The 115,343-nt window shown below is 45.6% G+C and carries 78 protein-coding genes (2 of these 78 running past the window's edge); 47 read left to right on the top strand and 31 right to left on the bottom strand.

What is annotated here, in order from left to right:
- The 4 genes from prpF to OCV24_RS07970 form a co-directional block, all read left to right on the top strand.
- Nucleotides 1-431 carry the end of a 2-methylaconitate cis-trans isomerase PrpF gene (gene prpF / locus OCV24_RS07985; protein ID WP_150877979.1) on the top strand. Its footprint begins 742 nt before the window's first position, so only the last 431 of its 1,173 coding nucleotides appear in the window; the start codon falls outside the window, past its left edge; its stop codon occupies nt 429-431.
- A 116-nt stretch (nt 432-547) separates the two neighbouring features.
- Nucleotides 548-2,452: a propionyl-CoA synthetase gene (locus tag OCV24_RS07980; protein ID WP_150877981.1), complete on the top strand. Its 1,905-nt coding sequence runs from the start codon at nt 548-550 to the stop codon at nt 2,450-2,452.
- 162 nt (nt 2,453-2,614) lie between these two features.
- On the top strand, nt 2,615-3,094 hold the full coding sequence (locus OCV24_RS07975; RefSeq protein ID WP_017055254.1) for a GNAT family N-acetyltransferase: 480 nt from the start codon (nt 2,615-2,617) through the stop codon (nt 3,092-3,094).
- 72 nt (nt 3,095-3,166) lie between these two features.
- A complete protein-coding gene (locus OCV24_RS07970) occupies nt 3,167-4,579 on the top strand; it encodes a bifunctional NUDIX hydrolase/phosphatase PAP2 family protein (protein ID WP_136979297.1) in 1,413 nt (470 codons plus the stop codon).
- Nucleotides 4,580-4,684: 105 nt separating this feature from the next.
- On the opposite strand, the gene OCV24_RS07965 is transcribed toward OCV24_RS07970, so the two are convergent.
- Complete coding sequence (locus OCV24_RS07965) at nt 4,685-5,494, bottom strand: Cof-type HAD-IIB family hydrolase (protein WP_046222893.1); 810 nt, start codon at nt 5,492-5,494, stop codon at nt 4,685-4,687.
- A gap of 184 nt (nt 5,495-5,678) precedes the next feature.
- Here OCV24_RS07965 and queE point away from each other — a divergent pair, with 184 nt between their 5' ends.
- Both queE and queC read left to right on the top strand, forming a co-directional pair.
- Entirely contained in the window at nt 5,679-6,347 is a 669-nt protein-coding gene (queE, locus tag OCV24_RS07960; protein WP_315972772.1) for a 7-carboxy-7-deazaguanine synthase QueE, read from the top strand.
- Between the two features lie 58 nt (nt 6,348-6,405).
- Nucleotides 6,406-7,101 carry a 7-cyano-7-deazaguanine synthase QueC gene (gene queC / locus OCV24_RS07955; protein WP_017055258.1) on the top strand — a complete coding sequence of 232 codons (696 nt, stop codon included), beginning with the start codon at nt 6,406-6,408 and terminating at the stop codon, nt 7,099-7,101.
- Here queC and OCV24_RS07950 read toward each other — a convergent pair.
- From OCV24_RS07950 to OCV24_RS07935, 4 genes are all read right to left on the bottom strand, one after another.
- Nucleotides 7,061-9,088 (bottom strand): tetratricopeptide repeat-containing diguanylate cyclase, encoded by a 2,028-nt coding sequence (locus OCV24_RS07950; RefSeq protein WP_150877985.1) that lies wholly within the window; start codon nt 9,086-9,088, stop codon nt 7,061-7,063. The genes queC and OCV24_RS07950 overlap by 41 nt on opposite strands.
- A 162-nt stretch (nt 9,089-9,250) precedes the next feature.
- Nucleotides 9,251-9,601, bottom strand: a complete 351-nt coding sequence (locus tag OCV24_RS07945) for a DUF2750 domain-containing protein (RefSeq protein ID WP_017055260.1) — start codon at nt 9,599-9,601, stop codon at nt 9,251-9,253.
- 133 nt (nt 9,602-9,734) lie between these two features.
- Nucleotides 9,735-10,352, bottom strand: coding sequence for an OmpA family protein (locus tag OCV24_RS07940; protein WP_146441934.1), 618 nt, complete (start codon nt 10,350-10,352; stop codon nt 9,735-9,737).
- Nucleotides 10,352-11,659 carry a TolC family outer membrane protein gene (locus tag OCV24_RS07935; RefSeq protein ID WP_017055262.1) on the bottom strand — a complete coding sequence of 436 codons (1,308 nt, stop codon included), beginning with the start codon at nt 11,657-11,659 and terminating at the stop codon, nt 10,352-10,354. Before OCV24_RS07935 ends, OCV24_RS07940 begins: the two co-directional genes overlap by 1 nt.
- A 403-nt stretch (nt 11,660-12,062) precedes the next feature.
- Here OCV24_RS07935 and OCV24_RS07930 point away from each other — a divergent pair, with 403 nt between their 5' ends.
- Nucleotides 12,063-39,758, top strand: a complete 27,696-nt coding sequence (locus OCV24_RS07930) for a VCBS domain-containing protein (RefSeq protein ID WP_261878785.1) — start codon at nt 12,063-12,065, stop codon at nt 39,756-39,758.
- 101 nt (nt 39,759-39,859) lie between these two features.
- Here the strand turns inward: OCV24_RS07930 and OCV24_RS07925 are convergent, their stop codons facing one another.
- A complete protein-coding gene (locus tag OCV24_RS07925) occupies nt 39,860-41,053 on the bottom strand; it encodes a class I SAM-dependent methyltransferase (protein ID WP_017057202.1) in 1,194 nt (397 codons plus the stop codon).
- Nucleotides 41,054-41,182: 129 nt separating this feature from the next.
- Complete coding sequence (locus OCV24_RS07920; RefSeq protein ID WP_136997624.1) at nt 41,183-42,586, bottom strand: methyl-accepting chemotaxis protein; 1,404 nt, start codon at nt 42,584-42,586, stop codon at nt 41,183-41,185.
- Nucleotides 42,587-42,674: 88 nt separating this feature from the next.
- Here OCV24_RS07920 and yccX point away from each other — a divergent pair, with 88 nt between their 5' ends.
- A complete protein-coding gene (yccX, locus tag OCV24_RS07915) occupies nt 42,675-42,962 on the top strand; it encodes an acylphosphatase (RefSeq protein ID WP_137027019.1) in 288 nt (95 codons plus the stop codon).
- A gap of 58 nt (nt 42,963-43,020) precedes the next feature.
- Here yccX and OCV24_RS07910 read toward each other — a convergent pair whose 3' ends face one another.
- The 6 genes from OCV24_RS07910 to OCV24_RS07885 all read right to left on the bottom strand — a co-directional run bounded on the left by OCV24_RS07910 (nt 43,021) and on the right by OCV24_RS07885 (nt 48,661).
- Nucleotides 43,021-43,350: a TusE/DsrC/DsvC family sulfur relay protein gene (locus tag OCV24_RS07910; RefSeq protein ID WP_150877990.1), complete on the bottom strand. Its 330-nt coding sequence runs from the start codon at nt 43,348-43,350 to the stop codon at nt 43,021-43,023.
- Between the two features lie 159 nt (nt 43,351-43,509).
- Nucleotides 43,510-44,175 (bottom strand): Bax inhibitor-1/YccA family protein, encoded by a 666-nt coding sequence (locus tag OCV24_RS07905; protein WP_017057206.1) that lies wholly within the window; start codon nt 44,173-44,175, stop codon nt 43,510-43,512.
- Between the two features lie 294 nt (nt 44,176-44,469).
- A complete protein-coding gene (locus OCV24_RS07900) occupies nt 44,470-45,234 on the bottom strand; it encodes an amino acid ABC transporter ATP-binding protein (RefSeq protein ID WP_017057207.1) in 765 nt (254 codons plus the stop codon).
- Between the two features lie 22 nt (nt 45,235-45,256).
- Nucleotides 45,257-46,354 carry an amino acid ABC transporter permease gene (locus tag OCV24_RS07895; protein WP_077680342.1) on the bottom strand — a complete coding sequence of 366 codons (1,098 nt, stop codon included), beginning with the start codon at nt 46,352-46,354 and terminating at the stop codon, nt 45,257-45,259.
- A 1-nt stretch (nt 46,355) separates the two neighbouring features.
- Complete coding sequence (locus OCV24_RS07890) at nt 46,356-47,561, bottom strand: amino acid ABC transporter permease (protein ID WP_017057209.1); 1,206 nt, start codon at nt 47,559-47,561, stop codon at nt 46,356-46,358.
- A 71-nt stretch (nt 47,562-47,632) separates the two neighbouring features.
- Nucleotides 47,633-48,661 carry an amino acid ABC transporter substrate-binding protein gene (locus tag OCV24_RS07885; RefSeq protein WP_017057210.1) on the bottom strand — a complete coding sequence of 343 codons (1,029 nt, stop codon included), beginning with the start codon at nt 48,659-48,661 and terminating at the stop codon, nt 47,633-47,635.
- A gap of 481 nt (nt 48,662-49,142) precedes the next feature.
- On the opposite strand from OCV24_RS07885, the gene OCV24_RS07880 reads away from it, so the two are divergent.
- Nucleotides 49,143-50,084: a precorrin-2 dehydrogenase/sirohydrochlorin ferrochelatase family protein gene (locus tag OCV24_RS07880; protein ID WP_017057211.1), complete on the top strand. Its 942-nt coding sequence runs from the start codon at nt 49,143-49,145 to the stop codon at nt 50,082-50,084.
- A gap of 183 nt (nt 50,085-50,267) precedes the next feature.
- Here the strand turns inward: OCV24_RS07880 and OCV24_RS07875 are convergent, their stop codons facing one another.
- Nucleotides 50,268-50,750 (bottom strand): YajQ family cyclic di-GMP-binding protein, encoded by a 483-nt coding sequence (locus tag OCV24_RS07875; RefSeq protein WP_017057212.1) that lies wholly within the window; start codon nt 50,748-50,750, stop codon nt 50,268-50,270.
- Nucleotides 50,751-50,762: 12 nt separating this feature from the next.
- Nucleotides 50,763-51,821 carry a 3-deoxy-7-phosphoheptulonate synthase gene (locus OCV24_RS07870; RefSeq protein WP_017057213.1) on the bottom strand — a complete coding sequence of 353 codons (1,059 nt, stop codon included), beginning with the start codon at nt 51,819-51,821 and terminating at the stop codon, nt 50,763-50,765.
- A 206-nt stretch (nt 51,822-52,027) separates the two neighbouring features.
- Here OCV24_RS07870 and OCV24_RS07865 point away from each other — a divergent pair, with 206 nt between their 5' ends.
- Nucleotides 52,028-52,915 (top strand): putative PEP-binding protein, encoded by an 888-nt coding sequence (locus OCV24_RS07865; RefSeq protein ID WP_136980486.1) that lies wholly within the window; start codon nt 52,028-52,030, stop codon nt 52,913-52,915.
- Between the two features lie 160 nt (nt 52,916-53,075).
- On the top strand, nt 53,076-53,561 hold the full coding sequence (locus tag OCV24_RS07860) for a PaaI family thioesterase (RefSeq protein ID WP_017057215.1): 486 nt from the start codon (nt 53,076-53,078) through the stop codon (nt 53,559-53,561).
- 72 nt (nt 53,562-53,633) lie between these two features.
- Here the strand turns inward: OCV24_RS07860 and OCV24_RS07855 are convergent, their stop codons facing one another.
- Nucleotides 53,634-54,989, bottom strand: coding sequence for a hypothetical protein (locus OCV24_RS07855; protein ID WP_137008125.1), 1,356 nt, complete (start codon nt 54,987-54,989; stop codon nt 53,634-53,636).
- Nucleotides 54,990-55,017: 28 nt separating this feature from the next.
- Here OCV24_RS07855 and OCV24_RS07850 point away from each other — a divergent pair, with 28 nt between their 5' ends.
- Nucleotides 55,018-55,926 carry a CvfB family protein gene (locus OCV24_RS07850; protein ID WP_102508022.1) on the top strand — a complete coding sequence of 303 codons (909 nt, stop codon included), beginning with the start codon at nt 55,018-55,020 and terminating at the stop codon, nt 55,924-55,926.
- 299 nt (nt 55,927-56,225) lie between these two features.
- Here OCV24_RS07850 and rsmF read toward each other — a convergent pair whose 3' ends face one another.
- From rsmF to OCV24_RS07830, 4 genes are all read right to left on the bottom strand, one after another.
- The gene (gene rsmF / locus OCV24_RS07845; RefSeq protein ID WP_102506636.1) at nt 56,226-57,647 is read right to left on the bottom strand and encodes a 16S rRNA (cytosine(1407)-C(5))-methyltransferase RsmF; all 1,422 of its coding nucleotides are present in this window, start codon (nt 57,645-57,647) and stop codon (nt 56,226-56,228) included.
- Between the two features lie 150 nt (nt 57,648-57,797).
- Nucleotides 57,798-60,455, bottom strand: coding sequence for an MlaD family protein (locus OCV24_RS07840; protein ID WP_150877992.1), 2,658 nt, complete (start codon nt 60,453-60,455; stop codon nt 57,798-57,800).
- A complete protein-coding gene (locus OCV24_RS07835) occupies nt 60,442-61,737 on the bottom strand; it encodes a paraquat-inducible protein A (protein WP_077680346.1) in 1,296 nt (431 codons plus the stop codon). The genes OCV24_RS07840 and OCV24_RS07835 overlap by 14 nt, the downstream gene beginning before the upstream one ends.
- Nucleotides 61,738-61,803: 66 nt before the next feature.
- Nucleotides 61,804-63,600 (bottom strand): ABC transporter ATP-binding protein, encoded by a 1,797-nt coding sequence (locus tag OCV24_RS07830; protein ID WP_017057221.1) that lies wholly within the window; start codon nt 63,598-63,600, stop codon nt 61,804-61,806.
- Between the two features lie 89 nt (nt 63,601-63,689).
- Between OCV24_RS07830 and OCV24_RS07825 the strand changes: the two genes are divergently transcribed.
- The 14 genes from OCV24_RS07825 to rmf all read left to right on the top strand — a co-directional run bounded on the left by OCV24_RS07825 (nt 63,690) and on the right by rmf (nt 85,058).
- A complete protein-coding gene (locus tag OCV24_RS07825) occupies nt 63,690-64,181 on the top strand; it encodes a GAF domain-containing protein (RefSeq protein WP_017057222.1) in 492 nt (163 codons plus the stop codon).
- A gap of 97 nt (nt 64,182-64,278) precedes the next feature.
- Complete coding sequence (gene proQ / locus OCV24_RS07820) at nt 64,279-64,902, top strand: RNA chaperone ProQ (protein WP_017057223.1); 624 nt, start codon at nt 64,279-64,281, stop codon at nt 64,900-64,902.
- 17 nt (nt 64,903-64,919) lie between these two features.
- The gene (prc, locus tag OCV24_RS07815; protein ID WP_137027051.1) at nt 64,920-66,914 is read left to right on the top strand and encodes a carboxy terminal-processing peptidase; all 1,995 of its coding nucleotides are present in this window, start codon (nt 64,920-64,922) and stop codon (nt 66,912-66,914) included.
- A gap of 273 nt (nt 66,915-67,187) precedes the next feature.
- The gene (locus OCV24_RS07810; RefSeq protein ID WP_017057225.1) at nt 67,188-67,871 is read left to right on the top strand and encodes a hypothetical protein; all 684 of its coding nucleotides are present in this window, start codon (nt 67,188-67,190) and stop codon (nt 67,869-67,871) included.
- 217 nt (nt 67,872-68,088) lie between these two features.
- A complete protein-coding gene (pepN, locus tag OCV24_RS07805; protein ID WP_150877994.1) occupies nt 68,089-70,695 on the top strand; it encodes an aminopeptidase N in 2,607 nt (868 codons plus the stop codon).
- 101 nt (nt 70,696-70,796) lie between these two features.
- Entirely contained in the window at nt 70,797-71,015 is a 219-nt protein-coding gene (locus tag OCV24_RS07800; protein ID WP_077680351.1) for a DUF2835 domain-containing protein, read from the top strand.
- Nucleotides 71,016-71,243: 228 nt separating this feature from the next.
- Complete coding sequence (locus tag OCV24_RS07795; protein WP_017057227.1) at nt 71,244-76,085, top strand: NAD-glutamate dehydrogenase; 4,842 nt, start codon at nt 71,244-71,246, stop codon at nt 76,083-76,085.
- 334 nt (nt 76,086-76,419) lie between these two features.
- On the top strand, nt 76,420-77,430 hold the full coding sequence (gene pyrD, locus OCV24_RS07790) for a quinone-dependent dihydroorotate dehydrogenase (RefSeq protein WP_102506629.1): 1,011 nt from the start codon (nt 76,420-76,422) through the stop codon (nt 77,428-77,430).
- Nucleotides 77,431-77,637: 207 nt separating this feature from the next.
- Nucleotides 77,638-78,186, top strand: a complete 549-nt coding sequence (locus OCV24_RS07785; RefSeq protein WP_029627105.1) for a cell division protein ZapC — start codon at nt 77,638-77,640, stop codon at nt 78,184-78,186.
- 506 nt (nt 78,187-78,692) lie between these two features.
- Complete coding sequence (gene rlmKL, locus OCV24_RS07780; protein WP_150877996.1) at nt 78,693-80,813, top strand: bifunctional 23S rRNA (guanine(2069)-N(7))-methyltransferase RlmK/23S rRNA (guanine(2445)-N(2))-methyltransferase RlmL; 2,121 nt, start codon at nt 78,693-78,695, stop codon at nt 80,811-80,813.
- Between the two features lie 67 nt (nt 80,814-80,880).
- Nucleotides 80,881-81,099: a glutaredoxin family protein gene (locus OCV24_RS07775; RefSeq protein WP_230855794.1), complete on the top strand. Its 219-nt coding sequence runs from the start codon at nt 80,881-80,883 to the stop codon at nt 81,097-81,099.
- On the top strand, nt 81,077-82,993 hold the full coding sequence (locus OCV24_RS07770) for an ABC transporter ATP-binding protein (RefSeq protein WP_136997648.1): 1,917 nt from the start codon (nt 81,077-81,079) through the stop codon (nt 82,991-82,993). The genes OCV24_RS07775 and OCV24_RS07770 overlap by 23 nt, the downstream gene beginning before the upstream one ends.
- Nucleotides 82,994-83,002: 9 nt before the next feature.
- The gene (locus OCV24_RS07765; RefSeq protein ID WP_136997650.1) at nt 83,003-84,724 is read left to right on the top strand and encodes a DUF3466 family protein; all 1,722 of its coding nucleotides are present in this window, start codon (nt 83,003-83,005) and stop codon (nt 84,722-84,724) included.
- A gap of 160 nt (nt 84,725-84,884) precedes the next feature.
- Nucleotides 84,885-85,058, top strand: a complete 174-nt coding sequence (gene rmf / locus OCV24_RS07760) for a ribosome modulation factor (RefSeq protein ID WP_017057234.1) — start codon at nt 84,885-84,887, stop codon at nt 85,056-85,058.
- Between the two features lie 272 nt (nt 85,059-85,330).
- On the opposite strand, the gene fabA is transcribed toward rmf, so the two are convergent.
- Complete coding sequence (gene fabA / locus OCV24_RS07755; protein ID WP_010440782.1) at nt 85,331-85,846, bottom strand: bifunctional 3-hydroxydecanoyl-ACP dehydratase/trans-2-decenoyl-ACP isomerase; 516 nt, start codon at nt 85,844-85,846, stop codon at nt 85,331-85,333.
- 70 nt (nt 85,847-85,916) lie between these two features.
- On the bottom strand, nt 85,917-87,569 hold the full coding sequence (locus OCV24_RS07750) for an AAA family ATPase (protein WP_136997652.1): 1,653 nt from the start codon (nt 87,567-87,569) through the stop codon (nt 85,917-85,919).
- A gap of 189 nt (nt 87,570-87,758) precedes the next feature.
- Between OCV24_RS07750 and matP the strand changes: the two genes are divergently transcribed.
- From matP to OCV24_RS07730, 4 genes are all read left to right on the top strand, one after another.
- Entirely contained in the window at nt 87,759-88,214 is a 456-nt protein-coding gene (matP, locus tag OCV24_RS07745; RefSeq protein ID WP_150877998.1) for a macrodomain Ter protein MatP, read from the top strand.
- A gap of 23 nt (nt 88,215-88,237) precedes the next feature.
- Nucleotides 88,238-88,546, top strand: coding sequence for a DUF3634 family protein (locus OCV24_RS07740; RefSeq protein WP_017057237.1), 309 nt, complete (start codon nt 88,238-88,240; stop codon nt 88,544-88,546).
- A gap of 105 nt (nt 88,547-88,651) precedes the next feature.
- Entirely contained in the window at nt 88,652-88,963 is a 312-nt protein-coding gene (locus OCV24_RS07735) for a hypothetical protein (RefSeq protein WP_136980474.1), read from the top strand.
- 141 nt (nt 88,964-89,104) lie between these two features.
- Nucleotides 89,105-90,325: a hypothetical protein gene (locus tag OCV24_RS07730; RefSeq protein WP_077680360.1), complete on the top strand. Its 1,221-nt coding sequence runs from the start codon at nt 89,105-89,107 to the stop codon at nt 90,323-90,325.
- 74 nt (nt 90,326-90,399) lie between these two features.
- On the opposite strand, the gene OCV24_RS07725 is transcribed toward OCV24_RS07730, so the two are convergent.
- Together OCV24_RS07725 and OCV24_RS07720 are read right to left on the bottom strand one after the other, a co-directional pair.
- The gene (locus OCV24_RS07725; protein WP_150878000.1) at nt 90,400-90,999 is read right to left on the bottom strand and encodes a DUF2971 domain-containing protein; all 600 of its coding nucleotides are present in this window, start codon (nt 90,997-90,999) and stop codon (nt 90,400-90,402) included.
- Nucleotides 91,000-91,328: 329 nt separating this feature from the next.
- Nucleotides 91,329-91,928, bottom strand: a complete 600-nt coding sequence (locus OCV24_RS07720; RefSeq protein WP_150878002.1) for an outer membrane beta-barrel protein — start codon at nt 91,926-91,928, stop codon at nt 91,329-91,331.
- A gap of 417 nt (nt 91,929-92,345) precedes the next feature.
- Between OCV24_RS07720 and OCV24_RS07715 the strand changes: the two genes are divergently transcribed.
- Nucleotides 92,346-92,624, top strand: coding sequence for a hypothetical protein (locus OCV24_RS07715; protein ID WP_017057242.1), 279 nt, complete (start codon nt 92,346-92,348; stop codon nt 92,622-92,624).
- Nucleotides 92,625-92,844: 220 nt separating this feature from the next.
- Here OCV24_RS07715 and OCV24_RS07710 read toward each other — a convergent pair whose 3' ends face one another.
- The 3 genes from OCV24_RS07710 to OCV24_RS07700 form a co-directional block, all read right to left on the bottom strand.
- The gene (locus OCV24_RS07710; RefSeq protein WP_136997657.1) at nt 92,845-94,569 is read right to left on the bottom strand and encodes an ATP-binding protein; all 1,725 of its coding nucleotides are present in this window, start codon (nt 94,567-94,569) and stop codon (nt 92,845-92,847) included.
- Nucleotides 94,569-95,753 carry an FIST signal transduction protein gene (locus tag OCV24_RS07705; protein ID WP_137033219.1) on the bottom strand — a complete coding sequence of 395 codons (1,185 nt, stop codon included), beginning with the start codon at nt 95,751-95,753 and terminating at the stop codon, nt 94,569-94,571. The genes OCV24_RS07710 and OCV24_RS07705 overlap by 1 nt, the downstream gene beginning before the upstream one ends.
- Before the next feature lie 100 nt (nt 95,754-95,853).
- Nucleotides 95,854-96,222: a hypothetical protein gene (locus tag OCV24_RS07700; RefSeq protein WP_077680364.1), complete on the bottom strand. Its 369-nt coding sequence runs from the start codon at nt 96,220-96,222 to the stop codon at nt 95,854-95,856.
- A gap of 258 nt (nt 96,223-96,480) precedes the next feature.
- Between OCV24_RS07700 and ccoN the strand changes: the two genes are divergently transcribed.
- The 10 genes from ccoN (at nt 96,481) to uspE (ending at nt 105,496) form a co-directional block, all read left to right on the top strand.
- The gene (gene ccoN, locus OCV24_RS07695) at nt 96,481-97,908 is read left to right on the top strand and encodes a cytochrome-c oxidase, cbb3-type subunit I (protein ID WP_032547951.1); all 1,428 of its coding nucleotides are present in this window, start codon (nt 96,481-96,483) and stop codon (nt 97,906-97,908) included.
- An 11-nt stretch (nt 97,909-97,919) separates the two neighbouring features.
- Nucleotides 97,920-98,540 (top strand): cytochrome-c oxidase, cbb3-type subunit II, encoded by a 621-nt coding sequence (ccoO, locus tag OCV24_RS07690; protein ID WP_017057247.1) that lies wholly within the window; start codon nt 97,920-97,922, stop codon nt 98,538-98,540.
- Nucleotides 98,541-98,549: 9 nt separating this feature from the next.
- Nucleotides 98,550-98,726 carry a cbb3-type cytochrome oxidase subunit 3 gene (locus tag OCV24_RS07685; RefSeq protein ID WP_150878004.1) on the top strand — a complete coding sequence of 59 codons (177 nt, stop codon included), beginning with the start codon at nt 98,550-98,552 and terminating at the stop codon, nt 98,724-98,726.
- Nucleotides 98,726-99,700 carry a cytochrome-c oxidase, cbb3-type subunit III gene (ccoP, locus tag OCV24_RS07680; protein WP_017057248.1) on the top strand — a complete coding sequence of 325 codons (975 nt, stop codon included), beginning with the start codon at nt 98,726-98,728 and terminating at the stop codon, nt 99,698-99,700. The genes OCV24_RS07685 and ccoP overlap by 1 nt, the downstream gene beginning before the upstream one ends.
- Nucleotides 99,701-99,785: 85 nt before the next feature.
- Nucleotides 99,786-100,265, top strand: coding sequence for a FixH family protein (locus tag OCV24_RS07675; protein WP_017057249.1), 480 nt, complete (start codon nt 99,786-99,788; stop codon nt 100,263-100,265).
- A gap of 6 nt (nt 100,266-100,271) precedes the next feature.
- Complete coding sequence (locus tag OCV24_RS07670) at nt 100,272-102,644, top strand: heavy metal translocating P-type ATPase (RefSeq protein ID WP_102506509.1); 2,373 nt, start codon at nt 100,272-100,274, stop codon at nt 102,642-102,644.
- Complete coding sequence (gene ccoS / locus OCV24_RS07665) at nt 102,644-102,916, top strand: cbb3-type cytochrome oxidase assembly protein CcoS (protein ID WP_102506508.1); 273 nt, start codon at nt 102,644-102,646, stop codon at nt 102,914-102,916. Before OCV24_RS07670 ends, ccoS begins: the two co-directional genes overlap by 1 nt.
- Nucleotides 102,906-103,580, top strand: a complete 675-nt coding sequence (locus OCV24_RS07660; RefSeq protein ID WP_136997729.1) for a sulfite exporter TauE/SafE family protein — start codon at nt 102,906-102,908, stop codon at nt 103,578-103,580. The genes ccoS and OCV24_RS07660 overlap by 11 nt, the downstream gene beginning before the upstream one ends.
- Before the next feature lie 86 nt (nt 103,581-103,666).
- Nucleotides 103,667-104,413: an FNR family transcription factor gene (locus tag OCV24_RS07655; protein ID WP_017057253.1), complete on the top strand. Its 747-nt coding sequence runs from the start codon at nt 103,667-103,669 to the stop codon at nt 104,411-104,413.
- 132 nt (nt 104,414-104,545) lie between these two features.
- The gene (uspE, locus tag OCV24_RS07650; protein WP_150878006.1) at nt 104,546-105,496 is read left to right on the top strand and encodes a universal stress protein UspE; all 951 of its coding nucleotides are present in this window, start codon (nt 104,546-104,548) and stop codon (nt 105,494-105,496) included.
- 121 nt (nt 105,497-105,617) lie between these two features.
- On the opposite strand, the gene ttcA is transcribed toward uspE, so the two are convergent.
- The 4 genes from ttcA to OCV24_RS07630 all read right to left on the bottom strand — a co-directional run bounded on the left by ttcA (nt 105,618) and on the right by OCV24_RS07630 (nt 109,277).
- Nucleotides 105,618-106,511 (bottom strand): tRNA 2-thiocytidine(32) synthetase TtcA, encoded by an 894-nt coding sequence (gene ttcA / locus OCV24_RS07645; RefSeq protein WP_017057255.1) that lies wholly within the window; start codon nt 106,509-106,511, stop codon nt 105,618-105,620.
- A 319-nt stretch (nt 106,512-106,830) separates the two neighbouring features.
- Entirely contained in the window at nt 106,831-107,481 is a 651-nt protein-coding gene (locus tag OCV24_RS07640) for a DUF2987 domain-containing protein (protein WP_146441451.1), read from the bottom strand.
- Nucleotides 107,482-107,602: 121 nt separating this feature from the next.
- Nucleotides 107,603-108,451 carry a glucosaminidase domain-containing protein gene (locus OCV24_RS07635; RefSeq protein WP_150878008.1) on the bottom strand — a complete coding sequence of 283 codons (849 nt, stop codon included), beginning with the start codon at nt 108,449-108,451 and terminating at the stop codon, nt 107,603-107,605.
- On the bottom strand, nt 108,444-109,277 hold the full coding sequence (locus OCV24_RS07630) for a DUF2189 domain-containing protein (protein ID WP_077680370.1): 834 nt from the start codon (nt 109,275-109,277) through the stop codon (nt 108,444-108,446). The genes OCV24_RS07635 and OCV24_RS07630 overlap by 8 nt, the downstream gene beginning before the upstream one ends.
- A gap of 330 nt (nt 109,278-109,607) precedes the next feature.
- Here OCV24_RS07630 and potA point away from each other — a divergent pair, with 330 nt between their 5' ends.
- The 6 genes from potA to OCV24_RS07600 all read left to right on the top strand — a co-directional run.
- Nucleotides 109,608-110,723, top strand: coding sequence for a spermidine/putrescine ABC transporter ATP-binding protein PotA (gene potA / locus OCV24_RS07625; protein WP_077680371.1), 1,116 nt, complete (start codon nt 109,608-109,610; stop codon nt 110,721-110,723).
- Complete coding sequence (gene potB / locus OCV24_RS07620; RefSeq protein WP_046224304.1) at nt 110,707-111,564, top strand: spermidine/putrescine ABC transporter permease PotB; 858 nt, start codon at nt 110,707-110,709, stop codon at nt 111,562-111,564. The genes potA and potB overlap by 17 nt, the downstream gene beginning before the upstream one ends.
- Nucleotides 111,564-112,334 carry a spermidine/putrescine ABC transporter permease PotC gene (gene potC, locus OCV24_RS07615; protein ID WP_009846722.1) on the top strand — a complete coding sequence of 257 codons (771 nt, stop codon included), beginning with the start codon at nt 111,564-111,566 and terminating at the stop codon, nt 112,332-112,334. Before potB ends, potC begins: the two co-directional genes overlap by 1 nt.
- Before the next feature lie 147 nt (nt 112,335-112,481).
- Complete coding sequence (locus OCV24_RS07610) at nt 112,482-113,516, top strand: extracellular solute-binding protein (RefSeq protein ID WP_077680373.1); 1,035 nt, start codon at nt 112,482-112,484, stop codon at nt 113,514-113,516.
- Nucleotides 113,517-113,727: 211 nt separating this feature from the next.
- Entirely contained in the window at nt 113,728-114,765 is a 1,038-nt protein-coding gene (locus OCV24_RS07605; RefSeq protein ID WP_017057262.1) for an extracellular solute-binding protein, read from the top strand.
- Nucleotides 114,766-114,862: 97 nt separating this feature from the next.
- Nucleotides 114,863-115,343: the 5' portion of a GGDEF domain-containing protein gene (locus OCV24_RS07600; protein WP_017057263.1), read on the top strand. Its footprint extends 308 nt past the window's final position; 481 of the gene's 789 nt are visible here — the first part of the coding sequence; the start codon lies at nt 114,863-114,865; its stop codon lies off the right edge, out of view.

Raw genomic sequence — 115,343 nt, 5'->3', positions numbered from 1 at the left:
TACGAGCACATGGCGCCGTTGCGATGGGGCTTATTGATTCGTTAGAACAAGCTGAATCTCGCCAACACACACCTAAAGTCGCCTTTGTTGCTAAGCCTCAAGCGTATCAAGCTTCAAGTGGCAAGTTGGTTGCTGCGGATGATACTGACGTTCTGATACGAGCTTTGTCTATGGGGCAACTGCATCACGCCATGATGGGCACAGCAGCGGTTGCGATTGCTTCAGCCGCAAGTGTCCCGGGGACTTTAGTGAATTTAGCGGCGGGAGGAAGCTCTCGTGACTTTGTGACCTTTGGTCATCCATCAGGAATCTTGAAGGTGGGTGCTAAAGCTTTGCAGACCGAAAGCGGTTGGAAAATAGAAAGGGCGATCATGAGCCGTAGTGCCCGAGTGATTATGGAAGGTGCCATTCGTGTGCCTTTTCCCAAGTAAAGCGATTGTCGTGAGCGGTTAAATGTTCCGAAAACAACGCTGAGAAAAGAGTGCAACCAAGTGCTACTGCCAAAGGCTAGCCGCTTGGGAAATGGATAAATCATGGAGGAGGCACTATGTCTGCTACGAATCGAATGACTAGAAAAACGGATTACATCACCGAGTATCAATGGGCGAGGGAAGACCCAAATTCATTTTGGGAAACACAATCACAAGCCATTGATTGGTTTGAGTCTCCAAAAACGATATTACAAACTGACGATAACGGTATTGAACGCTGGTTTCCTGATGGGGTGATGAATACTTGTTGGTTGGCGTTGGATTATCATTGTGAAAATGGCCGTGGTGATAAGGTTGCGCTGATCTATGATTCGCCAGTCACGGGTATCAAGTCGTTTTACACCTACAATGAGCTTCGTGAACAAGTGGCTAAGACAGCGGGTATGTTGGCTCAACAGGGTGTAATCAAAGGCGATCGTGTGGTTATCTACATGCCAATGATTCCTGAAGCGGCAATGGCAATGCTAGCCTGTGCTCGGTTAGGCGCAGTGCACTCTGTGGTGTTCGGCGGATTTGCTCCGCATGAGCTTGCGGTTCGAATTGAAGATGCCGAACCCAAAGTCTTGATTACGGCTTCATGTGGTATCGAAATCAACAAGGTTCTACCTTATAAACCGATGGTTGACCGCGCGATCATGGACAGCCGTTGGAAACCTGAGAAAGTGGTGGTATTCCAAAGAGAGCAGTCTCTAGCCGAGTTGAACAATGAACGCGATGTACTTTGGCAACAAGCGGTGGCTGGTATTGAGCCTCATGAGTGTGTGCCTGTTTTGGCAACCGACCCGTTATATATCCTCTATACCTCGGGTACGACAGGGAAGCCGAAAGGGGTTGTCCGCGATAATGGCGGTCACGCGGTCGCAATGAAATACTCGATGAGTACTATCTATGATATGCCGCAAGATGGTGTGTTTTGGGCGGCTTCCGATGTGGGTTGGGTGGTTGGGCATTCTTATATTGTGTACGCACCACTGATTCATGGCTGTACCACGATTCTGTTTGAAGGCAAGCCAGTCAGAACACCAGACCCCGGCGCATTCTGGCGTGTGTGTGAAGAATACAAAGTCGATGTATTGTTTTCTGCTCCAACGGCATTTAGAGCCATTAAGAAAGAAGATCCAAAAGGCGAGTTGCTCACCAAGTATGACTTATCATCGCTCAAGTCGATTTTTATGGCGGGAGAGCGTTTAGACCCGCCAACATTGGACTGGGTTGAGTCTCATACCAATAAACCAGTTATCGATCATTGGTGGCAAACAGAAACAGGCTGGGCCATTTCCGCCAATCCAACAGGGTTAGAATCTTTACCAGTGAAAGCGGGCTCTTCCACTAAACCTGTTCCGGGTTACCAAGTGGAGATTCTCAATGAACTCGGTGGAGTAGCTCAGCCTAATCAACAAGGTTTTGTGGCCCTTAAACGTCCACTACCACCCGGTTGTCTGCCAACGGTTTGGCGTAATCATGATCGATTTGAATCTGGCTATCTGAGCCAATTCCCAGGCTATTACGTTTCGGGTGATGGTGGTTATCTCGATGAAGATGGGTATCTATTTATCATGGGCCGTATCGACGATGTGATAAACGTAGCGGGACACCGTCTATCGACGGGAGAAATGGAAGAAATCGTGGGTGGTCACCCTGCTATTGCAGAATGTGCGGTAGTCGGGATTCATGATGACTTAAAAGGGCAGCTACCTCTTGGTTTAGTTGTGCTGAAAGATGGCGTAAAAGTCGATGGTATTGAGTTACAAGCGGAGTTGGTTGGCAAGGTTCGCAATGAGATTGGCGCGGTCGCCTGTTTTAAGCAAGCCTTGGTTGTTGAGAGACTACCTAAGACACGCTCAGGCAAGATCTTACGCAGAACCATCCGACAAATTGCAGAAGGTGAACAATATGTGGTGCCTTCGACGATTGACGATCCTACCAGCTTAACTGAAATTGCTAAGAAGTTAGGCAAATAGGTTTGAATCAAAATATCAACTTATGGTCACAATAATGTGGCCATTTTTGTATCTAAACGTGCCGTTCAAACAATGAATTAATTCAATTACTTGTATAGATACTGACTGCAAGTAAACTAGACTTAATTTAAATACTAATTTGGTTTGAGAAGCGTACTCGTCATGAATGTCACCCTAAGGGCAGCAAAGCACACCGATCTAGAGCAACTTAATGAGTTGATGTTTGATCTTCACCAACATCATCATATTGCATGTCCTGAGCATTTTAAAACGGCTGAAGAAATAGAGCAGGAAAAGAGTATCGCACGATATTTGGATAACCCTGAGTGCTTGGTGTACGTGGCATTAAAAGGGGGACTGATTATTGGTTTTATCTCGGGGCATTTTTGTGAGCTTATCTCAACTGTGAGTAAACCGGTACAGATGGGCAGTGTCGACGAGCTTTTTGTTTTGCCGGAATATCGTAAACTGAAGGTGGCGAAAATGCTGTTTAGTCGTGTTGAGTCGACTTTTGAGGACTATGGCGTGACGCAGGTTTTTGTCGAGGTTTGGGATTTTAATTCACCTGCCAAGGATTTCTATCAAAAAATGGGGTTCACTCCTCATATTCAATGGATGAGAAAGTCTTTGCACGAAACATAGACAGCAGTCTTCGTTGTGTAGGATTACACTAGAGTATTCTGTATTTTCAGCTTTTATTTTTAGGTAAATTTGTTGGTTATTCGATATTTATTAGTTCTTATTTTTTCTCTTTTGAGTACTACTTCCGCTTGGGCTAGCAACACCTTGCCTGATCATGTCGCGGGTGCCTTGTGTGTAGTGCGTGCTGATAACCAAATCGTGTTGGTTGATGAACTGATCACAGGGCGATTATCTCTGCCGGGTGGCACTGTTGTTTCTGGTGAGCCTCCAGCTATCGCAGCGCAACGTGAAACTTGGGAAGAGGCCGGTTTGTCCGTTACTGTTGGTGATGTGCTGGGTTACACCGATAGCGCCGTTGTGTTTGACTGCGTCTCTGATTCTGAAGTGGTCAGTTATCGAGCTCAAAATGAGCTAGGTGGCTTTGAACTTCCTGTCTGGTTTGCTCCTCACTATGGAGTCGAGGTTAGCAGAGCGATGTTGCTTCCTCCTAATGAGTTGGAAGCAAACCAATACCGTTACCCAGAACAGTGGTCTGAGATTAACGAGCTGTTTCTTTCCGCGAAGGAGCAGCCAGTGACTTATGTGACTGAGCTAGTGGGCGCTGCGCCGAAAGTTCACCAAGTTGAACTGAACTGGATTGTTTCACTTCAAAACATGTTCGATAATTTGCCGAGTGTGTTTTCTAGTACGGCACTTTTGACTGACTTACTCGCAAAGCCCTGGGTTTTCATCATTATCCTGCCGTTGATAGCTTGGTATTTTGGCCGTAATTTTGCGTTGAAGTTTGGTTTCACGTTGATATCAGTAACACTGCTTACTTTAATTGCGCACCAAGGCTTTGGTTTTCCACCTCCGCACGCCTATTTACCAACATTGAAACTGGTGCTGAGCAGTGGGTATAGTTTTCCAAGTTTGTTAGCTGCCCTATGGGTCAGTTTAAGCTTATTAGTATTTTGGAAACTAAAGTGTTTGTTTGAACAAAAGTCGATAGTGATTGTGGTCGTTGGTCTACTTTGGATAATGCTGTTTAAGTCTTATTCAGGCAGTGCTTTCTTTAGTGATGTTTTGATTGGCGGCGTATTGGGAGCCTTAACAACGTGGCATATTGTGAGATTAGACGCGAAACCTGATGTTGATATTAGTGTGTTATTGAGCTCTAAAGGTGTTTGGTGGGGCTTGTGCCTGTTATCAATCGTACTTACGGTTATCTGGCCATTACCAACATTCTCATTCTGGGTGGCGATTTTGATGACAATTGCTTGCCTTGTAACATTAACAGACTCAAAACCTTTGGTCGGTCAGTTCTCATTTAAGGTCGTGATTGGGGTCATTGTGATACTACTTGCTGGTAATTTGCTGATCAGTTGGGCGGGGAGCTTTGTCTCTTTTAGTGGTATCGCTTCTTTTATTGTTGAGACGTTACGTTTTCCAATCTTGATTTTATTTGGTGTAGTGGCGTTTCGTCTGCCTTGGGCTCGGAAATAGTTAAACCACTCTTGTTAAATAAAAGAAGGCTGTGCACTGCACAGCCTTCTTTATCTCAAGATGTTTTAGGGCGAGATAGATAAAGCCTAAGGGTTTATCTAACGTTTACGAGTTGAAGATAAATTTTTCAATCGCGACGGCTACACCGTGGTCGTCATTGCTTGCTGTTATGTAGTCAGCTAACTTCTTGGTCTCCTCCATTGCGTTGTCCATTGCAATGCCAAGGCCAGCAAAATTAAGCATGTGATGATCGTTCTCTGCATCACCCATACAGATCACTTCTTCTGCTGCAATACCCAAGTGCTTAGCAATGGCTTCGATACCGACACCTTTGTTTGAGTTCGGGTTAAGAAATTCTAAGAAGAAGGGGGCACTTTGCACGATAGTGAACTGATTCTTAAGCTGCTGAGGTAAGTTGCTTATGATTTCAGTCAATTTCGTTGGTTCAGCTACAATCATAGTTTTTATAATTTCATGATCGTCTTCCAGTTGAGAGAAGTCGAGTTCGGTTATGTCTAAGCCGTTAATACGCGCTTCAATACTTGTGTACTCATTATTCTCTGGAGTAATCAAACCATGAACCTTGCTGAAAGCATGAACATAGCCACCAAGTTGTTCAGCCAATACCGCGACCTCTTTCGCTGCTTTACCATTACTGATCTCGCTATGGATGAGCTCTTTTGTTGAAACGTTCTGAACCATACAGCCATTGTAGAAGAGCACAAAGTCATCGTCGCCATTGATTGAAAGTTCATCTAACTTACTCTGCATGCCTTCTAAAGGGCGACCAGAAGCCAGAACGACTTTCACACCGGTAGCACGAGCTTTGGCAATCGCGTCTTTGTTCTCTTGAGAAATTACTTTTTTACTGTTGAGTAGTGTCCCATCCATATCAAGAGCAATTAGTTTGTACATGTTGTTCCTTACTAAAAATTAAAGCTTAACGAAACCTAATGAACGAAAGGATAAGGGAACTTGAAACTTCAGGCTAGGGGTTTGAGCAACTCATTTATCGCTATTCATTTGTTTGACCAAAACGAGTAAGTGCTTTAAGGTCTGCGGTTGATTAATTTCATCAAATAATAAAGCAGAGGGAAAGTTGTACAAGATTAATGAAATGTTTGAAACCATCCAGGGTGAGGGCATGTTTACTGGCGTTCCCGCTGTTTTTGTTCGTCTGCAAGTTTGTCCTGTAGGCTGTTCTTGGTGCGATACCAAACAGACTTGGGACGCATTACCTAAAGATGAAACTAGTCTTGGTAACATCATGGTTAAAACAGAGGATTCACCAACTTGGTCAGCAATTGATGCTCAAGGAATTGTGAATGAATATATCAAGCAAGGTTACACTGCTAAGCACATTGTGATTACTGGTGGTGAGCCATGCATTTATGATCTTGTTCCTCTTACTGAAGCATTTGAGCAGCACGGTTGTCGCTGTCAGATTGAGACTAGCGGAACATCAGAAGTTAAAGCCACACCGGATACTTGGGTTACGGTGTCACCGAAGGTGGCGATGAAAGCGAAACTGGAAATTTTAGATAGCGCTTTACAACGTGCTAACGAAATTAAGCATCCAGTAGGCACAAGCAAAGACATCGAACAACTTGACGGTTTATTGGAGCGAGCTGCGGTTGCTAGTGACACTGTTATCGCTCTGCAACCAATCAGCCAAAAAGACCGCGCTACTCAACTTTGTATTGATACCTGCATTGAGCGCAATTGGCACTTATCAATACAAACTCACAAATATTTGAGCATCGCATAGGTTGTATTTTTACTGGGCAAGATAAGTCGCTAGTAGAAGGTTCTCGTAAGGATTTAAGATGAAAAAAGCAGTGGTAGTATTCAGTGGTGGTCAAGACTCAACAACGTGTCTTGTTCAGGCATTAAAAGAGTATGATGAAGTTCATGCTATTACGTTTGATTATGGTCAGCGTCATAGACTCGAGATTGAAGTTGCGGAGTCATTGTCGAAAGAGCTTGGTGTAAAAGCGCACAAAGTGATGGATGTGACTTTGTTGAATGAACTGGCTATCAGCTCTCTGACTCGTGACGATATTCCTGTGTCTCATGAGCTGCAAGAGAATGGGCTGCCGAATTCATTCGTTCCTGGTCGTAATATTCTATTCCTAACTCTAGCGGGCATTTACGCTTACCAAATCGGTGCTGAAACCGTGATTACAGGTGTGTGTGAAACAGACTTTTCTGGTTACCCTGATTGCCGTAATGACTTTGTGAAGGCGATGAACTCGGCACTTGTACAAGGTATGGACAAGAAGCTTGATATCAAAACTCCATTAATGTGGCTGAATAAAGCTGAAACATGGGCGATGGCCGACCAGTATTCAGCACTTGATCTTGTTCGTAACAAAACCCTGACTTGCTACAACGGTATTATCGGTGATGGCTGTGGCGATTGTCCTGCGTGTGAACTGCGTAAAGTTGGCCTTAACGACTACTTAGCTGACCGTGAAAGCATTATGGTTGAGTTGGTTCGTAAACAGACGGAGTATAAATAGCTTCAGGTAGATCAATCGGTTCGCTATAAGCATCAATGATACAGTTTCGACCATTACTCTTTGCTTGATACAACGCTTGGTCAAGAACAGAGTAGAGCTCATCAAAGTCACTTAGTGCGTTTGAGGTTGCTAGATACGCAAAACTCGCGGTTACATTAAGTGGCTTTTTGCTTTCTGACAGAAAGATACTGTTTGATATTGCATAATGCAGTTCTTCTACACGTTCACGCACCTCAGAAGGCTTGATGTCGGTCAGCATGACAAGAAATTCTTCGCCGCCCAAGCGGCCAAATAACTCACCTTTTACTAAATGCTTTCTTATTTGATTACCCACATAAACGAGTGCTCTGTCACCTGTTGGGTGACCATATTCATCATTAATCTGCTTAAACTTATCTAGGTCGAGCAAAATAAGAACATGTTGCCTATTTGTTCTTTGGCAACGTTTAATTTGCTTAATTCTGCGTATTATCTCGGTGCGGTTGTATGATTTTGTCATGCCATCAATAGTAGCCTTCGCTCGAATTGCTCTATTTACTAACATGGTTAAGATTGTTGTGCATAGCAACACCATTACAATGATATTGTACACTCGCCGTTGATGTTCCATTTTTTCAATATAAAGTCGGTCTTGTCTTGTTTGATGTGTTAAGAGTGAGTGTTTTAATTCTTGATCGTATCTGGCGTGAGTAAGATCGAGCGCTTCAAAAGCTAACCTGATGTCTGTGTTTCGCGCTTCCATTTCTATAGCCGTGTATCGTTGATACAAATAGAAAGCCTGTTTGTAATCTTCGAGGGTTTGCTCAATATCAGATAGTTGAAGAAGTGCTTGAGCAATATATTTGGGCCTTGTGACTTGTTCGGCTAATTCTAGCGCTTGTTGAGCATAATTAAGTGCTTCTGTTGTTAGTTGTTGTTCTTCGAACATGTCACTTATTGTAAGGTAAGCATTAATTCGAATGACATCATTATTGAGTTCATTGGATGCTGAAAGAGACTCGACTAGGTAGCTTTGGGCTAAATCATATTCTTTTGCTTGGGTATAGGCTTTTCCTAAACCTAAGTTTGCCATAGCGATGCCGTAGTTATGAGAAGATGCAACCAATAGTGTTTTTGCTTTTATAAAATGGTCGATTGCTAAACTGTTTTTTCTTTGGTTTAGGTATAGGTCAGCTAGGCTGTGATGAACTTGAGCTCTCATCAAATCAGAAGCATTAGCTCTGAGAGTCAACGCTTCCTCTAAGTACTGCGCCGACTTTTCGTATTGCTTTAGCTCTTTAAGTAAATTACCAACATCGTTATAGATTCCTGAAATATCATGCCCTTGTGGAAACACATTGATCAAAGATAGGTAGGTATTTAACGCAGCTTGATAATCACTACGGAAATGGTGATTATTGGCGATTACGCGATAAGTAGTGAACTTAGGGAGTACAGGGTCTTCTATCTGCTCCAAAGCATTTTTAAGTGCTGAGCAATAGTAGTTTGCTTGATGATACTTAGCTTGCTCGTTTAACGAACGACATAACTGATACTTCAATAGCGCACGGCCAGTTTGGTCGTTCCATGACTGCATTTTCGTCAGTAAGGTTAAAAAAATCTTTTGAGCTTGCTCATTTTCTCCTTGAGCATCCTTTGTAAGAGCCAAAATAAACGCTTCTTCAATGGCTTGATATTCCTTATCTTTGTTGTCCATACCATAAAATGGCTGACCTCTGTGCATCATATATTGATATAACAGGGATGATATGTAGAGCTTATCTCCAAAATGACTTAGGTTAGTGTAGCGCGTTTGGAGCATATTCAATGCACGTGCTGGTGAGTGTTTCAGAGTCGATAGATAAAGCGCATTCCAATCGGCATTGGGAGTCTCATGTAGATTGGAGGAGGGGATTGATGAATCATGTAGTTCATCTGCTGTTGATATTTGGCTATAAGAATAAAAGCTAATGAAAAGCAGCAAGGCAATGAAAGTGGAGTGTATCACAATGAACTATCAATCAAATAAAGAACGATATTCTATAATTAGTTTGATGTTGCTTCAATTTTTAAGGGTGTCGGTGGGGGACTATGCGAGGTAAGTCTCTAACTTGTTGATATCTATTTAAGATAAATAGGCCGTACGCACTCGTACGGCCTATAATGAAAATTAGATGTATAATTTCGCTAGGTCCGAAGGCTCTAGTTCTTTACCTTCTAAGCTTGCATTCCAGTTAGTACCAACAAGAACACCATCTTCAGCAAGAGTCAGTAACCAATCTTCCACAAAAATATCAAGTGGAATTTCTAGTACTTCAAAGTCGGCCCACTCTTCTACGTTATGAGCGAGGGCATCTTCTTTTGATGACCAAAATGGCATAACTTCGCTAGTTTCGAATTCAGTTGAGTCACATGCTAGCCAACCTTCTTCATTGCGAAGGCCCCATACAAGTTTTGTCTCTTGTGTTTCTGAAACGAAAAGTTCTAGGTTTGCTTGAGTATCAGCTGTTAGTTTGCTCATGGATTAAATCTCTATGTTGATAACGTGGCAAGATTAACATTATAGAAGGCTTAGGTACATGCTGTTCAAGGAATTATAAGAAAGCTGAAACGTTACTTATATAACGTTTCAGCTTAGATACCGTGGGTTGTGACTACCTTCCAAGTTTTGTGAAGATATGCCATTCTTCTTTAATATTACCTTTAAATCCAGCAACGGAAGCAACTACTTTTCGGTTTAATGCGTGGCTGATTTTGGTCCCCTCGCTATCGAAAACGGTATCCCCATAACCAATAATAGTCACTCTAGATGGTTGAATACCGTTGCTAATTAGAGCTCGTCTTACGTTTGATGCTCGTTTTTTAGATAGATCTAAGTTATGAGCCGAATTTCCGACTTTGCTGGCGTAACCTTGAAGGCGAATAGTGGTACTTTCATAGCGTTTTAAAAACGCTGCCATTTGACGGATTTGGCCAAGAAAAACAGGATTAATTTCTGTTGAGTTGTTGGCAAATAATATATGAAGTTCTTTCTCCTCCGTAGACTCGAAATAAGAGCCACAGCCATCATTATCTATCTCTGCGCCAATTTGTGTATCAATACATAAATCACGGGCGTTGATAACACCATCGTTGTCATCGTCTTCTAGATCGTAACTTTGCACGCTCTCTGGGAGCGCTCGATATTCGAATTCTTCATCGTTTGTGTCAGCTAAAATGTTGGCGGAAGCAACAAATAGACAGAGCGGAAATACAGTTTTTAGTAGCTTCATTAATATTCTACCTTTTCATTCCATTCTTGTGGGATATCGACACGTAAACCTGTCAGCAAATTACCGGTCGCGTTCATGACCCGATATTTAGCATATTGTTCATCATACTTGGCATCTAAATAACCTTTACGAGCTTCAAAGAGTTCATTCTCAGTGTTAAGTAAATCCAGAAGTGTTCGTTTACCGATGCGGTATTGCTTCTCGTAAGAGATAACCGTATCTGATGCTGAGTCTACGTGGTCTGATAAGAACTCTTTTTGTTGTACGGTTAAATCCAGAGCGCTCCACGAGAGGCGTAAACTCTCTTCTACATTACGGTAAGTGCTCTCGCGAAGGTCTTTGGCCTTGTTGAGTTGGTAAGCTGCACTTTCTGCACGGTCTTGGTCTGAACCACCGTTATACAGGTTGTACCTTAAACGAACCATAGCAGAAAACTCATCGCTGCTACCTTCATTACCGCCAGCATCGTCACGCCAGGTTTGAGCTGCTTCAAAAGAAACGGTCGGGTAATTTGAGCTTTTAGACTGTTTATATTGGAACTTAGCTGAGTCCACATCGGCTTGTGCAATTTTGATTACAGGGTGTTGGTTAAAAGCTTTCGCAAGAGCGCCATCTACGGTGTAAGGAATTGCTCCAGCGTCCGCTCGCGGAAACACTAAACCTAAAGGTGACTGTCCAACAATACGCTTAAATTGAGTATGTGTATCAAACAAATTGTTTTGCGCTGCGAGTAAATTACCATGAGCTTTAGCAATACGAGCTTCTACTTGGGACATATCTGCTGTAGAACCAATACCTGATTCGACACGTTTTTTAATATCGCTGTAGATATCCTTGTGTGTTGCTAGGTTGTTTTCAGAAAGGGTGAGTACTTCATAAGCTTTCACAGCATCAAGGTATATTTTGGTTACCTCTAGAGCGATATCTTGGGCGTTAGAGAGTAATTGGTAACGAACAGATTCTGCATCAGCCGCGGTACGATCAATATCGTTGGAAGTATTTGCGCCATCCCAAATTAACTGAGTCAAAGTAATCGTCGCTTCCTTTCGAGTCAGATCTGTCGTGTTCTGGTTAGTGACGAGATCCGTATGCTCATAGCCAATTCCACCATCCAAATCTATGCTCGGCCGGTAAGCACCACCGGAAGCATCATTTAGGTAACGTTTACTCACGTATTCGTTATACGCACTTTTAATTTCAGGATTACCTTCTAGAGTAAACGCAACGGCTTGTTCTAAGGTTTGCGCCGCCGCAGGTAAGCTCAAACTTATAGCTAACCCCAATGTTGTTTTTTGAACCCAATTCAATTTACATCTCCCCACAATTAAGCCCACACCTAAGTCTTCAATTTCTATCGTTATATATGAATTTTAGGTGAACCGCCAAAAAAATCACGTTCGCTAACCTAGTGAACGTAAATAGTTGTAAAAATGTTAACAGATTAATGCGCATTTTATGGTGTTATCGAGAGCATTAATCTTATGTGTTTAAACCTATTATTTGCCGTAAACACAATAGCTTATATCGTTGATATGAGCACTTTGATTATTGTGTGATGTGACCACTGTCATTACCTTGTCACTTAGCTTGATAAATACTAGATTCATAACTAGGAATTATACGTTGTTAAGTGTTATATTTTAACTAATATTATAAATAAGATGTCATAAGTTTGACGTTGCTAATGAAAAGTGGGTTTTAGGGGATTATATGGACGTGACAGTATTGAATTTGGTTAGTTTACTTGCACTTGGTCAGCGCATTGTTATCTCACTCGATGGTACGATTCGAGTCCTACAAGATGGTGAGTCTCTGCAACCAGGGGATGTAATTCTTGAGTCCCCAAATGAATCTCAGATATCAATAAAACGATTTTCACCTGAAGACGGCAGCGAAGTTGAACTTGAACAAGACATCGCAAATATCTTTGCGGCTTTAGAGGAAGGTCAAGACCCGACCGAATTAGGCGAAGAGTTTGCGACTGAAGCTGGTCAAAATGGTTCGAGTATAAGTATCAGTGCAACCATTGAGCGAAATGGTCAAGAAACTACCCCAGGTACCGAATTTGTCACAACGGGCTTTGAAGCGTTGGGTATGTCTCGTACTCAAAGCTTGAGTCTGCTAGATGCCTTTCGTTCGATTGAGCAATCTAATAATCTTTCTACCTTTGTTGATAGCAATAATGACCCTATTGGCAATACTGAGGTCGTGGCCTCTGAAACCGATGCGGCGTTGAGCTTGACCGGCACCTTGACCGCGACGGACGTGGACAACGCAGACAACACCTTCACAGCGACAAGCAAAGAAGGCAGCTACGGCACGTTCAGCATCGCGGAAAACGGCGAGTGGACGTTCGTGGCGAACAGTGCGTTCAATGAGATGAATGTTGGCGACAGCAAAGTCGAAAGCTTCACGGTGACGTCGGTAGACGGCACAGAGCAAGTCGTGAAAGTGACGATCAATGGCACCAACGATGCGGCGACGATAGAAGGCGACACTGAGGTCGTGGCCTCTGAAACCGATGCGGCGTTGAGCTTGACGGGCACCTTGTTCGCAAGCGACGTGGACAACACAGACAACGTGTTCCAGGCGCAAACCGATGCGGCGGGCGAATACGGCACGTTCAGTGTGGATGCGAATGGCGAGTGGACCTACGTGCTGAATAACGGCAACGAGACGGTCGATGCGTTGAACGTGGACGATACACTGACAGAAACCTTCACGGTGAAATCGGAAGACGGCACACCGCAGGTGGTGACCATCACCATCAAAGGTGCGAACGACGGCGCGGACATCACAGGCGATGTCGCAGGCGACGTGACCGAAGACGCGGCGGATAACACCGCGACGGGCACCTTGTTCGCAAGCGACGTGGACAACACAGACAACGTGTTCCAGGCGCAAACCGATGCGGCGGGCGAATACGGCACGTTCAGTGTGGATGCGAATGGCGAGTGGACCTACGTGCTGAATAACGGCAACGAGACGGTCGATGCGTTGAACGTGGACGATACACTGACAGAAACCTTCACGGTGAAATCGGAAGACGGCACACCGCAGGTGGTGACCATCACCATCAAAGGTGCGAACGACGGCGCGGACATCACAGGCGATGTCGCAGGCGACGTGACCGAAGACGCGGCGGATAACACCGCGACGGGCACCTTGTTCGCAAGCGACGTGGACAACACAGACAACGTGTTCCAGGCGCAAACCGATGCGGCGGGCGAATACGGCACGTTCAGTGTGGATGCGAATGGCGAGTGGACCTACGTGCTGAATAACGGCAACGAGACGGTCGATGCGTTGAACGTGGACGATACACTGACAGAAACCTTCACGGTGAAATCGGAAGACGGCACACCGCAGGTGGTGACCATCACCATCAAAGGTGCGAACGACGGCGCGGACATCACAGGCGATGTCGCAGGCGACGTGACCGAAGACGCGGCGGATAACACCGCGACGGGCACCTTGTTCGCAAGCGACGTGGACAACACAGACAACGTGTTCCAGGCGCAAACCGATGCGGCGGGCGAATACGGCACGTTCAGTGTGGATGCGAATGGCGAGTGGACCTACGTGCTGAATAACGGCAACGAGACGGTCGATGCGTTGAACGTGGACGATACACTGACAGAAACCTTCACGGTGAAATCGGAAGACGGCACACCGCAGGTGGTGACCATCACCATCAAAGGTGCGAACGACGGCGCGGACATCACAGGCGATGTCGCAGGCGACGTGACCGAAGACGCGGCGGATAACACCGCGACGGGCACCTTGTTCGCAAGCGACGTGGACAACACAGACAACGTGTTCCAGGCGCAAACCGATGCGGCGGGCGAATACGGCACGTTCAGTGTGGATGCGAATGGCGAGTGGACCTACGTGCTGAATAACGGCAACGAGACGGTCGATGCGTTGAACGTGGACGATACACTGACAGAAACCTTCACGGTGAAATCGGAAGACGGCACACCGCAGGTGGTGACCATCACCATCAAAGGTGCGAACGACGGCGCGGACATCACAGGCGATGTCGCAGGCGACGTGACCGAAGACGCGGCGGATAACACCGCGACGGGCACCTTGTTCGCAAGCGACGTGGACAACACAGACAACGTGTTCCAGGCGCAAACCGATGCGGCGGGCGAATACGGCACGTTCAGTGTGGATGCGAATGGCGAGTGGACCTACGTGCTGAATAACGGCAACGAGACGGTCGATGCGTTGAACGTGGACGATACACTGACAGAAACCTTCACGGTGAAATCGGAAGACGGCACACCGCAGGTGGTGACCATCACCATCAAAGGTGCGAACGACGGCGCGGACATCACAGGCGATGTCGCAGGCGACGTGACCGAAGACGCGGCGGATAACACCGCGACGGGCACCTTGTTCGCAAGCGACGTGGACAACACAGACAACGTGTTCCAGGCGCAAACCGATGCGGCGGGCGAATACGGCACGTTCAGTGTGGATGCGAATGGCGAGTGGACCTACGTGCTGAATAACGGCAACGAGACGGTCGATGCGTTGAACGTGGACGATACACTGACAGAAACCTTCACGGTGAAATCGGAAGACGGCACACCGCAGGTGGTGACCATCACCATCAAAGGTGCGAACGACGGCGCGGACATCACAGGCGATGTCGCAGGCGACGTGACCGAAGACGCGGCGGATAACACCGCGACGGGCACCTTGTTCGCAAGCGACGTGGACAACACAGACAACGTGTTCCAGGCGCAAACCGATGCGGCGGGCGAATACGGCACGTTCAGTGTGGATGCGAATGGCGAGTGGACCTACGTGCTGAATAACGGCAACGAGACGGTCGATGCGTTGAACGTGGACGATACACTGACAGAAACCTTCACGGTGAAATCGGAAGACGGCACACCGCAGGTGGTGACCATCACCATCAAAGGTGCGAACGACGGCGCGGACATCACAGGCGATGTCGCAGGCGACGTGACCGAAGACGCGGCGGATAACACCGCGACGGGCACCTTGTTCGCAAGCGACGTGGACAACACAGACAACGTGTTCCAGGCGCAAACCGATGCGGCGGGCGAATACGGCACGTTCAGTGTGGATGCGAATGGCGAGTGGACCTACGTGCTGAATAACGGCAACGAGACGGTCGATGCGTTGAACGTGGACGATACACTGACAGAAACCTTCACGGTGAAATCGGAAGACGGCACACCGCAGGTGGTGACCATCACCATCAAAGGTGCGAACGACGGCGCGGACATCACAGGCGATGTCGCAGGCGACGTGACCGAAGACGCGGCGGATAACACCGCGACGGGCACCTTGTTCGCAAGCGACGTGGACAACACAGACAACGTGTTCCAGGCGCAAACCGATGCGGCGGGCGAATACGGCACGTTCAGTGTGGATGCGAATGGCGAGTGGACCTACGTGCTGAATAACGGCAACGAGACGGTCGATGCGTTGAACGTGGACGATACACTGACAGAAACCTTCACGGTGAAATCGGAAGACGGCACACCGCAGGTGGTGACCATCACCATCAAAGGTGCGAACGACGGCGCGGACATCACAGGCGATGTCGCAGGCGACGTGACCGAAGACGCGGCGGATAACACCGCGACGGGCACCTTGTTCGCAAGCGACGTGGACAACACAGACAACGTGTTCCAGGCGCAAACCGATGCGGCGGGCGAATACGGCACGTTCAGTGTGGATGCGAATGGCGAGTGGACCTACGTGCTGAATAACGGCAACGAGACGGTCGATGCGTTGAACGTGGACGATACACTGACAGAAACCTTCACGGTGAAATCGGAAGACGGCACACCGCAGGTGGTGACCATCACCATCAAAGGTGCGAACGACGGCGCGGACATCACAGGCGATGTCGCAGGCGACGTGACCGAAGACGCGGCGGATAACACCGCGACGGGCACCTTGTTCGCAAGCGACGTGGACAACACAGACAACGTGTTCCAGGCGCAAACCGATGCGGCGGGCGAATACGGCACGTTCAGTGTGGATGCGAATGGCGAGTGGACCTACGTGCTGAATAACGGCAACGAGACGGTCGATGCGTTGAACGTGGACGATACACTGACAGAAACCTTCACGGTGAAATCGGAAGACGGCACACCGCAGGTGGTGACCATCACCATCAAAGGTGCGAACGACGGCGCGGACATCACAGGCGATGTCGCAGGCGACGTGACCGAAGACGCGGCGGATAACACCGCGACGGGCACCTTGTTCGCAAGCGACGTGGACAACACAGACAACGTGTTCCAGGCGCAAACCGATGCGGCGGGCGAATACGGCACGTTCAGTGTGGATGCGAATGGCGAGTGGACCTACGTGCTGAATAACGGCAACGAGACGGTCGATGCGTTGAACGTGGACGATACACTGACAGAAACCTTCACGGTGAAATCGGAAGACGGCACACCGCAGGTGGTGACCATCACCATCAAAGGTGCGAACGACGGCGCGGACATCACAGGCGATGTCGCAGGCGACGTGACCGAAGACGCGGCGGATAACACCGCGACGGGCACCTTGTTCGCAAGCGACGTGGACAACACAGACAACGTGTTCCAGGCGCAAACCGATGCGGCGGGCGAATACGGCACGTTCAGTGTGGATGCGAATGGCGAGTGGACCTACGTGCTGAATAACGGCAACGAGACGGTCGATGCGTTGAACGTGGACGATACACTGACAGAAACCTTCACGGTGAAATCGGAAGACGGCACACCGCAGGTGGTGACCATCACCATCAAAGGTGCGAACGACGGCGCGGACATCACAGGCGATGTCGCAGGCGACGTGACCGAAGACGCGGCGGATAACACCGCGACGGGCACCTTGTTCGCAAGCGACGTGGACAACACAGACAACGTGTTCCAGGCGCAAACCGATGCGGCGGGCGAATACGGCACGTTCAGTGTGGATGCGAATGGCGAGTGGACCTACGTGCTGAATAACGGCAACGAGACGGTCGATGCGTTGAACGTGGACGATACACTGACAGAAACCTTCACGGTGAAATCGGAAGACGGCACACCGCAGGTGGTGACCATCACCATCAAAGGTGCGAACGACGGCGCGGACATCACAGGCGATGTCGCAGGCGACGTGACCGAAGACGCGGCGGATAACACCGCGACGGGCACCTTGTTCGCAAGCGACGTGGACAACACAGACAACGTGTTCCAGGCGCAAACCGATGCGGCGGGCGAATACGGCACGTTCAGTGTGGATGCGAATGGCGAGTGGACCTACGTGCTGAATAACGGCAACGAGACGGTCGATGCGTTGAACGTGGACGATACACTGACAGAAACCTTCACGGTGAAATCGGAAGACGGCACACCGCAGGTGGTGACCATCACCATCAAAGGTGCGAACGACGGCGCGGACATCACAGGCGATGTCGCAGGCGACGTGACCGAAGACGCGGCGGATAACACCGCGACGGGCACCTTGTTCGCAAGCGACGTGGACAACACAGACAACGTGTTCCAGGCGCAAACCGATGCGGCGGGCGAATACGGCACGTTCAGTGTGGATGCGAATGGCGAGTGGACCTACGTGCTGAATAACGGCAACGAGACGGTCGATGCGTTGAACGTGGACGATACACTGACAGAAACCTTCACGGTGAAATCGGAAGACGGCACACCGCAGGTGGTGACCATCACCATCAAAGGTGCGAACGACGGCGCGGACATCACAGGCGATGTCGCAGGCGACGTGACCGAAGACGCGGCGGATAACACCGCGACGGGCACCTTGTTCGCAAGCGACGTGGACAACACAGACAACGTGTTCCAGGCGCAAACCGATGCGGCGGGCGAATACGGCACGTTCAGTGTGGATGCGAATGGCGAGTGGACCTACGTGCTGAATAACGGCAACGAGACGGTCGATGCGTTGAACGTGGACGATACACTGACAGAAACCTTCACGGTGAAATCGGAAGACGGCACACCGCAGGTGGTGACCATCACCATCAAAGGTGCGAACGACGGCGCGGACATCACAGGCGATGTCGCAGGCGACGTGACCGAAGACGCGGCGGATAACACCGCGACGGGCACCTTGTTCGCAAGCGACGTGGACAACACAGACAACGTGTTCCAGGCGCAAACCGATGCGGCGGGCGAATACGGCACGTTCAGTGTGGATGCGAATGGCGAGTGGACCTACGTGCTGAATAACGGCAACGAGACGGTCGATGCGTTGAACGTGGACGATACACTGACAGAAACCTTCACGGTGAAATCGGAAGACGGCACACCGCAGGTGGTGACCATCACCATCAAAGGTGCGAACGACGGCGCGGACATCACAGGCGATGTCGCAGGCGACGTGACCGAAGACGCGGCGGATAACACCGCGACGGGCACCTTGTTCGCAAGCGACGTGGACAACACAGACAACGTGTTCCAGGCGCAAACCGATGCGGCGGGCGAATACGGCACGTTCAGTGTGGATGCGAATGGCGAGTGGACCTACGTGCTGAATAACGGCAACGAGACGGTCGATGCGTTGAACGTGGACGATACACTGACAGAAACCTTCACGGTGAAATCGGAAGACGGCACACCGCAGGTGGTGACCATCACCATCAAAGGTGCGAACGACGGCGCGGACATCACAGGCGATGTCGCAGGCGACGTGACCGAAGACGCGGCGGATAACACCGCGACGGGCACCTTGTTCGCAAGCGACGTGGACAACACAGACAACGTGTTCCAGGCGCAAACCGATGCGGCGGGCGAATACGGCACGTTCAGTGTGGATGCGAATGGCGAGTGGACCTACGTGCTGAATAACGGCAACGAGACGGTCGATGCGTTGAACGTGGACGATACACTGACAGAAACCTTCACGGTGAAATCGGAAGACGGCACACCGCAGGTGGTGACCATCACCATCAAAGGTGCGAACGACGGCGCGGACATCACAGGCGATGTCGCAGGCGACGTGACCGAAGACGCGGCGGATAACACCGCGACGGGCACCTTGTTCGCAAGCGACGTGGACAACACAGACAACGTGTTCCAGGCGCAAACCGATGCGGCGGGCGAATACGGCACGTTCAGTGTGGATGCGAATGGCGAGTGGACCTACGTGCTGAATAACGGCAACGAGACGGTCGATGCGTTGAACGTGGACGATACACTGACAGAAACCTTCACGGTGAAATCGGAAGACGGCACACCGCAGGTGGTGACCATCACCATCAAAGGTGCGAACGACGGCGCGGACATCACAGGCGATGTCGCAGGCGACGTGACCGAAGACGCGGCGGATAACACCGCGACGGGCACCTTGTTCGCAAGCGACGTGGACAACACAGACAACGTGTTCCAGGCGCAAACCGATGCGGCGGGCGAATACGGCACGTTCAGTGTGGATGCGAATGGCGAGTGGACCTACGTGCTGAATAACGGCAACGAGACGGTCGATGCGTTGAACGTGGACGATACACTGACAGAAACCTTCACGGTGAAATCGGAAGACGGCACACCGCAGGTGGTGACCATCACCATCAAAGGTGCGAACGACGGCGCGGACATCACAGGCGATGTCGCAGGCGACGTGACCGAAGACGCGGCGGATAACACCGCGACGGGCACCTTGTTCGCAAGCGACGTGGACAACACAGACAACGTGTTCCAGGCGCAAACCGATGCGGCGGGCGAATACGGCACGTTCAGTGTGGATGCGAATGGCGAGTGGACCTACGTGCTGAATAACGGCAACGAGACGGTCGATGCGTTGAACGTGGACGATACACTGACAGAAACCTTCACGGTGAAATCGGAAGACGGCACACCGCAGGTGGTGACCATCACCATCAAAGGTGCGAACGACGGCGCGGACATCACAGGCGATGTCGCAGGCGACGTGACCGAAGACGCGGCGGATAACACCGCGACGGGCACCTTGTTCGCAAGCGACGTGGACAACACAGACAACGTGTTCCAGGCGCAAACCGATGCGGCGGGCGAATACGGCACGTTCAGTGTGGATGCGAATGGCGAGTGGACCTACGTGCTGAATAACGGCAACGAGACGGTCGATGCGTTGAACGTGGACGATACACTGACAGAAACCTTCACGGTGAAATCGGAAGACGGCACACCGCAGGTGGTGACCATCACCATCAAAGGTGCGAACGACGGCGCGGACATCACAGGCGATGTCGCAGGCGACGTGACCGAAGACGCGGCGGATAACACCGCGACGGGCACCTTGTTCGCAAGCGACGTGGACAACACAGACAACGTGTTCCAGGCGCAAACCGATGCGGCGGGCGAATACGGCACGTTCAGTGTGGATGCGAATGGCGAGTGGACCTACGTGCTGAATAACGGCAACGAGACGGTCGATGCGTTGAACGTGGACGATACACTGACAGAAACCTTCACGGTGAAATCGGAAGACGGCACACCGCAGGTGGTGACCATCACCATCAAAGGTGCGAACGACGGCGCGGACATCACAGGCGATGTCGCAGGCGACGTGACCGAAGACGCGGCGGATAACACCGCGACGGGCACCTTGTTCGCAAGCGACGTGGACAACACAGACAACGTGTTCCAGGCGCAAACCGATGCGGCGGGCGAATACGGCACGTTCAGTGTGGATGCGAATGGCGAGTGGACCTACGTGCTGAATAACGGCAACGAGACGGTCGATGCGTTGAACGTGGACGATACACTGACAGAAACCTTCACGGTGAAATCGGAAGACGGCACACCGCAGGTGGTGACCATCACCATCAAAGGTGCGAACGACGGCGCGGACATCACAGGCGATGTCGCAGGCGACGTGACCGAAGACGCGGCGGATAACACCGCGACGGGCACCTTGTTCGCAAGCGACGTGGACAACACAGACAACGTGTTCCAGGCGCAAACCGATGCGGCGGGCGAATACGGCACGTTCAGTGTGGATGCGAATGGCGAGTGGACCTACGTGCTGAATAACGGCAACGAGACGGTCGATGCGTTGAACGTGGACGATACACTGACAGAAACCTTCACGGTGAAATCGGAAGACGGCACACCGCAGGTGGTGACCATCACCATCAAAGGTGCGAACGACGGCGCGGACATCACAGGCGATGTCGCAGGCGACGTGACCGAAGACGCGGCGGATAACACCGCGACGGGCACCTTGTTCGCAAGCGACGTGGACAACACAGACAACGTGTTCCAGGCGCAAACCGATGCGGCGGGCGAATACGGCACGTTCAGTGTGGATGCGAATGGCGAGTGGACCTACGTGCTGAATAACGGCAACGAGACGGTCGATGCGTTGAACGTGGACGATACACTGACAGAAACCTTCACGGTGAAATCGGAAGACGGCACACCGCAGGTGGTGACCATCACCATCAAAGGTGCGAACGACGGCGCGGACATCACAGGCGATGTCGCAGGCGACGTGACCGAAGACGCGGCGGATAACACCGCGACGGGCACCTTGTTCGCAAGCGACGTGGACAACACAGACAACGTGTTCCAGGCGCAAACCGATGCGGCGGGCGAATACGGCACGTTCAGTGTGGATGCGAATGGCGAGTGGACCTACGTGCTGAATAACGGCAACGAGACGGTCGATGCGTTGAACGTGGACGATACACTGACAGAAACCTTCACGGTGAAATCGGAAGACGGCACACCGCAGGTGGTGACCATCACCATCAAAGGTGCGAACGACGGCGCGGACATCACAGGCGATGTCGCAGGCGACGTGACCGAAGACGCGGCGGATAACACCGCGACGGGCACCTTGTTCGCAAGCGACGTGGACAACACAGACAACGTGTTCCAGGCGCAAACCGATGCGGCGGGCGAATACGGCACGTTCAGTGTGGATGCGAATGGCGAGTGGACCTACGTGCTGAATAACGGCAACGAGACGGTCGATGCGTTGAACGTGGACGATACACTGACAGAAACCTTCACGGTGAAATCGGAAGACGGCACACCGCAGGTGGTGACCATCACCATCAAAGGTGCGAACGACGGCGCGGACATCACAGGCGATGTCGCAGGCGACGTGACCGAAGACGCGGCGGATAACACCGCGACGGGCACCTTGTTCGCAAGCGACGTGGACAACACAGACAACGTGTTCCAGGCGCAAACCGATGCGGCGGGCGAATACGGCACGTTCAGTGTGGATGCGAATGGCGAGTGGACCTACGTGCTGAATAACGGCAACGAGACGGTCGATGCGTTGAACGTGGACGATACACTGACAGAAACCTTCACGGTGAAATCGGAAGACGGCACACCGCAGGTGGTGACCATCACCATCAAAGGTGCGAACGACGGCGCGGACATCACAGGCGATGTCGCAGGCGACGTGACCGAAGACGCGGCGGATAACACCGCGACGGGCACCTTGTTCGCAAGCGACGTGGACAACACAGACAACGTGTTCCAGGCGCAAACCGATGCGGCGGGCGAATACGGCACGTTCAGTGTGGATGCGAATGGCGAGTGGACCTACGTGCTGAATAACGGCAACGAGACGGTCGATGCGTTGAACGTGGACGATACACTGACAGAAACCTTCACGGTGAAATCGGAAGACGGCACACCGCAGGTGGTGACCATCACCATCAAAGGTGCGAACGACGGCGCGGACATCACAGGCGATGTCGCAGGCGACGTGACCGAAGACGCGGCGGATAACACCGCGACGGGCACCTTGTTCGCAAGCGACGTGGACAACACAGACAACGTGTTCCAGGCGCAAACCGATGCGGCGGGCGAATACGGCACGTTCAGTGTGGATGCGAATGGCGAGTGGACCTACGTGCTGAATAACGGCAACGAGACGGTCGATGCGTTGAACGTGGACGATACACTGACAGAAACCTTCACGGTGAAATCGGAAGACGGCACACCGCAGGTGGTGACCATCACCATCAAAGGTGCGAACGACGGCGCGGACATCACAGGCGATGTCGCAGGCGACGTGACCGAAGACGCGGCGGATAACACCGCGACGGGCACCTTGTTCGCAAGCGACGTGGACAACACAGACAACGTGTTCCAGGCGCAAACCGATGCGGCGGGCGAATACGGCACGTTCAGTGTGGATGCGAATGGCGAGTGGACCTACGTGCTGAATAACGGCAACGAGACGGTCGATGCGTTGAACGTGGACGATACACTGACAGAAACCTTCACGGTGAAATCGGAAGACGGCACACCGCAGGTGGTGACCATCACCATCAAAGGTGCGAACGACGGCGCGGACATCACAGGCGATGTCGCAGGCGACGTGACCGAAGACGCGGCGGATAACACCGCGACGGGCACCTTGTTCGCAAGCGACGTGGACAACACAGACAACGTGTTCCAGGCGCAAACCGATGCGGCGGGCGAATACGGCACGTTCAGTGTGGATGCGAATGGCGAGTGGACCTACGTGCTGAATAACGGCAACGAGACGGTCGATGCGTTGAACGTGGACGATACACTGACAGAAACCTTCACGGTGAAATCGGAAGACGGCACACCGCAGGTGGTGACCATCACCATCAAAGGTGCGAACGACGGCGCGGACATCACAGGCGATGTCGCAGGCGACGTGACCGAAGACGCGGCGGATAACACCGCGACGGGCACCTTGTTCGCAAGCGACGTGGACAACACAGACAACGTGTTCCAGGCGCAAACCGATGCGGCGGGCGAATACGGCACGTTCAGTGTGGATGCGAATGGCGAGTGGACCTACGTGCTGAATAACGGCAACGAGACGGTCGATGCGTTGAACGTGGACGATACACTGACAGAAACCTTCACGGTGAAATCGGAAGACGGCACACCGCAGGTGGTGACCATCACCATCAAAGGTGCGAACGACGGCGCGGACATCACAGGCGATGTCGCAGGCGACGTGACCGAAGACGCGGCGGATAACACCGCGACGGGCACCTTGTTCGCAAGCGACGTGGACAACACAGACAACGTGTTCCAGGCGCAAACCGATGCGGCGGGCGAATACGGCACGTTCAGTGTGGATGCGAATGGCGAGTGGACCTACGTGCTGAATAACGGCAACGAGACGGTCGATGCGTTGAACGTGGACGATACACTGACAGAAACCTTCACGGTGAAATCGGAAGACGGCACACCGCAGGTGGTGACCATCACCATCAAAGGTGCGAACGACGGCGCGGACATCACAGGCGATGTCGCAGGCGACGTGACCGAAGACGCGGCGGATAACACCGCGACGGGCACCTTGTTCGCAAGCGACGTGGACAACACAGACAACGTGTTCCAGGCGCAAACCGATGCGGCGGGCGAATACGGCACGTTCAGTGTGGATGCGAATGGCGAGTGGACCTACGTGCTGAATAACGGCAACGAGACGGTCGATGCGTTGAACGTGGACGATACACTGACAGAAACCTTCACGGTGAAATCGGAAGACGGCACACCGCAGGTGGTGACCATCACCATCAAAGGTGCGAACGACGGCGCGGACATCACAGGCGATGTCGCAGGCGACGTGACCGAAGACGCGGCGGATAACACCGCGACGGGCACCTTGTTCGCAAGCGACGTGGACAACACAGACAACGTGTTCCAGGCGCAAACCGATGCGGCGGGCGAATACGGCACGTTCAGTGTGGATGCGAATGGCGAGTGGACCTACGTGCTGAATAACGGCAACGAGACGGTCGATGCGTTGAACGTGGACGATACACTGACAGAAACCTTCACGGTGAAATCGGAAGACGGCACACCGCAGGTGGTGACCATCACCATCAAAGGTGCGAACGACGGCGCGGACATCACAGGCGATGTCGCAGGCGACGTGACCGAAGACGCGGCGGATAACACCGCGACGGGCACCTTGTTCGCAAGCGACGTGGACAACACAGACAACGTGTTCCAGGCGCAAACCGATGCGGCGGGCGAATACGGCACGTTCAGTGTGGATGCGAATGGCGAGTGGACCTACGTGCTGAATAACGGCAACGAGACGGTCGATGCGTTGAACGTGGACGATACACTGACAGAAACCTTCACGGTGAAATCGGAAGACGGCACACCGCAGGTGGTGACCATCACCATCAAAGGTGCGAACGACGGCGCGGACATCACAGGCGATGTCGCAGGCGACGTGACCGAAGACGCGGCGGATAACACCGCGACGGGCACCTTGTTCGCAAGCGACGTGGACAACACAGACAACGTGTTCCAGGCGCAAACCGATGCGGCGGGCGAATACGGCACGTTCAGTGTGGATGCGAATGGCGAGTGGACCTACGTGCTGAATAACGGCAACGAGACGGTCGATGCGTTGAACGTGGACGATACACTGACAGAAACCTTCACGGTGAAATCGGAAGACGGCACACCGCAGGTGGTGACCATCACCATCAAAGGTGCGAACGACGGCGCGGACATCACAGGCGATGTCGCAGGCGACGTGACCGAAGACGCGGCGGATAACACCGCGACGGGCACCTTGTTCGCAAGCGACGTGGACAACACAGACAACGTGTTCCAGGCGCAAACCGATGCGGCGGGCGAATACGGCACGTTCAGTGTGGATGCGAATGGCGAGTGGACCTACGTGCTGAATAACGGCAACGAGACGGTCGATGCGTTGAACGTGGACGATACACTGACAGAAACCTTCACGGTGAAATCGGAAGACGGCACACCGCAGGTGGTGACCATCACCATCAAAGGTGCGAACGACGGCGCGGACATCACAGGCGATGTCGCAGGCGACGTGACCGAAGACGCGGCGGATAACACCGCGACGGGCACCTTGTTCGCAAGCGACGTGGACAACACAGACAACGTGTTCCAGGCGCAAACCGATGCGGCGGGCGAATACGGCACGTTCAGTGTGGATGCGAATGGCGAGTGGACCTACGTGCTGAATAACGGCAACGAGACGGTCGATGCGTTGAACGTGGACGATACACTGACAGAAACCTTCACGGTGAAATCGGAAGACGGCACACCGCAGGTGGTGACCATCACCATCAAAGGTGCGAACGACGGCGCGGACATCACAGGCGATGTCGCAGGCGACGTGACCGAAGACGCGGCGGATAACACCGCGACGGGCACCTTGTTCGCAAGCGACGTGGACAACACAGACAACGTGTTCCAGGCGCAAACCGATGCGGCGGGCGAATACGGCACGTTCAGTGTGGATGCGAATGGCGAGTGGACCTACGTGCTGAATAACGGCAACGAGACGGTCGATGCGTTGAACGTGGACGATACACTGACAGAAACCTTCACGGTGAAATCGGAAGACGGCACACCGCAGGTGGTGACCATCACCATCAAAGGTGCGAACGACGGCGCGGACATCACAGGCGATGTCGCAGGCGACGTGACCGAAGACGCGGCGGATAACACCGCGACGGGCACCTTGTTCGCAAGCGACGTGGACAACACAGACAACGTGTTCCAGGCGCAAACCGATGCGGCGGGCGAATACGGCACGTTCAGTGTGGATGCGAATGGCGAGTGGACCTACGTGCTGAATAACGGCAACGAGACGGTCGATGCGTTGAACGTGGACGATACACTGACAGAAACCTTCACGGTGAAATCGGAAGACGGCACACCGCAGGTGGTGACCATCACCATCAAAGGTGCGAACGACGGCGCGGACATCACAGGCGATGTCGCAGGCGACGTGACCGAAGACGCGGCGGATAACACCGCGACGGGCACCTTGTTCGCAAGCGACGTGGACAACACAGACAACGTGTTCCAGGCGCAAACCGATGCGGCGGGCGAATACGGCACGTTCAGTGTGGATGCGAATGGCGAGTGGACCTACGTGCTGAATAACGGCAACGAGACGGTCGATGCGTTGAACGTGGACGATACACTGACAGAAACCTTCACGGTGAAATCGGAAGACGGCACACCGCAGGTGGTGACCATCACCATCAAAGGTGCGAACGACGGCGCGGACATCACAGGCGATGTCGCAGGCGACGTGACCGAAGACGCGGCGGATAACACCGCGACGGGCACCTTGTTCGCAAGCGACGTGGACAACACAGACAACGTGTTCCAGGCGCAAACCGATGCGGCGGGCGAATACGGCACGTTCAGTGTGGATGCGAATGGCGAGTGGACCTACGTGCTGAATAACGGCAACGAGACGGTCGATGCGTTGAACGTGGACGATACACTGACAGAAACCTTCACGGTGAAATCGGAAGACGGCACACCGCAGGTGGTGACCATCACCATCAAAGGTGCGAACGACGGCGCGGACATCACAGGCGATGTCGCAGGCGACGTGACCGAAGACGCGGCGGATAACACCGCGACGGGCACCTTGTTCGCAAGCGACGTGGACAACACAGACAACGTGTTCCAGGCGCAAACCGATGCGGCGGGCGAATACGGCACGTTCAGTGTGGATGCGAATGGCGAGTGGACCTACGTGCTGAATAACGGCAACGAGACGGTCGATGCGTTGAACGTGGACGATACACTGACAGAAACCTTCACGGTGAAATCGGAAGACGGCACACCGCAGGTGGTGACCATCACCATCAAAGGTGCGAACGACGGCGCGGACATCACAGGCGATGTCGCAGGCGACGTGACCGAAGACGCGGCGGATAACACCGCGACGGGCACCTTGTTCGCAAGCGACGTGGACAACACAGACAACGTGTTCCAGGCGCAAACCGATGCGGCGGGCGAATACGGCACGTTCAGTGTGGATGCGAATGGCGAGTGGACCTACGTGCTGAATAACGGCAACGAGACGGTCGATGCGTTGAACGTGGACGATACACTGACAGAAACCTTCACGGTGAAATCGGAAGACGGCACACCGCAGGTGGTGACCATCACCATCAAAGGTGCGAACGACGGCGCGGACATCACAGGCGATGTCGCAGGCGACGTGACCGAAGACGCGGCGGATAACACCGCGACGGGCACCTTGTTCGCAAGCGACGTGGACAACACAGACAACGTGTTCCAGGCGCAAACCGATGCGGCGGGCGAATACGGCACGTTCAGTGTGGATGCGAATGGCGAGTGGACCTACGTGCTGAATAACGGCAACGAGACGGTCGATGCGTTGAACGTGGACGATACACTGACAGAAACCTTCACGGTGAAATCGGAAGACGGCACACCGCAGGTGGTGACCATCACCATCAAAGGTGCGAACGACGGCGCGGACATCACAGGCGATGTCGCAGGCGACGTGACCGAAGACGCGGCGGATAACACCGCGACGGGCACCTTGTTCGCAAGCGACGTGGACAACACAGACAACGTGTTCCAGGCGCAAACCGATGCGGCGGGCGAATACGGCACGTTCAGTGTGGATGCGAATGGCGAGTGGACCTACGTGCTGAATAACGGCAACGAGACGGTCGATGCGTTGAACGTGGACGATACACTGACAGAAACCTTCACGGTGAAATCGGAAGACGGCACACCGCAGGTGGTGACCATCACCATCAAAGGTGCGAACGACGGCGCGGACATCACAGGCGATGTCGCAGGCGACGTGACCGAAGACGCGGCGGATAACACCGCGACGGGCACCTTGTTCGCAAGCGACGTGGACAACACAGACAACGTGTTCCAGGCGCAAACCGATGCGGCGGGCGAATACGGCACGTTCAGTGTGGATGCGAATGGCGAGTGGACCTACGTGCTGAATAACGGCAACGAGACGGTCGATGCGTTGAACGTGGACGATACACTGACAGAAACCTTCACGGTGAAATCGGAAGACGGCACACCGCAGGTGGTGACCATCACCATCAAAGGTGCGAACGACGGCGCGGACATCACAGGCGATGTCGCAGGCGACGTGACCGAAGACGCGGCGGATAACACCGCGACGGGCACCTTGTTCGCAAGCGACGTGGACAACACAGACAACGTGTTCCAGGCGCAAACCGATGCGGCGGGCGAATACGGCACGTTCAGTGTGGATGCGAATGGCGAGTGGACCTACGTGCTGAATAACGGCAACGAGACGGTCGATGCGTTGAACGTGGACGATACACTGACAGAAACCTTCACGGTGAAATCGGAAGACGGCACACCGCAGGTGGTGACCATCACCATCAAAGGTGCGAACGACGGCGCGGACATCACAGGCGATGTCGCAGGCGACGTGACCGAAGACGCGGCGGATAACACCGCGACGGGCACCTTGTTCGCAAGCGACGTGGACAACACAGACAACGTGTTCCAGGCGCAAACCGATGCGGCGGGCGAATACGGCACGTTCAGTGTGGATGCGAATGGCGAGTGGACCTACGTGCTGAATAACGGCAACGAGACGGTCGATGCGTTGAACGTGGACGATACACTGACAGAAACCTTCACGGTGAAATCGGAAGACGGCACACCGCAGGTGGTGACCATCACCATCAAAGGTGCGAACGACGGCGCGGACATCACAGGCGATGTCGCAGGCGACGTGACCGAAGACGCGGCGGATAACACCGCGACGGGCACCTTGTTCGCAAGCGACGTGGACAACACAGACAACGTGTTCCAGGCGCAAACCGATGCGGCGGGCGAATACGGCACGTTCAGTGTGGATGCGAATGGCGAGTGGACCTACGTGCTGAATAACGGCAACGAGACGGTCGATGCGTTGAACGTGGACGATACACTGACAGAAACCTTCACGGTGAAATCGGAAGACGGCACACCGCAGGTGGTGACCATCACCATCAAAGGTGCGAACGACGGCGCGGACATCACAGGCGATGTCGCAGGCGACGTGACCGAAGACGCGGCGGATAACACCGCGACGGGCACCTTGTTCGCAAGCGACGTGGACAACACAGACAACGTGTTCCAGGCGCAAACCGATGCGGCGGGCGAATACGGCACGTTCAGTGTGGATGCGAATGGCGAGTGGACCTACGTGCTGAATAACGGCAACGAGACGGTCGATGCGTTGAACGTGGACGATACACTGACAGAAACCTTCACGGTGAAATCGGAAGACGGCACACCGCAGGTGGTGACCATCACCATCAAAGGTGCGAACGACGGCGCGGACATCACAGGCGATGTCGCAGGCGACGTGACCGAAGACGCGGCGGATAACACCGCGACGGGCACCTTGTTCGCAAGCGACGTGGACAACACAGACAACGTGTTCCAGGCGCAAACCGATGCGGCGGGCGAATACGGCACGTTCAGTGTGGATGCGAATGGCGAGTGGACCTACGTGCTGAATAACGGCAACGAGACGGTCGATGCGTTGAACGTGGACGATACACTGACAGAAACCTTCACGGTGAAATCGGAAGACGGCACACCGCAGGTGGTGACCATCACCATCAAAGGTGCGAACGACGGCGCGGACATCACAGGCGATGTCGCAGGCGACGTGACCGAAGACGCGGCGGATAACACCGCGACGGGCACCTTGTTCGCAAGCGACGTGGACAACACAGACAACGTGTTCCAGGCGCAAACCGATGCGGCGGGCGAATACGGCACGTTCAGTGTGGATGCGAATGGCGAGTGGACCTACGTGCTGAATAACGGCAACGAGACGGTCGATGCGTTGAACGTGGACGATACACTGACAGAAACCTTCACGGTGAAATCGGAAGACGGCACACCGCAGGTGGTGACCATCACCATCAAAGGTGCGAACGACGGCGCGGACATCACAGGCGATGTCGCAGGCGACGTGACCGAAGACGCGGCGGATAACACCGCGACGGGCACCTTGTTCGCAAGCGACGTGGACAACACAGACAACGTGTTCCAGGCGCAAACCGATGCGGCGGGCGAATACGGCACGTTCAGTGTGGATGCGAATGGCGAGTGGACCTACGTGCTGAATAACGGCAACGAGACGGTCGATGCGTTGAACGTGGACGATACACTGACAGAAACCTTCACGGTGAAATCGGAAGACGGCACACCGCAGGTGGTGACCATCACCATCAAAGGTGCGAACGACGGCGCGGACATCACAGGCGATGTCGCAGGCGACGTGACCGAAGACGCGGCGGATAACACCGCGACGGGCACCTTGTTCGCAAGCGACGTGGACAACACAGACAACGTGTTCCAGGCGCAAACCGATGCGGCGGGCGAATACGGCACGTTCAGTGTGGATGCGAATGGCGAGTGGACCTACGTGCTGAATAACGGCAACGAGACGGTCGATGCGTTGAACGTGGACGATACACTGACAGAAACCTTCACGGTGAAATCGGAAGACGGCACACCGCAGGTGGTGACCATCACCATCAAAGGTGCGAACGACGGCGCGGACATCACAGGCGATGTCGCAGGCGACGTGACCGAAGACGCGGCGGATAACACCGCGACGGGCACCTTGTTCGCAAGCGACGTGGACAACACAGACAACGTGTTCCAGGCGCAAACCGATGCGGCGGGCGAATACGGCACGTTCAGTGTGGATGCGAATGGCGAGTGGACCTACGTGCTGAATAACGGCAACGAGACGGTCGATGCGTTGAACGTGGACGATACACTGACAGAAACCTTCACGGTGAAATCGGAAGACGGCACACCGCAGGTGGTGACCATCACCATCAAAGGTGCGAACGACGGCGCGGACATCACAGGCGATGTCGCAGGCGACGTGACCGAAGACGCGGCGGATAACACCGCGACGGGCACCTTGTTCGCAAGCGACGTGGACAACACAGACAACGTGTTCCAGGCGCAAACCGATGCGGCGGGCGAATACGGCACGTTCAGTGTGGATGCGAATGGCGAGTGGACCTACGTGCTGAATAACGGCAACGAGACGGTCGATGCGTTGAACGTGGACGATACACTGACAGAAACCTTCACGGTGAAATCGGAAGACGGCACACCGCAGGTGGTGACCATCACCATCAAAGGTGCGAACGACGGCGCGGACATCACAGGCGATGTCGCAGGCGACGTGACCGAAGACGCGGCGGATAACACCGCGACGGGCACCTTGTTCGCAAGCGACGTGGACAACACAGACAACGTGTTCCAGGCGCAAACCGATGCGGCGGGCGAATACGGCACGTTCAGTGTGGATGCGAATGGCGAGTGGACCTACGTGCTGAATAACGGCAACGAGACGGTCGATGCGTTGAACGTGGACGATACACTGACAGAAACCTTCACGGTGAAATCGGAAGACGGCACACCGCAGGTGGTGACCATCACCATCAAAGGTGCGAACGACGGCGCGGACATCACAGGCGATGTCGCAGGCGACGTGACCGAAGACGCGGCGGATAACACCGCGACGGGCACCTTGTTCGCAAGCGACGTGGACAACACAGACAACGTGTTCCAGGCGCAAACCGATGCGGCGGGCGAATACGGCACGTTCAGTGTGGATGCGAATGGCGAGTGGACCTACGTGCTGAATAACGGCAACGAGACGGTCGATGCGTTGAACGTGGACGATACACTGACAGAAACCTTCACGGTGAAATCGGAAGACGGCACACCGCAGGTGGTGACCATCACCATCAAAGGTGCGAACGACGGCGCGGACATCACAGGCGATGTCGCAGGCGACGTGACCGAAGACGCGGCGGATAACACCGCGACGGGCACCTTGTTCGCAAGCGACGTGGACAACACAGACAACGTGTTCCAGGCGCAAACCGATGCGGCGGGCGAATACGGCACGTTCAGTGTGGATGCGAATGGCGAGTGGACCTACGTGCTGAATAACGGCAACGAGACGGTCGATGCGTTGAACGTGGACGATACACTGACAGAAACCTTCACGGTGAAATCGGAAGACGGCACACCGCAGGTGGTGACCATCACCATCAAAGGTGCGAACGACGGCGCGGACATCACAGGCGATGTCGCAGGCGACGTGACCGAAGACGCGGCGGATAACACCGCGACGGGCACCTTGTTCGCAAGCGACGTGGACAACACAGACAACGTGTTCCAGGCGCAAACCGATGCGGCGGGCGAATACGGCACGTTCAGTGTGGATGCGAATGGCGAGTGGACCTACGTGCTGAATAACGGCAACGAGACGGTCGATGCGTTGAACGTGGACGATACACTGACAGAAACCTTCACGGTGAAATCGGAAGACGGCACACCGCAGGTGGTGACCATCACCATCAAAGGTGCGAACGACGGCGCGGACATCACAGGCGATGTCGCAGGCGACGTGACCGAAGACGCGGCGGATAACACCGCGACGGGCACCTTGTTCGCAAGCGACGTGGACAACACAGACAACGTGTTCCAGGCGCAAACCGATGCGGCGGGCGAATACGGCACGTTCAGTGTGGATGCGAATGGCGAGTGGACCTACGTGCTGAATAACGGCAACGAGACGGTCGATGCGTTGAACGTGGACGATACACTGACAGAAACCTTCACGGTGAAATCGGAAGACGGCACACCGCAGGTGGTGACCATCACCATCAAAGGTGCGAACGACGGCGCGGACATCACAGGCGATGTCGCAGGCGACGTGACCGAAGACGCGGCGGATAACACCGCGACGGGCACCTTGTTCGCAAGCGACGTGGACAACACAGACAACGTGTTCCAGGCGCAAACCGATGCGGCGGGCGAATACGGCACGTTCAGTGTGGATGCGAATGGCGAGTGGACCTACGTGCTGAATAACGGCAACGAGACGGTCGATGCGTTGAACGTGGACGATACACTGACAGAAACCTTCACGGTGAAATCGGAAGACGGCACACCGCAGGTGGTGACCATCACCATCAAAGGTGCGAACGACGGCGCGGACATCACAGGCGATGTCGCAGGCGACGTGACCGAAGACGCGGCGGATAACACCGCGACGGGCACCTTGTTCGCAAGCGACGTGGACAACACAGACAACGTGTTCCAGGCGCAAACCGATGCGGCGGGCGAATACGGCACGTTCAGTGTGGATGCGAATGGCGAGTGGACCTACGTGCTGAATAACGGCAACGAGACGGTCGATGCGTTGAACGTGGACGATACACTGACAGAAACCTTCACGGTGAAATCGGAAGACGGCACACCGCAGGTGGTGACCATCACCATCAAAGGTGCGAACGACGGCGCGGACATCACAGGCGATGTCGCAGGCGACGTGACCGAAGACGCGGCGGATAACACCGCGACGGGCACCTTGTTCGCAAGCGACGTGGACAACACAGACAACGTGTTCCAGGCGCAAACCGATGCGGCGGGCGAATACGGCACGTTCAGTGTGGATGCGAATGGCGAGTGGACCTACGTGCTGAATAACGGCAACGAGACGGTCGATGCGTTGAACGTGGACGATACACTGACAGAAACCTTCACGGTGAAATCGGAAGACGGCACACCGCAGGTGGTGACCATCACCATCAAAGGTGCGAACGACGGCGCGGACATCACAGGCGATGTCGCAGGCGACGTGACCGAAGACGCGGCGGATAACACCGCGACGGGCACCTTGTTCGCAAGCGACGTGGACAACACAGACAACGTGTTCCAGGCGCAAACCGATGCGGCGGGCGAATACGGCACGTTCAGTGTGGATGCGAATGGCGAGTGGACCTACGTGCTGAATAACGGCAACGAGACGGTCGATGCGTTGAACGTGGACGATACACTGACAGAAACCTTCACGGTGAAATCGGAAGACGGCACACCGCAGGTGGTGACCATCACCATCAAAGGTGCGAACGACGGCGCGGACATCACAGGCGATGTCGCAGGCGACGTGACCGAAGACGCGGCGGATAACACCGCGACGGGCACCTTGTTCGCAAGCGACGTGGACAACACAGACAACGTGTTCCAGGCGCAAACCGATGCGGCGGGCGAATACGGCACGTTCAGTGTGGATGCGAATGGCGAGTGGACCTACGTGCTGAATAACGGCAACGAGACGGTCGATGCGTTGAACGTGGACGATACACTGACAGAAACCTTCACGGTGAAATCGGAAGACGGCACACCGCAGGTGGTGACCATCACCATCAAAGGTGCGAACGACGGCGCGGACATCACAGGCGATGTCGCAGGCGACGTGACCGAAGACGCGGCGGATAACACCGCGACGGGCACCTTGTTCGCAAGCGACGTGGACAACACAGACAACGTGTTCCAGGCGCAAACCGATGCGGCGGGCGAATACGGCACGTTCAGTGTGGATGCGAATGGCGAGTGGACCTACGTGCTGAATAACGGCAACGAGACGGTCGATGCGTTGAACGTGGACGATACACTGACAGAAACCTTCACGGTGAAATCGGAAGACGGCACACCGCAGGTGGTGACCATCACCATCAAAGGTGCGAACGATGCGGCGACGGTAACAATTTCACAACAATCTCCAATCACAACCGACGAAGACACTGTAACCTTCATCGAGTGGGATTTCTTCGGAATAAGTGATGTTGATTCACCTGATTCAGCTCTAGGTATTGTGATTACCGATCTTCCTGACGACGGAAAACTAGAGTACAAAGATAGCGATGGTTTCTGGCAGAGTGTTGAGCTCGGTACGGACTTAAACAAGTCTCAGTTTGACGCTGGAGAGGTTCGATTCACCCCTGACCCAGACGAGTCTGGTTACGACTCGTACGCCACAGAAGGCGTTGGAGATCAAAAGCAAGATTACGCTGAGATTGGCTTTAAACCAACAGATGGGGTTAACGTAGGCGAACCTGCGACTATTACGATTAATGTTACGCCTGACGCAGATAAACCAACGATATTTACTTCTACCGATGGTCTTCATTTGCCGTCTCAAGAGTTTGCAGTCTCAACTTGGGAAGATATTGACCTTGGTTCAAATGGTCATGGGATTGACGCAAATATTCTAATTAGTGTTATCGATGCGCTTGACAAACAAGACGCAACGGCAACATCAACTGGTGATGCACAAGGTTCAACAACACCAAAAGATAATGCTGTACTTGTCACTGGCCTTGTCTTTCTTGATGTTAATAAAACTTATGACTTTGTGGGCTCGGGGGATGATAGTTTAGCGATTAGAATTGGCGGTGAATTAGTCGATCAGGCTCGTTGGGGATCTAACAGTGGCATAATTTCTAGTGGTAACGAATTCAAGCCACCTGTGTCAGGTTTTTATCCTATTGAGATCTACCATCATAATCAGAGTGGCCCTGGTAATTTTGATATAAATGTATCTGTAAATGGTAAGGGTGCTATTGATTTAAATAGCACAAACTTTGGTATTGTTTCCGATTCTTCTCAACTTGATTCTATCGAGGTACGCACCTCTGAATTGAAGTCTGAAAATGGTCTTGAATTCTACCAAACTTACGGTATGAACGAAGGTGAACAAGATACAGCAATTCCGATTTCTAAGCTTACCCCTCAGTTAAATGATACCGACGACTCAGAGGAGTTAAGTGTTAGTGTTGAAGGCCTGCCTTCGGGCGCGGTGCTTAGCGATGGCAGTAACAGTCATACCTTTAGTGGATCTACGGAGTCATTTGATATTACTGACTGGGATCTATCAACCCTAACGGTACAGCCCCCATCAGGTAGTCATGATGACTTCGATATTCATGTAGTTGCGACAGCGAGCGAAAAAGAATCCGCAAGTACCGCTAATACCTCTACCACAATATCAGTTACGGTACATGAAAACGCACCAACGGTGACTAATTCTGATATTGGTATTGTCCATGAGGACCATGATCTAAGCGGAAACGTTTTGTTAAATGACAGCGATATCGATAACACTCTTACTATTTCGTCAATTTCTATTGGTGGTCGCGAACATGCTGTAGGACAAACGGTTACTCTCGATGCGGGCGATTTGGTTGTTAATACTGACGGTAGTTATATGTTCGAACCAAACCAAAACTGGTCTGGTCAATTGCCAACAGTGACATATACCACGAATACCGGTACGGAAGATAACTTAGTTATAGACGTCGTAGGTATTGCAGATAAGCCAACAGTTGAAGTTTCGTTGTCTGGCAATAGTCAGCCGATATTCTCAAGCACCTTTTTGACTTGGGGAACGACAACGGAGCAGTTCCAGTCCGGTAACTTTAATAAAGCCCTGTTTAATATTAGAAATGAGCAGTCGGATAGCCAGGCTTGGGGGGAAAACCTTTATGGAAGCTCGTATGTTAATAATTACTTAGTAAGCCACAATGGCGGTCAAGATTCACTATACGCTCAAGCTCACTATAACTCGTATGCGACTAATGACGTTCTGGTTGGAGCCAATGGTATTTCCGGCCAGTCTCTGTATGCGGGCGGTGGTAATGATGTCCTTGTGTCAGGTACCGGAAATGATGGGGTATATGGCGGTACAGGAACGGATACCCTGATTGTAAAAGGGAATCTAGGCGATTACGAGATAGACGATAGCAAGTGGTCGATTAATGATAAGTGGTTGAGCTTCACCACGACAGAGCATGGACAAGCGACGACGAAAGAAGTCCATAATGTTGAATATGTGCAGTTTGATGATGGTATTTATCAAATCGACACCACATCTGGTCAGTTAACTGCTGTTCAACCACTTTATGTAGATTACTCTGTTGATATCAGCGCTTCAGTAACGGATTTGGATGGCAGTGAGTACTTGTCATCAGTTGTGCTAAGTGGATTGCCGCAAGGAACACTGCTTTATGACTCTGCAGGTACTTTGCTAGGGACTGCGAGCGGGCAAGGGGAGATTACCTTGGACGGATTTGATTTAGCCGATAACAACCAAAGTGTCTCATTACAAGATCTCGTGGTTCGAGTACCTGGTGCTGATGCTGGAAATGTTGCGTTGAAAGTAGAAGTGGAATCGACAGAAAAAGAAACAGGTATATCAACTAGCGCAACGGCAGATGACTCTATTCAACTTTCAGGTTTTGAAGGCCATACCGAATCTGCTGACTCGCAAAATATCAATCTTGGTAACGAACATAATATTAATGTTGCTGATCTTTCAGGAGATATCGTAACTCAAGGACAAGACTATAATATTGCATTCATGGTGGATACCTCAGGGAGTGTGAGCCAACAGTCTCTGAACGCAATGAAAGGGCAGCTTAAAGAAGTTTTTGAGTCGTTAATCGAGAGTACAGGTACAGGTAATAGTGGGAGCGTTAATGTATTTATAACAGACTTCAACGACTATGCGCTCAAGTCTGTATCAGTGAACTTAAATTCTTTGAGTGATTACGATGACTCAGAATTAGAAGATTTAGTTAATAAATTTGTAAGCGGTGGCGGTACGAACTATGAAGATGCATTCAATACTGCTGCAAACTGGTTTAGCGATGTGAAGCAAAGTAATCCGGATGCTGTTAATAAGGCTTACTTCATTACAGATGGTGAGCCAACCTACTTTAATAAGGAAATAGACAACCCGCGCTTGCTTGACTATCGAGGGCATTGGAATGATGTTTATCTTAATGATGTTACTGGCGGAAACTATGTTCAGGGCCAAACGTATAGCTACCATAATCAGGTTACGATTGATGAGATTGGCACACTTCGAGTGTACGGTAATGTGAAAGGTTATATGCGTCCTGATGGAGAAGGTGGTTTTGGGTATGCAGAACATATCACCAACTGGAATGATATGATGGACGAATCACTAAACGCGTATGCAAATCTTGCAGAAGATGGTGTCGAAGTAGAAGCTATTGGGATTGGGAATAACATCCAAGAGAATGTTCTCAATCAGTTTGATTCTGACAGGAAGGTTGCTGTAGGTGTTGATGCCGATAAATTAGCGGATGCAATTCTTGGTGGTACAGAGGAGCGTTTACCTGGAAGTGACTCGGTTGATGGTGGGGCAGGTGATGATATTTTATTTGGTGATGCGTTGCACTTTAATGGAGTTTCTGAACAAGGTTATGCTGGTATTGAGCAATATGTTGCCTCAAAACTTGGAGCTTCAGATGTAACTGATGCGCAGGTACATGAGTATATTAGAGAGCATGTGGAAGAGTTTGTCCAAGCAGGGACGAATGATAAGGGAGATACACTCCAAGGTGGTTTGGGTGACGATATACTCTTTGGTCAAGGTGGCAACGACACCCTATTAGGCGGCTTAGGCTCTGAGATCCTAACTGGCGGTGACGATGCAGATATCTTCAAGTGGGTAGATGGTGATCTTGACGGTAGTACTGACAGAATTACAGACTTCTCGGTTGCAGAGGGAGACAAGGTTGATCTATCAGACTTGTTTACCGATGTTACAGAACAATCGGACGCCACTGCTTTACTTAATACTATCGGCAATAGTATTACAGGTGACAGCAACCATTCAGCACTAACGGTCGAGAAAGGTGGTCAACAAGTTACTATCGAGTTTGATGGCTTATCGGTGACAGATTTAACAAACAGTCTAAGCACTATCTTAGTGATCAAAGATGATTAACTAATAAGTTACACCCAACATAAAAAACCGAGACTTCAAAGTCTCGGTTTTTTATACCTATAACGCAAAAAGAGTTATTCTTTTCAGCTTTCAGCCTGCTCTTACAACACCTTACAAGCAAAACCTTTTAGGTAGAAACCTTCTGGATAGGCTGTATCTGTTAAGTGATCGGCAGCTTGCTCGAAGCGTTCAACAAACTTCACTGTTCTGCCTGCATCTAGAGCGGCATCTGCAATGATCTTTTGGAATAAGTCAGCACCCATTAAACCTGAACAAGAGTAGGTGAGTAGAGTGCCACCTGGTTTCAGGATTTGCATCGCAAGCATGTTAACGTCTTTATAGCCGTTAGCACCTGATGTTAGGTTATTTTTGCTTGAAACAAACTTTGGTGGATCCATGATAACGACGTCAAACTTGGTGCCTTGGTCACGGTATTCACGAAGCAGTTTGAAAACGTCTGCGTTTAGGAATACTGCTCGCTTTTTCGAGATGTCGAACTCATTTAGTTCAGCGTTGAACTTAGCTGTATCAAGAGCCAGCTGCGAGACGTCAGCATTGATTACACGCTTAGCATCACCTTTAAGGGCATACAGACCAAAACCACCTGTGTACGAGAAACAGTTAAGGACATCTTTGCCTTTAACGTATTTCATAGATTCTTTGCGGCTATCACGTTGGTCCATATAGAAGCCCGTTTTGTGGCCTTCCATAATATTCACGCTGATCTTAACGCCGTTTTCTTCAATCACGATAGACTTCGGTGGTTCTTCACCGTAAAGAACGCCAACAACCTGTTCTAAGCCTTCTTTCTTACGAACTGCCACGTCTGAACGCTCGTAGATGTTACAGTCAGGGAAGCATTCAATTAACGCTTCAACCAGTACGCTTTTGTTAAACTCAGCGCCAGCACTTAGCAGTTGGCAAACAAGGAAGTCTTGGTATTTGTCGATTGTGATACCAGGCAAGCCATCAGACTCTGCAGCCGTTAGGCGGTAGCCCGTTAGACCATCACGCTCAATGATGTCTTCACGTAAAGATTGTGCGTCTTGAATTCGTTTTACGAAGAACGCCTTGTTGATCTCTTCTTTTTCAAATGTCCAAACACGAGCTCGAATTTGAGATTCCGGTGAGTAAGCTGCTTTTGCAAGCCACTGACCATTTTGAGCATATACGTCTACAGTTTCACCTTGTTTTGGTTCGCCTTCGACCTTATCGATACCGCGTGAAAATACCCAAGGGTGTTTGCGGCGTAGTGATTTATCTCGGCCTTTAGCTAGATGAATTGAAGGAGTCATAATTTACTCTGTTTGTTGAATTTGAAGGAGGGGTATTGTCGGGGAAGTACTGGTGAAAAGCAAATAAGAAAGGGCTGTCAAAGCAGCCCTAGTAATGATTAATCAACACATTGAGGTTGGATATCAGTATTAAGCTTTAAGACCTGTCAGCAAACCTTCCATCGTATCGCTTTGTTTACGAAGTTGGTCAACATTTAAATTACTCTTACTGATCATCTCGCAGATGCTGTCTGACTGATGACGAATCTCTTCAACACTCTGTGCAATGTTGTCAGCGACTACGCCTTGTTCTTCAGCCGCGGTAGCAATTTGAGTGCTGCTATCAGAAATAGATTGGTTCTTTTCAGCTAACGATCCAATCTCAACGTTTACTTCCGACATCAATGTTTGACCTTCGTTAGCATTGCTAACAGTCACTTCCATCAATTTTGTCAGTGATTGGCTGTTACGTTGTAATGATTCAATCATACTTTGGATTTCAACCGTCGCTTGTTGAGTACGGCCGGCAAGGGCACGAACTTCATCGGCAACAACAGCAAATCCACGACCTTGCTCGCCAGCACGTGCAGCTTCGATAGCGGCGTTCAACGCCAACAGGTTAGTCTGTTCTGAAATACCGTTGATGGTTGTGACTACTTCATCGATTTGCGCCGCGTTGGCATCCAGTTCTTCTACTGCTTGTGAAGCGGATTGGATCTCTTGAGATAGGCTAGAGATAGACTCCAATGTATTTGAAACCTTGACTTGACCGTTCTGAGCAACGCCACGAGCGTCCATCGTTTGTGAACTAGACTCATGAGCAAGGGTAGCGACTTCGCGAATTGTAGCTGCCATTTGTTCTGTTGCACTTGCCAAACTATTCAAGTGCTCCTGTTGGTTACCTGAGATGTCTGAACTTTGTTGTGTTGACTGGTTCAAGTCCGAGCTGATTTGCTGCATGAGAGCGACAGACTCTTGGATTGATAGAACCATGTTTTGTTCACGTTCAGCGACTTTATCGATTGTAATCGCGATTTCACTGAACTCGTCACGAACTAAGAAGTAGTTCATGCGGCAAGTTAAGTCGCCATTTGCTAGGGTGTTCAAAGCTTTGTTCATAGAGAACATCGCGCCGCCAATGAAAGTCATGATGTAGTAAACACCTAGTGCGATAAGCGTCAGGGTTACAGCGATGATAGAAACCTGAGTCGTCGATAGAGCAGACCAAAGGTTTTGGTCATGGTTGGCAACTAGGCTGAACGCACCATTCATTACTGAAATAGAACCAGCACCGTAGCCTAAAGAGATAGTTTCAGAGCTGCTGACAAGCTGAGCAACTTGATCTTTAGTGAGTTGACTTGCTTCGATAAGCCCTTTCATTAAGAGCATTTCTTCTTGATAAAGGTGAGCAAGTAAAGAGTCCGCTGCACTATCTAAAACGAGAGTTAATATAACCAGGGCGAGAAGAGGCAATAAGAAGAGTAGATAGAACTTTTCTTGGATTTTTAGGTGAATGAGATATTTGTCAATCCAACGAAATGGGATTTCTTTCATAATCGTTATACTCGAAGTAAGTCCACCAATAAGCGGTGAATGAATAGAAGCTCGACTATATCATTCATATAATTTATGAGGCAACGTTATGGAAAGTTCACAATATATTTTTGTCGTGTCAGGCGTAGTTCAATGTGTTGGGTTTCGTTACCACACCAGTAGGCAGGCGCAAGCTATGGGTCTCTCAGGTTATGCAAAGAACTTAAATGATGGTCGAGTTGAAGTGTTAGCTGTCGGAGAGAGTCAGCAAATAGAGAAGTTACATACTTGGCTCAATATTGGCCCTTCGAGCGCAACAGTAGACAAGGTAGTGATGCATCAAGTGAAAGATAGTGAGCGCCAGGACGTACGCGTAGGGACGTTTAAAATACTGTAGTTATAGCACTACAGTATTTATATCGAACGTAACTTAATGGCGTAAAGCAGATCGGGTTCTACAAGCACTTTGCTGGTTTAGGTAAACCGGCGAGCTTGGTTGCTTGTTTTGCTGGGCCTTTTTTGAATAACTTGAAAAGGTATTTACTGTTGCCTTTTTCTGGGCCGTGGGCTTTTTCCATTGCTTTAACTAGCATGCGAACCGCTGGTGAGGTATTGAACTCTTCGTAAAAGCTCCTTACAAAATGTACGACTTCTAAGTGTGCATCCGTAAGTTCAATGGCCTCGTCTTGAGCAAGAATTTCAATCATACCTTCTTCCCATTGCGTGTAATCCAATAGGTAGCCTTGAGCGTCGGTTTCGATGTGCTTGCCGTTATATTCAAACATGTTTAATCCAGAATCCAATTAACAATGTGGATAGGGTACATGACCAAGTTTATCTTTCTCAACAGAAATTGTAGCTATCTAATGAAATATCGCACTTATAGATACAAAAAGCCCAAGAGATAGGCTCTTGGGCTAGATATTCTTCAATGATGGGAACGATTAGTCGTCGCTGCCCATGATGCCTAGGATGCTTAGTAGGCTGATGAAGATGTTGTAGATCGATACATACAAGCTGATCGTTGCAGAGATGTAGTTTGTTTCACCGCCACGAATGATGTTTTGCGTTGTAAGCAAGATAACACCAGTCGAGAATAGGATGAACATACCGCTCATTGCCAATGATAGTAGAGGCATTTGTAGGAAGATGTTTGCAACCATACCTACAAGTAGTACTACGAAACCAGCTAATAGCATGCCATTAAGGAACGACAGGTCACGCTTAGTTGTTAGTGCGTAAGCAGATGCGCCCATAAATGCCAGTGCTGTACCGCCAAGTGCAGTTAGGATGACATCACCCATACCTGCGCCAACGTACATGTTTAAGATTGGACCGATGGTGTAGCCTAAGAAACCTGTAAATAGGAATGTGAAGACTAGACCCATGCTGTTGTCACGGTTCTTTTCTGTTAGGAAAAGTAGGCCGTAGAAGCCAACCAGCATGATAATAAGACCCGGGCGAGGAAGGTTCATCGCCATGGATACGCCTGCTACAACAGCAGACCAAAGTAGTGTCATAGACAGTAAAGCGTAGGTGTTACGCAACACTTTATTGGTTTGCAGAGCACTTTCTTGAGATGCTGTGCGTGAAAACATAGGGCTGTTCATAATCTTCCTCGTAAGGTGACTTCAATAGTTATTAGTACATTTATGGGGGTGAAAGTTCGAAAAATCAAGTCTCTCATTCCTCTTGTATACGTAAAATAATAATCAAAATAGTCGGTTAAGTGTTTCTGAAGGTGTAACAAAGTATTTCTTTAGACTGTAATTGAGTATAGCTAAGATACGATGGTCAACCTTTGGGCGTTCTATTCAGTTACTTAAAACTTTAAAAACTATCTATAAATTTGAAAAACAAAGAGGCGACCTAAGCCGCCTCTGTAGTTTATGCATCATAACACATTAGTGGTGTAAGATTTGGCTTAAGAAGTTCTGCGTTCTGTCTGATTGTGGGTTTTCAAAGAAATCGACAGGGTTGTTCTCTTCGATGATTTCACCGGCATCCATGAAGATAACGCGATCCGCGACCTCTTTAGCAAAACCCATCTCGTGCGTTACACAAAGCATCGTCATGCCTTCTTCTGCAAGCTCAACCATTACGTCTAACACCTCACGAACCATTTCTGGATCGAGCGCCGACGTTGGTTCATCAAACAGCATCACTTGAGGGTTCATACACAAAGAGCGAGCGATAGCTACACGTTGTTGTTGACCACCAGAAAGCTGACCTGGGAATTTATCCGCTTGCTCTGGGATTTTAACACGTTCTAAGTACTTCATTGCTATCGCTTCGGCTTCGTCTTTAGGCATCTTCTTGACCCAAATAGGCGCTAAAGTGCAGTTCTCTAGAACTGTCAAGTGTGGGAAGAGGTTGAAGTGTTGGAAACACATGCCTACATCTCGACGAACAGCTTCGATGTTCTTTAGATCTTCCGTTAATTCATTACCTGAAACGAAGATATGACCTTTTTGGTGTTCTTCCAATCGGTTAATGCAACGGATCATCGTTGATTTACCAGATCCTGAAGGACCACAGATAACGATTTTCTCACCTTTTTTAACTTCTAGATTGATGTTCTTAAGTACGTGGAATTCACCGTACCATTTATTCATGTCTTTCAACTCGATCATAAGACCTTGAGAGTTGTTTTCTGTCTGCTGCGTCATAATACGTCCTTGATCTTGTTAATTATCGTTTGTGACCGGTGTGAAGTCTGTTTTCTAACCATATCGAATATCTCGACATGCCAAAACAAAACACCCAGAACACTAACGCGACAAATACATAACTTTCTGTTGAATACCCAAGCCATTCAGGGTCGGTATTCGCGGCTTGGCCAATTCCTAGTACGTCAAACATACCGATAATTAAGACAAGACTCGTATCTTTAAATAACCCAATGAAGGTATTAACGATTGAAGGGATTGTAATTTTTAATGCTTGAGGAAGGATAATTAATCCCGTCTTCTTCCAATAGCTAAGGCCAAGTGCGTCTGCGGCTTCATATTGCCCTTTTGGTATGGCTTGTAAACCGCCTCTAACTACTTCTGCCATATACGCTGAACTGAATAAAACGACACCGATTAAAGCTCGAATCAATTTGTCTGTTTCAGTTCCTTCAGAGAGGAAAAGCGGAAGCATTACTGAGGCCATGAATAGAACCGTAATTAGCGGTACGCCGCGCCAAATTTCGATATAAACAGTACACATACTGCGGATTATTGGCATCTCGGAGCGTCGTCCTAGTGCTAAAGCCACGCCAATTGGCAATGAAACAACGATGCCGACGAGAGCAATGATTAGCGTAACTAGCAATCCTCCCCATTTATGTGTATCTACGACTTCTAGGCCGAAAACACCACCATATAACAAACCTGCGATAAGGAATGGGTAAATGTTTACAAAGAAAAGCCAAATCCAAGTACGTTTAGGTGTTTTTTCGTAAGCGAGTAAAACGACAAATATAGCTAGTGTGATATAGAAAAGTTGAGGCCGCCAAAGTTCTGCTTCAGGATAAAAGCCAAACATGAACTGATCCCAGCGAACACTAATGAAAACCCAACAAGCCCCTTCACTTGTACAAGCATCACGTGTTGTTCCTATCCAATCGGCACTAATAAATGCCCAATCAGTAATTGCCCACAACAGGGTAAAAGCAAAGTAAGCAAGAACTACAGTGACTACGCTGTTAATAGGGCCATTAAATAGATTTTTTCTTAACCAACCAACAGGTCCAACGGTATTCGCTGGAGGCGGAAGGTCTGGTTGAAATTGATGTGTACTCATCTTATCTCTCCACCAACGCTACTTTGCGGTTGTATATATTCATTACAGCTGACGTTAACAGACTTAAGGTCAAGTAAACGCCCATGGTCATTGCGATTACTTCAATCGCTTGCCCGGTTTGGTTCAAAGTTGTACCTGCGAAAACAGAAACAAGATCTGGATAACCAATTGCCATGGCCAGTGACGAGTTTTTGGTCAGATTTAGATACTGACTGGTTAATGGTGGGATAATAATTCTTAGTGCTTGAGGAATGATGACAAGCTTAAGAGTGCGAGAGCGAGGAATACCAAGGGACATCGCTGCTTCAGTTTGACCGTGACTTACAGCATTGATACCTGATCGTACAATCTCAGCTATGAAAGACGCTGTATAGATACTTAAGGCAAGCATTAATGCGGCAAGTTCTGGAATTATGCTAATGCCACCTTTAAAGTTAAAACCCTTAAGCTCCGGATATTCGGCCGAAATAGGCATGCCCATAATAAAATATGTCACTAGTGGTAAACCAATAATTAGAGCCGTCGCAACGCGCCCCATCGGTGTTTGTTGACCGGTGAGTTTTTGTCTGTTGTTAGCCCAAATATTGATAAAAAATGTGGCAATAATACCAGCAATAAACGCGATGATAACAATACTACTACCTTGTTCAAAGATAGGTGCTGGGAAATATAAACCACGAACGTTAAGGAAGATCGCTTCACCTAAACTCATACTTTGACGAGTTGACGGAAGAGCTTGCAGCACTGCGAAATACCAAAAAAAGATCTGTAAAAGAAGGGGAATATTTCGAAATATTTCTATGTAAACGGCGGCAAAGCGACTTACTAACCAATTCGAAGAAAGTCGCGCAATGCCCATACTAAAACCAATGACAGTGGCTAATATGATGCCAAGAATAGATACAAGTGCCGTGTTAAGTAAACCTACGAAGAAAGTTCTGCCGTAAGAGAACGTTTCATCGTATTCGATAAGTGTTAGGCCAATACCAAAACCAGCCTCTTGGGATAAAAAGTCAAAACCAGTGGCAATTCCACGGGCGTCTAAGTTCGTGAGCGTGTTATTTATGATGGTATAAATTAACGCTGCGAGAGCTCCAACAGCAAGGACTTGGAACACAACAGAGCGGAAAGTCGGGTTGTAAAGAAGGTTGGCACTCTTTGTTTTCGGCTTCGCCTGAGATGGCGAAGGAGTTTCATTAGGTTTCATACTGCTATAACCTCAAATCCATTTAATAAAGAGGGCGGAAACCTCCGCCCTAATTGATGTTTATAATCTTATTAACGGATTGGTGGAGCGTACATAAAGCCGCCCGCATTCCAAAGTGCATTTACACCGCGAGAAATCTGAAGTGGAGAGCCCGTACCAACAGTGCGCTCAAAGCTCTCACCGTAGTTACCAACTTGCTTAATTACTTGGTAACCCCAATCGTCGCGAATGCCAAGGCCTTTGCCTTTAGGACCGTCTACACCGAGAATACGCTTGATGTTTGGATCTTTTGACTTAAGCATTTCATCTGCATTTTTAGAAGAAATACCGTACTCTTCAGCATTGATCATCGCAGAAAGAGTCCATTTAGCCACGTTAAACCACTTGTCGTCATCTTGGCGAACAACAGGACCTAGTGGTTCTTTTGAGATGATTTCAGGAAGTACTTGCGCAGACTTAGGATCAGCTAAGTTCAAACGAAGTGCGTAAAGACCAGATTGGTCAGTGGTAAGTGCATCACAGCGACCAGCATCGAAACCTTTAGAGGTTTGAGCAGCGGTATCAAATACTACAGGTTTATAAGACATACCACTATTTCGGAAGTAATCAGCTAGGTTGAGTTCTGTTGTTGTACCTGACTGAACACACACCGAAGCACCATCAAGTTCTCGAGCACTCTTAAGACCCAACTCTTTTTTCACCATAAAGCCTTGACCGTCGTAATAGTTAACACCGACGAAATTTAGACCTAAAGCGGTATCACGATGCAGCGTCCATGTCGTGTTACGAGATAGTACGTCTATTTCACCAGACTGAAGGGCAGTGAAACGCTCTTTTGCAGTCAAAGGTACATACTTAACTTTAGTTTTATCTCCGAGTACAGCCGCTGCAAGAGCTTGACAATACTCAACATCGATTCCTTCCCACTCACCTTTTGAGTTAGGGTTAGAGAAACCTGGAAGACCCGTACTTACGCCACAAGTTAAAAAACCTTGAGATGTGACTTTGTCCAGTGTGCTTTCTGCAGCTGATGCTGATGTTGCCATAAGCGCAGTTGATGCAGCGACTACTGAAGCAAGAAGTGTTAGTTTATTTGTCATTTGTATCCTTCCTTGTTAACCAGGTGACACCTGATACTCGTGCTCGTTTTTGTTTTTCTAGCTGTATTGCTTTTACTGTGACCTTGTTGTTTAAATCAAAAAAATTGCATTATGCAAATAAAGCTTTGTGTGGTTTAAACAACTATTTATAAGGTTAGGAAAGGATTCGTAGTTTCACAAATGTATAATTTAAAAAGAATTTTGAAAGAAACCACAAATCCCAACACAACTAGGATGGCTAAATGTTAACTGAATGTAAATAGTGCAACGGTTCACACTGTTGGTGCAACGAGATTTAGATTTTAATATTGATAATCGTGTAGATAAATCTTCTTAACTTAGCCGTTAACGATGAAATATAAATCCTTAAAAAGATTGAAATTTGGTCAATAAATATTTTTATTACACTTTGCTAGTTATTAATATGCTCCAAATTTGGTAGCATGGCTGAATAGTTATTGCAGTACTCTCAAGGAAGAACATGCGTTATTTCCCAATGTTTCTGGATGTAGAAAATAAACCAATTCTAGTGGTTGGTGGGGGTGAGGTTGCTTGCCGAAAAGTTGACAGTTTATTACGAGCAGGTGCTAATGTGACTTTGGTTTCTCCCAAGGTAGCACCATACTTAAGTAAGCTTGTAGAGGAGAGTAAGCTTCACTGGGTTCAAAACTTTTACTCGTCACAAATTCTTTCGAAAGACTACCTGCAGGTATGGGCCACTACAGATAATCCGAGCCTGAATCATCAAGTATATAATGATGCGAAAAAACTCGGTGTTTTAGTCAATGTGGTTGATGATTTGCCTTACTGTGATTTTATCACTCCATCAATGATTAATCGTGGGAGAATTCAGATTGCGATCTCAAGTGGTGGAGCGTCACCTGTTTTGGTGAGAAATATTAGAGAAAAACTCGAAACGGTGCTTCCTCAGAACATCGGTTTAATCGCAGACTTTGGTGCATCAAAACGTAACTCGATAAAAGAATCTCTTCCTACCGTTGATGATCGTCGTAAATTTTGGGAGCGATTCTTATCATCCAGCCTTATTGAGCAGGTGGCTGACAGAGATCAGTTAGAGTTATACTATCAACAAGCGTTAGCTGAGGGCATTGATACCGAAGGTCAGGTAACCTGGGTTGAATTCGGGCAAGATGTAGAGTTGCTACCGATGAAGGCCTTACGTTTGATGCAAGAGGCAGAGTTAGTCCTTTCCCCGAGCGATTGTCCATTCGAGTTTATTGACTTGTGCCGTCGAGATGCAGAAAGAGAAGGTTATGCTAACAGCGGAGAGTTATCTACCAAACTTGAGAAAGCAAGAGTAGATAAATTGCGAGTGTGTGTGTTTATTCCACCAGCGAGCGTTGAATTCAACCTTTTAGTCGGTAAAGACCTAAAACTTTCTTCTGCTAAAATACTCAGTTGAGGTGAGAGCCTTCTAGTTACTTAAAATCAGCTGGGAGGCTCCAATCAAAATAATCACACAAGTAAAAAGCCACTTCCCATAAGGAAGTGGCTTTTTGATATTTTAAAACCATACTTTGCTGTTTAATCAAGAGCAAACAAAAGGTGAATAGTAAACAAAATCCGCTGGATATAACCAGTGTGATTAGTCACGGAAGTTGTCAAACTGGAAAGGTTGACCAAGTTCTCCGTTACGAACTAAAGCCATGACTGCTTGCAAGTCATCACGTTTCTTACCTGTGACACGAACCTTGTCACCTTGAATGGAAGCTTGAACTTTTACTTTGTTGTCTTTGATTAGCTTAACGATTTTCTTAGCAACGTCAGTTTCGATGCCCTGTTTAAAGATAACCGTTTGGTGCCAAGTTCGACCTGTTTGGTCAGCAGCTTTTGCTTCCATCGCGTTAGGATCAACATTACGCTTTGTCAGGTTGCTACGAAGAATATCGCGCATCTGCTTTAGCTGAAAATCGTCTTGAGCGCTCAGTTTTACTGATTCATCTTTGTAATCAAAGCTAGCCTCTACACCACGGAAATCGAAACGAGTCGATAGTTCTCGGTTAGCATTGTCTACAGCATTGCGTAGTTCTACTGATTCTACTTCAGAGATAATGTCAAATGATGGCATTGTGTTGTGTCCTTAAGCTAAATTTCTATCTTTAATTGCCGTTGCAAGCATGTCTAGCATTGTTGCGGTATCTTCCCAGCTTAGGCATGGGTCAGTTATAGACCTGCCGTATTCTAGGTTATTGATGTCTGTCATTGGCTGGTTGCCTTCAACAATGAAGCTTTCCGCCATGATGCCTGCAATTTGATTCTTGTTAGATTTTATCTGTTCACAAATATCTTGCGCAACCTCTAACTGTTTACGGTGCTGCTTTTGACAGTTTGCGTGGCTAAAGTCTACAACTAAGCGCTGAGGAAGATCGAACTCGGCAAGTTGCTTACATGCAGTATCTACAGATTCAGCATCGAAGTTAGGGCCCTTATCACCACCACGTAGAATAATATGACCGTATGGGTTACCAGCAGTACGATAAACTGTCATGCGGCCATTCTTGTCTGGTGAGTAGAAGTAGTGGGAAGCGTGTGCAGCACGAATCGCATCAATAGCAATCTTGATATTGCCGTTCGTTGCGTTTTTAAAACCCACAGGGCAAGAAAGTGCGGAAGCCATTTCACGGTGAATCTGAGATTCAGTCGTACGAGCGCCGATTGCGCCCCAAGTAATAAGGTCTGCAATATATTGACCAGTGATCATATCAAGGAATTCAGTCGCAGTAGCAAGGCCAAGCTTATTGATATCAAGCAGAAGTTTGCGAGCTTTGTTTAAGCCTGTTTCAAGTGCGTATGAGCCATCAAGATTGGGATCGGTAATCAAACCTTTCCAACCGACAACAGTACGTGGCTTCTCGAAGTAGGTTCTCATTACAACGAACAACTCATCTTTGTATTTTTCTTGAATCTGACTTAGGCGCTCAGCGTAGTCAAGTGCGGCTTCTGTGTCGTGAACAGAGCAAGGGCCTACGATAACTAATAGGCGGTTATCACGACCCGTTAGGATATCTTCGATTTGGCGGCGAGAATTTTTAATGCGTTCAGCAACGTCATCAGTAATAGGGTGTGCATTGCCTAATTCGGCAGGAGTTGGCATAGGACCCAGAGCTTGGGTTCTCAACTCATCAGTTTTTAATGGCATGTGATAGTTTTTTATTCTATTGCGAAGTGGTTAAGATAACGGAATTGAACAGAGGAATAAACTCTCTAAGTCAAAGTTATCTCTGTTATTGCTAATATTCTTATTTTTATCCGTGTGCCAATGCTAAATAAAGGATTTTCACTTGTATTAACAGGCAGCTATCGGTACTTTCGTTTGAACACAACATAAAAAATGCTGGAGCAGCAATGACTCAAAAAAATCAAAGCACTTTGCACCCAGAACTTGTTTTAGGCGATGTGCTGCCTTCTTATAACGATAATCATAATTCCAATCACTTATACGTTTCACTATCTGAATTGGTCATGGAGCGTGTTTTTTATCATCCAAGCATTGGCTCTCACTTTGAAACACTTTCTGACATTGAGAAAACGTCGCTAAATGCCATTCTTGGTGATAAGAGTGTCGATGAACATTTTGTTTCAACACTCGTTATAGCGATTCAAGCAGCAGTGCAACCCCATCACAAGACGGTACGTATTGCTTTGAGCGATGCAGATAGTTACAGTTTTCGCTCTTTGTTGGGCGGGAGTTGCGAAACAGAAGAAATTAATCCAGCGCTTGGTATTCGTGGTGTAGGTCGCTACGCAACACAAGAATACAGTAAGGCATTCGCACTTGAGTGTCAGGTAATCAAAACGCTGCGAGAGCAGGGCATTAACGTTGAAATCGTTGCTCCTTACGTTCGAGCATTAAGTGATGCTGCTAAGATTATCGATTTACTTGCCGAACAAGGGCTACCTCGTGGGTTGAATGGCTTGAAAGTGTTGTTTTCGTGCGATGTGCCATCAGCTGTAATTTTGAGTGAACGATTATTGCATTACTTTGATGGCACGGTAGTGAATATCGATAGTTTAGCGTCTTTCACTTTAGGTGTAGATAAGCAAAATGAAGCACAACAACATGCCTTTGATCCCCAGAACGAAGCGGTTATTACCTTATTGGACATGATCGTTAAAGCAACACTTCATGTTAAGAAACCAGTATTGCTAGTGACTCAAGGGTTGGTAGATTATCCTCGATTACAAGGTTACATTGCCGATCTTGAAGGTGTTGATACGGTTGTTACCGCATAGACTAATAAGCCCAGCGATATAAGTTTGCTTGAAGCGTTAATTCTTCGAGAATGAAAGAGATATTATCGTTAGATGATATCTCTTTTTTGTAACATTTTTTTGACATTGCTATCTTGAGTCTATTAACTGGTCAGATGACTAATAGTGCTAGGTGACTTGGATGCTAACTAATCTACAAAAAGCTAATCTCTACTTAACTATGTTTGGTATGTTTAAAGTGCCGTTAATTTGGTTGTGTAGGCCGAAGTTACTCGCTCTTGATGATCAGCATGTTGAGCTTAAGATTCCTCTAAAAAGAAGAACTAAGAACCACTTAAATAGTATGTATTTTGGTGTACTAGCAGTGGGAGCTGATGTCGCGGGAGGCTTTCTTGCTATGAGTAAATCCCAGCAGCAGGGAGAGAAGATTTCTCTGGCGTTTAAAGAGGTAACAGGCAACTTTTTGAAACGCCCTGAAGGTGACGTACATTTCACATGTAACGACGGTGAGCTCATCAATACTATGCTAGCCGAAACGATCTCGACTGGAGCGCGTGTTAACCAACCCGTGACTATTACCGCTACCTGTCCATCTTTGCATGGTGATGAACCGATGGCCGAATTCACGCTAACGCTTTCGATCAAGAAAGTCCCGTCTAGGAAATAGCTCGGAAGTTGATGGAAATTTGAATAAGTGGAAGAGCGGTATGTGATTTTGCTTCCCGCATACCGTACAACGCTAAGACTCTTGAGTGATTTGCTCTATATCAACAATTTTTGAACGGTTCATTACTATTTTCCAACGGTAATATGTTGGATCACTATCGTGGTTGTTTTCTTTGATGATCAAGTTAAGAAGGTGGCGCTTTTCAACGGATTCTCGACTGACTTGCCCCTCATTCAAGCGATAAACCTTATTTGAACTCTTGTCCATCAAACGTGTCAGTGCTCTTAGGCTGATAGAAAGCGTTTCACGAGTCTCCTCGTAACCACTCATAAATGTAGATGTCGACATTTCTGTGTGCGAACGATAATGTAATACCTGCTCTTCACGCTGTACAACCCGCCTCTTACGGAGCAATTGAATGCGATCAGCTAACTTAGAAAAGTTTGCGTAATCTAACCATTCAAGCTTATGGCCGACTAATTTGTTGGTAGTTGGGTCAAAGTAGCGACGTTTCCACCTTGGTTTGCCTTTACGAAGCCAACGCCAAAGGATATCCCTTAAGTCATCTTTGAATATCTCGCGTAAAGCATAGATGAATGACATAGACACAATGAAAGAAGCGGTAATCTCCCCCAGGAAATCACGAGCCAATATGACGGTTGTGGTAACCACTACCATGACTAAACCTGTAGCTATACCTTTAACGGCACGCTTTACGTTTTTACCCAGTGATGTGGTTTTCTCTTTGAGAACAATAGGGTGCTCAATCAAGCGGCGCAGTAAGCGCATTTTGTTACTCAGACGAGTAACGTCTTCTCTTACCTTGGCTGAGTTATAACGATTGAGTTGACGGTGAGCCGTTTCCTTATCACAGAGTATTAAGAGACGCTCTTTGATAGTGGAATATTCACTACCGCGTGGCATGTGTGAAACCAGCGATAAAAATTTTTGCTCGGTGTACCAAGAGAGGTAGTTATCAATGTTTTCGTAGTAACGTTTGAGGTTTTCTTCATAAGGAATACTTCGACGAAGCTTCTTCAAAATATCCAACGCCAACTCTATGACTTCGTCGACCTCATCGGACATTACGTTGTCACTATCGGTTTTATTCAAACTACTGACTGCTTTATCTAAAGCGATAACATACTGATACGCAAACAAACTCAAACTTACACGATATTGTGTGGTTGATAAGCGTCTGCGTTTTGCCAAACGGCTGTGTACGAGTGGCAAGAGTGTTTTATCACTGTAGTAAGCTCGTTGCTGAGTAATTGAACTGTAAAAGAAGGCACTTTCAGACAGTACTTCAGGCGTCAGTCCGAGTTCACCGGGGATGAATAGATAAACGTCCATGTCGAGCTTCTTTGTCTTAGCCATTGCATGGTTAATTTTAAGTGTTATCGCATCTTGTTTATCGACGGTGATCAACGATGTCTCCTAGAATATAAAAATATGAATGAAACTAGCGAAAGCATATCAGAGATCACGTATAATCTCCGCCAAATTTAAAGTAGAGACAATCTTGATGATTAATATTGGTCAAATAAACAATTTAGAAGTAGTAAAACAAGCAGAGTTCGGTGTATTCCTTGATGCTAGTGACTATGGAACTGTGTTGCTTCCGAAACGGTTTACTCCTGAAGGTGTGGAAATTGGTCAAAAACTAGATGTTTTCTTATACATTGACTCTGACAACCAGATTGCGGCAACCACAGAAAAGCCTATTGCTCAAGTGGGTCAGTTTGGCTTGATGACTGTCGAAGGTGTAAACAGCACTGGTGCATTCATGAGTTGGGGCGTGAAAGGGAAAGACCTACTGGTTCCTTTCAGTGAGCAACGTGGCCGCTTAAACGAAGGTCAATCAATCTTAGTATATGTGTATATCGATAAAGCATCGAGCCGTATCGTTGGTACAACGAAGTTCAATAAATGGTTAGACAACACGCCTGCGACTTATAAGCAAAATGAGCAAGTCGATCTCATTATCGCTGAGCGCAGCCAACTTGGTTACAAAGCGATCGTGAACGGTGAACACTGGGGTATGATTTTCCCATCTGACATCATCGGTAAGCTGTTCATTGGTAAAACACTAAAAGGCTACATCAAAAACGTTCGTGAAGAAGATGGAAAAATCGATCTGTCACTTCAGAAGATTGGTGTGGAGAAAATGGATGATCTAAGTATTAAGGTTATTGCTCTGCTTGAGAAGAAAGGCGGTTATTTGCCTTTGAATGATAAGTCTTCTCCTGAGGTTATTTTCTCTGCATTTAGAACCAGTAAAGGTACGTTTAAGAAGACAATTGGTGGTCTGTACAAATCTGGCAAGATCACTATCGACAAAGAAGGTATCAGCTTAGTTAAATAAGCGGCCCTCTCGGTCAAAAAAAAGCCCAAACCTTCCTGTTTGGGCTTAGGGGAAAGGGCTCCGAAGAGCCTACGCGAATCGTTTTAATTTTTTGACTATTAGATTGAAGTCTAGTTTAGATTCCCTAAAATGTGATTTTTCTTTTTGGAAATAGTGGCTTGAATTGATATTTATATAATTAGTTGTTGATTTACAAGCGCTCGCACACTGAGTTACATGACCGATAGAATAGAAAAAGCCCAAACAATTAACGTTGTTTGGGCTTTTTGTTTATCAAAGTGTGTTCAGTGCGAAAGCTTTTAGAAAAGGTTTTTATCGCGCACTAGTTCGCGTGGTAAACCGTTCTTCACTCGGTTACCAATCCACTTACCAAGGCCGATGATTGCACCATTGTACTTCACTAGTACTTCACCTTTTCCTGACAAGTTTTCAGGGCGAACATCGCGTCCCATGAACCATTCACGAGCATCTTCAATACTTAGCTCGACAACATTAGCTTCATTACCTGTTGCAAGCGTTGTCGCCACTTGGTGCTGCCAGCGGTAACCTTTTTTATGGGTTTCGGCGATCTTAATTCCCATGCGAGAAAAACGGAACTCACCGATCATAGGTTCTAGCGCTTCTGGGAATAGCCAAACGTCTTTGTCGCGAATCCAAACTTGAGTATCGCTTGGCAATTCGATATCGAGAGTGCTCATCAGTTGTTCAGCGACTTCTTGCTGAGTTTTCTTTGATGCTTTTTCAAATGGGAATTTACCCATACGTTTTTTAACTTCTGGTGGAGTAACAGACGCTAATTTACGGATACGTGCAACAAAGAAGCCTTCCGAGTCATAAACTTGTGGAAAAATGTGTAGAAAGCCTTCTTCTGTCGTGGTTGCTTTTGCGTCGTCGAACAGGGATTCTAGAGATTCAAATTCTACCGCGTCACCAAAGGTCTCTTTTAAGTGATAACACACTTGTTGGTTCTCTTCGGTGCTAAGCGTACACGTTGAGTAAACCAAAACACCATTAGGTTTAAGAGCTTGGAATGCGCTTTCAATCAGGTCTTTTTGCGTGTCGGCAATATCGACTACAGATTGATACGTCCAGTTCTTCATCGCATCCGCGTCTTTACGAATCGTACCTTCACCAGAGCAGGGGGCGTCTAGTAATACGGCATCAAACTGTTCTGGTAACCAGCCGCCGAATACACGTCCATCAAAATTGCTCAGCGCTGTATTGCGAACGCCACAACGCTCGATGTTAGCGTGAAGTACTTTCACTCGGCTTGCTGCGTACTCATTGGCAACCAGTACGCCGCGATTATTCATTAGCGCCGCGATTTGCGTTGTTTTAGAGCCGGGTGCAGCAGCTGTATCTAACACGGCTTGATAATCTTCTTCGCCTTGAAACAATGCAGAAGGTGGCATCATAGAGCTGGCTTCTTGGATATAAAATAAGCCAGACATGTGTTCAGCTGTATTGCCTAAAGGCGCCTCGCTTTCATCAGCGGTGATCCAAAATCCCGTTTCACACCACGGCACAGGTTCCAGTTCCCAACCTTTATCTTTCGCACGTACGAGAAAGTCTCCGACACTGATCTTTAGTGTGTTTACTCGAATACTTTTACGAAGTGGCTTTTGGCAAGATGCGATAAAAGAAGCCATGTCTAAGTGGCTTGGCATAATGCCTTTAATGTGAGTTAGGAATTCTTCTGGGATATATACGTTAGCGTGCAAAAGAGTATCTCGATTTATTGCATTAATGCGGGGGAGTTTAAAGCAAAAAGAGGTCGTCCTAAACAATATTTACGGCAAACAACAAAAATGCAGCCGAATAGCTGCATTTTGATGAAGAATTAATCTTCCGGAAAGGTCAGGGAGTTCACCCTATGGACTAGGAATCGCGGTTCTCCATGACTTCCACTCATCTTCTGCTTGAGGGTATAGGTAGAAAGACTGGTCTTCGCTTGCCACTGGCTGTAGTTCACTCGTCGGTGGCGTTGAGAAGGTAATTCCGCCTCTTAATAAACTGTCTACCGTTCCGGCTTTGATGTTTGCACCAGAGAGACCGATAGAGACATCAACGCCCGATACGTTCCAGAACACAGTGTTTGCGCGGATTAGGTAGGCGTAGTCTGGCTCTATTTGAATCGTAGAGATGATGCGGTCAGCAAACTCGCCTAACTGAACATCGATAACACTGCCGATCTCTAGCTCACGGAATAGGATAGGTGTGCCTTCAGATACCGAGCCTCGCGTTTCGCTTTGTAGCTGGAATATCTTACCTTCGGGCTGCACTGGTCCTTTGCTGAGCTTAAATTTCGTGTTTCTTTCGCCTTTGCCCGGATCTACATTTATGTGCTTAGAGAGCAGCGCAGAGACGTTTTTGATACCGTTAAGGCCAATCTCAGGTTCTGCCAACCAGAAGTGACTGTTCGCCACGGCAATCTTGTCAACGTACTCAGGTAAGATACGCGCGGTAATTTCAATACCGCCTTTGTTGAAGTTCGGAATCACCAGAGTAACCTCACCAACAGTGACACCTTTATATTTGATCGCCATGCCCTTGCTGACTTCTAGATCGCCGGAAGAGGTGATAGTAATCGCGCGGCCAAATTTTCGAGCGGATTTCGAATCTTTATAAAGCTTCCACACATCGCCGAGTTTGTTATCGATTCCCGGTAGAGAGTCAAAAGCAATACCGCCTTGAATAAGGGTTTTAACCGGTGCAGCTTTAATACTGATACCCGATAGCGACGCATCAACTTCAACGCCTGACCGGTTCCAGAAAACGGTATGCTTATTGAGTAAGTGAGTGTAACGATTTTCGATCGTAACTTTGATTCTTACACCACCATCAGCAAGCTGAAAATCAGAAATGCTACCCACTTGTAAATTGCGGTAGAGAAGCGGGCTTCCTTTAGATATCGAGGGTAATTCACTAGCGAACAGCGAAAGAGTTTTGGACCCAGACTGATTAAACTTAGCAATTTCAGCTAGCGACTTGCTTTGAAAAAGCTGGTAGTCAGCTCGAGCTTCAGGTTTACCTTCGCTCACAAAACTAATTGATCCAGTAAGAAGCTGTTTTGCAGGTGGAACCGTAACACTTAAACCGGATTCGGTTAGTTCTGCAGTGGCACTGCCTGTCACAAAGAAACGGTTGTGGCTTTTGATAAGGTGAGCGTATTCATTATCGATCAATGCATCCATGAACACTTCGTGTTTATCAGAGCTCTTACCAACACCATCGACTAATCCTACTTGGATGATAGAGCCGACGGCAATGCCTTTGTAAAGTAGTTGAGTGCCCACATCTAAGCCAAATGAATTGTTTGACGTCAGGCGAATTGCCACTGATTTCTCTTGTTCTTGGCTGTATTCGGTTTTACGAATAGCGGTAAATCGACGCGCTTTTTTGCCTTCTCCAGGTACTAAGGTCAAGAAGTTACCAGTCACTAAGTTGGCGATATTTTTCATGCCAGTAAGAGATAGCTCGGCTTCTTCAAGAACGAATTTACTGCCGCTGTTTAAGAAATCGCTGAATGCTGGTTGGATTGCCGCAGATGCAACAACATTTTCCCGACCTTCACTCAAGGACAAGTCGGTAATTTGACCGATTTCAATACCTCGGTACATGATAGGAGCACCCGTTGAACTGATCTTGTTATCATCAGGTACCGCGATTTTTACTGAGATACCACGCCCTGCAGTCTTTAAATCAGGATAGAGTTTGAACTTTGTGTTCATTTTGACGGGTTGGCCTTCTCCTGGGGAATCGACCGCAATAGAGCCACCAAGAAGGGCACTTAAGCTCTCTAAGCGAACGTCAACACCAGAAAAACCAATACTGGCGCCCAAGCCGCTCACGTTCCAGAAGCGGCTTTGGTCTGTGATGATGTGGCTATACTCATCTTTGATCGCAGCTTGAATGGTGACAGATTTCGCATTTTTATTGAGTTGGTAATTGTAGACTTCTCCAATTGGGATTTTTCGGTACACGATCTGAGAACCAACAGATACACCACCAAGATCTTCTGTCGTTAGTGAGATATTAAGTCCTTCTGATGCTAATAAATCTGAAGGGGAAGAGTCTAATGCATAAAACACGGTTTCTGGCTCTTCTTTTGTTTCACTAGGGTGAATCGCGATATAGTTACCTGAAACTAGCGCGTCCAACCCCGATATACCCGACAAGCTCGCTGTTGGCTTTACCAACCAGAAACGCGTGCCTTTTGATAAGAGCTGTTGTGCTTCAGGGTAAATGTCGGCATCGACGTAAATGCTAGACAAATCCTTGGATAGAGTTATGTCTCGCACCATACCCACCTCTAAACCTTGGTAGCGAATAGTGGTTCGGCCTGCGACTAAGCCAGCAGCATCTGAGAAGTAAATTTGTACACGTTGTCCTGCATCGTGTATTGACTTCATGACCAGCCAACCAGCCAGAACGACGGTTAAAATTGGTAGAATCCATAAAGGAGAAATACCTTTATTTTTTCTCACTTCTGGTGAATATGATGTTTGTGATTGGTTATCGTTGTTCATTCACTGACTCATCTTTAGAGGTGTAGTTATCCCAAATTAGCCTAGGATCTAAACTTTCGGCTGCTAACATCGTAAGCACGACAACGAAGCCAAAAGCGACAGCACCATAACCTGGTGTAAAGTTTAAAATTTGTCCACGGTCGATCAATGTCATCATGATCGAAATGACGAATAGGTCCATGACTGACCATTTCCCCACCCATTTTACTATGAAATAAATCGTCATACGCTGCCTGTGGTAGACCGCGCGTTTCATTTGAATGCAAATTAAGATGTACGTGAGGCCGAGTATTTTGGCAACTGGCACTACGATACTTGCAATAAATATGATCGCGGCGATGCCATACATATCACTATTAACTAAGGACGCAACACCAGAAATAATCGTGTCTTCAAGCCTTTGACCGTTCGTTATAAGTATCGATATCGGGATAATATTGGCCGGTATAATTGCGATTGTAGCGGCGAATAACAGTGACCAAGTCTTGTATATAGAGTAGGGCTTGCGATGATATAAGTCGTGGTGACACCGTACGCACACATGTCCATCAGGTTGAGACATATGGCAGTTGTGGCAATGAACTTTCTTACTGTCAGGGAAAGAGTAGTCCGACTCTTTAGTCCACGCTTCCCAGTAGCGTCGTACGCTGATACGACTTACCAGTAAGACACTGAACAGTTGCAATAAGAGCAAACCTGCCAAGCCAGGGCCGACAAATATGTCTGAATAATCTTGGAGCTTGAAGCATGAGACCGCCACACTCACTAAAAATACATCTAACATCATCCAATGTTTAAGGGTTTGGACAATAGTGAGTGCGTAACGAAACGGAGTAAAAAGTCTGAAGCGAAGCGATAAGTGGCTGACCAGAACAGAACCGCAGACAAGTAAAGGAGCAATAGAACTACAGAATAGGATAAGTAAGCCAAGTAAAGGGAAACCTTCGCCCATCAAGGTAAACACGCCGGATGGCAGAGTCGCAGGTATCATTACTCCAATCAGACGGATACTAATGAAATCAAAAAAGTGAGAGGGGATAAATAGCAGCAAGCACGTGAGAGCAATAGCTAAATTTCCAGAGAGACTTGGTGTTCCACCACGATATAACTGAGTACCACATCTTGGACAATACGCTGATTTTCCTTGTGATATCTCCACTTTATCAACAGGAAGCTCGCAGCCTTGGCACAGTCTTACGTTACTGTTATCGCACAAGTGTTTACTTAATAGATGGCTTGTTGTTGGCCTATCTGATGATGGATTGTTGGTAGAGGAGGTCACATGACCTCCGAAGTTAGAACGTAAGTCAGGCCATTAACCTGACTTAAATGTATAGGGTCGCGTACATTAGGCGTGCGATTGCACACTGCCATAAAGTGTTTGATATAGTCCTTGTTGTTCAACCAGTTCACCATGTGTTCCCGTCTGTGTGACTTGCCCATCTTCTAAAACATAGATTAGATCGGCCTGTTTCACCGCTGATAATCGATGAGCCACTATCAAAGTTGTGCGATCTTTCAAAAACTCGCTTAGCGCTTTATGCAGAGCTGACTCAGTAGCCGTATCTAGCGCCGATGTCGCCTCATCAAGAATAACAAACTTGGGGTTACTCAGTACCATGCGGGCGATTGCTAAGCGCTGTCGTTGACCGCCAGACAGTCGAACGCCATTCCTACCAATTGGAGTATCCAAACCATTATTCAGTTGCTTGATAACATCTTGCATTTGAGCGACTTCAAGTGCACGCCACAGTGACATTTCGTCGTATTCTGCACCAAGGGTCAGATTATGCCTTAATGTATCGTTAAAGAGTATAGGTTGCTGTAAAACAACGGCAATTTGATTGCGAATCACATCAAAGCTGATGTCGTCGCTCGTTTCACCGTTATAGCGTATACAGCCAGAGTCCGCTTGATAAACCCCAATTAACAACTGGATCAACGTTGATTTGCCACCACCACTGGCACCCACCAAAGCGACTTTCTTACCAGCCGGAATATGTAGGGATAGTTTATTTAAAACAGTGTTTTCTAACGTGTAAGAGAAGGTAACGTTTTCGATGTCGACTGTCACTTCCTCATGTTCATTAAACGGGTTGACTTTACTAATCGGACGTTTTTCTTCCTCTAACATTAAAAGCTCATTGATACGATGTAATGCTGCTTTCGCGCTATACCAAGAGAATTGAATCCCTAATAACTCCTGCACAGGGCCCAGCATGAACCATAAATAGCCGAATACCGCAAAAATTTGACCGATAGTTAGGTCGCTAAATAGCACCATCAGCATCGCGACTGCGCGGAACAGTTCAAAACCTAATAGAAAGAGTAAGAATGATAAACGACCAGCGGCTTCAGACTGCCATGCGTATTTGTCCGCATCGACTCTTACTTGGTTTGCTTGGGCCTTAAGTTCGTCTAAGAAAATACGCTCTTTATTAGCAGCGCGAAGTTGATAGATTCCGTCTAACGTTTCAACCAACCGATTCTGAAAGCGTTCAAAAGATTGATTCTCGTACTTTTTAAGGTGTTTAACCTTACTACCTAGTTTACGAGAAAAGTAAATGACAACAGGATTGACCAGTAATATAAACAACCCAAGACGCCAATCGAGCCACAATAGAACCATTGCTGTCCCTAATACCGTCAAGAAGCTAATCAGAAACTTAGACAGGGTAGAGCCAATGAACTTATCGATAGTCTCTATATCTGTTATTAAGTGGGCGTTAATACCGCCGCTGCCCCTAGTTTCGTATTGTCTAATACTGATACGACCAAGCTTATCTATCATCTTACTGCGCATCTGATAGGTGATCGTTTTGGATACGAGTGTAAACTGACGTCCTTGTAGAATATTCAGCGTTTGGCTTGCCGTACGCATGATAATGACTAACAGTAAAGTCAGGGCGATATAGCCAGTCGGTGTCTGTAACGATGAAGGAAGTAGGTGGTTCATCATTTCTAAGCCAGAAGCGGGCTTATCAAGCAAAACTTCGTCGACCATGAGTGGCATTAGCAACGGGATAGGAACGCTTATGAGAGTTGCAAAAATGGCAATAATGTTAGCAAACAGTAATTTGGACTTGTGTTTTTTTACTTGAGTTATTAACCAAGAACGGCTAATAGTGTCTTCTGAATTGTTCATTGTAATGAGAATAAGTCCTATTTGGTTTAATGGCCGCATTTTACTGCGTTCTCTTGATAATGGAAGTCTCAATTTAATTGGAAGTTAATATGAAAATAGAACATTACCAACGCTTAACCAAACAAGCTGTTGCATTAATTGAATCAGAAACCGATCTTATTGCTAATCTAGCCAATATCAGCTCATTATTATTCATGGAATTGGATGATCTGAACTGGGCGGGCTTCTATTTAATGAAGCAAACCCCATCTGAGGTACAAGGTGAACTTATACTAGGTCCATTCCAAGGCCAGCCAGCTTGCGTTCGAATCCCGGTAGGGCGTGGTGTATGTGGAACTGCGGTTGCGACAAATACAGTCCAACGTATTCATGATGTTCATGAGTTCGAAGGACATATTGCTTGTGATGCTGCAAGTAACTCAGAAATCGTAATTCCGTTCTCGATTGGTGGAAAAGTCGCGGGCGTTTTAGATATCGATAGCCCAAATGTTGGCCGTTTCTCTCAAATCGACGAGGATGGATTGACATTTTTTATGGAAGAAGTGGAAAAGCTGCTTAATTCGCACGCGAACAAGGTATAAATTATTCTCTTACTGTGGTTTTTCCCAAGCATCTCTTTATAATACGTAAAAATATTTTCTTAATGCTCGCGGAAAACCGCAAAAACCAGGAACCCACATGGAAAACACTGAAAAGTTAAAAAACAGCAAAGAAGTTATCGCATATATTGCTGAATGTTTCCCTAAATGCTTTACTCTAGAAGGTGAAGCTAAACCACTTAAAATTGGTATTTTTCAAGATCTTGCTGAACGTCTAAATGAAGACGAAAAAGTAAGTAAGACTCAGCTTCGTGCAGCGTTAAGACAGTACACATCATCATGGCGTTACCTGCACGGCGTAAAAGCTGGTGCGGAACGTGTTGACCTAGACGGCAACGCGTGTGGCACACTAGAAGAAGAGCATGTAGAACACGCTAAAGCTACACTTGCAGAAAGCAAAGCGAAAGTTCAAGCTCGTCGTAAAGAACAAGCACAAAAAGCTCGTGAAGAAGGCAAAGCAAAACCTAAGGCGAAGAAAGCTCAACAGCCTCGTCGTCAAGCGCCTAAAGCACCGAAAGTCGAAAAGCCTGTTGAAACTCGCGCTTTGAACGCTGACGAATTTATCGCTGGCAAAGAAGTAAATGTGAACATGGGTAAAGGAAACATGGCTGCGACCATTGTTGAAATCAATAAGGAAGATGTGCGTGTTCAGTTAGCAAACGGCCTACAAATGGTTGTTAAAGCGGAGCACTTGCGCGCTTAAAGGAGATACTCCTACGCATGAAATGCCGTTCAAAATTGACATTGATTGCTGCTAGCTTTTGGCTAGCAGCTTCAACTCAGGCTCTCGAAGCCAAATTATCTCAGGACGATTTACCTCTACTCGTTCCTGAGGCCCAACACGAAACTGCTAGTAAACGTGTGACTTCTCGATTTACTCGTTCTCACTACAAACACTTCAATCTCAACGATGATTTCTCTCAAGCTATCTTTAATCGTTATTTAGAGATGCTGGACTATAATCGAAATATCTTCACTCAAGCTGATATTGACTCTTTCGCTGCGTCATCTACACAAATTGATGATCAACTGAAAGCAGGCAATAACCAGATTGCATTCGATGTTTATAATTTGTCTATGCAGAAGCGTTTTGAACGTTTTCAATATGCATTGTCTTTGCTAGATACAGAGATTAAGTTTGATACTGATGAAAGTATTGAGCTTAATCGTAGTGAAGCTGAATGGCCAAAAGATATCGCTGAAGTGAATGAGCTTTGGAGAAAACGCGTTAAATACGATGCGTTGAATCTAAAACTTACTGGTAAAGAGTGGCCAGAGATTCAAGAAGTTTTGGAAAAGCGTTACAACAATGCGATGAAGCGTATTACGCAATCGCACAACGAAGATGCTTTCCAAATCTACATGAACGCATTCGCGCGTGAAGTTGATCCGCACACCAGTTACCTTTCTCCAAGAAATGCAGAACAATTCCAATCTGAGATGAATCTATCTCTAGAAGGTATTGGTGCAGTGCTACAGATGACTGAAGACTATACCGTTATTCGCTCGTTAGTTGCTGGTGGCCCTGCGTCAAACAGCAAACAATTGAGTGATGGTGATCGCATTGTCGGTGTAGGCCAAGACGGTGAAGAAGTCGTGGATGTTATCGGCTGGCGTTTAGACGATGTAGTGCAACTGATTAAGGGTCCGAAAGGGACTAAAGTTAAGCTACAGATCTTGCCGGAAGGTAACGATGCAAAAAGTCACGTTGTCACAATTGTACGCGATAAGATTCGTTTAGAAGACCGTGCCGTTAAGTCTGAAGTTATCGAGAAAGATGGTAAGAAGATTGGTGTTCTAGAGGTACCAAGTTTCTATGTTGGCCTTTCTAAAGATACCGATAAATTGATCACTGAGCTTAAACAGCAAGGTGTTGAAGGTATTATCGTAGACCTCCGAAACAATGGTGGTGGCGCATTGACTGAAGCAACCGAACTCTCTGGTTTATTTATCAAAGAGGGGCCGGTTGTTCAGGTTCGTGATAGCTACGGTCGTGTCAAGGTGAACAGTGATACTGATGGCGAAATCAGTTACCAAGGTCCATTAACGGTCTTGATAAATCGCTACAGTGCTTCAGCATCTGAGATCTTTGCAGCAGCGATGCAAGATTACGGTCGTGCAATCATCTTAGGAGAGAACTCTTTTGGTAAAGGAACGGTACAACAGCATCGTTCTTTGAATCATATCTATGATTTGTTTGATAAAGAGTTGGGCTACGTTCAATATACAATCCAGAAGTTCTACCGAATCAATGGTGGTAGTACGCAAAACAAGGGTGTAGTGCCTGATATTGCTTACCCAACACCGATTGAGTCAGATGATACGGGGGAAAGCGTTGAAGATAATGCTTTGCCTTGGGACAGTATTGATAAAGCTAATTACTCAATGTTACAACGTAATGATGATAAAATCCTCACTTTAACCGCTAAACACCAAGCTCGTGTTGCTTCTGATATGGAGTTTGGCTTTATCGCGCAAGATATTGAAAAATATAAGTCAGATAAAGATGACAACGACCTTTCTCTCAATGAAAAGGTACGTAAGCAAGAAGGTGATGATGTGGAAGCACTTCGTTTAGAGCGTATCAATCAACGTCAAAAAGCCGCTAAGTTAGAGGCGTTTAAAACGTTGGATGATATTCCTAAAGACTATGAAGCCCCGGATGCTTATCTTGATGAGTCTGTTGCAATCATGCTGGATATGATCAAGAAATAGATCGGATAGTTACCGGAAGGCAGTAATTCAAAAGTGCAATATTTAAAAAGCGAGCCTAGGCTCGCTTTTTTTCCTTAAATTTTACGTAATCTTTAAATTTTATCCCTCGCTACTTTGCCAAACCGCCCTCTAATAATCGACTAATGTAGATACATTCATGCTAATGATGATGTCACTTATGTTACTTCGTATTTAAAATTTAGTGATCTAGCTCGTGTTTTTTCGCTTTCTATGCATTACGGACCTAAGATTAAAAGAAACGAGGAGGCTATTATGAAATGGATTCTATTATTTTTATCTTGTCTAAGCTTTGTTGCTTTTGGTAGCGAAGTTACTTCAGGCGAACAACAATCAAAAAGTGATAGCAATTTATCCTATTTTGACCTTCCTCTGTTGCTTGGCGATTGGTATTTGATGAACCCAGATCCTGAGCAAGGAACTGAAAATTTTAGAGCAATCAAACTCACTCTTGATTCCAATTACTCATTCACTATCGATATCCAAAAGAAAGACTACAGCGTGGATCATTGGGAAGGTTTGTATAACGCCAATGAAGACACCATTATTTTGGGTTTGAATACTTCTGAGCCTCAGGTTTACGCGTACAGCAGCAATCATAATATGCTGAATCTTAACGGTGTTATGTTTACCAAAGCCTTGCCCAACGCCCTAGCTGGAATATGGTCAAGCGCCGAACTATCTGGGAGCGATTTGCGTGCGAGTAACATTCAAAAAATGGATTTAGTGCTTCAACCTGATTTTATCTTCATGTTCCGAGTGTCCGATGAAGAAGGGGGGGAAGTGATTCGTCGTGGTGTGTATTACACCGAGGGCGACCAATTAGTACTACTTTATGAGAACGGCGAACACGGTACTCGTTACACTTTGAACAGTGATGTTTTGACGCTTCAAGGTGAAGAGGGAGACATGTTCGCGGTGCTTAATCGCATACGTTAAGGACGAGTTTTAGCCATAAAATCGGCTCGTTGAAAATATGGCACACAGTTCATTTCTTAGCCGTTCCTTTCTGATTTGATTGATAAAATAGCAAAACATGGAGGCATTTTCCTACAATGCCTCCTTTTTTTAATATTCCCCTTGTGTTCTTGGCGCTCAACCTTTAGATATATACAGTTAACAAATAATTACGTATAACGATCAAAAGGAACCCGTCATGGCACATACACCTCAAGCCAAGTATCGTAAAGATTATCAATCACCATCTCACACTATTTCTGAAATCGATCTTACTTTCGATTTGTACGATTCAGCGTCCATCATTACGGCGGTGTCTAGTGTTAAGCAAGAGAAAGATAGCTCGACCTTAGTACTTGATGGTGAGGGCTTGAAGTTAGTGTCTGTTTTGGTTGAAGGCAAAGAGTGGACGCAGTACGAGCTGTCTGAAACTCAACTTACGCTGAATGACCTTCCAAAAGAATTCACATTAATGATCGTGACTGAAGTTGATCCTGAGGGGAACAGTGCACTTGAAGGCCTGTACAAATCGGGTGGTGCGTTTTGTACTCAATGTGAAGCTGAAGGCTTCCGTCGCATCACTTACTACATGGATCGCCCGGATGTATTGGCAAAATTCACCACAACGGTTATCGCCGACAAAGCAGAAAACCCATTCTTATTAAGCAATGGTAACCGTGTTGATGAAGGTGAAGCTGAAAATGGTCGTCACTGGGTGAAATGGCAAGACCCACATCCAAAGCCGGCATACCTGTTTGCTTTAGTTGCGGGTGATTTTGACGTACTTCGTGATGCTTACACTACGCAATCAGGTCGTAAAGTTGACCTAGAAATCTTTGTCGACAAAGGCAACCTAGACCGTGCGAACCATGCGATGGTGTCTTTGATTAATTCAATGAAGTGGGATGAAGAGCGTTTCAACTTAGAGTACGATTTAGACATCTACATGATCGTAGCCGTTGATTTCTTCAACATGGGGGCGATGGAAAACAAAGGCCTGAACGTATTTAACTCTAAATTTGTTCTAGCCAACGACCAAACTGCAACGGATACAGATTACCTAGGTATTGAAGCGGTAATCGGTCATGAATACTTCCACAACTGGACGGGTAACCGAGTGACTTGTCGTGATTGGTTCCAATTGAGCTTGAAAGAAGGTTTAACCGTATTCCGCGATCAAGAATTCTCATCAGATCTTGGTTCTCGTGCAGTCAACCGTATCAACAATGTGCGTATCATCCGTGGTCCACAATTCGCTGAAGATGCGAGCCCAATGTCTCATCCAATTCGCCCAGAAAAAGTGATAGAAATGAATAATTTCTACACCTTGACCGTGTACGAAAAGGGCTGTGAGGTGATCCGGATGATCCACACATTGTTGGGGGAAGACGGTTTCCAAAAAGGCATGAAGCTGTACTTCGAACGTCATGACGGCACAGCTGCAACGTGTGAAGATTTCGTCGCAGCAATGGAAGACGCATCGGGCGTTGACCTGTCTCAGTTCCGTTTATGGTACAGCCAGTCTGGTACGCCGACGCTCTCTGTTCAAAGTCACTACGACGCAGAAAAGAAACAATACACGTTAACAACTCGTCAAGTGACGGCGCCAACTCATGATCAAATTGAAAAGCAGGCTTTGCATATCCCTTTAGATATCGAGTTATACACAGCGTCTGGTGATGTAGTTGAGTTACAATGTAACGGAAAGCCAATTCATAACGTATTAGATGTGAAAGAGGCGGAGCAAACCTTTGTATTTGAAAACGTTTCTGAGCAACCAATCCCATCATTGCTTCGTGAATTCTCTGCACCAGTGAAATTGGAGTACGACTATTCAGATGAAGAGCTTATCTTTTTGATGGTGAATGCGCGCAATGAGTTCTCTCGTTGGGATGCTGGCCAAATGCTATTGGCTAAGTATATTCGCAGTAATATTAAGAAGGTTCAACAGGGCCAAGATTTCGAACTTTCATCTTCTGTTGTTGATGCATTCCGTGGCGTGTTACTTAGTGACTTGCTAGAACCTGCGTTTATTGCGGAGATGCTTTCTTTACCAAGCCACAATGAAGTGTCTGGTTGGTATGAGCGTGTAGATATCGATGCTATCGCGTTGGTACTAAATAGTATGAAAGTTACGCTAGCGAAAGAGCTTGAAGATGAATTGTCGGCGGTTTATCACAGTCATGTATTAAACGATTACACGATTGATCATGATTCGATAGGTAAGCGTACTCTGCGTAAAGTTTGCCTAAGTTACTTAGCTCATACTGAGCAGGGTAATGACTTGGTTGTTGCAATGTACCAGCAAGCAAACAACATGACAGATACCATGGCAGCAATGGGCGCGGCAAACAGTGCACAACTACCTTGTCGTGAAACCTTGATGGCGGATTACAGTGACAAGTGGAAACACGATGGTCTTGTTATGGATAAGTGGTTTGCATTGCAAGGTACAAACCCAAGTTCAAACGCACTTGAAGTGATCAAAGCGTCGATGTCGCACCAAGCGTTCAGCTTGAAAAACCCGAATCGTACTCGTAACTTGGTTGGTTCATTTTTAAACATGAACCCGGTACAGTTCCATGATAAGTCTGGTCAGGGGTATGCGTTTGCCGGTGAAATATTACGTGAGCTTAACTGCAGCAATCCGCAAGTAGCTTCGCGTTTAATTGACCCGCTACTTAAGTTCCGTAAATATGATAATGAGCGCCAAGCTCTGATCAAGAGTGAACTTGAGACGTTAAAGAATATGGATAACTTAGCTAAAGATCTCTTTGAAAAAGTTAATAAAGCATTAGAGGCTTGAGTTAAACTAAAGCATTATTAAACTGCAAATCAGTGACAGAGCATCTCTGTCACTGATTTTGTGGCGCAAAACATCGATGCTGTATATTTAAACAGGTATGTATGAACCACTATATTTTCCAACTTAATATCTCATATCAACAATTTATGGCTAGCTATTCTGGTGTGGCAAGTAAAGTTCAAGTGATAACAACAACAGGTTTACGCTTACAATTACCGGCAACTCGATTCAGACCACTTCTTACACAAACAGGAGTCAGAGGACGGTTTAGGCTTACAACTGACCAAAAAAATAAGTTTATAAAGTTGGAAGCTCTGTAAAGCTCGACATGCCCAGTGACTTAAAAGGAATCTTAATCACATAATCAAACATTTCACCTCTTACCACCTCCAAAACAATTAACTATTTTTCAATAATGCTTTTACAATAAACGAATGCATTACCTTTGCTTAACTCGTTAGTAGAAGTGGGCTTTACAGCGCGAATTCAAACACCAGCTTAAGTGATCCCCCTATAATAAAATACAATTCTAATTGTGGAGTGTGACTATGACCGCACGTGAAACTGTGGTTCCAGTTTTACTTGAAAAAGTGTACAAACTCATTCAAGACAAACTTGACCTTGCTCATCGACCTCTCGTAACTCAACTTGCTCAACATTTGTTTAGTAATGTTTCTCAAGACGACTTAATCCAAAGAAACGAATCTGATTTATATGGTGCTGTAGTTAGTTTATGGCATCACATCAACGAAAAAAAACCTGACGAAATTTCTGTTCGAGTATTTAATCCAACAGTAAGTCGCCAAGGTTGGCAATCTACTCACACCATCGTTGAGATAGTGGTACCAGACAGCCCATTCCTCGTTGATTCTGTAAAAATGGCATTAACACGCTTGGATCTTTCTTCTCACCTTATGCTGCATAATCCAACGCAAATTGATCGTTCTGGCGCCGGAAGTGTGGTTGGCGTGAGTAACAATAAAGGCGCGTTCCAGTCGCTTTTCCATATCGAAGTGGATCGTCTTAGCAGCAAAGCCGAAATGACAGCGCTTAAAACGGAACTACTGGATATTTTCACAGATACTAGCTTAGTTGTGAATGACTGGCTTAAAATGGTTGAAAGACTTGAAGAAGTAACTAATAAAGTTGAAAAGCAAAAAGATAGCATACCAGTTGACGGTCAGCGCTTTGATGAAACGTTGGCGTTTCTTCGTTGGTTAGGTGAACACAACTTTACCTTTATGGGCTACAAGGAATATGACCTTGTATCTGTGAATGGTGACACTGAGCTGCAACCGACTAAAGAGCAAGGTCTTGGTTTGTTCGCAAATTCAGATCGCGTACGTAATGTTAAGTTGTCGGAGTTTTCTGATTCGGCACGCTTAGAGGCAAAAAAACCTTATGTACTTATTCTCACCAAGGGAAACACGGCTTCACGTATTCATCGACCTGCTTACAATGATTATATCGGTATTAAGAAGTTTGATAAGAATGGAAAGGTAATCGGTGAACATCGTTTTACCGGTCTTTATACCTCTGCCGTGTACAACCAAACTGTTGAAACGATTCCATTGGTTCGTGAAAAAGTAGAGCGTATTATTGAGGCGAGTGGTTACCGTGAGGGGTCGTACTCTTACAAAGCACTGCATAACATTCTTGAAAATTACCCGCGTGATGAACTGCTTCAAGCTCGTGAAGAAGAGCTACTGGAAGTCGGTACTGGCGTTGTGCAAATGCAAGATCGTGACCTTCTACGCTTGTTTGTTCGTAAAGACCCGTTTGGTCGCTTCTTTAGCTGTATGGTTTATGTAACAAAAGATCGTTACAACACTGAACTTCGTCGTCAAACGCAGCGCATCTTGAAGCAGTACTTTGGCTGCGAACAAGAAGTTGAATTTACAACTTATTTCTCTGAAAGCCCGCTGGCGAGAACGCATTATATTGTTCGTGTTGATAACAACAACATGGATGTGGACGTGAAAACAATTGAGCAGAATTTAATGGAAGTATCGTCTACGTGGGATGACCGCTTATCTGAGTCAATCATTGCTAACTTTGGTGAAAGTAAAGGACTCCCACTGTCTAAAGAGTACATGCGTGCGTTCCCACGCTCGTACAAAGAAGACATGATGCCTGGTTCTGCGGTGGCCGATATCGAGAGTTTGGAAGCATTAAGCGAAGATAACAGACTTGGTATGCTGTTCTACCGTCCTCAAGAAGAAGCAGCAGATTCGAAAGCCGTTCGTTTGAAACTGTTTTATCACAGTGACGAGCCAATTCACCTTTCTGAAGTAATGCCAATGCTTGAAAACTTTGGTCTACGTGTGATTGGCGAGTCCCCTTACGAAGTGCGTAAGACCAATGGTTTAACATATTGGATCTTGGACTTTTCAATGCTGCATAAGAGCGACAAGACCGTTGATCTTCGTGAAGCTCGCGATCTTTTCCAACAAGCCTTTGCGGCAATTTGGGCGGGCGAGTTAGACAGTGATGGTTTCAACCGCTTGGTATTGGGCGCTGGTCTTTCTGGCCGTGAAATCTCAATCTTACGTGCTTATGCTCGTTATATGCGTCAAGTTGGTTTCCCATTCAGCCAACAATACATTGAAGACACATTGTCTCATTACCCAGAGTTAGCTAAAGGGTTAGTGAGCTTATTCGGCAAGCGTTTTGACCCGAAACTGAAGGGTAGCGCAAAAGGTCAACAAGATCTTATTAAGAAGATCACTGAACAGTTGGATCATGTAGAAAGCTTGGATGATGATCGTATCATTCGTCGTTACATGGAAATGATCACTGCGACACTTCGTACTAACTATTACCAGTTAGACGAAAACAAACAGTTTAAACCTTGGTTGGCTCTGAAAATGAGACCAAGCGAGATTCCAGATATTCCGGCTCCTGTCCCTGCATTCGAGATTTTTGTCTATGCGCCTGATATAGAAGGTGTGCATTTACGCGCAGGTAAAGTCGCTCGTGGTGGTTTGCGTTGGTCAGATCGTCAAGAAGATTTCCGTACTGAGATTCTAGGCTTAGTTAAAGCACAGCAAGTTAAGAACACAGTAATTGTCCCAGTTGGTGCTAAAGGTGGTTTCGTTTGTAAACGCCAGCACACAATGTCTGGCCGTGATGAAATCTTCGCTGAAGGTCAACGTTGTTACAAACGTTTCATTCGTGCATTACTGGATGTATCTGACAACATCATCGAAGGCGAGGTTATTCCTCCTAAGAGCGTGATTCGTCACGATGAAGATGACCCTTACTTGGTTGTTGCAGCCGATAAAGGTACCGCGACATTCTCAGATATCGCCAACTCAGTAGCTGGAGAGTACAACTTTTGGCTGGGTGATGCATTTGCATCTGGTGGCTCAAACGGTTACGACCATAAAGCAATGGGTATCACGGCTAAAGGTGGCTGGGAATCCGTTAAGCGTCACTTCCGTGAAATGGGCATCAACTGCCAAACAACAGATTTCACTGCAGTTGGTGTGGGTGACATGGCGGGCGACGTGTTTGGTAACGGTATGCTGCTATCTAAGCACATTCGCTTACAAGCTGCGTTTAACCACATGCACATCTTCATTGACCCAAATCCAGATTCAGCATCAAGTTGGGTAGAGCGTGATCGTCTGTTTAATCTGCCTCGTTCAAGCTGGGAAGATTACAATAAAGATTTGATTTCTCAAGGTGGCGGCATCTTCTCTCGTCGCGCGAAATCTATCCCTTTAACACCTGAAATTCAGAAAATGCTGGGTACCAAAAAAGCATCAATGGCGCCAAATGATTTGATCAAAGCGATCTTGTCTATGAAAGTGGATCTACTTTGGAATGGCGGTATTGGTACTTATGTTAAGTCTTCAAACGAGACTCATACCGATGTAGGTGACCGTGCAAATGACGTGCTACGTATTGACGGCCGTGACCTGAAAGCTAAGGTTGTTGGTGAAGGCGGTAACTTGGGTATGACGCAATTGGGTCGTATTGAGTACGCTCTAACGGGCGGTCGAGTTAATACTGACTTTGTTGATAACGTTGGTGGTGTAGATTGTTCGGATAATGAAGTTAACATTAAGATCTTCTTGAATGGCTTGGTGTCTAATGGTGATCTAACCGTTAAGCAACGTAACCAAGTTCTTGAATCTATGGAAGACGAAGTAGGTGATATCGTACTAGACGACGCTTACTGCCAAGCTGAGTCTATCTCTGTTACTGAGCATCAAGGTGTAGGCTTAGTGAAAGAGCAGATCCGCTTTATCCACACAATGGAAAAAGCAGGGTACTTGGATCGTGGTTTGGAATACATCCCAGATGACGAAACGCTGCTAGAGCGTGAGAAGCAAGGTCAAGCACTAACAAGACCTGAGCTATCAGTATTGATCGCTTACGGTAAAATGGTTCTAAAAGAAGATCTTGTGAGCGATGATATTGCGAATGATGAGTTCCATGCTCAACAACTGATGCAATACTTCCCAACAGAGTTACGCCGTAACTACTCTCAGCACATGGATAACCATCCACTTCGTGCAGAGATCATTGCGACTGCGCTTGCTAACCAAATGGTTAACGAGATGGGCTGTAACTTCGTGACTCGTTTGCAAGAAGAGACAGGCGCAAACATTGTTGAGATTGCAAATGCTTACGCGGCATCCCGTGAGATTTACGGTTTAGGTAAAGTTCTGAAAAGCATTCGTGAGCTGGATAATATCTCAAGCTCTGAAGCTCAATACGAGTTGCTTTATCATGTGCGTCGTACGCTTCGTCGTCTAGCGCGTTGGTTATTAAGAAACCGCAATGGTAAGCAATCAGTGAATGCATTGATTGAACTTTACCAAGGGGATGTGGCGGCTATTACTGAGAAACTGGATGAAAACCTAGTGGCTTCAGAAGTAGAAGAGCATCAAGCAATGGCTCAACTATGGATTGACCAAGGTGTCAACGCTGAGTTGGCTAATTCAGTGGCTCGTTTGTCTAGCCTGTACTCAGCACTGGATATATCTACAGTGGCTCGTGAAACCGGTAAAACAGTACAACAAGCGTCTAAGCTTTACTTTAACCTTGGTGACCGTTTGTCTCTGCACTGGTTCTTGAAACAAATCAATGGCCAAGCAGTGGACAACAACTGGCAAGCTCTGGCACGTGCGGCATTCAGAGAAGATCTGGATTGGCAGCAACGTCAGCTAACTGGCCAAGTGCTTAATTGCGGTTGTGGTGCCGACCTTGATGTGATTAAAGCATTGGATGATTGGATGGAAAGTAACTCTGTTTCTCTGCATCGTTGGGAAAGTATCTTGAACGAATTCAAAGTTGGTTCGGTTCATGAATTTGCTAAGTTCTCAGTAGCGTTGCGAGAGTTGATGCTATTGAACTTAAACTGCATGTCGACAGACTAGCGATTAGATAAAAACGAAAAGAAACAAGGGCAGGCCATAGGTCTGCCTTTTTCGTTTAGCTGAATAGTGAATGACGTGTCTAATTATTTTGTTGAGTCACTTATGCTTGGTCAAGTTAGCTTATAATTGGCCGAGTTGACAAATGCTCGTTACATGAATGATAGTCAAGTGGATCACTCGTTGGAGGATACGATAACGTTTGCTTAATAATGAACCTCTTTCTTTAGCAAACTCGATTATCTTATCCTTACAGACAGTAATAGATTGAATAGTTGGGTAAATAAGTAAATAATATCGCCCCGTTTACACGGCGCTTTTTTCTATCGGAGGCACAATGCTTTACCGTCTAGCCAGAACTGGCTTTTTCCAACTTGATGCCGAAAAGGCACATGATCTTGCAATCCAAAATTTCAAACGCTTCACCGGTACACCTATTGATCTTTTGTATCGTCAACAATTACCTCACCGACCTGTAGAGTGTATGGGTCTTACTTTTAAAAACCCAGTTGGCCTTGCTGCCGGCCTAGACAAAAACGGCGAATGTATTGATGCATTTGGCGCAATGGGTTTTGGTTTCGTGGAAGTAGGGACTGTTACTCCTCGTCCACAAGCAGGTAACGACAAACCTCGTTTGTTCCGTCTTGTTGAAGCCGAAGGTATTATCAACCGCATGGGCTTCAATAACCTAGGCGTCGACAACCTTGTGGAGAATGTTAAGAAGTCAAACTATGACGGAATTTTAGGTATCAACATCGGTAAGAACAAAGACACACCAATTGAAAAGGGTGCGGAGGATTACCTGATCTGTATGGAGAAGGTATATCAATACGCAGGTTACATTGCGGTAAATATCTCTTCACCAAATACTCCAGGACTTCGTTCATTACAATATGGTGAAGCTCTTGATGATTTATTGTCTGAATTGAAAACCAAGCAATCTGAATTAGAAGCGAAGCATGGTAAATATGTCCCGCTTGCTCTTAAGATCGCTCCAGATCTAAGTGATGACGAAATCAGCCAGATTTGCGAATCATTGATCAAAAATAAGATCGATGGTGTGATCGCAACCAACACAACATTAGATCGCAGTATTGTTGAAGGCATGAAGCATTGCGATGAAGCGGGTGGCCTAAGTGGACGTCCTGTTCAATCTCGCAGTACTGAAGTGGTTCGTAAACTCCACGAAGAGTTGGGTGACCAACTGCCGATCATTGGGGTAGGTGGTGTTGACTCTTATGTTGCTGCAAAAGAGAAAATGATGGCTGGCGCTAAGCTTGTACAAGTTTACTCTGGTTTCATTTACAAAGGTCCAGGCCTTGTAGGCGACATCGTCAAAAATTTATAAGCTTCAAAAAGCTTTTATCCTTATAAAAGCGACAATCTGGCATCGTCTTGTTAAAAGAGACACTGTAACTCACTGAGTTGTAGAGAAAAGCGATAAGAAAGAGGAATTCATTTCCTCTTTTTTTTTGCCTATTGCTCAGTAAAATTACTGTAATTGAAGGTAATTTTGCGTTTTACCTAACGGAATGGTTCAACAGTGTGAGACGAAATGATGCTTAAACCTAGCGATACATGGAATTGGTATTATGATGATCAGCAATGTTCATTAATGCTAAACCTCGGAGAGGATATGGTTTTTAAAACGAATCTGGTCCGCAACAAGCTGGTGGACTGCGCGTTTAAAGATAATGAATTCACTGTTGATGATGCATCTGCATACCAAACCTTCAAAGAACAAATTTCTGGCTTAGATCTATCTGAGCCTCGTCAAGCTGAACTGGCACTCTATTGTGTGGCAGCAAAGCGCTTCCATAAGCCTGTACAGCCTAAGAGTTGGTTTTTCGACTCACAAGGCACTGGCCATGAATATCCTCAAGAAGGGGATATTGTACAAATGAATAACGAGCATAGCTTAGGGTATTTCATTGTATTAGAAGTGGGAGAGTGTGCGAGCCTATGTGCATTTGTCGACCTAGAAGAGTTCCTGCTGACGCCTTCAAAAGGGCTGCGCTTTGGAGACTCAATCAAAGTAATGCACGATAGAATGGTAGACGCGAATACTATCCTGCATAAAACACACATAGCGATGGTAGGTTAGCTTCTAATCTAGTATGTCATTTAACGTTCCTCACTAGACAAAACTCACAGAAACCTTCCTCATAATCGGCTTAATAGCCGATTTTTTTGTGCCTAAAAAATCTCATCTTGATAAATACATCACCTCCCAATCATATAAATAGTGAACTTATGGTTATTTTTTCACCTTAATTTCTGCCTATTTCCACTACTAGAAGTGGAAATTGACTGCCATTATTCCCTGTTTTAAGTCTTTTGTAACTAAATTTCACCTATAAATGTTTACTGGTATATACCAATTTTAAGGTGAATATAAATTCACATTGCTACTTTGGTTAATAGATGGTCAGAAATGGAGTTGGTTTGATAGGTCTTGTGTCCTCAGGGGATGTGGGTAAGCGATCGCTTCAACACTGCGCATTTGCTAGCCAGTTAGTTGAAAGATTCAATGAAAATCCGAGTTTAGTGTGATGCTCTAGTAGCAAATTCAGGTATAATCGAGCTAATTTTTATCAATAAAAGAACACTATGAATCAATATCTAGCGGTTACCTCAAATGGCCTTGAGAATTTATTAGTTGAAGAACTAACCCAACTAGGGATTACAAACGCAAAACCTGTTCAAGCAGGTGTTAAATTCAAAGCGACCAATGAGCAAATTTATCGTTGTTGTTTATGGAGCCGTCTGGCTTCTCGATTTGTACGTGTCCTTTCTGAATTCACTTGTATGGACGACATGGATTTGTACCTATCAACCACTGCGGTTAACTGGGTAAATCAATTCCATAGCTCTAAGCGTTTCGTTGTTGACTTCAATGGTACGAACAACGAAATCCGTAATAGCCAATACGGTGCGATGAAAGTAAAAGATGCCGTTGTTGATTGCTTCGAGAAGAAGTCTTTGCCACGTCCTTCAATCAGCAAAGAAAATCCAGACGTTCGTATTCACGTTCGTCTACACCGTGATAAAGCGATTCTTGGTGTTGATATGGTAGGTAGCGGTCTTCACCAACGTGGTTACCGTCCTGAATCAGGTCGAGCACCATTACGTGAAACTCTTGCTGCTGCAATCCTTCTTCGAAGTGGTTGGGATGCAACTAAACCTTTCTTAGACCCTATGTGTGGTTCAGGTACGTTAGTGATTGAAGCGGCTATGATGGCTGCAAACCTGGCTCCAGGTGTTAAACGTCAGAAGTGGTGTTTTGAATCACTAGAAGACTTTGAACCTGAGCTATGGGCTGAAGTGAAAGCTGAAGCGAACGTTCAAGGCCGTCGTGGTGTTAAGAAAGTGGAATGTAAGTTCTATGGCTACGACAATGATGAACGTATGATCAAAACAGCGCGCGATAATGCTCGTCGTGCTGGTGTTGAAGAACTGATTGAATTCGAAGTAGGCGATGCTGCAAAGCTTAAGCGTCCTACCGAGTTTACTGATGGTGTGATTGTTTCTAACCCACCTTATGGTGAGCGTCTTGGTACAGAGCCGGGTCTTATTGCACTTTACACGGCGTTCGGCGCGCAGCTTAAAGCGGAATTTGGCGGTTGTAACGCGTCTATCTTCTCTAGTTCAGACGAACTACTGAGCTGCTTACGCATGCGTGCAGACAAACAGTTCAAATTGAACAACGGTGCATTACCGTGTCACCAAAAAAACTACTCAATTTCAGATCGTCCGATGTCAGAACGTCCAGCGGGCGAACAAGAACAACTGATTGCGCCAGACTTTGCAAACCGTCTTAAAAAGAACATCGGTAAAATTGGCAAGTGGGCTAAGAAAGAGCAACTAGATTGTTACCGTATCTACGATGCGGACTTACCAGAATACAATGTAGCGATTGACGTATACCCAGGTCATCTTGTGATTCAAGAATACGCAGCGCCTAAAGATGTACCGGAAGAGAAGGCAAAACGTCGCTTGACCGATATTATCCGTGCTTCTATTCAAGTAACGGGCGTTGAAGCAAACAACGTGGTTCTTAAGGTTCGTCAGAAGCAGAAAGGCCGTTCTCAATACCAGAAGATGGCTCAAGACTCATCTAATCTAGAAGTGAACGAATACGGCGTTAAGCTGATTGTTAATCTTCATGATTACCTAGATACAGGCTTGTTCTTAGATCATAAGATCACTCGTCGTCGTATTGGTGAGATGGCTGCAGGTAAAGATTTCCTAAACTTGTTTGCTTACACAGGTAGTGCATCTGTTCATGCTGCAGTGGGTGGCGCACGTTCTACAACAACGGTTGATATGTCGAATACCTACCTTGAGTGGGCAAAACAGAACATGGAGCTTAATGGCCGTGTTGGTCGTCAACATCAGTTTGTTCAAGCTGATTGCTTACAGTGGTTGGTTAAAGAGCAGGGTTCTTACGACCTGATCTTTATTGATCCACCTACGTTCTCAAACTCTAAGCGTATGGATCAATCTTTCGATGTTCAACGTGATCACATTCAGTTGATGGAAAACCTGAAGCGTCTTCTTCGTGAAGAAGGCACGATTGTGTTCTCTAACAACAAACGTCACTTCAAAATGGATCTAGAAGGTCTAGAAGCGTTAGGCCTTAAAGCTCAGAATATCTCAGCTAAGACGCTTCCATTGGACTTCTCTCGCAATAAGCACATTCATAACTGCTGGTTGATTACACATAAGTAGTTAAGAGATTTTATAAGGATATAGAGTGCTGACTCTCTACAGTACAGAAGGGTGCCATCTATGTGAGATGGCATTCCAACTCACGGAACAGTTAAACATTAGCCATCACGTCAACGTTGTCGACATTGCATTTGATGATGAGCTCTTTTCCCGTTACGGGGTCACTATTCCGGTACTCAAATTTGAAAGCTCTGACTGTTCTCAAAGCTCAGAGCTTAACTGGCCATTTGGCTTGTTAGAACTTAATGATTGGTTAAAGAAGAATGGCATTACTTACAATTCATAACGGGCAATTAGCGTTTGGCGATCACCCGTTATTAGATCGTGCGGACTTTGCACTGCAAGAAAACGAACGTGTGTGTTTAGTAGGGCGCAATGGCGCTGGTAAGTCTACATTGATGAAAATCCTGTCTGGGAACATCATCATGGACGACGGTAAGATGCAAATCACACAAGACGTGGTTGTATCTCGCCTTGAGCAAGATCCACCGCGTAATGAAGAAGGCACCGTTTATGATTACGTTGCTGGTGGCCTAGCGGAAATCGGTGAGCAGTTGAAGATCTACCATGATCTTCTGGATCTTATCGGTACTGACCCTAGTGAAAAGAACCTAAATCGTCTTACTCGGGTTCAAGAGCAATTGGATCATGCGAATGCATGGCGCTTTGAAGATCGCGTAAGCAACGTATTGGCTGCACTTAAGCTGACAGCTGAAACAAAACTGACCGATTTATCTGGTGGTTGGCAACGTAAAGCGGCACTTGCTCGTGCGCTTGTATGTGACCCAGACGTACTTCTACTCGATGAACCGACTAACCACTTGGATGTTGCGACAATCGAATGGTTAGAAGGCTTCCTGAAAGACTTCCGTGGTTCAATCATCTTTATCTCGCATGACCGTGCTTTCATCAAATCGATGGCAACACGCATTGTTGATCTTGATCGTGGTAAGTTGAGCTCGTTCCCTGGCGATTACGAAAACTACCTAGTAGAGAAAGAAGAAGCGTTGCGTGTTGAAGAGATGCAAAACGCTGAATTTGACAAGAAGCTTGCTCAAGAAGAAGTATGGATTCGTCAGGGCATTAAAGCTCGTCGAACTCGTAACGAAGGCCGTGTACGTGCACTGAAGAAACTGCGAGAAGAACGCATCAATCGTCGTGAAGTGCAGGGTAAAGCGGTTATCCAGATTGATGATGGTCAACGCTCAGGCAAGATTGTATTCGAAGCAGAGAATCTTAACTTTGGCTTCGAAGGCAAAGAGATTGTCAAGGACTTCAACTTCAACATTATGCGTGGCGATCGTATTGCTCTGATTGGCCCGAATGGTTGTGGTAAGAGTACGGTACTTAAGTTGCTTCTTGACCAACTTAAGCCTGATTCTGGTCGCTTGCATTGCGGTACTAAGCTTGAAGTTGCTTACTTTGACCAATACCGGGAAACCCTAGACCCAGAGAAGTCTGTAATTGATAACTTAGCGGATGGTAAGCAAGAAGTGACAGTCGGTGGCCGTGAGCGCCATGCACTGAGCTATTTACAAGATTTCTTATTCTCTCCTAAACGTGCTCGTACTCCTGTTAAGGCACTATCTGGTGGTGAGAAAAACCGTCTGTTACTAGCTCGTATCTTCCTTAAGTCGAACAACTTATTGATTCTCGATGAGCCAACCAACGATCTCGATATCGAAACTTTGGAACTTTTAGAAGATTTGCTTGCCAACTATCAGGGTACACTTCTTTTAGTAAGCCACGATCGTCAATTTGTAGATAACACTGTGATGACAAGCTGGATCTTTGAAGGTAACGGCGTGATTGAAGAATTTGTTGGTGGCTACCACGATGCTCAGCAACAAAGAAAGCAAGCATTAGAGTACCGACAGGTTGAAAAGCCATCAAAGCCTGAAAAAGTAGTTGAGGAAACTCCCAAAACTGCCCCAGTTAAGGCTAAACCTAAGAAGTTATCGTATAAGCTACAACGAGAACTAGAAGCGTTACCAATGCGTTTAGAAGAATTGGAAACTCAAATTGAAACTCTTCAGGAAGAAGTCAACGATCCAAGCTTCTTTTCAAAATCTGTAGAGCAGACACAACCAGTATTAGATAAGCTATCTGCAGCAGAGCAGGAGCTTGAAGTTGCTTTTGAGCGCTGGGAAGAGCTCGAGGCACTACAACAGGAAAGTTAAGAAGTAATAATGACTTGTACTAAATTTAAATTAACATCAGTTGCAGCATTGGTTTTTGCCGCAACTAACGCCAACGCTGCGCTTTATAAAGTCGTGGAAGTTACTCCTTCGATTACTGACGCATCTGAGATCTATGGTGTAGCTATTCAACCTGCTATGGTTTCCGGGACCGAAAGTTGTTTTACGACTGGTACCGTTGGGGGAGTTGCGTGTGCTGACTTTAAACTGGCTGGCGAGACACGAGATACTGTCGAAGGAATCAGTTATCGCGAAGAAGTCCCTTTCGCTATGGACGCTGCGTTCCAATACCTTCAAGAGTTCGATGACTTTGAAAATTACTGTAACCGTGAATTAAGATATTCAACGTGTGAAGCTTGGGCTACAGATCATTGGAACGCTTGGAGCAAAGAGCGGACAGACCTTACTTATGTGAATGCAAAGGCTTTTGTTGAAGGTGGTGATACATTTACGGGTCGAAATACTGTCATTAACTCACTCTATGCTCAATCGGCGACAGAAGTTGAACCTTTGGGTGTTAAATCCGAAGGCGGTATCCGTAATACTGCCCTTCATACTGATTCGGTAGCTCCAGTTGGCTCTTCGGAAACTCGTGCGTGGCGAGCGATTAAAGCGAGCAATGGCACCGTTTATAATGTAGGTAGTGTTTCCGAAGACCGTGGTACGACTGATACCTCTAAACCCGATAAAGTATTTAGTTCTAAAGCTGCGATTTGGGATGGTACGACGACTGAACTAATCGATTGGGATAACAACTCTGCTTTTCCAGCGAAAACGGGTGACTTCTTTGCTCAAGGTAGTATGCGTTCTATCGCAGAGTCAAATTCCGTTTTTTATGGTGTAGGTTATAACACTACAGATGGTAGTGGTGACCTACAAGATATGGATGCGGCGGTTTTTATCAGTAAATCTCTGGACTTGTCTGATAGCAGTAACACATGGGTAACTAAATCGATTAGTGGTGCTGCGGTTAACTCGAACTCATCTGATGACTATAAGTACAGTAACTCAGTAGCGACCGATATTAACGATAATTTGTTCGCTGTTGGTTACTCTAAGCGTAACGGCTATGTACCAGAGAGTGGTAGCGCAGGTAACAAGATGTTCGTTGTGACAGATGCGTCTGCATCTACTCCTACTGCAACATATCTGTCTGGCGGTATCTTCTTCGGTGGCTCAAGTGGTGAAGCTAAAGCTGTGAACAACTTCAATGAGTTTGTGGGTCAGATTGACGCAGAAACGACTCGTGAGGTTGATGGTAGTGAGCGTAGGCATCGTGGTTTTATATACCCGTACAATGTTGATTCATCTAAAGATGAACGTCGTGTAGACATCTTTAACGGTCAAGCTTGGTGGTTAGATGATCTAACCAATGATGGTAACGTTTCTGGAAATAACAACCAGTTCCGAATTATTGACGCAACTGACATTAATGATGCAGGTGTGATTTCAGCAACAGCTATCAAATGTACCGTTGGTGGTAAAGTTCAAGCGTATGATACAACATCTCATAACTCTTACTGTGGTGGCGCTGCATCTAACGCAGTAGAAGAAGTTGTTGCTGTTAAACTGGTTCCAATAGCTGGTGCTACTAAAGATGATATTCAAACTCGTAGTTCCGACTCAGAGAAAGTCGATCGCCAAGGTGGTAGCCTAGGCTGGTTAAGTTTGACTGTGTTTGTTCTGTTAGGGTTCCGTAGAAAATTTAAATAATTTCACCTCGTGAGCCCGAGTTCACAATTCTGAACTCGGGCTTTTTTTCGCCTTGAGAAAAGTGAAAAATTGATCGATTCTTAAAGTTGGAGTTACAAAAACTCCTCAAAGTTGTAATCATTATATGTTAGTAAATCAACACCCGTATGAGGACTGCACGATGAAGAGACAGAAGCGAGATCGACTAGAACGAGCACAATCTCAAGGCTACAAGGCTGGTTTGAATGGTAGGTCGCAAGAAGCTTGCCCATACAGCCAAATGGATTCTAGATCGTATTGGTTAGGTGGCTGGCGAGATGCTAAAGATGATAAGCATTCAGGTCTCTATAAGTAATAGGGCGTAACGTATTCCAAAATCAAGGCTCCATTGCCTGTTGTTAACTACAACTGATGGGGCTTTGTTAGTTTCTGAAAGGGATATTTTAAATGATACAGATACTAGAGGTGGGCTAGTAATTCTGAGCAAATTATCTAGAGTCTTACTATAGCTGGTGGACATATATAGGTTTAATAAGTTCTCAGTATATTATAATGCACTATAACTAAATTTATTGAGGTAAAAATAAAGCGGTCAGCGACCACTTTATTAAAACTTTAACGATTCGATTAGAATGCTGACGTATCTTGGAAAAGGCCAACTTTCAAATCTTTAGCAACATAGATCTCTTTACCATCAACAAGTACGCGACCATCAGCAAGACCCATCACTAAGCGGCGGTTAACAACGCGTTTCATGTGGATCTCATAAGTGACTTTTTTCGCTGTAGGTAGAATTTGACCTGTGAATTTCACTTCGCCAACACCTAGAGCACGGCCTTTACCTTTGCCGCCAACCCAACCAAGGTAGAACCCAACAAGCTGCCACATTGCGTCAAGGCCTAGGCAACCAGGCATTACTGGATCGCCAGGGAAGTGACAGTCAAAGAACCATAGGTCAGGAGTAATATCCAGCTCAGCAAGAATCAACCCTTTACCGAAATCACCTTCAGTCTCAGACATTTTTGTGATGCGATCCATCATCAACATGTTCGGTGCTGGTAGTTGAGGACCTTCTGGCCATAGTTCGCCCTGGCTTGATGCTAGAAGATCTTCGCGAGTGTAAGAATCACGTTTGTTTTGCATTATCAATTACTCCGATTTTTGATAGGTGCATATTAGTGAACAGGTGTACGCTAAACAAGTCCGATCAGTACTAGACAAACCAGTTTTTAATGCGTCCAACAATTCCAATACGGTGTTCATGTCTTTCAAAGTTTTCAATACGTTCCGCTATTTTGCTTAGAACGTTTTCTTGTTCATCGTCTCTAAATGGTTTGTTCATAATCAGAGGAATTGCTTCATCTACATTAGACACAGACCAAATATGGAATTCTTCATTTTTGATGCTCTCAATGAGATCAGGTTTCAGAGCCAGATGCCTTAAGTTAGATTTTGGAAGGATCACGCCTTGTTCGCCAGTTAAGCCATTGTGTTTACACACATGATAGAAGCCTTCAATTTTTTCGTTTAGCCCGCCTACCGCTTGTACGCGACCGAATTGGTCAACAGCGCCTGTAACCGCTATTTGCTGGTTAATAGGGTATTCAGAAAGCGCACTTACTAACGAGCATAACTCAGCTAGAGAAGCGCTATCTCCGTCGACTTCGCAATACGACTGTTCAAATACCACGGAAGCTGCATATGGTAGGGGATCTTCTAAGTTGAGCGAACTGCTCAAAAACGCTTGCATGATCATCATGCCTTTCGCATGAAGGTTACCCCCAAGTTCGGCTTTACGCTCAACGTCGGCAATATCACCATCACCAAAATGAATGACACATGAAATACGTGCAGGTTCACCATACGATATAGGGTGTCCCGGTACATCAATAACAGTCAGACCATTAACTTGACCTACTTGTTCACCCTTTGTTTCGATAATGACTTGACCATCTCGAATATCATCAAGAGCACGCTCAGGCAGATATGATTCACGGTTGTACTTGTGTTGCTGAGCTTGTTGAACGTGGTGAAGGTCAATTTCTCCGTTATTAGCTTCAATCAAAGCTTCGTTCAGCAATGCGTTGTGCCAAATAGGGCACAACGGAATATAGCTTTGATCTTCGGTCTCCCTGGCGCCAGCGGTAAGAACTCCAATTAGCGCTTGTTGCGTAATTTTTGGCAAGCTATAACGTTGCTGAAGCCATTTTAGATAACCCAGATATTGAGTCAAAGTGTCGTGTGAAAGCTTGATGTCTTGTTCAATTTCACTGAATAGGCAAAAACCGGTTTGAATATCACTATCTAGATAATCAAGGTCACCTAATTGGGATCTGTCTCCAACAACAATCAGCTTAATGTCATAAGTGAGAGGTAAAGCCGGAGATTGGTTTAAGTGTTCAGGGTTACTACTGATTGGTTCTACCGCATCACCAAGGAGCGCTGACTTTAACAATAGCCAGCTTCCCGGGTTTGCCAAGATCAAGTTTGCTGAAACGATCAGGTAGCCGTTGTTTGCTCTAGCCAGTAAGCCCGGCTTTGTCGCAATAACTTTACCGTCTTTTGATTGAACTTGGTTAAACAAAGAAATAGCATTTAACGATTCAGTTTTTATTACAGGCTGTGTTTGATCATCTAAAGCAGTAACTAAAGATTCGACAATCATCTGACGATAGATAGAATTGTCTGGAGCGTTTACAAGTAAAACACGCGAAAGGTTAGATAAGCGAGTAAAGCGGGTTAACGCATCTCTAAATCTATGTTGAATGTTTGAAAACGGGAAAGGCGAGATGTCAGGGAATTGCTCTAATTGAGCGTTATATTCGTCGTACTGAGGCGTAACATGTCGCCAATCTACTTGAGTCATTTAATTTTCTGATTACGATAATGAGGTAGGGATTATATAGAAAAACCGATCTCGCTTGTAGCTCTATGTTGTAGTTACAGTTCAGTAAGCCAAAATAAGTATTATCTTAGTCTATTCTTACAAGACAATAATTGTTAAACATCCCATTATGGGTTACGCTGTCACTAAGATTAACTCTCGAGATTAGACATGAAATATCAGCAACTTGAAAATCTAGAATGTGGTTGGAAATGGAACTATCTGGTCAAAAAATGGAAAGAAGGTGAACTGATCACCTGCCATATTGATTCAAGTGAAGCTGAGGTTGCTGTACAAGCCTTATTGAAACTCGAACATCAACCCACAGGTGTTCTTGAGTGGATATCTAATAACATCTCTCAAGAGATCGATAACAAGCTTAAACAAGCGATCAGAGCCAAGCGAAAGCGTCACTTCAACGCAGAACAAGTTCACACGAAGAAGAAATCGATCGATCTTGATTATCGTGTATGGGAGAAACTTTCCCAACGAGCTAACGAGCTTGGTTGCACTCTATCTGATGCCATCGAGTACTTAGTCAGTGAAGCATCTCGTAGTGAACAAGCCAGTAAGACAGTAACCAGTCTCAAAGAAGACCTGAGTAAACTCCTTTCTGACGATAAATAATCATCAACTGTAGTGGTGACATTATGATGTACGTAATCTTAATTGGTGCAGTATTGGTTTTTTGGTTAGTCGCAATTGATAGGCCAGTATTAAAAATCAAATTTAACGATGGGGCGATCGAGCAAGTTAAAGGTCATCTTCCACCTAGTTTTAAACACAACCTTGAAGAGATTGGTCATAAAAATCACTTCAAGGGAGAACTTAAAGTATATGCCAAACGCTCTGGTTATAATCTCAAGTTCACTAAAGATGTACCTAAAAGCGTTCAGCAGCGCATTCGCAACGTATTCCCGCACAATGGATTTAAATCTAAAGGTTCAAAGAGGGCGTAATTGTCGAGAACTACGCCTTACCTAGTAAACTGTCATACTAAGTTAATTCTCAACCTATCTTAACTATTAGCATACTGTTCTTAATTTCCGCTAAGAGAGAACAGTATGAAATATTTAGTATTCTTATTGTGTGTTTTATCTCCGACCGCATCTTCCGATGATTCACTGATTAATCCTGTAGCAAAAAAGATCAAAGCTAGCGTCATTAAAGGGCTAAACAATAGCAATACTGATATGTATGGCTATTGTGACCTAATGATCGAGATGAAGCACTCGAAGGGATACACAAGAATCAAAAAGGTGAGGACATCGGGTGATAGCAAAGTTTGCAAACAGGCTAAAAAGCATTTACCGAAAAAGAAAAAGTTCAAATACAGTTTTCCTGAAAAGTATATCCGCCTTCATATCACGGATTGATAACCTAAAGCACTATAACTAAAATTCTGTAAATTTATTGAAACAATTTCGTGAACCAATATCTAATTTCTATTAATATTAGTTTTGTTATCAAGGCGGGATATGCCAGAAAATAAATCTTAGGGCAAAGGAAAGTCACGGTTGTTGTTAGTAAATAAAAGTTATTCCCCTGAAGTCATAGAAATCTCTAGGAAAGTCTCGATGAACGTCGAGGCACGTTTTACCAAATGGTTAATATCGCCACAATACAAACTAGAACAATCTACAGTTGATACGCTGCTGAGTTTAGAAAATAGATATTGTGATAGTGTCATTTTTGATGAAGCCGACCGTATTTCACATAACCAACGTATTTTATTACGTTGCGAACAAGACAGAGTGAATGCACATCGCGAGAAAGTGGTCGCGAAGCAACAAACACTACAATACGTTATTGATGATGTTAGCAATGCAGCCTCGGATCTAATGCTTGATAAGCTCCAAAGCACCTTAATAAGCTCGTTGTTTTCAGAATTACCAGATTACAATCAGCTTGCTAGCGTTGCTTATTCGCCGTCTTTAAACTTTGCTAAACTCCATGAAATATCAGCTAAAAGCAGGTCATTGAGCTCAAGTTTAATCGAATTTGTTTCCAATCAAGAATTTGCCGAGAAGTATGGAAAGAAATCTAAAGTCATTCTTGATCCTAAAGTAGCAGTTCGGCAGATAGGAATAGAAAATTGTCGTTTATTGTTTCCTTTGTTAATGAGCCAGCAACTGATTAAGTGGAGTGATGGCAATATTAAACATATTGTGCCTAAGGTTTGGCAACACCTAGTCGTAACTTCAAACGTTACGCGGCTTAGACTCCAAGAAACCTCTGTAAAAGATCCTAATGTTGGTATCTTGCTTGGTGTGATACGAGTTTTGCCTTTATTCTTAATTTGTAACCACTTTTCTTCAACGTTTGAAGACGCATTGGTTAAAACCATGCTGGATTACCGAGATGCAAGTGATAGGCATGATGAATATTACGCTTGTACTGAAGTTTTACCCAATACACAGTTTCTCGAAGCAATGGTCAAGCCATTGGAACTCAAGTTACTTAAAAAAATTGTCGAATTTATTGATTGGAGCCCGGACAACCAATACATAAAGTACGCGCTTCTTGAGGAAGTAAATGATATTCCAACTCTTGAACGAACCGTTTGTGGTGCAGCACTGGCTCAAGGTAGAAAATTCTCTGTGTATGAAGCGTTAGATAATAGTGATTTATTTAACGCCAAACATCGGTCGTATTGGTTCTCTACAGTACAAATGGCGGCTGAGACGATAGGGCAAGTACAAAGTAAAGTTCCTGGTAAACTAACCACAGATATGTAGAAATAGAGAGAAGAGAGCCACATTTAATGTGACTCTTTTTTGTTGCAGTGTAACTTTTCATGATCGATTTAAGCTTAGTTAACAACTTGAAAAGTAAATGAGTCCTGCTTAGCTCTCGCATGTTTAACGGGAATGCCTAGCTCTTGACAAGTCATTAGGACTTTCAGCTTTCTATCAACAGGGGCGTGTTCTGAAAGAATCACTGACCTCAAGCACTCTCTATTCAGATATAATTTATGCCCAACGATCTCTTCATCAGGCAATACCCATCGATATTCTTGCTCGAAACGCCAATTAGAATGTTTGATTTTAAATAATTCGGTACCTATCTTAGTCGTTTTATCATCTTTGGGAGGCGAATTAAAAACGGTGATGTCATCTTCATATTGGACTTTAAAACAGTTGAGGTCAGCTTTGCCTTTATAATAATTAAGATCATACTCGATACACATACCCCTGAAATTATCGCCATACTGTGACCACAATATTGGGTGATCACTAGATTGAGAGAAGCACATTACTTTGAAATCGTTTTGAAGGTTTTCGTTTAGCGCGAGGTTAGATTCAAAAGGGTTATTAAAAGTTTTTGCGTAATCAAACCACAACGAGCACTCAGATATTGACTGTATATTTCTATCGTGAAGAGATCTGAACTTATAAAGCCTAGGTAACATATCAAACACCTATCTCACAAAATTTCCTGATGTTAGCACTTATAATTACAATAAGAGTGAGAATGTATTGCGTTTGATTGGTTAATCACCTTGTTTATTCATGTAACTGATTGATAGATCAAAGTTTAAACAAAAATAGTAGCGTGATTTTACAGTGTGGGACAGCAGCTAATAAGCTTCTCGGATTTTTTGAATAAGATACAACGTAACTTTAACCGTAGAGAAAGTTACGACTATAAAATCGAAGTCGAGTAGGGAACCTGAAGATTTAAAAGCCGAACTCGAAAAGAACGGCTTAATTTGAAATAAAGCTTACGATTGAATTGAGATTAGAAATGGTACCTTGCACCGATGTATGCCGTTTGAGATGAAACATCGACGGAGTCTATTTCCACGCGTGCATTTCGGTAACCAAGATGGATGTCGATGTTGTCTGTAAGGACCGCACCAAGCTCACCGCCAACCTGATAAGCCGCTTCAGATTTCGAGTCTGACACTCCGAATGCTTTTGCTTCCATATCCATAGAACCAATGCCAGCTAATAGAGACACATACAGATCTAGTACGTCACCTTTAACAATAAACTTAGGTTTAAAGTTAACGAAGAAAGCTTGGCCTTCAACATCCATTATGTCGCTATAGTTAACTTTTCCGATTTTGCGGTACTCGGCCTCTAATCCCAGTTTGACAGCATCGTGCGTATTGAATTCGTAGCCACCAACTAAGTTATAGCTGAAGTCTGATAGATCAGATGAATCTTCAATTGCGCTACCACGGTATTCTAATTCAGTTTCATTATAAAATCCGGCATCGATGCCAGCGTAAAAATTACCAAGGTCTCTAGAATAGGTTTCATTGTTACTAGCAAGTGTGTATGTGTTCATCCCAAAAATGGTGAATAGTGATAGGGCGATTGTACTAATTTTCATATTAAGCCTTTTATATTATTGATTTAGAGAATATCTTAACAAAATAAAGGGCTTTGAACTATTAGAAATTACATCTAACCACCTGATTTAAAAGATAATTATAAATCTCGCCAATTTTATGCGTTCTCCACGTAGTCGAGACATTAGTTTAGGTTGACGTCTGATTTCAAGCTTCTTTAAAACAATAGGTTAAAGTTATAATTATTCGCACTTGTGTTACTTTTTCTTCAAAAAGATATTGGTGTTCAGGACCTATGAACGTGATAGCTCAAGCTTTACCGTGAATAACTTCGGTGGACTGGAATTAAAACGCTTCGGTATCAAGCTCATGAGGTAGTTAAAATAATGGTTGCCAAGCGTCTCAGTACAAAAAAGTCTTCGACAGCTTAGAGTTACTAAAAGAAATGCTGCTCATAAGTGAATCCAACAAAAAATCATGTACAGATGCTTGGCTATCGAGATGACACAGACCAAGTTCAATGTATGGTGTCGAATGTTGTTGGCTTAAACTTCCAAGAAGTGAATGAACTTGCTGATGAGATATTCTTGGTTGGTGACTGGTTCATGTCAGTTACAAACATTGATGGAGATGAAAACCACAACGTAAAAATCTATGGACCATATGAGACAGACCAACAAGCAATGGAACATGCACGTAAAACCTTGTCAGTAACAACGTTCAGAAGTTCTGTATGAGCTTAGAAAGCCCCTCAAAAGCAAATTATCTCAGTGCGTATTATGTATATTATGTTAAATATCGTTTAGCCTTTATAAGGCAGGACTCTTTGTGTGATGCCCTGCCTTCGTATTGTGTTGTTATTCTCTGGTTTTATACTGTGTATTTAACCATGGTGGGTATTTACCATAAAATACCTAATAAACATATTTCTTAATCTTCATTTAAGAAATATGTTTATTAGGCGTTAAGCATTAATCTATTAATTGCTTCTGTTATCTCTTTGGTTCGTACAGGCTTCGTTACGAAATCATTCATGCCTACATTTAGACACGAATATCTGTCTTCTATTGATGTGTGCGCTGTCAACGCAACGATTGGGGTTTCGATATTGGCGTCTCTAATATATTTCGTTGTGGTTAAGCCATCCATTACTGGCATCGACACGTCCATTAAAATAATGTCTATCCGATCGTTGTCTTTCTCGATAAAGTTAAGTGCTTCTTCACCGTTACTTGCAATAAAAACTTCGTGCCCTTGTCGCGTTAGGATTAACTTGATCACCATTTGATTCGTTGGGTTATCTTCAACAACTAAAACTGTATAGCGACTTCTTAGCTTTCGAGAGCGTTTATTTGCTTTAGTGCAATCCTGTTTGTTCATTGCTCTAGTGAGCACGGGTAAATGCACTTTGAACTTAGAACCTTTGCCTAGCTTACTCTCTACGCTAATGCGACCACCCATCAATTCAACAAGTCGCTTAGTGATAGCTAACCCCAAACCGGTACCACCAAACCTACGTGTGATTGTGCTATCGGCTTGTACGAACGGGCTGAACAATGACGAAATTTGCTGTGAGCTAATGCCAATCCCGGTATCTTCCACCGTTATATCAAAAGAGCTCTGTTGGTAATCAATCGATACGTGAACATGTCCATATTCGGTGAACTTTATCGCGTTACCAATCAGATTAAATAGAATCTGTGTTAAGCGAGTTGGATCGGTATAATGAAGTTCCCCTTCAGGTATATAACTCGTAGAGGTTAACTCCAATCCCTTATTGTCTGCTGTCTTCTTTTGTTCAGATAACACAAAAGTTACAGCATCTCTTATGTCGCTCCATTGGGGAGCCAAAGAGAAACTTCCAGACTCTATTTTAGAAAAATCCAACACGTCACTGATAATTGCTAACAAAAGCTCAGATGATGTACTCATATTAAGCAGTATAGACTGTTGTTCTTCATCTAACTGTGTTGACTTTAGTGTGTCGATTAAGCCTATGACCGCGTTTAATGGGGTTCTTAACTCATGACTCATCATTGCTAAGAATTCAGACTTTGCCTTATTGGCTCTTTCTGCCTCTTTTCTTGCTGTGACAAGCTCCGCTGTTCGCTTTCGAACGGTGGCTTCGAGTTTCTCTTTATTTTCTATATCAAACACCGCTCGTTCAATTAGCGGACGAAAACGGCTTAGGGTAGCTTTGGTTTCAATATCAAAATGCTTGGTGTTGGAATGAACAAAGATAATGACGGACTGAGTTAATCCACTATCAATGCCGGTGATCAAAACAGAGTTAATTTGGTCGAGTATGATGGGATGCAAAGAGTTAAATTCACCCAACGATTTGGGTTCAAAAAGGATTACGCATTCTCCATTTATCACTCGCGATAGTTTACCGCTATCACTCCATTTTATCTTTCCAAATACTCTATTATTGGTTAACAAAGTTTTGAATTTCCCTTCATTCCCGACCCTTGAGATCACGATAAAATCATCGAATTTTATGTATTTTTTGAGTACAAATTCAATACTAGAGAATATCTCTGCGATGTTATTCGCTTTACTGATAGCCGAAATGGTTGATAAGATCACCCTATTTTCTTCAGCTAATTTCCGTTCACGTGACTTTAGTTTTTGCAGTTCAATACGGGCTTCTTGTAGCTCTTCTTGACCTTCAGAACTCATTATTTTTTTAGCCTATAGAAAGTTGCTGACGACACCATTAAATTTCCATGTGCATTTTCGCCGCCAGAGAGTCTACCTTGTTCACCAAATGTGAAAGAGCAAATGTAAGGTAGTCCATCAAGTGCTTGATTTATTTGGTTGCATACCTCATCCATGTCTTGTTTTAGATTTAACATCGGACCCGCACAGAATATATTAATAGCCCCCAGTTTTTCCTCAAATGCCATGTCATTATAGTAAGATGAATGAATGATGTTGGCTGCGCGGCCTATTAATTGTTGTTTGCAGCCTTGCATCAAATAGATGGTATCGCCTTCATTTATGTCGGTAAATAACTCGATCCCGTTGTTTTCGGTTTCTCGGATTGAATGCGACAACTTGAAATATGGGTAGTCGTATGAAGAACCTACTTTTCTGCCCAATGGATAGACAGAAGACTTTTCGAATATATAGCCGTCATCACTGTCACCTAAGTGGAAATTGGTCCATTCATTATAAACGGTGACAGCAGGCCTATGATCGATCTCCAACAATACTCTGTTTCTGACTTTAGTCACGGTACCAGAGTACTGTGTGGGTGTGTGGCCGGCGCTTAAGGAGGAATATATCGATTGAGAAGCGAACACCGCCATTAGAGATAAACCGTTAACAGAGAGAGACTCTTCGGTGAATATGCTCCAATTGCCGGAAACCTGATTATCTGCAGCACTGCCACCAATAATTGGTACGGCTGTTCCAAACTTGTTGTCTATGGCTGCCATGATTTTTTCTTCATTGCCAGGCGTAGAATGAAGCAAGATTAAATCGGGTATTTCGCCTTCTCGGTTGGCGTTTTTAAGTGCTTTATCGATCGCTCGGAAGGTGTTTTTTTCTATAGAATCACCGAAGTGCTCGATACCCGTTCCGTAGGCGTTGATCCCTGTATCATAAATGATAAGTGCACCAATCACAGGGCCAGAATGGAACCCTGTTTCGGTCATTATGCCGTGACAAGTAGTGCATCCATGAATGGGAGTATGAGGAAGAGCGTTGACCAAATGTTGCTGCACAGCTAACGTTGAGTACTCTTCTGTGCAGTAGCAAATAAGACAGGCGATATCATCGCTTTTTACTACTCCGGAGAGCAACTCATCGACCGCTACTTTATAATCTAAGGAATAAGAGACTTTTGATAGAAATTTCATAGATTGCTGAAGGATTTATTAATGTTCTCTTTATAACACTTTAATGCACTGTGTTTCACTGATTTAGTATATGTTTCTACAAAAGTATCGATGCCGTGATTCAGTTTGCTTTAGATAGATTTACAGAATACGTACTGACCTGTTGTGGGAATGTAACCGTTATTGAGGCAGTTTCATCGTTGGTTTGTAGTAGCCAATGAGAGCCCCCGTTTGGTTCTAAGGTTCCGCTGCCATCATAATTAATGATGAATTTACCAGTTTCGGATGTTTTGATTGAATACCCCTTGCTATAACCTGAAATTAAAACATTATGTTGTTCAATACCAAATTGACAAGGTTTTGAAATTATACAGTCTATTGTTTCGTCGTTAACGTATGTTACTGTTCTCCAAGTAAATGCAGCTATTAAAACAACCAATATGATGATAATTTGAACAAGTCTGCCTTTTGTTAGCTTTTGTGCTGCCATTATAATCTTTACTCCTTGTTACAAAGTTCAAAGTTTTTAAAGAAAAATCCAATTCCGGACCATGCGTAAGGTTACTACTCTGTCATTGATTTGTTAATTCAAGTATAGTGTCGCGTTGAAAATGCCACTTTTTTTTAAAATCAGCAAGTGGAAATAAAGTCATGAATAGGCTGAATTTCCTTTTCTAATTTGGGTGGCATTACGACGTGAGTCGTGTTGGAAGTAAAGTGTAGTAAATAAGAAATTGGAAGCATGCAAATGAGCCAAGAAAAGCAGCTTGAACAAAACTACAACTATACGGTCGTCCGTCAATTTACCCTCGTTACAATTTTGTGGGGTATTGTCGGTATGGGCGTTGGTGTTTTGATTGCCGCTCAATTAGTTTGGCCACAGCTAAACTTTGATACGCCGTGGCTGACGTACAGTCGTTTACGTCCCCTGCATACTAATGCGGTTATTTTTGCGTTCGGTACAAGTGCGCTGTTTGCAACATCATATTATGTTGTACAACGTACCTGTCAGACGCGTCTCTTTGGTGGCCCTCTCGTAGCCTTTACCTTTTGGGGTTGGCAAGCGATTATCCTGTCCGCTGCAATTACTTTACCGTTAGGTATGACCTCTGGTAAAGAATACGCAGAACTTGAATGGCCAATCGATATTGCTATTACTCTTGTGTGGGTAGCTTATGCGGTCGTGTTCTTTGGAACTATGATTAAGCGTAAGACATCGCATATTTACGTAGCAAACTGGTTCTTCGGAGCTTTCATCATCACGGTTGCCGTGTTGCACATCGTTAACAGCCTTTCTGTTCCTGTATCTGCGTTTAAATCGTACTCGATTTATGCAGGCGCAATCGATGCAATGGTACAATGGTGGTACGGACACAATGCGGTAGGCTTCCTATTGACAGCTGGTTTCCTAGGTATGATGTACTACTTCGTTCCTAAACAAGCTGGTCGCCCTGTTTATTCTTACCGTCTGTCGATTGTTCATTTCTGGGCTCTTGTGTCTCTGTATATCTGGGCTGGTCCTCACCACCTACACTACACTGCACTTCCCGACTGGACTCAGTCTCTAGGTATGGTTATGTCTTTGGTTCTGTTTGCTCCTTCTTGGGGGGGCATGATCAACGGTATTATGACTCTATCAGGTGCTTGGCATAAGCTTCGCTATGACCCAATCCTACGTTTCCTAATCGTTTCTCTATCATTCTACGGCATGTCGACTTTCGAAGGCCCTATGATGGCAATCAAAACGGTTAACGCACTATCTCACTACACGGACTGGACTATCGGTCACGTTCACTCTGGTGCGTTAGGTTGGGTTGCAATGGTTTCTATCGGTTCGGTTTACCACTTAGTTCCTAAACTGTTTGGTCAAGAGCGTATGTACTCTGTATCTCTAATCAATGTTCACTTCTGGTTAGCAACGATTGGTACGGTTTTCTACATTGTTGCGATGTGGATCTCTGGTGTGATGCAAGGTCTGATGTGGCGTGCAGTTAACTCTGACGGTACGTTGACTTACAGCTTTGTAGAGTCAGTAGAAGCGTCTTACCCGTTCTACTTTGTACGTTTCTTAGGTGGTTTCATCTTCCTATCTGGTATGTTCTTACTGGCATACAATACGTACAAAACTGTTTCAGCACCTAAAGATAGCCTTAAAGCTATCCCTCAACCGGCTTAAGGAGATTTAGAATGAGCTCAAATTCAAATAATCGCCATGAGTTGGTCGAGAAAAACGTTGGCTTACTAGCGATCTTGATCGTTATTGCTATCAGCTTTGGTGCTTTAGTAGAGATCACACCTCTTATTTTCCAAAAACAGACAACAGAACCTGTAGAAAACCTACGAGTTTACTCTGCTCTGGAAATGGAAGGTCGTGATATCTATATCCGCGAAGGTTGTAACGTATGTCACAGCCAAATGATTCGCCCTTTCCGCTCTGAAACTGAACGTTACGGCCACTACTCAGTAGCTGGCGAAAGCGTTTGGGAACATCCATTCCTATGGGGTTCTAAGCGTACTGGTCCTGATCTAGCACGTGTTGGTGACCGTTATTCTGATGAGTGGCATCGTGTTCACCTTCTAGATCCTCGTGAACTTGTTCCTGAATCAAACATGCCAGGTTTCCCTTGGCTTGCTGAGAATGTACTTGATGGCAAATTGACTCAACAGAAGCTTGAACTCTTCCGTAATCAATTTGGTGTTCCTTACACAGACGAACAAATTGCTAATGCTAAACAAGATGTTGAAGGAAAAACAGAGATGGATGCAATCATCGCTTACCTTCAATCGCTTGGCCACGCAATGAAATAAGGAATAATTATGGACATTATTACATTTCAAAGTGTTTGGACTGTGACTGTTTTTGCTTGCTTCATCGGTATCGTTTGGTGGGCATACGGCAAGAAACGTAAATCACGTTTCGACGAAGATGCGAACCTAGTGTTTGCTGACGACGAGCCAGCAACAAGTTCTAAAAATGAAGGAGTGACAAAGTAATGAGTACATTCTGGAGTATCTGGGTTAGTGCGATTACGATTGGTACCCTAATTGGTTGTGCGGTCTTACTTCGTTGGTGTTTTAAAGATAAAACAGGCGTAGAAGAGGGTCATGATATGGGCCATGAATACGACGGTATTCGTGAGCTCAATAACCCACTACCTAAATGGTGGACGTACCTTTTCGTTAGCACAATTGTGTTTGCAGCTGTTTATCTTGCTCTATACCCTGGCCTTGGTAACTTTAAAGGTCTACTAGGTTGGACGAGTTCAAATCAAACAGTTCGTAGCGTAGAAGAGTCTCGCTCTGCAATCGCTGCAGCTCAAGCTAACAAACAGTTAGACGAATACGCTAAAGAGCTTGATGATGCAAATACCTACTTTGGTGAAGCGTTTAAAAAGCTAGCTCACGACGAAAACGGCCTACGTTCTGTCCCTGACATTGCATCAGATACTGACGCAATCAAAGTGGGTCAACGTTTGTTCCTGCAAAACTGTTCTCAGTGTCACGGCTCTGATGCTCGTGGTCAGAAAGGTTTTCCTAACCTAACTGACGACGCATGGCTATATGGCGGTGAGCCACAAGCTATTGTGACGACGATCATGCACGGTCGTGTTGGTCAAATGCCAGGCTGGAAAGATGCACTTGGTGAGCAAGGCGTTAAAGAAGTGGTTAGCTACACGCTTAGCCTTTCTGGACGTAGTGTGAACGCACGTGAAGCAGAAGCTGGTAAAGCACGTTTCGTCGTGTGTGCTGCGTGTCACGGTACTGATGGTAAGGGTAACCCTGCTGTAGGTGCGCCTGACCTAACAGACCGCGATTGGTTGTTCGGCGATTCTCGCGCTGATGTCACTGAAACAGTTATGAACGGACGTTCTGGCGTAATGCCTGCTTGGAAAGATATTCTAGGCGAAGACAAAGTTCAGCTTGTTGCATCATACGTGTGGAGTTTAAGCAACTCAGATAATAAGTAACATTTCAATAACAGCCTCTTTTTAAGAGGCTGTCTTTCCTTTATTTTATAACCCCTTCTTTTTATTCTTTTTTGAGATATTTTTTATGGTAAAGCCTTGGTATAAACAGTTTTGGCCGTGGTTCTTAATCGCGTTGCCGGCGACAGTAGTTATTTGGACCATCATGACGGTTATTGTGTTTACAGAGAACTCTGTAGATTTGGTGACTGAGGATTACTATAAAAAAGGAAAAGGCATTAATGTCGATATTTCGAAAGTAAACATCGCTAAAGAACTTGGTCTCTCGGCTTCAATTAATGAGAAAGGTAACTCTGTTATCATTACTCTAAATAAAGGCAAACTTGATCACTTCCCTGCTATTAACGCAATGTTCGTTCACAGAACACTGCCTGACCGTGATTTCACTCAGTTGCTTACCGCTGATGCGAGCGGCAATTACACGTTGACTCTAGACCACGAAATGCAAGGTCCATGGTTTATCGAGCTTTCTCCACATAACTCTGAATGGTTAGTGCAAGGTCGCATGAACTTCCCTATTGAAACTTCTACTCAACTAACGAACTAAAAGCTTATGTGTGAATCCTGTTATCACTGCGGTGAAGATGTACCAGCGGAAACGGATTTTAAAGTAGAGATCTTAGGAGCGACTCGAAAGATGTGTTGTCCGGGCTGCGAAACCGTAGCCCAAACAATCGTTGATAGCGGTTTGGTTTCTTACTACCAATATCGCACCGCTCCAGCTGAAAAAGCTGATCTAGTACCAGAGCAACTTCTGGCTCTCAGCCATTATGATAATGAAGATGTCCAACTAGAGTTCGTTCGTAGCTCTGAAAACGCCTCTGAAGTGACATTGTCACTTGAAGGCGTCTCTTGTGCAGCCTGTGCATGGCTTATTGAAAAGCAAGTTTCTTCAAAGTCCGGGGTCGGTAGCATTCGTGTTAATACCACCACTAACCGTGCCCTGCTTAGTTGGGATAATACGCAAGTGAAACTTAGCGAGTTGTTATCAGCAATCCATACACTAGGTTACAAGGCTGCACCTTTTGAAGCCGATCAACAAGAAGCCGCCTATCATCGCTCGATGAAAAACTACCTCTATCGTCTTGGTGTTGCTGGTTTGGCGACCATGCAAGTCATGATGTTGGCTGTGGCACTTTATCTTGAAGTGTTTGGTAGCCTAGAGCCGGAATTCAAGAGTTACTTCCGCTGGGTTAGTTTGATCTTCGCAACCCCTGTCCTGCTCTACTCAGCGCTACCTTTCTATATTAATGCGTGGCGAAGCATTAAAGGCCGAATGCTAGGCATGGATGTGCCTGTGTCGATTGCTCTGCTATTTGCTTATGTTGCGAGTGTAGTGGCAACAGTTACAGAACAAGGCGAAGTATTCTTTGAATCAATCTCAATGTTTACCTTCTTCCTTCTACTTGGTCGCTTCCTTGAAATGCGCGCTCGTCGTAAAGCAGCAGCTGCTAGTGGTAACCTGCTTAAGCTCGTTCCTGCTATGGCGACAACGTTAGATGGCGATCAAGTTCCGGTGAAAACCTTGAAGGTTGGCGATCGGATTCGTGTTCTACCGGGCGAACATATTCCTGCTGATGGCAGAGTATTGTCTGGCAGAATTCACATCGATGAGTCAATGCTGACTGGCGAATCTATTCATGTGGTTAAGAACGAAGGCGATGCCGTCTTTGCTGGCACACTGAATGGTGATGAATCGTTTGAATTAGAGGTGATGGCATCTAAGGCCGATTCGGTGATTTCTAATATCGTTCGTCTGCAAGATGAAGCGCAGTTGTCTAAGCCTCGCATCGCGGAAATCGCTGATGTGGTCGCACGGTACTTTGTGGCAATTATCTTAGTTATTTCATTCGGCACCTGGTTCTATTGGCATCAAACAAGTCCAGAAGACGCGTTTTGGATCATGCTTTCAGTACTCGTTGCAACGTGTCCATGTGCTTTATCACTTGCAACACCAACGGCAATTACCTGTTCAACCTCTTGTATGGGGAACTTTGGTATTTTGCTGCGTAAAGGGCACGTATTCGAAACTCTGTGTAAAGTTAACCACTTAATCATTGATAAAACAGGTACCTTGACTGAGGGGGATATTCGCATCAGCCAAGTAGACACCTTTTCAGACCTTAATAGAGAGACATGTTTACAAATTGCTTCAAGCCTAGAACAACACGCTAATCACCCTATAGCTAAAGCGTTCAAGACTCATCTTTCTGATGATATCGAAGTAGAGTCAGTCAATAACGTGATTGGTTCAGGCATCACTGGTGAGTGGAATGGCCAAGAAGTGGCGATTGGTAGTAGTGAATTCATTCTAGGTGAAGCTCAACCATCGGAAAGTAACGGTATTTATTTGTCAATGGCGGGGCGTCATATCGCGACGTTCACTTATGAAGATCCCATTCGCAAAGAAAGCATCGAGTTTATTAAGCAATTTAAAGAAGCGGGAATCAAAACGACTCTGCTGACTGGCGATTCTTTGATTAACGCGAAGCCTGTTGCTGAAGAGATCGGCATTACAGACATTGTTGCTAACGCGAAACCTGAAGATAAACTTGCCTACCTGAACTCTCGAGATGCAAGTGACATTACCATGATGGTTGGTGATGGTATTAACGATGCGCCTATACTTGCAGGTGCGCACCTTTCGGTTGCAATGGGGGGAGGTACAGATGTAGCGAAAGCCTCAGCGGATATGGTGCTATTGGGTGATAATCTCGATAGATTACTTAAATCACGTACATTAGCGCTAAAAACGCGTAAGATAATCCGTGAAAACTTGGCGTGGTCATTGGGGTATAACTTGCTTATCCTTCCTCTAGCAGTGTCTGGTTTAGTTGCTCCTTACATTGCCGTCGTCGGCATGTCGGCTAGCTCTATTATAGTTGTGTCTAACTCGTTAAGGCTTTTAAAAGAGCAAGGGAAATAATGGAAAGTTTATACATCCTCATTCCAATAGCGATCGTACTTGTGTGCATCGCAGTCGGAATCTTTCTTTGGGCAGTAAAGAGCGAGCAGTTTGAAGATCTTGAACGTCAAGGCCATAGTATTCTATTCGATGAAGACAGCCATGCTAACCATAACTCTGACAACAAACCAGCTGCGGACAAGAAAGCCGAGATGAGCGCCCCTGCCTCTAGAGAAAACTACGTTAGCGTAGAAAACCAAACTAGTTTAGAAAAAAAGAATGATGACACCTGATTGGATCGGCGCTTTTGTTGTTGGATTGATAGGCTCAGGTCATTGCATGGGAATGTGTGGTGGCATCGCTTCGCTTCTTTCTATTGGCAACACTAAACCTTCCCCTATTACTCCCCTCCTGTATAACCTTGGACGCCTATTAAGCTATGCCGTAATTGGTGGCGTGATTGGCGGTGCAATTTCTTCGATTGCTCAACTAAGCGATTTCAATGCTTTGCTTGGTTGGCTTCGTCTGTTTGCTGCCGCCTTTATGATCATCTTAGGGTTGTACATTGGAAAATGGTGGTTTGGATTGTTGTTTTTTGAAAAAGTCGGGCAGAAGCTATGGCGTTATATATCACCTGTAGGTCAATCATTTCTGCCATTGAAGCACCCCATCCATGCTTTACCATTTGGTTTCATCTGGGGTTGGCTCCCATGTGGCCTTGTTTATTCAATGCTTACGTGGGCAGCGGTATCTGGAAGCTGGTATGACGGAGCAGGAATCATGCTAGCCTTCGGTTTAGGGACCCTTCCAGCAATGTTAACCGTTGGTATGGGGGCTAATTTCTTCAAGAAACTGCAACAAGTTGATTTATTTCGCCAGTTAGGCGCAATTTTAATCCTAATTTACGGCTTTTATACTGGATATATGGCTCTACACCTTATTATTTATACCGTATAGCTATTCTTTAAACCCGGTTTTTTTACTACCCTTTAGGATTAAGGAATGCTAAAATATTGATGTATGTCAAATAGTGAAAGATTGTTATGATTTCTGAAAAGCCTGCGACGAAACGTGTTCAGTCTGGTGGTTGTGCAATCCATTGCCAGGATTGTAGTATTAGCCAGCTCTGTATTCCATTTACTTTGAATGAATCTGAACTCGATCAACTTGATCAGATCATTGAAAGAAAAAAGCCTATTCAAAAAGGCCAAGAGCTATTTAAAGCCGGTGACGAGCTTAAATCTCTGTATGCTATTCGCTCTGGAACGATCAAGAGCTATACGATTACCGAGCAAGGTGATGAGCAGATTACTGCGTTCCACTTAGCTGGTGACCTTGTTGGCTTCGATGCGATTACAGGTGATCTACACCCTAGTTTCGCTCAAGCACTAGAAACGTCTATGGTATGTGAAATCCCATACGAAATTCTTGATGATTTATCGGGGAAAATGCCTAAATTGCGTCAGCAAATTATGCGCCTGATGAGTAATGAGATTAAAGGTGACCAAGAAATGATTCTGCTTCTCTCTAAAAAGAATGCGGAAGAGCGTCTTGCAGCATTCCTTTACAATCTTTCTACTCGGTTCTCTCAACGCGGCTTTAGCCCTAGAGAGTTCCGTTTAACTATGACTCGCGGCGACATTGGTAACTACCTAGGTCTAACTGTCGAGACGATTAGTCGCCTTTTGGGGCGTTTCCAAAAAGCTGACATCTTGAGTGTTAAAGGAAAATACATCACTATCGAAGATCATGATACGTTGATGGAACTCGCTGGTGTTTCAAAAGAATAGTCTAGATATCAATGATGTAGCCTAATAATGAGCTACATCATATTTCTCCCTTAAAACCTCTTATATTTCTCTTCATCTCTCTATAACTACGCTACATTATTTATATATTCGTTCTGAAAAGTAGGCTTAGTTATGAGTATCTATAACAAAATTTTAGTTGTCGCTGACATTAATCACGATGAGCAACCTGCTCTAGTTCGTGCTATCCAACTTGCGAAGAAAAGCACCTCAACAAGCCATATCACTTTCTTTTTGTCGATCTATGATTTCTCGTATGAGATGACATCGATGCTCTCTGTCGACGAAAGAGACGCAATGCGCAGAGGAGTTATTCATCAACGTGAGATCTGGATGAATAAAGTAGCAGAACCTTACCTTGATGATTTCATTGAATTCAACGTTAAAGTCGTGTGGCACAACCGCCCGTACGAGGCGATCATTGCAGAAGTATACAGTTGTGACCACGATATCTTAATCAAAGGTACGCGCAAGCACGATACTTTAGAATCTGTTATTTTCACTCCTACTGACTGGCACCTACTTAGAAAATGCCCTAGCCCTGTGCTGCTGGTTAAAAATGACTTCTGGCCTGATGATGCGAAGATCTTTGCTTCAGTTCACGTAGGCTCAGAGACAGAAGCTCACTTAGAGCTCAACGATACGATGGTTGATAGATTACTGGAGATCACCGGCCGCTTGGATGCAGAACCGTTCTTGGTTAATGCTTACCCTGTGACACCGGCGAATATAACAATTGAATTGCCAGAGTTTGATCCAACATCTTATACCGACGCAGTTCGTGGCCATCACTTAACGGCAATGAAAGCATTGCGTCAGAAGCACGGTATGTGTGAAGAACAAACCGTGGTTGAGCAAGGCTTGCCTGAAGATGTTATTCCTCGTGTAGCTTCTGAAAATAACGCTGCGATGGTGATTCTTGGTACTACGGGCCGTACCGGTTTGTCTGCTGTGTTTATTGGTAATACTGCGGAACATGTGATCGACAAGATTAATTGTGACGTGCTTGCTCTTAAACCGTCTGGTTACGTGAGCCCATTAGACCCTAACCTTTCGAAAGGTTAAGTTAGCGACAAGTTTAACTTATAAAAAATGCCTCAAGCATTGCTTGAGGCATTTTTGTTTATCTAGAGCAACGCCATTCCAAATACAGAATGGCTAAAATCATCTTTATTCACTCAAGTGGCTAAACATTCGTTACGTCGATGAACATTGACTCATCAATGTTTGAAGATGATATTTCAGCTTCTTCGAATTCGTATGCTTTGCGATCTTCACTACGGTCAAGTGGAAGGTTTATGAAGTCAAACAACTCGCGATCAGCCAGTTGACTTGGGCTAACGTTCTGGATTGATTTAAAGATCTTCTCAACACGGCCTGGAGTTTTCTTGTCCCAATCAATTAGCATCGCTTTAATGTTCTGACGCTGTAGATTCTCTTGAGAGCCACACAGGTTACAAGGAATGATTGGGAACTCTTTGTGTTCTGCGTATTTGATCAGGTCCGTTTCACGACAGTAAGTCAGTGGACGAATAACAACGTTACGACCATCATCTGAACGAAGCTTTGGTGGCATTGCCTTTAGACGAGCACCGTGGAACATGTTCAGGAACATAGTTTCAACGATATCATCAAGGTGATGGCCAAGTGCGATCTTAGTTGCCCCAATCTTCTCAGCGAATGAGTACAAAGTACCACGACGAAGACGAGAACATAGGCCACACGTTGTTTTGCCTTCTGGCACTTTCTCTTTAACCACTGAATACGTATCTTTATCTACGATGTAGTAAGGAATGTTCAGCGTTTCAAAGTACTCAGGAAGAATGTGTTCAGGGAACCCAGGTTGTTTTTGATCTAGGTTTACCGCCACAACATCAAATTTGATCGGTGCTGCTTCTCGCAAACGTAGCAAAATGTCTAACATCGCAAATGAATCTTTACCACCACTAATACATGCCATTACAACATCATTCTCTTCGATCATGTTGTAGTCGATGATGGCATTTCCAACATTTCTTCTCAGACGTTTCTGAAGTTTGTTGAATTCAAGTGTTTCTTTTCTATTATCGTTTTGGTTCATTGCGACTCTCACACTGTCGTATTACCGACTGTAGATTGCTAGTGGGATGTTTTAGGGCGTGGATTATACGGATTTTTATTTGAGGTTGAAATAGTAACGGCAGTATAACCAAGCTGAGTAATAGAAAGTTTTTGCTTTTATTGTTCGATAAGCCCCTAAACGGTTAGAGAGACGCGTCTTAGTAAGATCTCGGTTGGTATCGCAGATAAAGAAAAGCAGCCTGATCTAATTCGATCAGGCTGCTTTAAGATATGTCACAAAAGCTTAGAGGAATGATTTCGCTAAGCTTTTACTTCACTAACAATGATTCCGTTAAAAATTATTGCGCGGGAATGTACGGCAATACGCGTACTGTTGGTTCTGGCAACGTGATGCTGTCACTTCCACTCAGTTCTTCTAAGGTGAATTTCGCACGCCCTTCTTTGATTGGTAGTTGCTTGCCATTTGAAAGCTCAATGTTACCTTCCAGCTTATTAGCGAACTCTAGTGTTAGCCCTTGGATGTTTGGCGTGAACCAACCAGAGAACATGCCGCTGACGTCTTCAAGCATCGCCTGCATCTGTGGCAATAGGTTTTCTATCTGTGCAACTTCTACTGTGCCAGCTAAAGGCTCTTGAGTCATCACAACTAAAGAATACGCACACTCTTGTTCTTGAGTTTGTACAAAGATAAGAGGATTTGCTGAGCGTAGGTTTTGATCTACCGGTAGAAGCAGTTCATTGGCTGGAGAGACTTTTAGCTCTTCGTAGTGCTCTTCTTTTTCCATCCAAGCTTTGCTGATGTGACAGGTTTGCTGAGCTTGTTGATCAACAAAGAAGACCGCTACTTTGACGTCATCATGCCCTTCTTTGGTGTTGTTTTTCAGCTGAGTATAAAGCTTAGAATACGTGAACATGTATTCTTGTGCTGCAGCGGGTAAAGAGACCCCAAGGCTTAGTGAGGCTAATAAAGCGAGTGCTGTCTTTTTCATTTTTATAATCTTGTCGAAGTTGAGCGTTTATAAATAGAAAGAGCAGCCAGTGAGCTGCTCTTTATGTGATGTAGATTGACTTAGCCGACTATGAAAGGCTGCCAACTGATATCAAATCGAGTTACTTTTTCCAGTATACCTCGTTGTGACGGATCATAGCTTGTAAATCAGTCACATAGTCTGAACCTCGCTCAGAATATTTTAACAAGCCATTGGTAAGCTCTGTAGCGGTGCCTGTCGTTAGCAAATCATCGCCTTGTGCCGCAAGCTTGGCGCGGATCGCTCTTAAATCAGCATAAGCACGATTTCGGTTCAGGTTCATAAAGTAACGGTGTACTGACTCTTGGCTTGAAGAGAATGTTGCCACTTCATGGGAGCTACCTTCGTTACGTTGTAGCGGAACAAGACCACAACCTTTGGCGTAACACCAATGTCCGAAATAGTTGTTCGCTTGGGTTGCAAAGCGCGATGTCCCCCAAGCCGACTCGTTTGCCGCCTGAGTTAACACAAGTGCTTCAGGCAAGACGTTTACGCGATTAAGCATTTCTGTAAGCCAAGCTTTATCTAAGCCTGATGAAGGCACAGGCAAGCTGTACAATTTACCTAACCTTATAGCGTATGACAAATCTTCCGCATCGATGTTCGCAATGCTTGATTCAGAAACCTTAGTCAAAAACGCGCGTTCTTTAGCTATTCGTTTGTTTTCGATGTTGATGCTTGGACGTAGATAAGAAAAGAACGTGTCCTTTTTCTCATTCACATCTTCGATGGCCGCAAAGTTTGGTTTGCTCGAAGAAACCGTCAAGTCACCAAACTGGTCGGTCGAATTGGAATTCTGTTCTGTCGTACGTCGACGCTCTTCTTCTTGGTAAATATAAGGACCAATCAGTGAGATAGACCCAACAAGAGCCAGTGCCGTCACTTTAAGCGCAAGTGATTTGCTTGCGCTTGCCTGCGTGTCTTTATGCATCGAACACCTGTGGATTTTTGTTGTTACTGTCGTTATTATCGCTGCCGTCGTTATTGTCGTCATCGTCCTTTGGCCTGTCTGACGCAATAAGCTTTAACTTGATGCCAAACATTTCACGGTAAAGAATACCTTTCACGTGGAAAAAGAATGGAAGAACGAAAATTAAACCAATGCCATACATCATCGCCGCAATGATGAACATCAACATCACCATTAAGTAGATAGACGCGATAGTGAGGATTTTCTTGTTTACGGCCCGCAAAGAAAGCAACAGTGATTGCATTGGAGGTACTTTTTTATCGCAAATCAACAGAATTGCATGGCTAAATGCAAGTGAGAAATAGATAGAAAGGAACGGGAGTATCATCCCCGCGATACCTTGTAACATAAGGCTGAACAAAGTGACTAAGATAACAGGCACTGTAAATTGTAGACCTTTACCTATGTGACGAGTCTTGGTTTGTAAGCCTGCAGCGTGGCTCATTGCCATTAAGCTAATACCAGCGTAAATAGGAGCGCTGACTACTTCATAGCTAAAGTTAGCAATGAAAATAGATTCAACGATTTGTGGGGTGAAAGCCTCTGGGTCTATAACGGCATCTAGGATAACCGCAGGATCACCCAGTTGTAATTTTAATGCGATATAAAAAATGGCCAGTTGCACTAACATCAGAGCAACAATAGCAGGAGAGAACGAAAGAAAGTGACTGATGGTTTGTTTCCAAGCCTCTTGGAATACAGCCGTTGCTTTGAGCTCATAATCGCCAGAAAGTGCACGGTCGATACTACCGCCCAGATTAAAATCTTTTTCGATGTCGTCGTTCATAATGATACCTAGGTGTACTTACTTTATCGAAGCCACCTAACTTATTGATAAAAAATTGTCTTCATTATACTCATATGTCGGATATAAACTAAAATATGAATCTGTAACAAGCTTTGCTTTTAAGTCTTAATGGTTAATAATTAAACACTTATTTGGCTGTAAAGCTTGTAAATATCAGTATGGTCAAAGAAGTTTACTTTTACCTGCGAAATTTTTTATCTTCGAATGGTAAAAAGTGCTTTGAATTCACGTTTTTGGTGATTATGATGCGCGCCTTAAAAGTGTATAGCAACAGGTGTCAAAAAGAACCAAGGTGGAGAAAAACAGACGTTGAAAGCTAAAAAATCAGTAGGAAAGCCAGTCGTACAACTTAGTGGCATTAGTAAAAGTTTCGATGGTAAAGAAGTCATCGGCAATCTTGATCTAAACGTAAATCATGGTGAGTTTCTCACGATTTTAGGCCCATCAGGCTGTGGTAAAACAACCGTATTAAGAATGATTGCGGGTTTTGAAACTGCAGATAGTGGTCAAATACTATTAGCTGGTCAGAATGTAACTCAAGTTCCTGCTGAACAAAGGCATGTTAACACTGTATTCCAAAGCTATGCCCTATTCCCGCATATGACAGTCTTCGATAATGTGGCATTTGGCTTACGCATGCAGAAAGTTCCAAGCAACGAGATTGAACCTCGTGTCATGAATGCTTTAAAAATGGTGCGTTTAGAACAAATGGCACAACGAAAACCACACCAGCTATCCGGTGGTCAACAGCAACGTATCGCAATCGCTCGTGCCGTCGTGAATAAGCCAAAAGTCCTTTTATTGGATGAATCTCTCTCTGCTCTTGATTACAAATTGCGCAAACAGATGCAAATTGAGCTGAAACAATTACAACGCCAACTTGGTATCACTTTCATTTTTGTAACACACGACCAAGAAGAAGCGCTGTCTATGTCTGACCGTATCATTGTTATGCGTGATGGCGTGATTGAACAAGATGGCACACCAAGAGAGATCTACGAAGAGCCGAAGAACCTATTTGTAGCACGTTTCATTGGTGAAATTAACGTATTCGAAGCGACAGCAAAATCTCGTCAAGATGAAAAACGCATTGTTGCGACAATCGAAGGTGAAGAGTCTGTTATCTATCACGATAAAGACATAACACCGGGTCAAAAACTGCAAGTATTGCTTCGCCCTGAAGATCTTCGTATCGAAGAAATCAAAGAGTCTGAGCAACGCGGTATTGTTGGCCACATTGTCGAGCGAACCTATAAAGGCATGACATTAGATTCAGTCGTAGAACTTGAATCTGGTATGCGTGTCATGGTTAGCGAATTCTTCAACGAAGATGACCCTGATGTTGATCACTCACTGGGCCAAAAAGTTGCAGTAACTTGGGTTGAGAGCTGGGAAGTGGTATTAGAAGATGAGCAAGAAGTTTAATTTACAAAACGCAATTGTTGCTTTAATCACAGGTTGGTTAGTGCTGTTCGTGATGATTCCAAACATCATGATCATCGGTACTAGCTTCTTAACTCGTGATGAAGCGAACTTGATCGAGATGACCTTCACTCTCGATAACTACGTGCGTTTGGCTGACCCGCTGTATTTTAAAGTGTTGGTGCACTCTTTCTATATGGCAATTGTCGCAACCCTACTTTGTTTAATTATTGGTTACCCGTTCGCTTATATCGTGGCAAAAATGCCTGCGAAGTGGCGTCCAATCATGTTATTCCTAGTGATTGTGCCATTCTGGACTAATTCTTTGATCCGTACTTACGGACTAAAAGTGGTGCTGGGTACTCAAGGTGTGTTGAATAAGGGCTTGTTAGCGTTAGACATTATCGATAAACCGCTACGTATCATGTATTCAGAAACAGCAGTAATGATCGGTTTGGTGTATATCCTACTCCCGTTCATGATTTTGCCGTTGTACTCAGCGATTGAAAAGCTAGACGATACTTATTTAGAAGCGGCTAAAGACTTAGGTGCGAATAAACTTCAAACGCTATTGAAGGTTGTTTTACCCTTAACGATGCCAGGCATTATCGGCGGTTGTTTATTAGTACTTCTTCCGGCGTTAGGCATGTTCTACATCTCTGACCTATTAGGCGGCGCTAAGAACCTATTGATTGGTAACGTGATTAAGAGCCAAGTGCTCAACGCTCGAGACTGGCCGTTTGGCGCAGCAACCAGTATCGCATTGACCATGGCAATGGCTGTGATGTTATACGCCTACTACCGAGCAGGTAAGCTATTGAATAAGAAAGTGGAGCTAGACTAATGGGTCGTACAGTTAAGTTCAGCTTTATGGCGCTGGTATACGCGTTTCTATACCTACCTATTATTGTATTGATTGCAAACTCATTTAATGCCAATAAGTTTGGTATGAAATGGGGTGGCTTCACCACTAAGTGGTATGACGCGCTGATTAACAACGACAGCCTAATGCAGGCTGCGTGGCACTCGATCAACGTAGCGGTGTTCTCAGCAACAGCCGCAACGATTGTCGGCAGCCTTACAGCAGTAGCCCTATTCCGTTACCAATTCAAAGGTAAAGGCATCGTAAATGGCATGTTGTTCATCGTGATGATGTCACCAGATATCGTAATGGCGATTTCGCTTCTTGCACTATTTTTGGTAATGGGTGTTCAACTGGGGTTCTTTACCCTACTTGCGGCGCACATTACTTTCTGTCTGCCGTTCGTTGTTGTTACGGTTTACAGTCGTTTGAATGGCTTTGATGTGAAGATGCTAGAAGCTGCAAAAGACTTAGGCGCAAGCGAATGGACGATCCTAAAACAGATCATCTTACCTCTTGCTAAGCCAGCAGTTGCTGCGGGTTGGTTATTGAGCTTCACTTTGTCTCTGGACGATGTGATCATCAGCTCTTTCGTAACAGGCCCAACCTATGAAATCTTGCCACTGAAGATTTACTCAATGGTTAAAGTGGGTATCTCTCCTGAGGTAAACGCCCTAGCAACAGTGATGTTAGTGGTGTCGTTAGTACTGGTGATTATTTCTCAGTTACTAGCGAGAGAGAAGATCAAATAAGTCTCCTATTCTATATAAAGACGGACTTGATAAGAAGTTAACAAACTTCATGTTCTACAAAGTGTTAATCATAAACAGAATGGTAAATTGCCATTCTGTTTTTCTATCTAGTGCCTTCGGGCCACGTTTAGTTTGGAGCTAACGTCAATGAAAAAATGGGCTACTCTATTGGCTGGTAGTGCATGTGCGCTTTCAATGTTATCTGCACCATCTTTTGCAAAAGATAACAAAGAATTGGTATTCATGAACTGGGGGCCTTACATCAACAGTGAGATTCTAGAACAGTTCACTGATGAAACTGGTATCAAGGTAATTTACTCGACTTACGAGTCGAATGAAACTTTGTACGCAAAGCTAAAAACACACAATAAAGGTTACGACCTTGTGGTTCCTTCAACCTACTTCGTGTCTAAAATGCGCGACGAAGGCATGCTTCAAAAGATCGACAAAACCAAGCTAAACAATTTTGCGAATCTAGATACAAACTATCTAGATAAGCCATATGATCCGAACAACGACTACTCTATTCCACACGTAGTCGCGATCACAGGTCTTGCTGTTAACACAGACATGTACGACCCACAAGACTTCCAAAGCTGGGCTGACCTATGGAAACCTGAGCTTGAAGGTCAGCTGATGATGATGGACGACACGCGTGAAGTGTTCCACATCGCACTGCGCAAGTTAGGTTATTCAGGTAATACAACCAACGAGAAAGAGATCGACGAAGCTTACGCTGAGCTGCAAAAGCTAATGCCAAACGTTCTCGTCTTTAACTCAGACAACCCAGGCGCACCGTACATGGCAGGTGAAGTAGGTCTTGGTATGCTTTGGAACGGTTCTGCGGCTGCAGCGCAAAATGAAGGTTTGCCAATGAAACTGATTTTCCCTAAAGAAGGCGGCATCGGTTGGGTTGATAACTTTGCAATTAGTTCTGGCGCGGTAAACGTAGAAGCGGCTCATAAGATGATCGACTTCCTACTTCGCCCTGAAATCGCAGAGCAAATCTCTCGTGACACTGGCTACCTAACGGCAGTTAAAGCGTCTAATGATAAGTTCAAAGGCAGCCCTGCTCTTTTTCCATCGCAAGAAGACCTTGACCGTGTTGAATGGCAAGCAGCGGTTGGCAACAAGACCGTGAAGTACGAAGATTACTTCATGAAGCTTAAGGCGGGTCAGTAAGCGAGTGTGTTATCCAGTTGGCAGCAAGTAATTGATTTACTTAACAAGTCTATCTATATAATCAACAAGTTAAAAATAATAATATCAATGAATAGGCAGCTTAGGCTGCCTATTTTGTTATATCGCTGATATAATCTAGCGCGATTTTTAAAAATCCTTTTACTTTGGGTTCACTACCCAGCTCCAAATCAAACAAATGAACGGAACAGTAATGAAAAAGACACTGTATACCGGCGCATTGTGTGCTGCTACTTTACTTTCTACGCCCTCTTTCGCAGCTGACCAAGAACTGTATTTTTACAACTGGTCTGAATATATTCCAAATGAAGTACTAAAAGACTTCACCGAAGAAACTGGCATTAAAGTCTATTACTCAACCTATGAGTCTAACGAAAGCATGTACGCTAAGTTAAAAACTCAAGGTACAGGTTATGACCTAGTGGTTCCTTCGACTTACTTCGTTTCTAAGATGCGTAAAGAAGGCATGCTTCAAGAGCTTGATAAAACCAAGCTAAGCCACTTTGCAGATTTGGACCCAAATTACTTAGATAAGCCATTTGACCCAAGCAACAACTACTCGATCCCATATATTTGGGGCGCAACAGGTATTGGCATTAACTCAGATATGCTAGATAAGTCTTCAGTTAAAGGCTGGGGTGATCTTTGGGATACGCAGTGGGAAGGTCAATTGATGATGATGGATGACTCTCGTGAGGTTTTCCACATTGCCCTGTCTAAGCTAGGTTACTCTCCAAACACGACTAACCCTGAAGAAATCAAAGAAGCGTACGAAGAACTGCGTAAGCTAATGCCAAACGTATTGGTATTCAACTCAGATTTCCCTGCGAACCCTTTCTTAGCGGGTGAAGTATCTCTTGGTATGCTTTGGAATGGCTCTGCTTACATGGCGCGTCAAGAAGGCGCAACAATTGACATTATTTGGCCAGAGAAAGGCGCTATTTTCTGGATGGACAGCCTAGCGATTCCAGCAGGCGCTAAGAACACTGAAGCGGCACATAAAATGATCGACTTCCTTCTTCGTCCTGAAAACGCAGCTAAAATTGCTCTAGAGATCGGCTACCCGACGCCAGTTAAAACGGCTTACCCTCTTCTTCCTAAAGAATTTGCTGAAGATAAGAGTATTTTCCCACCACAATCAGTGATGGATAACGGCGTTTGGCAAGATGAAGTTGGCGAAGCGAGCGTCATTTATGACGAGTACTTCCAAAAACTTAAAGTAAACAACTAGATTTTTACCGATAGGTTAATAAAGCGGCGTAAGCCGCTTTATTTTTATCTACACTTTATAGAAGATTAAAAGGAAGCAATACGGAGTATTATTTGTTATGCCAACAAACCCTATTCTACTCGTTGTGATTTTAACGCTTCTAACGTCACTCCTTTTGTTTGGGCTGAACTCACTTATTCAAGTTGATTCTAATTACGATCTGTTCTTTGAAACGAATACGCTCGTAATTACGACATATATCTGCTTTGTTGCTCGCCGTTCTATTCGCCGAAATAGAACACTTATGCTCGGCTCACTGCTACTTATCTTTAATTTATTTTATGATGTATCGAGTGAAGTCCAATATCTCGATGAATGGGCTGACCAAAATGAGCTAATTGATACCTTTCTCGAAGATGGCTTACTTCAAATTGCTTTTTTGTTAATCGCCATCGGTATCACTAAATTAAATACCCACTTAAAAGACCAAAGTAAGAAAGATGAGCTTACAGGACTATATAATCGTAAAAAGTTCGATGCGATTAAGCTTGAAGAATTTGAGCTGATTTATTTCGACTTAGATGGGTTAAAGCAAGTGA

Source organism: Vibrio kanaloae (genome assembly GCF_024347535.1).
Classification (GTDB): domain Bacteria; phylum Pseudomonadota; class Gammaproteobacteria; order Enterobacterales; family Vibrionaceae; genus Vibrio; species Vibrio kanaloae.
This window is presented reverse-complemented; position numbering and strand designations above follow the sequence as displayed.

What these genes read in the sequence shown, in the direction of transcription:
- OCV24_RS07735 (WP_136980474.1), top strand. Translation starts at nt 88,652, where the DNA reads ATGAAATATTTAGTATTCTTATTGTGTGTTTTATCTCCGACCGCATCT.
- ccoO (WP_017057247.1), top strand. Translation starts at nt 97,920, where the DNA reads ATGAGCTCAAATTCAAATAATCGCCATGAGTTGGTCGAGAAAAACGTT.
- uspE (WP_150878006.1), top strand. Translation starts at nt 104,546, where the DNA reads ATGAGTATCTATAACAAAATTTTAGTTGTCGCTGACATTAATCACGAT.
- OCV24_RS07685 (WP_150878004.1), top strand. Translation starts at nt 98,550, where the DNA reads ATGGACATTATTACATTTCAAAGTGTTTGGACTGTGACTGTTTTTGCT.
- OCV24_RS07860 (WP_017057215.1), top strand. Translation starts at nt 53,076, where the DNA reads ATGCTAACTAATCTACAAAAAGCTAATCTCTACTTAACTATGTTTGGT.
- OCV24_RS07775 (WP_230855794.1), top strand. Translation starts at nt 80,881, where the DNA reads ATGGCATTCCAACTCACGGAACAGTTAAACATTAGCCATCACGTCAAC.
- OCV24_RS07980 (WP_150877981.1), top strand. Translation starts at nt 548, where the DNA reads ATGTCTGCTACGAATCGAATGACTAGAAAAACGGATTACATCACCGAG.
- OCV24_RS07675 (WP_017057249.1), top strand. Translation starts at nt 99,786, where the DNA reads ATGGTAAAGCCTTGGTATAAACAGTTTTGGCCGTGGTTCTTAATCGCG.
- OCV24_RS07765 (WP_136997650.1), top strand. Translation starts at nt 83,003, where the DNA reads ATGACTTGTACTAAATTTAAATTAACATCAGTTGCAGCATTGGTTTTT.
- OCV24_RS07640 (WP_146441451.1), bottom strand. Translation starts at nt 107,481, where the DNA reads ATGAAAAAGACAGCACTCGCTTTATTAGCCTCACTAAGCCTTGGGGTC.
- pyrD (WP_102506629.1), top strand. Translation starts at nt 76,420, where the DNA reads ATGCTTTACCGTCTAGCCAGAACTGGCTTTTTCCAACTTGATGCCGAA.
- OCV24_RS07705 (WP_137033219.1), bottom strand. Translation starts at nt 95,753, where the DNA reads ATGAAATTTCTATCAAAAGTCTCTTATTCCTTAGATTATAAAGTAGCG.
- OCV24_RS07885 (WP_017057210.1), bottom strand. Translation starts at nt 48,661, where the DNA reads ATGACAAATAAACTAACACTTCTTGCTTCAGTAGTCGCTGCATCAACT.
- rlmKL (WP_150877996.1), top strand. Translation starts at nt 78,693, where the DNA reads ATGAATCAATATCTAGCGGTTACCTCAAATGGCCTTGAGAATTTATTA.
- OCV24_RS07635 (WP_150878008.1), bottom strand. Translation starts at nt 108,451, where the DNA reads ATGCATAAAGACACGCAGGCAAGCGCAAGCAAATCACTTGCGCTTAAA.
- OCV24_RS07895 (WP_077680342.1), bottom strand. Translation starts at nt 46,354, where the DNA reads ATGAGTACACATCAATTTCAACCAGACCTTCCGCCTCCAGCGAATACC.
- OCV24_RS07655 (WP_017057253.1), top strand. Translation starts at nt 103,667, where the DNA reads ATGATTTCTGAAAAGCCTGCGACGAAACGTGTTCAGTCTGGTGGTTGT.
- OCV24_RS07770 (WP_136997648.1), top strand. Translation starts at nt 81,077, where the DNA reads ATGGCATTACTTACAATTCATAACGGGCAATTAGCGTTTGGCGATCAC.
- pepN (WP_150877994.1), top strand. Translation starts at nt 68,089, where the DNA reads ATGGCACATACACCTCAAGCCAAGTATCGTAAAGATTATCAATCACCA.
- OCV24_RS07795 (WP_017057227.1), top strand. Translation starts at nt 71,244, where the DNA reads ATGACCGCACGTGAAACTGTGGTTCCAGTTTTACTTGAAAAAGTGTAC.
- OCV24_RS07725 (WP_150878000.1), bottom strand. Translation starts at nt 90,999, where the DNA reads ATGTTACCTAGGCTTTATAAGTTCAGATCTCTTCACGATAGAAATATA.
- OCV24_RS07965 (WP_046222893.1), bottom strand. Translation starts at nt 5,494, where the DNA reads ATGTACAAACTAATTGCTCTTGATATGGATGGGACACTACTCAACAGT.
- OCV24_RS07890 (WP_017057209.1), bottom strand. Translation starts at nt 47,561, where the DNA reads ATGAAACCTAATGAAACTCCTTCGCCATCTCAGGCGAAGCCGAAAACA.
- OCV24_RS07850 (WP_102508022.1), top strand. Translation starts at nt 55,018, where the DNA reads ATGAAACTAGCGAAAGCATATCAGAGATCACGTATAATCTCCGCCAAA.
- OCV24_RS07870 (WP_017057213.1), bottom strand. Translation starts at nt 51,821, where the DNA reads ATGCCATTAAAAACTGATGAGTTGAGAACCCAAGCTCTGGGTCCTATG.
- OCV24_RS07900 (WP_017057207.1), bottom strand. Translation starts at nt 45,234, where the DNA reads ATGACGCAGCAGACAGAAAACAACTCTCAAGGTCTTATGATCGAGTTG.
- OCV24_RS07810 (WP_017057225.1), top strand. Translation starts at nt 67,188, where the DNA reads ATGAAATGGATTCTATTATTTTTATCTTGTCTAAGCTTTGTTGCTTTT.
- OCV24_RS07865 (WP_136980486.1), top strand. Translation starts at nt 52,028, where the DNA reads ATGACTCAAAAAAATCAAAGCACTTTGCACCCAGAACTTGTTTTAGGC.
- fabA (WP_010440782.1), bottom strand. Translation starts at nt 85,846, where the DNA reads ATGCAAAACAAACGTGATTCTTACACTCGCGAAGATCTTCTAGCATCA.
- rmf (WP_017057234.1), top strand. Translation starts at nt 84,885, where the DNA reads ATGAAGAGACAGAAGCGAGATCGACTAGAACGAGCACAATCTCAAGGC.
- OCV24_RS07720 (WP_150878002.1), bottom strand. Translation starts at nt 91,928, where the DNA reads ATGAAAATTAGTACAATCGCCCTATCACTATTCACCATTTTTGGGATG.
- OCV24_RS07875 (WP_017057212.1), bottom strand. Translation starts at nt 50,750, where the DNA reads ATGCCATCATTTGACATTATCTCTGAAGTAGAATCAGTAGAACTACGC.
- ttcA (WP_017057255.1), bottom strand. Translation starts at nt 106,511, where the DNA reads ATGAACCAAAACGATAATAGAAAAGAAACACTTGAATTCAACAAACTT.
- OCV24_RS07880 (WP_017057211.1), top strand. Translation starts at nt 49,143, where the DNA reads ATGCGTTATTTCCCAATGTTTCTGGATGTAGAAAATAAACCAATTCTA.
- OCV24_RS07975 (WP_017055254.1), top strand. Translation starts at nt 2,615, where the DNA reads ATGAATGTCACCCTAAGGGCAGCAAAGCACACCGATCTAGAGCAACTT.
- ccoP (WP_017057248.1), top strand. Translation starts at nt 98,726, where the DNA reads ATGAGTACATTCTGGAGTATCTGGGTTAGTGCGATTACGATTGGTACC.
- OCV24_RS07670 (WP_102506509.1), top strand. Translation starts at nt 100,272, where the DNA reads ATGTGTGAATCCTGTTATCACTGCGGTGAAGATGTACCAGCGGAAACG.
- OCV24_RS07605 (WP_017057262.1), top strand. Translation starts at nt 113,728, where the DNA reads ATGAAAAAGACACTGTATACCGGCGCATTGTGTGCTGCTACTTTACTT.
- OCV24_RS07710 (WP_136997657.1), bottom strand. Translation starts at nt 94,569, where the DNA reads ATGAGTTCTGAAGGTCAAGAAGAGCTACAAGAAGCCCGTATTGAACTG.
- proQ (WP_017057223.1), top strand. Translation starts at nt 64,279, where the DNA reads ATGGAAAACACTGAAAAGTTAAAAAACAGCAAAGAAGTTATCGCATAT.
- ccoS (WP_102506508.1), top strand. Translation starts at nt 102,644, where the DNA reads ATGGAAAGTTTATACATCCTCATTCCAATAGCGATCGTACTTGTGTGC.
- OCV24_RS07750 (WP_136997652.1), bottom strand. Translation starts at nt 87,569, where the DNA reads ATGACTCAAGTAGATTGGCGACATGTTACGCCTCAGTACGACGAATAT.
- OCV24_RS07840 (WP_150877992.1), bottom strand. Translation starts at nt 60,455, where the DNA reads ATGAACAACGATAACCAATCACAAACATCATATTCACCAGAAGTGAGA.
- OCV24_RS07830 (WP_017057221.1), bottom strand. Translation starts at nt 63,600, where the DNA reads ATGAACAATTCAGAAGACACTATTAGCCGTTCTTGGTTAATAACTCAA.
- OCV24_RS07930 (WP_261878785.1), top strand. Translation starts at nt 12,063, where the DNA reads ATGGACGTGACAGTATTGAATTTGGTTAGTTTACTTGCACTTGGTCAG.
- OCV24_RS07920 (WP_136997624.1), bottom strand. Translation starts at nt 42,586, where the DNA reads ATGAAAGAAATCCCATTTCGTTGGATTGACAAATATCTCATTCACCTA.
- potC (WP_009846722.1), top strand. Translation starts at nt 111,564, where the DNA reads ATGGGTCGTACAGTTAAGTTCAGCTTTATGGCGCTGGTATACGCGTTT.
- matP (WP_150877998.1), top strand. Translation starts at nt 87,759, where the DNA reads ATGAAATATCAGCAACTTGAAAATCTAGAATGTGGTTGGAAATGGAAC.
- OCV24_RS07825 (WP_017057222.1), top strand. Translation starts at nt 63,690, where the DNA reads ATGAAAATAGAACATTACCAACGCTTAACCAAACAAGCTGTTGCATTA.
- prc (WP_137027051.1), top strand. Translation starts at nt 64,920, where the DNA reads ATGAAATGCCGTTCAAAATTGACATTGATTGCTGCTAGCTTTTGGCTA.
- OCV24_RS07905 (WP_017057206.1), bottom strand. Translation starts at nt 44,175, where the DNA reads ATGAACAGCCCTATGTTTTCACGCACAGCATCTCAAGAAAGTGCTCTG.
- OCV24_RS07945 (WP_017055260.1), bottom strand. Translation starts at nt 9,601, where the DNA reads ATGAGCAAACTAACAGCTGATACTCAAGCAAACCTAGAACTTTTCGTT.
- OCV24_RS07910 (WP_150877990.1), bottom strand. Translation starts at nt 43,350, where the DNA reads ATGTTTGAATATAACGGCAAGCACATCGAAACCGACGCTCAAGGCTAC.
- ccoN (WP_032547951.1), top strand. Translation starts at nt 96,481, where the DNA reads ATGAGCCAAGAAAAGCAGCTTGAACAAAACTACAACTATACGGTCGTC.
- OCV24_RS07610 (WP_077680373.1), top strand. Translation starts at nt 112,482, where the DNA reads ATGAAAAAATGGGCTACTCTATTGGCTGGTAGTGCATGTGCGCTTTCA.
- OCV24_RS07660 (WP_136997729.1), top strand. Translation starts at nt 102,906, where the DNA reads ATGACACCTGATTGGATCGGCGCTTTTGTTGTTGGATTGATAGGCTCA.
- OCV24_RS07925 (WP_017057202.1), bottom strand. Translation starts at nt 41,053, where the DNA reads ATGACTCCTTCAATTCATCTAGCTAAAGGCCGAGATAAATCACTACGC.
- OCV24_RS07800 (WP_077680351.1), top strand. Translation starts at nt 70,797, where the DNA reads ATGAACCACTATATTTTCCAACTTAATATCTCATATCAACAATTTATG.
- yccX (WP_137027019.1), top strand. Translation starts at nt 42,675, where the DNA reads ATGGAAAGTTCACAATATATTTTTGTCGTGTCAGGCGTAGTTCAATGT.
- OCV24_RS07740 (WP_017057237.1), top strand. Translation starts at nt 88,238, where the DNA reads ATGATGTACGTAATCTTAATTGGTGCAGTATTGGTTTTTTGGTTAGTC.
- potB (WP_046224304.1), top strand. Translation starts at nt 110,707, where the DNA reads ATGAGCAAGAAGTTTAATTTACAAAACGCAATTGTTGCTTTAATCACA.
- queC (WP_017055258.1), top strand. Translation starts at nt 6,406, where the DNA reads ATGAAAAAAGCAGTGGTAGTATTCAGTGGTGGTCAAGACTCAACAACG.
- OCV24_RS07700 (WP_077680364.1), bottom strand. Translation starts at nt 96,222, where the DNA reads ATGGCAGCACAAAAGCTAACAAAAGGCAGACTTGTTCAAATTATCATC.
- OCV24_RS07630 (WP_077680370.1), bottom strand. Translation starts at nt 109,277, where the DNA reads ATGAACGACGACATCGAAAAAGATTTTAATCTGGGCGGTAGTATCGAC.
- OCV24_RS07940 (WP_146441934.1), bottom strand. Translation starts at nt 10,352, where the DNA reads ATGAAGCTACTAAAAACTGTATTTCCGCTCTGTCTATTTGTTGCTTCC.
- OCV24_RS07785 (WP_029627105.1), top strand. Translation starts at nt 77,638, where the DNA reads ATGATGCTTAAACCTAGCGATACATGGAATTGGTATTATGATGATCAG.